Origin of the sequence: Granulicella sp. S156 (assembly GCF_009766105.1) — a bacterium.
Lineage (GTDB): Bacteria > Acidobacteriota > Terriglobia > Terriglobales > Acidobacteriaceae > Granulicella.
In genome coordinates this window covers 76,358-191,700 of sequence record NZ_LMUH01000025.1, presented here as the reverse complement: position 1 = coordinate 191,700, position 115,343 = coordinate 76,358, and the positions used below count along the sequence as shown (strand labels likewise).

Annotated in this window: 86 protein-coding genes, 3 tRNA genes and 1 pseudogene (1 of these 90 cut by a window edge); 34 read left to right on the top strand and 56 right to left on the bottom strand. The window is 57.2% G+C overall.

Annotation, left to right across the window (positions count from 1 at the left end):
- From dnaK to GSQ91_RS19570, 9 genes are all read left to right on the top strand, one after another.
- Window positions 1-1,155: the 3' portion of a molecular chaperone DnaK gene (dnaK, locus tag GSQ91_RS19610; protein WP_158823449.1), read on the top strand. The gene continues 762 nt to the left of window position 1, outside the view; 1,155 of the gene's 1,917 nt are visible here — the last part of the coding sequence; the start codon falls outside the window, past its left edge; it ends in the stop codon at window positions 1,153-1,155.
- 212 nt (window positions 1,156-1,367) lie between these two features.
- Complete coding sequence (locus tag GSQ91_RS19605; RefSeq protein ID WP_254064733.1) at window positions 1,368-1,625, top strand: hypothetical protein; 258 nt, start codon at window positions 1,368-1,370, stop codon at window positions 1,623-1,625.
- Between the two features lie 91 nt (window positions 1,626-1,716).
- Window positions 1,717-2,616, top strand: coding sequence for an Fpg/Nei family DNA glycosylase (locus tag GSQ91_RS19600; protein ID WP_158823448.1), 900 nt, complete (start codon window positions 1,717-1,719; stop codon window positions 2,614-2,616).
- A 24-nt stretch (window positions 2,617-2,640) separates the two neighbouring features.
- Window positions 2,641-2,919 (top strand): type II toxin-antitoxin system RelE/ParE family toxin, encoded by a 279-nt coding sequence (locus GSQ91_RS19595; RefSeq protein WP_158823447.1) that lies wholly within the window; start codon window positions 2,641-2,643, stop codon window positions 2,917-2,919.
- Window positions 2,920-2,950: 31 nt separating this feature from the next.
- Complete coding sequence (locus GSQ91_RS19590; protein ID WP_254064731.1) at window positions 2,951-3,268, top strand: HigA family addiction module antitoxin; 318 nt, start codon at window positions 2,951-2,953, stop codon at window positions 3,266-3,268.
- Window positions 3,269-3,280: 12 nt separating this feature from the next.
- Window positions 3,281-4,492 (top strand): DnaJ C-terminal domain-containing protein, encoded by a 1,212-nt coding sequence (locus GSQ91_RS19585; RefSeq protein WP_158823446.1) that lies wholly within the window; start codon window positions 3,281-3,283, stop codon window positions 4,490-4,492.
- A 673-nt stretch (window positions 4,493-5,165) separates the two neighbouring features.
- Window positions 5,166-5,681: a DUF4188 domain-containing protein gene (locus tag GSQ91_RS19580; protein ID WP_158823445.1), complete on the top strand. Its 516-nt coding sequence runs from the start codon at window positions 5,166-5,168 to the stop codon at window positions 5,679-5,681.
- 68 nt (window positions 5,682-5,749) lie between these two features.
- Window positions 5,750-6,130: a helix-turn-helix transcriptional regulator gene (locus tag GSQ91_RS19575; RefSeq protein ID WP_158823444.1), complete on the top strand. Its 381-nt coding sequence runs from the start codon at window positions 5,750-5,752 to the stop codon at window positions 6,128-6,130.
- A gap of 186 nt (window positions 6,131-6,316) precedes the next feature.
- Window positions 6,317-7,498, top strand: coding sequence for a glycosyltransferase (locus tag GSQ91_RS19570; protein WP_158823443.1), 1,182 nt, complete (start codon window positions 6,317-6,319; stop codon window positions 7,496-7,498).
- Window positions 7,499-7,585: 87 nt separating this feature from the next.
- Here GSQ91_RS19570 and GSQ91_RS19565 read toward each other — a convergent pair whose 3' ends face one another.
- Both GSQ91_RS19565 and GSQ91_RS19560 read right to left on the bottom strand, forming a co-directional pair.
- Complete coding sequence (locus GSQ91_RS19565) at window positions 7,586-9,589, bottom strand: glycosyltransferase family 39 protein (RefSeq protein ID WP_254064729.1); 2,004 nt, start codon at window positions 9,587-9,589, stop codon at window positions 7,586-7,588.
- A 49-nt stretch (window positions 9,590-9,638) separates the two neighbouring features.
- The gene (locus GSQ91_RS19560; protein ID WP_158823442.1) at window positions 9,639-11,591 is read right to left on the bottom strand and encodes a glycosyltransferase family 39 protein; all 1,953 of its coding nucleotides are present in this window, start codon (window positions 11,589-11,591) and stop codon (window positions 9,639-9,641) included.
- Between the two features lie 213 nt (window positions 11,592-11,804).
- Here GSQ91_RS19560 and GSQ91_RS19555 point away from each other — a divergent pair, with 213 nt between their 5' ends.
- On the top strand, window positions 11,805-13,385 hold the full coding sequence (locus GSQ91_RS19555; RefSeq protein WP_158823441.1) for a Ppx/GppA phosphatase family protein: 1,581 nt from the start codon (window positions 11,805-11,807) through the stop codon (window positions 13,383-13,385).
- Here GSQ91_RS19555 and GSQ91_RS19550 read toward each other — a convergent pair.
- The 5 genes from GSQ91_RS19550 to GSQ91_RS19530 form a co-directional block, all read right to left on the bottom strand.
- Window positions 13,337-13,897, bottom strand: coding sequence for a histidine phosphatase family protein (locus tag GSQ91_RS19550; protein WP_158823440.1), 561 nt, complete (start codon window positions 13,895-13,897; stop codon window positions 13,337-13,339). The genes GSQ91_RS19555 and GSQ91_RS19550 overlap by 49 nt on opposite strands.
- Before the next feature lie 264 nt (window positions 13,898-14,161).
- On the bottom strand, window positions 14,162-14,872 hold the full coding sequence (locus GSQ91_RS19545) for a class I SAM-dependent methyltransferase (protein ID WP_158823439.1): 711 nt from the start codon (window positions 14,870-14,872) through the stop codon (window positions 14,162-14,164).
- Window positions 14,869-15,792 carry a hypothetical protein gene (locus GSQ91_RS19540; protein WP_254064728.1) on the bottom strand — a complete coding sequence of 308 codons (924 nt, stop codon included), beginning with the start codon at window positions 15,790-15,792 and terminating at the stop codon, window positions 14,869-14,871. Before GSQ91_RS19540 ends, GSQ91_RS19545 begins: the two co-directional genes overlap by 4 nt.
- 53 nt (window positions 15,793-15,845) lie before the next feature.
- Window positions 15,846-17,735: a 1,4-alpha-glucan branching protein domain-containing protein gene (locus GSQ91_RS19535; RefSeq protein ID WP_158823438.1), complete on the bottom strand. Its 1,890-nt coding sequence runs from the start codon at window positions 17,733-17,735 to the stop codon at window positions 15,846-15,848.
- A gap of 212 nt (window positions 17,736-17,947) precedes the next feature.
- A complete protein-coding gene (locus GSQ91_RS19530; RefSeq protein ID WP_158823437.1) occupies window positions 17,948-18,967 on the bottom strand; it encodes a BON domain-containing protein in 1,020 nt (339 codons plus the stop codon).
- Window positions 18,968-19,215: 248 nt separating this feature from the next.
- Here GSQ91_RS19530 and GSQ91_RS19525 point away from each other — a divergent pair, with 248 nt between their 5' ends.
- The gene (locus GSQ91_RS19525) at window positions 19,216-19,617 is read left to right on the top strand and encodes a YtxH domain-containing protein (protein WP_158823436.1); all 402 of its coding nucleotides are present in this window, start codon (window positions 19,216-19,218) and stop codon (window positions 19,615-19,617) included.
- A 191-nt stretch (window positions 19,618-19,808) separates the two neighbouring features.
- Entirely contained in the window at window positions 19,809-20,372 is a 564-nt protein-coding gene (locus GSQ91_RS19520) for a hypothetical protein (RefSeq protein ID WP_158823435.1), read from the top strand.
- 109 nt (window positions 20,373-20,481) lie between these two features.
- On the opposite strand, the gene mnmA is transcribed toward GSQ91_RS19520, so the two are convergent.
- Complete coding sequence (gene mnmA / locus GSQ91_RS19515; RefSeq protein WP_158823434.1) at window positions 20,482-21,594, bottom strand: tRNA 2-thiouridine(34) synthase MnmA; 1,113 nt, start codon at window positions 21,592-21,594, stop codon at window positions 20,482-20,484.
- Window positions 21,595-21,805: 211 nt separating this feature from the next.
- On the opposite strand from mnmA, the gene GSQ91_RS19510 reads away from it, so the two are divergent.
- On the top strand, window positions 21,806-23,065 hold the full coding sequence (locus GSQ91_RS19510) for an MFS transporter (protein ID WP_254064726.1): 1,260 nt from the start codon (window positions 21,806-21,808) through the stop codon (window positions 23,063-23,065).
- Here the strand turns inward: GSQ91_RS19510 and GSQ91_RS19505 are convergent.
- The 7 genes from GSQ91_RS19505 to GSQ91_RS19475 form a co-directional block, all read right to left on the bottom strand.
- Window positions 23,031-23,324 (bottom strand): hypothetical protein, encoded by a 294-nt coding sequence (locus tag GSQ91_RS19505; RefSeq protein ID WP_158823433.1) that lies wholly within the window; start codon window positions 23,322-23,324, stop codon window positions 23,031-23,033. The two genes, GSQ91_RS19510 and GSQ91_RS19505, sit on opposite strands and share 35 nt — an antisense overlap.
- 114 nt (window positions 23,325-23,438) lie before the next feature.
- Complete coding sequence (locus GSQ91_RS19500; protein ID WP_158823432.1) at window positions 23,439-23,798, bottom strand: hypothetical protein; 360 nt, start codon at window positions 23,796-23,798, stop codon at window positions 23,439-23,441.
- A 30-nt stretch (window positions 23,799-23,828) separates the two neighbouring features.
- On the bottom strand, window positions 23,829-24,338 hold the full coding sequence (locus GSQ91_RS19495) for a hypothetical protein (RefSeq protein ID WP_158823431.1): 510 nt from the start codon (window positions 24,336-24,338) through the stop codon (window positions 23,829-23,831).
- Complete coding sequence (locus tag GSQ91_RS19490) at window positions 24,335-25,006, bottom strand: hypothetical protein (RefSeq protein ID WP_158823430.1); 672 nt, start codon at window positions 25,004-25,006, stop codon at window positions 24,335-24,337. The genes GSQ91_RS19495 and GSQ91_RS19490 overlap by 4 nt, the downstream gene beginning before the upstream one ends.
- Window positions 25,007-25,135: 129 nt before the next feature.
- Window positions 25,136-25,285 (bottom strand): hypothetical protein, encoded by a 150-nt coding sequence (locus tag GSQ91_RS19485; protein WP_158823429.1) that lies wholly within the window; start codon window positions 25,283-25,285, stop codon window positions 25,136-25,138.
- A gap of 163 nt (window positions 25,286-25,448) precedes the next feature.
- A tRNA-Arg gene (locus GSQ91_RS19480) sits at window positions 25,449-25,525 on the bottom strand.
- Between the two features lie 7 nt (window positions 25,526-25,532).
- Window positions 25,533-26,195: a hypothetical protein gene (locus tag GSQ91_RS19475; RefSeq protein WP_158823428.1), complete on the bottom strand. Its 663-nt coding sequence runs from the start codon at window positions 26,193-26,195 to the stop codon at window positions 25,533-25,535.
- A 67-nt stretch (window positions 26,196-26,262) separates the two neighbouring features.
- Between GSQ91_RS19475 and GSQ91_RS19470 the strand changes: the two genes are divergently transcribed.
- Window positions 26,263-27,000: a hypothetical protein gene (locus GSQ91_RS19470; RefSeq protein WP_158823427.1), complete on the top strand. Its 738-nt coding sequence runs from the start codon at window positions 26,263-26,265 to the stop codon at window positions 26,998-27,000.
- An 87-nt stretch (window positions 27,001-27,087) separates the two neighbouring features.
- Here GSQ91_RS19470 and GSQ91_RS19465 read toward each other — a convergent pair whose 3' ends face one another.
- The 3 genes from GSQ91_RS19465 to GSQ91_RS19455 all read right to left on the bottom strand — a co-directional run bounded on the left by GSQ91_RS19465 (window position 27,088) and on the right by GSQ91_RS19455 (window position 29,070).
- Window positions 27,088-28,128: a YheT family hydrolase gene (locus GSQ91_RS19465; RefSeq protein WP_158823426.1), complete on the bottom strand. Its 1,041-nt coding sequence runs from the start codon at window positions 28,126-28,128 to the stop codon at window positions 27,088-27,090.
- Window positions 28,128-28,922 (bottom strand): DUF72 domain-containing protein, encoded by a 795-nt coding sequence (locus tag GSQ91_RS19460; RefSeq protein ID WP_158823425.1) that lies wholly within the window; start codon window positions 28,920-28,922, stop codon window positions 28,128-28,130. The genes GSQ91_RS19465 and GSQ91_RS19460 overlap by 1 nt, the downstream gene beginning before the upstream one ends.
- 73 nt (window positions 28,923-28,995) lie before the next feature.
- Window positions 28,996-29,070: transfer RNA gene (locus tag GSQ91_RS19455), tRNA-His, on the bottom strand.
- 125 nt (window positions 29,071-29,195) lie between these two features.
- Here GSQ91_RS19455 and GSQ91_RS19450 point away from each other — a divergent pair.
- From GSQ91_RS19450 to GSQ91_RS19435, 4 genes are all read left to right on the top strand, one after another.
- Entirely contained in the window at window positions 29,196-29,750 is a 555-nt protein-coding gene (locus GSQ91_RS19450) for a DUF4112 domain-containing protein (RefSeq protein ID WP_254064724.1), read from the top strand.
- 176 nt (window positions 29,751-29,926) lie between these two features.
- Window positions 29,927-30,003: transfer RNA gene (locus GSQ91_RS19445), tRNA-Pro, on the top strand.
- Between the two features lie 415 nt (window positions 30,004-30,418).
- A complete protein-coding gene (locus GSQ91_RS19440; protein WP_158823423.1) occupies window positions 30,419-31,438 on the top strand; it encodes a P63C domain-containing protein in 1,020 nt (339 codons plus the stop codon).
- Window positions 31,439-31,525: 87 nt separating this feature from the next.
- Window positions 31,526-32,083 carry a hypothetical protein gene (locus tag GSQ91_RS19435; RefSeq protein WP_216845338.1) on the top strand — a complete coding sequence of 186 codons (558 nt, stop codon included), beginning with the start codon at window positions 31,526-31,528 and terminating at the stop codon, window positions 32,081-32,083.
- 36 nt (window positions 32,084-32,119) lie between these two features.
- On the opposite strand, the gene GSQ91_RS19430 is transcribed toward GSQ91_RS19435, so the two are convergent.
- Window positions 32,120-32,956: a DUF4238 domain-containing protein gene (locus GSQ91_RS19430; protein WP_158823421.1), complete on the bottom strand. Its 837-nt coding sequence runs from the start codon at window positions 32,954-32,956 to the stop codon at window positions 32,120-32,122.
- A gap of 711 nt (window positions 32,957-33,667) precedes the next feature.
- Between GSQ91_RS19430 and GSQ91_RS19425 the strand changes: the two genes are divergently transcribed.
- Window positions 33,668-33,928 carry a hypothetical protein gene (locus GSQ91_RS19425; RefSeq protein ID WP_158823420.1) on the top strand — a complete coding sequence of 87 codons (261 nt, stop codon included), beginning with the start codon at window positions 33,668-33,670 and terminating at the stop codon, window positions 33,926-33,928.
- A gap of 839 nt (window positions 33,929-34,767) precedes the next feature.
- On the top strand, window positions 34,768-35,256 hold the full coding sequence (locus GSQ91_RS19420) for a transposase (RefSeq protein ID WP_254064722.1): 489 nt from the start codon (window positions 34,768-34,770) through the stop codon (window positions 35,254-35,256).
- A gap of 376 nt (window positions 35,257-35,632) precedes the next feature.
- Here the strand turns inward: GSQ91_RS19420 and GSQ91_RS19415 are convergent, their stop codons facing one another.
- The 9 genes from GSQ91_RS19415 to GSQ91_RS19375 form a co-directional block, all read right to left on the bottom strand.
- The gene (locus GSQ91_RS19415) at window positions 35,633-36,625 is read right to left on the bottom strand and encodes a phytanoyl-CoA dioxygenase family protein (protein ID WP_158823419.1); all 993 of its coding nucleotides are present in this window, start codon (window positions 36,623-36,625) and stop codon (window positions 35,633-35,635) included.
- A 77-nt stretch (window positions 36,626-36,702) separates the two neighbouring features.
- A complete protein-coding gene (locus tag GSQ91_RS19410) occupies window positions 36,703-37,173 on the bottom strand; it encodes a hypothetical protein (RefSeq protein WP_216845336.1) in 471 nt (156 codons plus the stop codon).
- Between the two features lie 69 nt (window positions 37,174-37,242).
- A complete protein-coding gene (locus tag GSQ91_RS19405; protein ID WP_158823418.1) occupies window positions 37,243-37,512 on the bottom strand; it encodes a hypothetical protein in 270 nt (89 codons plus the stop codon).
- A 324-nt stretch (window positions 37,513-37,836) separates the two neighbouring features.
- On the bottom strand, window positions 37,837-39,768 hold the full coding sequence (locus tag GSQ91_RS19400; protein WP_158823417.1) for an RICIN domain-containing protein: 1,932 nt from the start codon (window positions 39,766-39,768) through the stop codon (window positions 37,837-37,839).
- Between the two features lie 521 nt (window positions 39,769-40,289).
- Window positions 40,290-42,920: an ABC transporter permease gene (locus GSQ91_RS19395; RefSeq protein WP_158823416.1), complete on the bottom strand. Its 2,631-nt coding sequence runs from the start codon at window positions 42,918-42,920 to the stop codon at window positions 40,290-40,292.
- A gap of 10 nt (window positions 42,921-42,930) precedes the next feature.
- Complete coding sequence (locus tag GSQ91_RS19390) at window positions 42,931-43,275, bottom strand: PadR family transcriptional regulator (protein WP_158823415.1); 345 nt, start codon at window positions 43,273-43,275, stop codon at window positions 42,931-42,933.
- Between the two features lie 83 nt (window positions 43,276-43,358).
- Window positions 43,359-44,543, bottom strand: coding sequence for an AAA family ATPase (locus GSQ91_RS19385; protein ID WP_254064721.1), 1,185 nt, complete (start codon window positions 44,541-44,543; stop codon window positions 43,359-43,361).
- Between the two features lie 93 nt (window positions 44,544-44,636).
- Entirely contained in the window at window positions 44,637-47,051 is a 2,415-nt protein-coding gene (locus GSQ91_RS19380; protein WP_158823414.1) for a GH92 family glycosyl hydrolase, read from the bottom strand.
- A 132-nt stretch (window positions 47,052-47,183) separates the two neighbouring features.
- Entirely contained in the window at window positions 47,184-49,058 is a 1,875-nt protein-coding gene (locus GSQ91_RS19375; RefSeq protein ID WP_158823413.1) for an arylsulfatase, read from the bottom strand.
- A 302-nt stretch (window positions 49,059-49,360) separates the two neighbouring features.
- Here GSQ91_RS19375 and GSQ91_RS26095 point away from each other — a divergent pair, with 302 nt between their 5' ends.
- Window positions 49,361-49,495, top strand: coding sequence for a hypothetical protein (locus tag GSQ91_RS26095; RefSeq protein ID WP_256370394.1), 135 nt, complete (start codon window positions 49,361-49,363; stop codon window positions 49,493-49,495).
- On the opposite strand, the gene GSQ91_RS19370 is transcribed toward GSQ91_RS26095, so the two are convergent.
- On the bottom strand, window positions 49,486-49,725 hold the full coding sequence (locus GSQ91_RS19370) for a hypothetical protein (protein ID WP_158823412.1): 240 nt from the start codon (window positions 49,723-49,725) through the stop codon (window positions 49,486-49,488). The two genes, GSQ91_RS26095 and GSQ91_RS19370, sit on opposite strands and share 10 nt — an antisense overlap.
- A 339-nt stretch (window positions 49,726-50,064) precedes the next feature.
- On the opposite strand from GSQ91_RS19370, the gene GSQ91_RS19365 reads away from it, so the two are divergent.
- Together GSQ91_RS19365 and GSQ91_RS19360 are read left to right on the top strand one after the other, a co-directional pair.
- On the top strand, window positions 50,065-51,864 hold the full coding sequence (locus tag GSQ91_RS19365) for a DUF885 family protein (protein ID WP_158823411.1): 1,800 nt from the start codon (window positions 50,065-50,067) through the stop codon (window positions 51,862-51,864).
- Window positions 51,865-51,920: 56 nt separating this feature from the next.
- Window positions 51,921-52,556 carry a DinB family protein gene (locus GSQ91_RS19360; protein WP_158823410.1) on the top strand — a complete coding sequence of 212 codons (636 nt, stop codon included), beginning with the start codon at window positions 51,921-51,923 and terminating at the stop codon, window positions 52,554-52,556.
- Between the two features lie 12 nt (window positions 52,557-52,568).
- Here GSQ91_RS19360 and GSQ91_RS19355 read toward each other — a convergent pair whose 3' ends face one another.
- From GSQ91_RS19355 to GSQ91_RS19345, 3 genes are all read right to left on the bottom strand, one after another.
- A complete protein-coding gene (locus GSQ91_RS19355; protein ID WP_158823409.1) occupies window positions 52,569-53,495 on the bottom strand; it encodes a LysR substrate-binding domain-containing protein in 927 nt (308 codons plus the stop codon).
- A gap of 161 nt (window positions 53,496-53,656) precedes the next feature.
- The gene (locus GSQ91_RS19350; protein ID WP_158823408.1) at window positions 53,657-55,978 is read right to left on the bottom strand and encodes a winged helix-turn-helix domain-containing protein; all 2,322 of its coding nucleotides are present in this window, start codon (window positions 55,976-55,978) and stop codon (window positions 53,657-53,659) included.
- Window positions 55,979-56,128: 150 nt separating this feature from the next.
- Window positions 56,129-57,274, bottom strand: coding sequence for a hypothetical protein (locus tag GSQ91_RS19345; RefSeq protein ID WP_254064720.1), 1,146 nt, complete (start codon window positions 57,272-57,274; stop codon window positions 56,129-56,131).
- Window positions 57,275-57,840: 566 nt separating this feature from the next.
- Between GSQ91_RS19345 and GSQ91_RS19340 the strand changes: the two genes are divergently transcribed.
- The 3 genes from GSQ91_RS19340 to GSQ91_RS19330 all read left to right on the top strand — a co-directional run bounded on the left by GSQ91_RS19340 (window position 57,841) and on the right by GSQ91_RS19330 (window position 63,730).
- Window positions 57,841-61,275: a TonB-dependent receptor gene (locus GSQ91_RS19340; protein ID WP_254064719.1), complete on the top strand. Its 3,435-nt coding sequence runs from the start codon at window positions 57,841-57,843 to the stop codon at window positions 61,273-61,275.
- A gap of 124 nt (window positions 61,276-61,399) precedes the next feature.
- The gene (locus tag GSQ91_RS19335) at window positions 61,400-62,230 is read left to right on the top strand and encodes a DUF1868 domain-containing protein (protein ID WP_158823405.1); all 831 of its coding nucleotides are present in this window, start codon (window positions 61,400-61,402) and stop codon (window positions 62,228-62,230) included.
- 141 nt (window positions 62,231-62,371) lie between these two features.
- Window positions 62,372-63,730, top strand: a complete 1,359-nt coding sequence (locus GSQ91_RS19330; protein ID WP_158823404.1) for an alpha-L-fucosidase — start codon at window positions 62,372-62,374, stop codon at window positions 63,728-63,730.
- Window positions 63,731-63,808: 78 nt separating this feature from the next.
- On the opposite strand, the gene GSQ91_RS19325 is transcribed toward GSQ91_RS19330, so the two are convergent.
- The 4 genes and pseudogenes from GSQ91_RS19325 to GSQ91_RS19310 all read right to left on the bottom strand — a co-directional run bounded on the left by GSQ91_RS19325 (window position 63,809) and on the right by GSQ91_RS19310 (window position 70,892).
- Complete coding sequence (locus GSQ91_RS19325) at window positions 63,809-65,257, bottom strand: RICIN domain-containing protein (protein WP_158823403.1); 1,449 nt, start codon at window positions 65,255-65,257, stop codon at window positions 63,809-63,811.
- A gap of 136 nt (window positions 65,258-65,393) precedes the next feature.
- A pseudogene (locus GSQ91_RS19320) lies at window positions 65,394-65,492 on the bottom strand (hypothetical protein); the annotation flags it as partial.
- A 106-nt stretch (window positions 65,493-65,598) separates the two neighbouring features.
- The gene (locus GSQ91_RS19315) at window positions 65,599-67,098 is read right to left on the bottom strand and encodes an RICIN domain-containing protein (protein ID WP_158823402.1); all 1,500 of its coding nucleotides are present in this window, start codon (window positions 67,096-67,098) and stop codon (window positions 65,599-65,601) included.
- Between the two features lie 440 nt (window positions 67,099-67,538).
- The gene (locus GSQ91_RS19310) at window positions 67,539-70,892 is read right to left on the bottom strand and encodes a TonB-dependent receptor (protein ID WP_158823401.1); all 3,354 of its coding nucleotides are present in this window, start codon (window positions 70,890-70,892) and stop codon (window positions 67,539-67,541) included.
- Between the two features lie 924 nt (window positions 70,893-71,816).
- Between GSQ91_RS19310 and GSQ91_RS19305 the strand changes: the two genes are divergently transcribed.
- The 3 genes from GSQ91_RS19305 to GSQ91_RS19295 all read left to right on the top strand — a co-directional run bounded on the left by GSQ91_RS19305 (window position 71,817) and on the right by GSQ91_RS19295 (window position 78,541).
- Entirely contained in the window at window positions 71,817-75,335 is a 3,519-nt protein-coding gene (locus tag GSQ91_RS19305) for a TonB-dependent receptor (RefSeq protein ID WP_158823400.1), read from the top strand.
- A 213-nt stretch (window positions 75,336-75,548) separates the two neighbouring features.
- Window positions 75,549-75,899: a PadR family transcriptional regulator gene (locus tag GSQ91_RS19300; RefSeq protein ID WP_158823399.1), complete on the top strand. Its 351-nt coding sequence runs from the start codon at window positions 75,549-75,551 to the stop codon at window positions 75,897-75,899.
- On the top strand, window positions 75,899-78,541 hold the full coding sequence (locus tag GSQ91_RS19295) for an ABC transporter permease (RefSeq protein WP_158823398.1): 2,643 nt from the start codon (window positions 75,899-75,901) through the stop codon (window positions 78,539-78,541). The genes GSQ91_RS19300 and GSQ91_RS19295 overlap by 1 nt, the downstream gene beginning before the upstream one ends.
- A gap of 66 nt (window positions 78,542-78,607) precedes the next feature.
- Here GSQ91_RS19295 and GSQ91_RS19290 read toward each other — a convergent pair whose 3' ends face one another.
- Complete coding sequence (locus GSQ91_RS19290; RefSeq protein ID WP_254064717.1) at window positions 78,608-80,920, bottom strand: GH92 family glycosyl hydrolase; 2,313 nt, start codon at window positions 80,918-80,920, stop codon at window positions 78,608-78,610.
- A 336-nt stretch (window positions 80,921-81,256) separates the two neighbouring features.
- Entirely contained in the window at window positions 81,257-84,616 is a 3,360-nt protein-coding gene (locus GSQ91_RS19285) for a TonB-dependent receptor (protein WP_254064716.1), read from the bottom strand.
- Between the two features lie 478 nt (window positions 84,617-85,094).
- Here GSQ91_RS19285 and GSQ91_RS19280 point away from each other — a divergent pair, with 478 nt between their 5' ends.
- Together GSQ91_RS19280 and GSQ91_RS19275 are read left to right on the top strand one after the other, a co-directional pair.
- Window positions 85,095-86,318, top strand: a complete 1,224-nt coding sequence (locus GSQ91_RS19280; RefSeq protein WP_158823395.1) for a hypothetical protein — start codon at window positions 85,095-85,097, stop codon at window positions 86,316-86,318.
- 226 nt (window positions 86,319-86,544) lie between these two features.
- Window positions 86,545-87,873, top strand: a complete 1,329-nt coding sequence (locus GSQ91_RS19275; protein WP_158823394.1) for a condensation domain-containing protein — start codon at window positions 86,545-86,547, stop codon at window positions 87,871-87,873.
- Here the strand turns inward: GSQ91_RS19275 and GSQ91_RS19270 are convergent.
- Genes GSQ91_RS19270 through GSQ91_RS19255 form a run of 4 tightly spaced genes read right to left on the bottom strand, consistent with a single transcriptional unit; the run spans window position 87,812 to window position 92,322 of the window.
- The gene (locus GSQ91_RS19270) at window positions 87,812-89,065 is read right to left on the bottom strand and encodes an MFS transporter (RefSeq protein WP_158823393.1); all 1,254 of its coding nucleotides are present in this window, start codon (window positions 89,063-89,065) and stop codon (window positions 87,812-87,814) included. The genes GSQ91_RS19275 and GSQ91_RS19270 overlap by 62 nt on opposite strands.
- Window positions 89,066-89,104: 39 nt before the next feature.
- Window positions 89,105-90,058, bottom strand: coding sequence for a glycosyltransferase family 2 protein (locus GSQ91_RS19265; RefSeq protein WP_158823392.1), 954 nt, complete (start codon window positions 90,056-90,058; stop codon window positions 89,105-89,107).
- Between the two features lie 57 nt (window positions 90,059-90,115).
- On the bottom strand, window positions 90,116-91,402 hold the full coding sequence (locus GSQ91_RS19260; protein WP_254064797.1) for a glycosyltransferase: 1,287 nt from the start codon (window positions 91,400-91,402) through the stop codon (window positions 90,116-90,118).
- A gap of 11 nt (window positions 91,403-91,413) precedes the next feature.
- A complete protein-coding gene (locus GSQ91_RS19255) occupies window positions 91,414-92,322 on the bottom strand; it encodes an alpha/beta fold hydrolase (RefSeq protein ID WP_158823390.1) in 909 nt (302 codons plus the stop codon).
- Between the two features lie 557 nt (window positions 92,323-92,879).
- Between GSQ91_RS19255 and GSQ91_RS19250 the strand changes: the two genes are divergently transcribed.
- Entirely contained in the window at window positions 92,880-94,001 is a 1,122-nt protein-coding gene (locus GSQ91_RS19250) for an acyltransferase (protein ID WP_158823389.1), read from the top strand.
- A 284-nt stretch (window positions 94,002-94,285) separates the two neighbouring features.
- On the opposite strand, the gene GSQ91_RS19245 is transcribed toward GSQ91_RS19250, so the two are convergent.
- The 10 genes from GSQ91_RS19245 to GSQ91_RS19200 form a co-directional block, all read right to left on the bottom strand.
- Window positions 94,286-95,662: an FAD-containing oxidoreductase gene (locus GSQ91_RS19245; protein WP_158823388.1), complete on the bottom strand. Its 1,377-nt coding sequence runs from the start codon at window positions 95,660-95,662 to the stop codon at window positions 94,286-94,288.
- A gap of 38 nt (window positions 95,663-95,700) precedes the next feature.
- The gene (locus GSQ91_RS19240) at window positions 95,701-96,162 is read right to left on the bottom strand and encodes a DUF4126 family protein (RefSeq protein ID WP_158823387.1); all 462 of its coding nucleotides are present in this window, start codon (window positions 96,160-96,162) and stop codon (window positions 95,701-95,703) included.
- A gap of 210 nt (window positions 96,163-96,372) precedes the next feature.
- On the bottom strand, window positions 96,373-100,734 hold the full coding sequence (locus tag GSQ91_RS19235) for a sodium/solute symporter (RefSeq protein WP_158823386.1): 4,362 nt from the start codon (window positions 100,732-100,734) through the stop codon (window positions 96,373-96,375).
- 33 nt (window positions 100,735-100,767) lie between these two features.
- Window positions 100,768-101,934, bottom strand: coding sequence for an N-acetylglucosamine-6-phosphate deacetylase (gene nagA / locus GSQ91_RS19230; protein WP_158823385.1), 1,167 nt, complete (start codon window positions 101,932-101,934; stop codon window positions 100,768-100,770).
- Between the two features lies 1 nt (window position 101,935).
- The gene (locus GSQ91_RS19225) at window positions 101,936-104,071 is read right to left on the bottom strand and encodes a beta-N-acetylhexosaminidase (RefSeq protein WP_158823384.1); all 2,136 of its coding nucleotides are present in this window, start codon (window positions 104,069-104,071) and stop codon (window positions 101,936-101,938) included.
- A gap of 263 nt (window positions 104,072-104,334) precedes the next feature.
- Window positions 104,335-105,006, bottom strand: coding sequence for an outer membrane lipoprotein carrier protein LolA (locus GSQ91_RS19220; RefSeq protein ID WP_254064715.1), 672 nt, complete (start codon window positions 105,004-105,006; stop codon window positions 104,335-104,337).
- 252 nt (window positions 105,007-105,258) lie between these two features.
- A complete protein-coding gene (locus tag GSQ91_RS19215; RefSeq protein ID WP_158823382.1) occupies window positions 105,259-105,759 on the bottom strand; it encodes a type II secretion system protein in 501 nt (166 codons plus the stop codon).
- Window positions 105,760-105,874: 115 nt separating this feature from the next.
- Entirely contained in the window at window positions 105,875-106,396 is a 522-nt protein-coding gene (locus GSQ91_RS19210) for a type IV pilin protein (protein ID WP_158823381.1), read from the bottom strand.
- 275 nt (window positions 106,397-106,671) lie between these two features.
- Window positions 106,672-108,000 (bottom strand): pitrilysin family protein, encoded by a 1,329-nt coding sequence (locus GSQ91_RS19205; protein ID WP_158823380.1) that lies wholly within the window; start codon window positions 107,998-108,000, stop codon window positions 106,672-106,674.
- A gap of 160 nt (window positions 108,001-108,160) precedes the next feature.
- Complete coding sequence (locus GSQ91_RS19200) at window positions 108,161-109,441, bottom strand: amidohydrolase family protein (protein WP_158823379.1); 1,281 nt, start codon at window positions 109,439-109,441, stop codon at window positions 108,161-108,163.
- Window positions 109,442-109,690: 249 nt separating this feature from the next.
- Here GSQ91_RS19200 and rlmN point away from each other — a divergent pair, with 249 nt between their 5' ends.
- Window positions 109,691-110,911, top strand: a complete 1,221-nt coding sequence (gene rlmN / locus GSQ91_RS19195) for a 23S rRNA (adenine(2503)-C(2))-methyltransferase RlmN (protein WP_158823378.1) — start codon at window positions 109,691-109,693, stop codon at window positions 110,909-110,911.
- Between the two features lie 30 nt (window positions 110,912-110,941).
- Here the strand turns inward: rlmN and GSQ91_RS19190 are convergent, their stop codons facing one another.
- The 4 genes from GSQ91_RS19190 to GSQ91_RS19175 all read right to left on the bottom strand — a co-directional run bounded on the left by GSQ91_RS19190 (window position 110,942) and on the right by GSQ91_RS19175 (window position 114,333).
- Entirely contained in the window at window positions 110,942-111,538 is a 597-nt protein-coding gene (locus tag GSQ91_RS19190; RefSeq protein WP_158823377.1) for a GNAT family N-acetyltransferase, read from the bottom strand.
- 287 nt (window positions 111,539-111,825) lie between these two features.
- Window positions 111,826-112,848 carry a gluconeogenesis factor YvcK family protein gene (gene yvcK / locus GSQ91_RS19185; RefSeq protein ID WP_158823376.1) on the bottom strand — a complete coding sequence of 341 codons (1,023 nt, stop codon included), beginning with the start codon at window positions 112,846-112,848 and terminating at the stop codon, window positions 111,826-111,828.
- 135 nt (window positions 112,849-112,983) lie between these two features.
- A complete protein-coding gene (locus GSQ91_RS19180; RefSeq protein WP_254064714.1) occupies window positions 112,984-113,589 on the bottom strand; it encodes a lipopolysaccharide assembly protein LapB in 606 nt (201 codons plus the stop codon).
- A 126-nt stretch (window positions 113,590-113,715) separates the two neighbouring features.
- On the bottom strand, window positions 113,716-114,333 hold the full coding sequence (locus GSQ91_RS19175) for a DUF4254 domain-containing protein (RefSeq protein ID WP_254064712.1): 618 nt from the start codon (window positions 114,331-114,333) through the stop codon (window positions 113,716-113,718).
- 168 nt (window positions 114,334-114,501) lie between these two features.
- Here GSQ91_RS19175 and GSQ91_RS19170 point away from each other — a divergent pair.
- Window positions 114,502-115,343 (top strand): glycosyltransferase family 9 protein (locus GSQ91_RS19170; protein WP_158823374.1); only part of this gene is annotated, 842 nt, incomplete at its 3' end.

Sequence of the window (115,343 nt, the reverse complement as noted above, 5' to 3'; positions counted from 1 at the left end):
CGCTTGAAGGATGCTGCTGAACGCGCCAAGATCGAGCTCTCGACGGCACAGGAGACCGAGATCAACCTGCCGTTCATTACGGCCGATGCGAGCGGACCGAAGCATCTGGTTCGTACGCTGAGCCGTGCGAAGCTCGAGAGCCTGGTCGACGATCTGTTGCAGAAGTCGATTGGACCTTGCAAGCAGGCGTTGAAGGATGCGGGCATTGACGCTTCCAAGATCGACGAGGTGGTTCTCGTCGGTGGCCAGACGCGCATGCCGAAGATTCAGCAGTTGGTCAAAGAGCTGTTCGGCAAAGAGCCGCACAAGGGCGTCAATCCTGATGAAGTCGTGGCCATTGGCGCGGCGGTGCAGGCGGGCGTGCTGGCGGGCGATGTGAAGGACCTGCTGCTGCTCGATGTGACTCCGCTGACTCTCAGCATCGAGACGATGGGCGGTGTGGCGACGGGAATGATTCCGCGCAACACGACCATCCCGACCAAGAAGACGGAGACCTTCTCGACGGCTGCGGATTCGCAGACCGAGGTTGAGGTTCACGTGCTGCAGGGCGAGCGTCCGATGGCGAACCAGAACCGTACGCTGGGCAAGTTCAAGCTGAGCGGAATTCCTCCGGCTCCGCGTGGCGTGCCGCAGATCGAGGTCACCTTCGACATCGATGCGAACGGCATCCTGAATGTGACGGCCAAGGACAATGCGACCGGCAAGGACCAGAAGATCACGATCACCAGCTCTTCGGGTCTGAGCAAGGAAGAGGTCGAGCGCATGGCTAAGGAAGCCGAGGCACATGCTGCCGAGGACAAGGAAGCCAAGGAGAAGATCGAGGCTCGCAATCAGCTCGACTCGATGGTCTACAACGTCGAGAAGATGCTGAAGGATGGTGGCGAGAAGGTTGACGCCTCCGACAAGGGTGAAGTGGAATCTGCCCTGGCCGACGCCAAGACGACCCTCACGGGCGATCCTGGTGCGACCGAGCTGAACGCTGCTCGCGAGCGCCTGACCACGGCAAGCCACAAGCTGGCCGAGGCGCTCTACAAGGCGAATGCGGCGGCGGGTGCACCTCCTGCTGAAGGTGAAGCTGGCGCAGCTGCGGCAGAAGAGCCGAAAAAGGACGAAGGTGTGATCGACGCGGAGTATGTGGACACAGATCGCAAATAACGCATCGAACTAATTGTGGGTGTTACGCGTAATAAGAGGAGGAGCTTCGAAGCTGGAGTCTCCTCCTCGCTGTTTTTTGCTTTTTTTATTTTCGAGGGCCGGGTGGGAGGAATCTGCTTCTGCACACTTTTGGAATAGACGAATCAAAATTGCAGATTTGGTGTCTTATAAGGTAGGCCTGAACGTATCACGACGTAGAAAGGGGTGCTGCGATGACAAATCAGGGAGCGAACGACAACAGACGCGATGAAGTATGGCCGGGGATGGTGAACTGGGATCTCGGTCTGGGTGGGAATCACGTGAGCCCTATCCTGTGGCGCTGCGATGCGCTGCGTGCGGGCAAGCTCTATAACCGCAGCATGTTCGGCACACGGGAAGAGGCGGAGCACTTCGCGTCTCATATGCGCGAAGTCGAGCCGGACCAGGTGTTCAACGTGGAGTCGATCAGGGCCAACCAGGTGTGGAACTAAGTTAGAAGTTGCAGCACTGTGGGCCGCGGCTCTGCGGGTTTCTGACGCGAGACGCGGCCCTTGCTGCTCCTAGTGGATTCAAGGAGAGTCGATGCCTGAAGGCAATGAGATTCATCGCTGGGCTGAGCGGCATACTACCGCATTTGTTGGGAAGAAGATGCATGTGGAGGCTCCGAATGGACGCTTTCGTGATGCCGACGCGCTCGATGGCCGCAAGCTGGAGCGGGTGATGGCGAAGGGCAAGCATCTTGGCTATGTCTTCGGCAAGGACCGTATTCTGCATGTGCATCTGGGGCGTTACGGCGACTGGACCGAGGGGCAGATGCCGCTGCCGGAGGAGCGCGGAGCGCTACGGGTGCGTATGTGGCCTGTGGGGGCGAAGGCTCGCAAGGAGGCAGCGGAGTCGAGCAAGCGGCATGGGTGGTACTCCAGTGATGATGGGTCGAACCCGACCCCTCCGGAGGAGATTGACTGGCTGGAGTTGCGTGGGGCTTCGGACTGCAGCTTATGGACCGATGCCCAGTGGGAAGCGTTGCTCGCGAGGCTTGGGCCAGACCCGCTCGATGGCGACGATCCTAAGCCGGCATTCGAGCACATCGCAAAGGCGAAGACGCCGATCGGGGTGCTGCTGATGCAGCAGGATGTGATCTCGGGCATTGGGAACATCTATCGCGCAGAGTTGTTGTTTCGGGCGCGGTTGAGTCCGTTTGTCGAGGGCCGAACGGTGGCGCTGAAGAGTCTGCAGGCGATATGGAAAGATTCGATTCCGTTGCTACGTGCAGGCATGGTCGATCGCCGGATTGTGACGACGAAGCCGAAGGATCGCCCACACAAGACGGGGAAGCCGCTGAAGGAAGAGGCACATTATGTCTACCGGCGGCATGGCAAGCCGTGCTTTGTGTGTGGGACGAAGATTCTGCGCAAGGATGTGGCGGGGCGGACGTTGTATTGGTGCCCGGTGTGCCAGGCTGATGCAACGGTCAGCGTATAACGCATAACGTGATATGCTGACCGTGTGATCGGCAGCTTCAAGGACGACGAGACAAGACGCATCTTTGAACGCGAACCGAGCCGACGCTTCGGCCCGCTTGCACGGATCATTCTTCGGAAGCTTCTGGAAATCGATGCGGCGATTTCCGTCGACAAGCTGCGGTCCCCACCGGGGAATCGGCTGGAATTATTGCGTGGGGATCGTGCAGGACAGCACGGCATTCGCGTGAACGATCAGTTTCGAATCTGTTTCACATGGAAAGAGGGGCGTCCCTATGATGTCGAAGTCACGGATTATCACTAAGAGTTCTCCTTCAAAGAAAGCGTCGAAGCGAATGCCTCCTGTCCATCCGGGGGAGATGTTGCGCGAGGAATTTCTCGTCCCTCTGGGGTTAAGCGCGAACGCACTCGCGCTTGCGCTGGGCGTTCCGGCAACGCGCATCGGCGAGATTGTGAACGAGCGACGGGGAATCTCGGGGGATACGGCAATCAGGCTCGGAGAGTATTTTCGAACCGGTCCTGAGTTCTGGATCAACCTGCAGGGGCGATTTGAATTGGAACTTGCGCGGGATGCACGCGACGCTGCAGGGATGATGAAAATTGAGCCGGCCCCCGTAGATGCTCAGGGCGTTTTGCTTGCACGGACGGCTTAAAGAGGTTTGCAGATGGCGACACAGACAAAAGACTATTACGGCACGCTAGGCGTGAAGAAGACAGCAACCTCGGATGATATCCGCAAGGCGTTTCGCAAACTCGCGCGCAAGTATCATCCGGACGTAAATCCCGGTGACAAGAAGGCTGAGGAGAAGTTCAAAGAGATCTCCGAAGCTAACGATGTATTGAGCGAGGACAAGAAGCGCAAGATCTATGACCAGGTCGGCTTCTATTCGGACAACATCGACCCGGCGACGGCTGAGGCTTATGCGCGGGGTGGAGGCGGTGGTAGAGCACAGGCTGGCGGAGGGCAGGATGTTCCGATTGATTTCGGCGGCTTCGACTTTTCCGGCTTTCAGGGCGGCAGTCGCGCGTCGCGTGCGGAGAGTGAGGGCTTCGGCGGGAGCTTTCGGGATGTGTTCAGCGGCATGTTCAACGGAGGCCGCCAGCCACGGGGACCGCAGCCGGGGACCGACCTCGAATACCAGGTGGAGATCGACTTTTGGACGGCGATTCGCGGCGGTGTGACCCGGCTGGAGATTCAGCGCCAGGAGCAGTGCCCGACGTGTAAGGGACGGGCCGTCGTAGGCGGGAGCATGGAGTGCCCCGAGTGCCACGGTTCAGGCCAGGTAACGCAGATGGGCGGGCGGATGAAGTTCAACATCCAGTGCCCACGCTGCGGAGGCTCGGGCAAGGTGCAGAACGCTTGCCGTACTTGCGATGGGGCTGGGGTTGTCACGAAGCGTGAGCCGCTGGAGTTTCGTATCAAGCCGGGTACGCGCGATGGCCAGCGGATTCGGCTGGCGGGCAAGGGCAATGCGGGGACGGAGGGTGCGGCTGCAGGGGATCTCTACCTCATCATCAAGGTGGGTGGACATAAGCTGTTTCATCGCTCGGGGGATGACATTCACGTCAGCGTACCGGTGACGGTGATGGAGGCTGCGCTGGGCGCGAAGATCGATGTTCCGACGATCGATGGCGTGGGTACCCAGGCGGGGCGTGCGCAGTTGAAGATTCCGCCGGGAACGCAGACCGGGCAGAAGCTGCGGATGCGTGAGAAGGGTGTTGCCAGTGCGACACGTGAAGGCCAGCGTGGCGATCAGATCGTCGAGGTGAAGATCGTTGTGCCGAAGGTGCAGGATGAGCGCTCGAAGGAGATTTTGAGGGAGTTGCAGAAGTTGAACCCGGAGGATCCGCGGGAAGCGATGCTGGCGGAGGTGTGATCACACGCAGCATTGGCCTGCTGTAGCTGTAGCATCGTTCCCTCCGCGGCTGAAGCCGCTTTTATGGCGATACCCTGACGGCGGGGCTGAAGAGGTTGCTGAAAAAGTCGATGACTTCACTGAAGACGATTTTTGCTGTGTACTTTGCGTATGTAAAACCCTCAAAGATTTCGCAAACGTCGTTTGTAGGGCCTTCTGGAGAGTCGTTATTTCGAAGCAATTTCTAACTGCTCACAAAGCTAGACTTTTTCAGCACCCTCTGAAGCCCCTCCCCTTCAAGGCAAGGACCTGTCTAGTGCCTGGAACCGGATCTTTCTCTTAAGCCTGTGATGCAAATATTTGTGGGGCGCAAGGTAATACAGCGTCCCCTTTTAGCTTCTCCAGTAGTACAAGCATCCAGAAAATACAGGGGTTTCTAGACGCAAAGCGCGCCACAAACATTTGCATCACGCTCTGCATCAAGGGGTTTCTCCGCATGACAGATATTGGGGGCAGCTTTGTAAGTGCAACTGTAGTGATAGAGCGATTCCGCTCCATTTCGTTCGTGCCACCACAAATTCGGGGGTCCTTCAGCTACGCTTCAGGATGACGGCGAAAAACAAGCAACGGCACCTGCAAAGGCAATGACCTTTGCAGGTGCGGTGATTGCTAGCCGGGTTTAAGGGGTGGCGTTATGGTTTCAGTTCATAAGGGTCGATACGCGGCGCAGATAGAAGGCGACTTCGTCGTCTTTATGATTGGGATGCGTTTCAATCGAATTTTTCTGATTCACAAATGGCTTCCGGTTGTGCTGGCCATGCCGCGGATGTTGAAGGAGCTATTTCAGCATCCTGAGTTGGGCATGCTGGACGCTCGAACCTTTGTGAGCGGACGGACTCTGATGGTCGTGCAGTATTGGCGCTCGTTCGAACATCTTCATGCGTACGCGCACGCTCGGGACAAGGAACATCTACCCGCGTGGGCTGAGTTCAATCGGAGGATCGGCGGGAATGGAGCTCTGGGCATCTTCCATGAGAGCTATCTGGTCCCGGCTGGGGGATACGAGTGCGTTTATGCCAATATGCCTCGTTTTGGACTCGCCAAGGCCGGCGAGATGGTTCCAGCCGTAGGCCGGTTGGAGACTGCGAAGTCGAGACTCGGCGAGAGGCCGGTAAAGGCAACCTCCGACGATTCAAAGGAACATCCGTAGGTACTGCCGAACAGGGGGATGCGGCGGAAACATGCAATACGGTATTCCGAGGCGGTATGCTGAGGACGATGGCAACCAAGCGCAAATCGAAAGGGGCATACATGATCTCGGCTGTGGCCGAGATGTATGCGATTCATCCGCAGACACTCCGCTTATATGAGCGTGAAGGGCTGTTGCGGCCGTCGCGCTCGGACGGCAATACCCGGCTCTATACCGACGAGGACCTCGAACGGCTGGAGTTCATTCTGAACCTGGCGCGCGACCTGGGGGTCAATATTGCGGGAATCGCCATCGTTTTGCAGATGCGCGAGCGCATGGAGGAGATGAACCGGCAGATGCAGGGGTTTGTCGACTTCGTCCGCACGGAGATGCTGACGCGCGTGCAGCAACAGCAGGCGCCGCAGGCCGGGCTGGTTCCTCTGCGCAGGAAGATCGTCACGAAGGAGTAGGCGGGCCAGGGTCGCGTAGACTTAGAGGGATAGGGCTACTCTAGGGCTGCACCCGGATGATTCGGTGGAATGAGTTGTCAGGTCTCAGATTTCAATTGAAACACTGAGAACTGGCAACCGAAAGTTCCGTCTATACCTTTGTCCGGTCGGGATCTTAGTCCCGAAATATTCTTCTGGCTTGGTGCGATGAAGGTTTTGCTTCACATTCTGTTCTGGCTGGCCGCTGTGGGTTCGGTCACCTCGTCGATCTACTGTGCCATGGTGCTGGTGGCGGCTGTGCGCTTTGGGCTGAGACGCCGCCGTGAGCAGAGCGCACCGGCGGACTTTCTGCCTCCCCTGAGCGTCCTGAAGCCGCTGCATGGGACCGAGCCGGGGATGGAGCGTAATCTTGAGACGTTCTTTGAGCAGGATTACCCGGACTTTGAACTGTTATTTTGTGCTCGCCAGGAGAGCGATGCCGGGCTGCAGCTGGCGCGTGAGGTTGGAAAGCGTTATCCCCATGTGGACGCAAAGTATGTAACCTGCGGCGAGCCTATGCCGAAGTTTCATAATGCCAAGGTCTTCTCGCTGGCCAAGCTGGACTCTGTGGCCCGGAACGACAACTACATCACGAGCGATGCGGATGTGCGTGTGGTGCCGAATTATCTTCAGCGCATGGTGCAGACGCTGAAAGACCCGCATGTAGGGTTGGCTTCGTGCGTGTATCTCGGAACGGCCCATGAGCATGCAGGCTTTGCGTCGCGACTGGACGCTGTCGGCAAGAGTGTAGAGATGACCTCCGGGGTGCTTGTTGCCGACATGATTGAGGGCACGAAGTTCGCGCTGGGCGCGACGATGGCGGTGCGGCGCAAGAGCTTTCAGGATGTCGGGGGATTCGATGAGCTCGGGCAGTTTTATGCCGATGACTTTGTGCTGGGCAATCGCCTGGCGGCACAAGGTGCAGGCGTTCTGCTGGCAACGCATGTGATCCGGCTGATGGTACAGGATTCTCCGTTCTGGCTCAGCTTTCGCAATCAGCTCCGATGGATGCAGAGCACGCGGCGCTCGCGCCCGTGGGGACATCTGGGGAGTGGACTGACCTTTGCGATGCCGTTCGGTCTGGTGGGCCTGCTGTGGGGCGTTGCTAGTGGGCATGTCGTGGTGGGTTTGCTCTGGCTGGTTACAGCGGTGGTCAATCGCTGGCTGCAGGCAGGCGCGATCCTTCGCGTGATGGGCGACCCGGAGTGGATGCGTGGGGCTGCGATCTATCCGCTGCGTGATTTTTTGGGATGGATGTTGTGGATGGGCAGCTATGGCGGCGATAACTTCTATTATCGCGGCAAGATTTATAAGCTGAAAGACGGTGGACGGGTGGAGTCGCCGGACTAGGTAAGAGTAAAGAGAGATCAGAGAAGAGAGATCAGTGACAAGCTTTTACTCATCTCTGATCTCTCTTTTTACTCGTCTCTCTGCTTTTCAGCGGTTGGTGAGGATGGTTTTGCCGCCGGAGTCGGCGAAGTCGATGACGTTGCCGTAGGTGCTGAGGTCGTGTTGGCGCTGCCTGCGGTTGTAGGTCAATAGGAAGACGCGTTGGGGGCCGCTCCAGAGGTGGTGCAGGCCGGCTTCGTCTTCGAAGATGTGGGGTGCGTCCGGCCAGAAGCCGCCGAACCATGGACCGTTGATGCGGCCGTTGACCAGCAGTGTTGGCTGGCCTGTGTAGAACAGCAGCGTGGAGCCGGAGGTAAGTTCGCCGTCGATGACGACGATGTCGCCGGGGCGGCGGGCAGTATCGATCGCCTGCGCGAGGCCCTTGGATCCGAGGATGGGGTAGAAGCGTACGAGACCTTCGTGTGCGGCGAGGAGAACTCCGGCCATGCTCGCGGCTATGACCAGATTGGCTGCGAGGGTGCGTCCTCTGCGTCGCAACAGATGCGAGCCTGGGCCAAGCGCGAGCATGCAGAGCGCGACGGTCCAGAGTGGCCCCCGGAAGAAGCCCATGGCGTTGCCGGTGAGATCGAAGACGTGTCCCAGTGAGAGGTTGTAGAGCGCTGGGTTAGAGCTCAGCAGCGCGTTCAGGTCGACTCCTGTGGGAGGCGTATGTGCGGTGATCGCGAGATAGCTGCAGACGAGGAAGAGGAGCGAACCGAGCGGGACGAGGAAGTACAGCGATGCATTAAGGGCCTGGATTTGGGGCTGGCTCTTTGTGCCAAAGGCCGCGGCGGCATGGATGCTGGTATGGCGGCGGGCTTTGGGGTCGGCGGCGGCGAGCATGCCTCCGACCAGCAGCGCGAGGGCCGGCAGCGCGGGCAGGTGGTAGTACTCCTGGCGTGAGGAGAGGGTGAAGAAGCCAAGAATGATGCCTGCCCACAGCAGAAGCGAAAGCGCGGCCTCATGGCTCTGAGCCGATGCCTGGAGCGCGGTTGCGGTGTCATAGCCGGCGGCAATATCGGAGTCGAAGCGCAGGGGGGCTTCGCTGCGCTGCCTCAGATCGCGAAGGGCATCCACGAGTGCAGCCGGCAGAAAGGCCGACCAGGGGACGAGCCACAGCACGAGCAGCAGCCAGAAGAGGGGAATGGGCACCTGGCCGTAGTCGTGGGGGATGCGGCGGCCAAGAAAGCGGGCGATGTGTTCGTTGTAGAGATAGAACCAGGCCCATCCAGCGCGGGCAGGGAGGCCAAGGCCGGCAGGCATGGAGATGGCTGGATTGCGCAGCGCAGCGAGGATATGCCAAGGCGCGGCGAGCAACAGAAATAGGCCAGTGGCTGCTGGAATTTGCAGCTTCAGCAGGAGCTTCAGGCGTCTTGTGAAGAGGAGATACAGCAAGACGAAGCCGAGGGGGAAGACGATGCCGATGAGGCCTTTGGTCAGGACGTCGAGCGCCATGACCACGGCGAAGCCGAGACTGGGAAGGAGTGGAGAGCGGCCTTCGCGCAGGCGGTCGAGCGCCACAAGAAATAGATGAACCGACAGTGTCATCCAGAGGGCGATCAGGATGTCGGGAATGTAGAAGCGTGTGTACAGGTAAGGGCCGATGGAGGTAGCCATCGCCAGCGCAGCGTAGAGGCCGCCACGGTCGGGGTTGTCGAGCGGGGAGACGGTGTTGAAGAGGCGAATGCCCAGTGCGTAGACCGCAAGCAGCAGGGCAAGCACACCGAGCGCCAGCGGCAATCGCGCGGCCCAGTCGTGGATGCCGAATAGGCGCATGGAGCCAGCAGCCATCCAATACATGAGTGGAGGCTTGTCGAAGAAGCGAATGCCGTCGATGGTTGGCGTGATGAAGTCGTGACGCTGCAACATCTCGCGGGCGATCTGGATGTAGACGGAGTCGACATCATCGAGCAGGCCTGGGGTGAAGAGGCCGCCGATCTGTAGAGCAGACCATGCAAGAAGCAGCAGCAGGATCGAGCGCAGGCTCCAGCGTTTGCGTGGGGCGGGCGCTAGCGTGCTGGACGGTGCGTATTTAGCTACAAGTGTGTTCACAATCTGATGGAGGTTGCGGCTTTCAGGGTCGTATCTTTTACGTACGACATCAATGTAAGTCTATAGCTCGCGAATCCACAGCCTGCGGGTGATCGAGTGGCCGGTCGGTCACGAGTGCCTTGCCGGAGGTCTCGTCCAGCACAATCTGCCGTTTGCCGAGGAGATGGTCGACTTCATCGCGTCTTTCCGCCGGAACGAAGAGAAGTTTGCGCGGGCCGCTGCCCCATTGCGCGAGGAGCTGCTCGTGCGTGACGAAGATGGATGGCGCGTCGGCAAAGGTGCTGCCGAAGAGCATGGAGGTGCTGCGACCGTCGACGAGAGAGACTTGGCGGCCGAGATAGAAGGGGATCGACGAGCCATAGGCCTGATCGCCATAAAGGAGGACCTGGTTGGACGGCGAGATGTTGCCATCGTGCTCCAGGTCCTGGATGCGTTCAGCGAAGTCATGCGAGGAGAGCATGGGGGAGAACCGAACCAGCGCGATGTGGGCGGCGACCAGGAAGGTGGCAGCCGTGAGCGCGACGGTGAGTGTGGATGCAAGGTGTTTGCGGCGAATCCGCAGGAGCCATGCACTTACCGGGCCTACGGCAAAGGCGATGGCCGCCAGCGAAGCAGGAAGGCGCAGGGCGGCGAACGAGGGTCCGGTGAGGTCGAAGAAGTGCGACATCGAGAGGGTGTAGTCTCCGACGCCGCGATGCGCGAGCAGATCGCCGATGTCGGGAACGAAGGCCAGATGGCGTGACGTCCAGAGGCCGAAGCCAAGTGCGATGGCGATGGCGAGACCGATCACGGCAAATGCAGCGTGCGCCGAGGTAACGGCGCGTGTCAGAGCGCGGTCGGATTTCTTTTCGGCCTGGACGAGTGCTGCGGCCAGCAGCATCAGCAGCGGCAGATAGACGGGGAAGGTGTAGTACTCCTGATTGGTGGAGAGTGAGAAGAAGAGAAGGATGAGTCCTGAATAGAGGGTGAGCAGCAGGACCGTGCGCTGGGTTTCGCTGGTGGCTGCAAAGAGGCTTCGTCTGCGCCTCCAGGCCTCGATCAAGGCTACGGGGGCGAAGAGACTCCAGGGGAACAGCCAGACGATATGCAGCGACCAGTAGAGGTAGCCGGGGAGCTTGTTGTAGTCGCGCGGAATGCGGCGGCCTAGAAAGCGCAGGAAGTGTTCGTTGATGAAATAGAACCAGAAGAAGCCGTGACCGTCGGCTCCGCCTGTGTTGCGCAGGCCCGCGAGGATGTGCCAGGGGGCGGCGATCAGGAGAAACAACAGCAGGCCGCTGAAGGGACAGAGACGCTTCCACATCTTCCACTGGCCGGTGAGTGTGAGATAGAGTGCCGCAACACCGCTGAGGAAGACGATGGCGATGAGGCCTTTGGTGAGCACGGCGAGCGCAAGAGCGATCCAAAGCGTATATGCATGCCTGCGTGAGCCTGTATCGAGCGCGCGCAGCAGTGAGAACAGCCCGAGGCAGAGGAAAAGCGATAGAAGGACTTCCGGAATAAAGACGCGGGTGAAGAGGAAGACTCCTGCTGACGTGAGGGTGAAGATTCCTGTGTACAGCGCCGTCTGGTCGTCGAAGATGCGCCGTGACCAGCCATAGCCCAGCAGAGCGAGTCCCAGTACTGCCAGAGCAATGGGCAGATGAATAGCGAAGGTTCCGGGGCCGAACAGTTTGAGGCTTATGGCTGCGAGCCAGTAGGGCAAGGGGGGCTTTTCAAGATAACGTATACCGTCGACGTGCAGTGTGACCCAGTCGCCGGTGCGGGCCATGGCCTGCGCGGCCTGGGCGTGGGTAGCGTCGGCATCGTCGAGGAGGGGAGGCGTCCAGAGCGATGCGGCAAAGATGGCGAGCCAGAGGCCGAGCAGCAGACAGATGTGTGAGAGTGGCGAGCGGCGAGGCGCGGCTTGTGGGATTACCACAAACGTGCGGTCAGTTTGGGGGGCGCTCACCAGTAGTGTTGCTTCGGGTATCTGTTGCGGTTCTTCGAGCGTGTCTGTGAGCATCTCACACTCCTGATAAAGAGTCAGTAAAGTATGCTGTCCCACGGGGTCGTCGCATGAAGGCTGCATCTTTGGTGCTAAACCCGGACAGCAGATTTTGTTGTGCTTTCGTCAATTCATCTTGTGTGAGATGCGTGTCCAGCCCACATGATTGCCAAGGCATGTAATCTTCCATAGTGTCGGACGATTTATTAGCGTGAAAGGATTCAACAACTTATGCCCACGTTTGCGGCCATCGACATAGGATCGAACTCGTGCAGGCTCGCGATTGCGTCTGTGCAGCAGCACCGCCTGAAGACGCTGCATGAAGATCGTGAGGTCACGCGGCTGGGCGAGAGCGTCTTCGAGACCGGGGTGATCTCGCCGGAGGCGATGGCCAGCACGATCAAGGCGCTCAAACGCTTCCACAAGGCTGTGCAGAGTCATGTCGTGGACAAGGTGCGGGTGGTGGCGACCAGCGCGATGCGCGATGCGCGCAATTCGGAGGCTTTTCGCGCCTGGGTGAAGTCGACTACGGGGTGGAGCGTCGAGGTTATCTCGGGGCTTGAAGAGGGCCGGCTGATCCATTTCGGCGCGGTTACGCTCGAGCCCGGTGCGCGCGGCAGATGTATGCTGATCGACCTGGGTGGAGGAAGCTGCGAGGTTACGCTGTCGGAGGGTGGGCGCATCAAGGAGATGGTCAGCCTGCCGCTGGGCGCGGTCAGGCTGCAGCAGGAGTTTCTGCGCAACGATCCGCCAACGAAGGAAGATGTCGCGAGGCTGCGGCAGTTTATCGACCGTGAACTCCGCAAAGCGGACCGCAAGTTTGGCTTGCCGAAGGTGGCGCTGGTGATTGCGACCTCCGGCACGGCGGCGGCGTTGGCCGAGGCCAGCAACTCGCTGGCTCTGGGGCTGGAGAAGAAGAAGGCTGCGAAACCTTCGCGCAGCAAAAAGCCTGGTGCGGTGCAGCGCGTGAAGATGCTGGAGACCGATACGAAGTCGGTACGCAAGATGGCGGATCGCCTGCTGAAGATGGACAATGCGCAACGCGCGGCGGTGGCGGGTATCGGCCCACGGCGCTCGGAGATTATTAACGGCGGCGCGCAGGTCTATGCGTCGCTGCTGGAGCGGCTGGGGCTAAAGGGCTTCCGCTACTCGCCGCTGGGGCTGCGCGACGGTATGCTGGCGCAGATGCTGGGCGATACAGATTCGCATGCCAGCGCGCATCGCACGATGGAGGCCGAGCGCTGGGAGGGCGTGATCGAGGTATGCCGCCGCTACGGAATCGACCCCCGCAAGGCCGAGCCGGAGCGTTTGCACTCCGCACAGCTCTTTGACCAGTTACAACACGTGCATGAACTGCCGTCGGAGTACAGGCTCTGGCTGGAGGCCGCCGCGATGATGCAGGAGGTGGGCAAGTTTATGAACCACCAGGGACATCACAGGCACTCGCAGTACATCATTGCGAACTCGGAGATCTTTGGGTTTTCGCCGCAACAGCGGGCGATTGTGGCGGCGATTGCACGCTATCTCGGAAAGACACGGCCGGAGCCGATGGACCGCACGATGCGTCAGGTTCCGGTAGAGGAGCATGCGCATGTGGCGCGGGCCGTGGTGTTGCTGCGGCTGGCGCAGGCGCTCAACCAGGACCGCGCTACGGCGGCGGTGCGTCTGCGGACCCATGTTTATCCGAAGCGTGTGGTACTGGACCTGGTGCCTGCGCGGGGCGGAGCGGAGCTCGAAGTGTGGGCGCTGAAGAAGGAAGCGGCTTACTTCCGCGAGGTCTTCCGGCGCGAGCTCTTCGTCGAAGTGGCATAGAGCGAGCGGACGAGGCGGGGGTCGAGCAGCCACTGCAGCGTGGCGGGGCCGCGCATCATGCTCAGGCGGGCCAGTGAGCCCTTGCGGAGCCGCACGCGCGGGGACGTGCGGTCGGCTGTGCGGTCTTCCAGGGACGAGATCGAAGGGTCGATGATCTGGCTAAGGAACGCCGTGATGTTGGGGTTGTGGCCGACGACGAGGAGGTTCTCGTGGGCCGCGCACTCGCGCAGCAGGCGCTGAAACTGCTCGAAGGTAGCGGTTGGTGCGAGGGCGTTGGATATCAGGATGCGCGACTCGTAGCCGGTCTCCGTGCCGACCAGCTGCGCGGTCTGCAGGCTGCGCTTCAGCGGGCTGGAAACGATGAGGTCGAAGTTGATCTTCATTGCCACGAGTACGTGAGCGAGCTGCAGGCAATGGCTCTTGCCGTCCTTGTCGAGGGGACGCTTGAGGTCGAGTAATGGATTGATGCGTCGCGTTCCGGCGCTGGCGTGGCGAAGAATATATAAGTTCATGCGGTCTTACGTTTCTCTGATGTGTGCTGGTTTGTCGTTGCCACACCTATATAAATGGATGATCGGCGGCGCGAACAGGTTGCGTCGTTTGTTGTTCTCTATTGTAGAGAATCGGAACTGGGGAGTAGTGGCAATCCGGGTGCACAGCTCCGCGTAAGTCTTAGGTGAGGCTGACATGGGCAGGGGCGGTCGCGCTGGCGCGCGATGCCCATGACGCAAAGCGAGCCACAAACATTTGAATCGGGCTCTGCGTCAATGCCCACCTTAGCGACGATAAAGCTGTCGCGAAGATGGGGCGCCCGGATTATCGCTGGTCTTTGCCCTTTGCCATAGCTCTGTGTAGATCACTCCGAAGAGCTGTTCATGATGGGCGATGCGTTTGAAACCTGCGTGAGCCAGTGCTGCCTGTGGATTAGGTAGACTCTGCACGCGCAGGCCGGTAAGAAGGCGAAAGGCAAAGTAGAGGGCGCGAATATAGAGCCGCGCCAGAGGGCGAGCGGCTCCTGATGGTGGAACCTGAAAGTCGGAGAGCAGCCAGAGGGTCTCGGGCTGTGACTGCGTGGCGATACGCTTGGCCAGTTCATCGACCTCGATTTGCGTGAGGCAGTCGAGGAAGAAATGGGTGACGATGAGGTCGACATCGTCAGGAGGGGCTGCTGTAAGGGCTGACGTCTGTTGCAGGCGCAGGCGGCTGCTGGCAGGGGCACAGCGTTTCTGGAGGAGCTCCAGCATCGTCGCGCTGGTGTCTATGGCGAGAGCGTGCAGTGAGGGATTCTGTGCCAGCAGGCGCGCGAGGAAGCGGCCGTCGCCGTCGCCGAGCACGAAGGCGCTGCGGCATGCTGAGAGTTGCGGCAGAAAGTGGACGCGAGTGTGTTGGAGCAGCGGTCCCAGGGAAAGATACTCAGCCCAGCGGTAGAGGTGCGCAACAGAATCGAAGTTTGGCTCGCTTCGGTTGAGAGGGAGCTGCGGCTTCATCGTGCAAAGACTCGCGCCAATGGGACGAGGAGTGCGGGCGTCAGCAAGGCAAGATCGGCGGCGGCGCGCAGATGGATCGCGGCCAGATGCCGTCGCTGCGTGTGAAGCAGTAGAAGCAGGGACGCACTGCAACCGCAGGCGAGAGCCAGCAGCCAGGTTGGCGCAGACGAATGACGGTGTTCGAGAAGAGCCAACGTAAAGCTCAGGATCGCTGTGATACAGCTCAGGCTGGCGAGATGGCGTGTGGCGAAGCGCGTCGTCCAATGGGCAGAGGAGCGCTCGCCGGGATGCTCCCAGGCGTAGAGGAAGAGGCAGTTCAGCGTGCAGACCGCGGCGAAGAGCAGAGCGTCCGGAGCGAGAAGGGCGCGCAGATGTGGCTGGCGCGCCACCGTAGGGACGAAGACGGCTGCGGGAAAGAAGATGCCGACGGCCAGCTCTTTAGGCAGGCGATGCGCTCCTGTTTCGGCTGCAAGAGGCGTCGCTGGGAAGATGTGGATGAGGAAAAAATAGGCGAAGAGCAGGGAAGCCAGCAAGGCCTGGAGGTGCAGCGCGGCGCCGTCCAGGCGATGCAGCAACGCGGCGAGAACGATCGAGGCGATGACGATGCCGGAGAGGAAGGCCCGTTTGTGCCGGTGATGGAAGCGATGCCGCTCTTCGAGTTCGGCAGCGGAGGCTTCCGCTCTGGCGTCGAGCAGGCGGTCGGCGGCATAGAGCATCCATACCGCGACGAACATCGCGGCAACGGGTGTCCAGGGCAGATGCAGGCCGCTGCAGCGGGCAATAAACCAGGTCCATAGCGCGGCTACTGTTGGCGCGTCGAGCGACAGCAGGTGCCATAGGGCGAGTGGTGTGCGCCGGGGTGTCTGGTGAGGTTGTGGAGCAAGCAGGGTGAGCCCGTGTGCGGGCGCAGAAAAGGGCATCGCGCGGTGCGATGCCCTTTCGTGGTTGTTTCTACGTGTTGGAGACGACGTACTCAAGCGTTGGCGCGGAATTTAAGGGTCTTAGTCGCGGAGACATCATGCACTGGCGGATGTTTCCCTAGATCGCTTTTTACGACCCCATTGGTCTCTCCGGATGCTGCGACAATTTGGGGAACGTCGTCCTCGGGGTTGCGGCCACCTTCGCGTACCTGTCGAGCGCCAGCGATCCAGAAGCTCGGATCGATGTCCACGAAGATGCTGTCGCGCAGCTCAATGGCCGCGAGCCGCTCTTCCTGTTCGGGGGTGATCGAACCGTTAGACTCGAAGTGCTGCCAGATGGCCTTCACCTCGTTGAACTGGTTGTTGTGGGTTTCAAAGCGAAGCTCGGCATAGTCGCGTGCCGCTCCGGTGGTGATGAGGAACTGCCAGTCGGAGGACTCCAACAGCAACAATTCACGGCAGAGCTGCTTCACAATCCGCTCACCGAGACCGCCGTCTTTCCACTTGCCGCTGGTGCAGACATCGCGAGTGTAGATCTCGGCGGGGTAGATGTGGGTGTAGGTCCATGAGGTGTCCGGGTTCATCCAGACGTGATTGGTGCCTTCGGCACCCCAGGAGCCTTCGTGCATGGCGATAAAGCCGGCTCGCGGATACTGCTCGAGATATTGTGTGCAGGAGGCGAGTGCGAGACCCATCTCATGCTCGTGCAGCACACGTGCGACGGCTTCAAGCCACAACGGCCCCTCGAACCACCAGTGACCGAAGAGCTCGGCGTCAAACGGAGAGCAGAGCACCGGTGGAATGGAGTCGTTGAAGCCGCCCTGCAGCGCCTGCCACACCAGATGCACAAAGTGCGAGGCGTGGCCCTTGACCTGTTCGGCTGCTCGCTGCGGGTAATAAGGCTCCTTATCACCCATGTCCACACGAGGTCCGGTCACGCGCCAGTAGCGATGCCCTCCGGGCCAGCGCTTCTTGTGGAAGTCGAGATAGTTGCCATCGCCCGGATAGCCCGAGTCGCCCGACCAGACCTGAACGCCGGTGCGCGGGTCGCGCGGGAAGATGGTCGTGGCATAGCGCTTGTCGTAAGGGCCGTCGACGAAATACGGCTGGTAGAGCCGCCGGTTATCGTTGAACGTCATCGGCTCTTCGGCACGGGTGGCTACAGTGCCGCGAAGAAGCTCGTAGGGCGAAGGAATGCGTGCCGACTCCTCGACCAGGTGGGTATCGACGAAGAAGAACTCGATGTCGCTTTCCGAGAGAGCCTGCTCTACGCCGATGCGATCGAAACCAGGCTGCGTGGGGGAGCCATCGGCGTTTCCGACGGGATAGTTCCAGAAGCCAGCGGGACGGTAACCGCATTCCGGCGCCCAAATGCCCTTGGGATGCTTGCCGATGTGGCGGATGTGCGCGTTGACCGCCGTGCGGATCTGCGCACGAACGCTTTCGTCGGTACCCAGCAGCGGCATGTAGCCATGCGTTGCGCCGCAGGTGATGATCTCGATCAGGCCCTTGTCGTTGAAGTAACGGAAGCCCTTGATGATGTCCCCGTCGAGAGCGTTGAAGTCGTCCAGCGCGTCGGTGAAGAACTTGTGCCAGAAGCGTGCTGTTTCGGCGTAGTGATGCTCGCCGGAGGTCGTGAAGAAGGCCTCATCTTCGCGCGCGGCAATGATCTTGCGTTCCACATACTTGGGGAACTCGGCTTTGAATACCGGGTGTGCCAGCTGTTCGAGCAAAATGGGCGAGAGATTCAGATTGCAGTTCAGCGCAATCCCATCACGCTCGAGGTTGCCGAGAACACGAAGCAGTGGAAGGTAGGTTTCTGCAGCAGCTTCATGCAGCCACTCCATGCCGTGCGGCCAAGTCCCATGATTTACGACATAGGGAAGATGGGCGTGCAGCGTGAAGGTTAAAAAGCCCGATGGTCTGGTTTCTGAGACGCTCAAAGGTATACCCCTTCCGGGTGGTCTTAGGCGGAACACTCCGCACTGCTACGGTGGGGAGACTTGCAGAACTCCATTGTCGCCAGTTTACATGAGGGCTGGAGTGCTGCTTTTAAGATGCGAAGAACGAACTCGGTGATGAGGTAGTAGGCCGGAAGGGCGTGGGTTGCATCCACGCCCTTCCGGGTAAGGCTGTCTTAACGCTATGAGATGATCTAACGGCTCTGAAGCGTTGGATCGGTGGTCGGCTCATAGTTGGAGGGAGCCTCCGAGGTATGCACGGTGAATGAGTTCTCCAGACGGAAGCGAATGACGCTTTCGGATGGAATCTGTACCTGCTGGCCCTTCGTGGCGCCCTGGACGATTGCGCCCCCGCCTCCGCCGGCCGCAGCACCGATGGCAGCGCCCTTTCCGCCGCCGAAGATACCGCCGAGTACGGCGCCGATCGCTGCGCCGCCGCCGATTTTGGCAGCGGTGTTGCCACCGCGGCCCTTGCCAGCGACGGTGTACGCGTCTGTCGAAATAGGAATCAGGTTGCCGTGGCGCCGTAGTGCGGTGAGCTGGATGGAGAGCAGAGAGCTGCCCTTGAAGTGAGTGGCGTCCTTGGCCTCTACGACGCTTCCGCTGACGGCAGAGCCTGCGGGAATGACGACGAAGCCATCGACGACGACCTCACGTGTTACAACGCCATTGAAGGGCGTTCCAGTCTGCGTGGTCGCGCTGTCCAGGGTCTGAGTGATGCGGATAGGAATGGCCGTTCCAGCAGGCACCGAGACATCGTGGTAGGTCGGAGCCGGCGGGGGAGGGGTATTGGGGACCGGAGGAGGCAGCGGCTGTTTCGTCGCGATTGCCTGGCGTTCCGCGGGTGTGGTCTGGCGTGGCGTTGTCGGCGCGGCGGGAGTCACGACGGTGGGAGCTACCTGAACGCCGGCGACTTCGAGGTTGTTCGCAACTTCCTTGACGCCCTCTACTTTGGCGGCATCCTGGGCGGCGACGGAGCTTGCGGTATCGTCGCTGACGTTGCCGGAGAGTGTGACGATGCCGTTCTGCACGGCTACCTGGACGGGTTGCTGCTTGATCGCTGCGTCTGCCGCCAGAGCGGCTTGGACGTTTGTGGTCAGAGTGGCGTCATCGATCGGTTTTTTGCAACCGCTTAGCGGAAGCAGAACAAAGGCGCAAAAAAGAGTGGCTGAAGCGGCGGCGTTTTGAAGGATGCCGGTTGTGCGGGTCGTCATTGTGCGGTCTCCGTGGATGGTGCTGAATCCCTTTTGTTGATTACATTACCCTCATATAGATGCACCCGGAAGCAGTTGTGAACAAAACAGTTGTGAAAATTCTGTTCCATACACCGGATGAGTCGTCCTGCTTGGACGCAACCCGCCATCTTTGGTAGGCATCCACCTTGAATAGGTGCGACACTTTCCATACGATCGGTCGTGCAGCCGTTCAGCATCGCAGCAAGTTTTAGACGAAGGAGATCGCAATGGCGGACAACGAAAGCAGTATTGGTGGGTTTGGATGGTTCCTCGCGGGGCTTGGACTCGGTGCGCTGGTAGGCGTACTCTACGCCCCGAAGGCAGGCAAGGAGACGCGTGAGGAGCTGGTTGCCCGTTCTCTCGAGGCGCGTGACCGCGCCAATGAGCTCTATAACCAAGGCCTGGAACAGGCCGGGGAGTACGTGCGGCAGGGTAAGCAGGTTGCCGGCCAGTACGTCGATAAAAGCAAGGATTACTACGACAAGGGCCGCACACAGTGGAGCCAGTACGTAGATAAGGGCAAGGATCTGGTGCAAACCCATGTCGATGCGGCTTCCGCGGCTGTCGAGGCGGGCAAAGACGCGTACATCAAGACCGCGACTTCCAGCGATCCGGTGGAAAACTCTTAGTTCGAGGTTTTCTGCTGCAAGCGGGGCCGGCAGTGCCGGCCCCCTTTGCTTTGCAGTTTTGGTTTCCTTTGCAGGGCTTGCGGCCTTAGGCTGGGAGACAATACAGTGGGCCATGCGTAATGGGGACGATCCCGGCTATGTGCCGGACGATATGTGCCGGGCAATATGCGCCGGACAAGAGGAGATGCTTTATGCCAGCTACTCGCGGCTTGATGATGTTTTTATGGCAATCGACCAATGGATTGAGCGGTCGTGACTTACGTTGGTTGATGATCTTTGCTGGAATCATCGCGGGGGCTCTGGTTGCGCAGGCTCTGTTTTTTGCGATGGCGGCAACTTTTGCGTCGAAATTATTGTTGAAGCTTGAAGGCATCGCGGAACGCACTGAAGAGCGGACTGGCCCGTTCCTGACAAAGACTACCGAGCTTTTGGAAGATATTTCTCCGAAGCTCCGCAGTATCAGCAACAACGTCGAGCAGATGTCCTATACCGTGCGCGCCAAGTGCGATGAGGTCGGCGAGACGCTCACCCAGCTCAATCGCACGGTGGTGGACGCCAACAATAGGACGCGCACCCAGGTGGCTCGCGTGGATGGCATCGTATCGGATGCGCTGCATACGACCGAACAGGTCTCGCATGTTGTGCAGGAGGGAATCCGCGTTCCCGTGAAACAGATTGCAGGGATTATTGCCGGGCTCAAGGTGGGATTGGAGACGTTTGTGAAGCGTTCTCCGTTTGGGAGAAGCAGTAAGTAAAGGATATGCATGTGAAGCAAAAAGCCTCTGCTCCGCAGAGGCTTTTTGCTTTTATTTTCTAAGCCTTTTTACGATTAGTGAAAAGGCTCGAAGGAGACCGTACGGCAGGTCACATAATCCAGCCGCCGCCCGCTACTTCATCGCCCTGATAGAACACTGCCGACTGTCCTGGAGTGATGGCGCGCTGGGGCTCGTCGAAGGTCGCCTCAATGCGATCAGGGGCCGTAACACGCAGGGTTGCCGGGGCGGGCTCGTGGCGATGGCGAATCTTGATCGTGACGCGAATCTCTTCGTTCGGCTCGGGGATCGAAACCCAGTTCAGGCGGTCAGCGACGAGCGTTTGCGAGAGCAACTGGTCATCCGGGCCGACCTGTACCGCATGGGAGTCGGGATGAATGCTCAGTACGTAAAGCGGCTGCGGTGAACTTATCCCCAGGCCCTTGCGCTGTCCGACGGTGAAGCCGTGGATACCCTCGTGGTGTCCCAGAATCTCGCCGCTGGCGGAGACCAACTCGCCAGAGCTGTCCGGAAGTTCGCGGCCCTGCTCGTCGAGATAGGCCTTCAGAAACTGGGAGTAGCTGCCGCCGGGGATGAAACAGATCTCCTGGGAGTCGGGCTTCTGGGCCAGCTCCAGGCCATGATCGGCAGCCATCGAACGCACGGCCGGCTTCTGCATCTCGCCGAGCGGAAAGAGTGTGCGCGAGAGCTGTTCCTGGGTCAGCCCAAACAGGAAGTAGGTCTGGTCTTTGGATTTGTCGGCGGGCCGGGAGAGAACCCAGCGTCCGCGAGCCTCGTCGTAGTGGTTGCGTGCGTAGTGGCCGGTGGCGATGCGGTCGGCACCGATCTGGCGTGCGGTCAGCAACAGTTGATCGAACTTCAAGTGATTGTTGCAGAGTGTGCAGGGGATGGGCGTGCGGCCGGCCAGGTACTCGTCAACGAAGGGGCGGACCACCTCGTTCTCAAAGCGCTCCTGCGCGTTGACGAGATAGTAGGGAATACCGATCTGCTCGGCGACACGCCGGGCGTCGTAGACGTCGTCAATGGAGCAACAGCGGCCCTGCACGGTTTCGGGCATGCCCTCGCGTCCGGCTAGACGCCGCTGGTTCCAAAGCTGCAGCGTAAGCCCGATGAGGTTTCGTCCTTCGGCATGCAGCAGCGCCGCGACCGCCGAGGAGTCGACGCCGCCGGACATAGCTACGGCAATGGTGTTGTTGTGTGACATACTTCGTTCCTCTTCCATGATAGAGCGATTTGAACTTTGCTGTAGCCTTGGAAGGAGCTTGCGGCTTGGCTTTCCCTCGGACGAAAGACGCGTAGAACTTTTTAAGGGATCATTAGCGGCTGTGTGACCGCTTTCGTCTCCTGTCAGCGTTAAGATGGAAGTACGACGAGCAGAATAATGTTTTTTTGAACGATTGGACCAGGTAGACACGATGTCGGGTCATTCCATGGAGACGCAGAATCAATCCGAGATGAAGGGGCGCTGGGCGCTGCCGTTTCTAGGCATTGCCTGCGCCGTTGGTGTGGGCTCCATCTACTATGCGCAGCCTCTGCTGCTGGTGATGGGGAAGAGTCTGGGGCAGGGCGCGCGGGCGATGAGCCTGGTCGCGGTCGCGACGCAGGTCGGCTATGCCTGCGGCATCCTCTGTTTTGTGCCGCTTGGCGATGTGTTGGAACGCCGGAAGCTGATGATGCGGATGTATGCGGGCGTCTCGCTGGCGCTGTTGTTGGCGGCGTTTGCGCAGGGGCTGACGGGCATGATCGTCGCCAGCATTCTCATCGGGTTGCTGGCTTCGGTAACCCATGTGGCGCTCCCGATCGCTCCCGACCTGGTGCCGGAGGAGCGGCGAGGGCACGCTATCGGAACGGTCATGACGGGGCTGCTGTTAGGGATTCTGCTCGCCCGGAGTTTTGCCGGATGGGTGGCGAAGCTGAATGGCTGGCGGACGGTATACGTCCTGGCAGCGGTGATGAACCTGGCGTTCGTTCCCATCATCTTTCGGGTGATGCCGCGGCTGGAGCCGCGCCAGTCCTTGAGTTACAAGGCCACGATGCGGTCGTTGTGGACACTCTTCCGCAAAGAGCCGTTGCTGCGGGAGGCAGGCGTGCTGGGGGCTTTGGCCTTCGGATCGTTTAGCTGCTTCTGGACGACGCTGGCGTTTTTGTTGCACGCCCACTACGGGATGGGGCCTGGCGTAGCGGGAACGTTCGGCGTGGTTGGCGCAGCCGGTGCTCTTATTGCTCCCGTTGCGGGCAAGCTATCCGACAAGCACGGGCCGCGTTTTGTCGTGGGGGTTGCGGGCGCTGTCCTGACCTTCTCCTATATTTGGCTCTGGTGGACTGAGCGCTGGCATATTTCGACGGCGCTGCATATGGTGACGCTGGTGGTCGGCGTGATTGCGCTCGACCTGGGGGCGCAGATGATGCAGGTAGCCAACCAGACGCGGATCTTCGGCTTGGGTTCAGAGGCTCGGAGCCGGCTGAACACGATCTACATGACGATGTACTTTACCGGTGGCGCGGCGGGGTCAGCGCTGGCGGGGCTGGCGTGGTCGCGTTGGAGCTGGGACGGCGTCTGCCTGCTGGCGGTTGGAATGGTTGCAGCCGCGGGGCTGCGGCATGCGACGGGGTATAGCCGAACTCATGCCGAGGTGATCGTCAAGATACCGAACGAGGAGCGCGAGTTGGTGTAGATGTTACGCGAGGAATATCCAACTCTCCATCTGGGTCGTAGGCTGCGCGACAGAAGCTAGCTTCATAATGTGCCGTGCGCTGGCTCAATTTGTTTTGAGTAGCAAGATTCCAAGCCTTCAGGCTCGCAAGCACGTCCTCTTCCGGCAAAGAGTTTCCCCAGGATCCAACAACGCCGAGTACATCCGATTCCGCACCTAGAAGAATCAGTGTGCGATATAGCTCCTGAACGATCTCTTGATTTGGCTGATAGTTCTGCATCGTGTCTCTCCCCTGCAATTGCATTGGAGTGCCGAACCTGCCGATGGGGATGCCCTCAACCTGCGGCACTCCGCCCTTTTGGGACGCTGCTGGATGTGGGGATGTTGGGCGATATTATGGATTAAGTTTTACCGGTAATAGAACGATCCCGTCTCTCTCGATAAATCGCTTTTGTTTGATGTGGTAATTAAGCGAATTCTGGATGAGATACGGTCGCATTTGTTTGGCGTTATAGAAGCCGCCAGCCAAGAGTTTGGTAGCAATTTCGTTCTTGCTGAGTCCATGAGGATATTCCCACAGTAGAATTTCCGTTGCCTCACGAACCTCTCGAATAGCAGAGAATCGGCCGACTGTAGTCGTTGTGCTATCGAGTTGTGCGCGGATCAGATCAAGCTCCGCCATCCGTACCGGCTCGGCGGCGCGCAATTCCGCATCGATAGCGGCTTGGCGGCGGCGTAGCTGTTCGGTCGACATGCTTATGACAGTTGGCATTTGTGGATAAGTTTACAATGCCGAAAGCCTATCGAGGCAACGCGGAGCACCGTTAACCGAAAGCAATGTATGAGCAGTAGCGAGCATCGATATGAGGTATTCACCGCTCAACCGGGCGAATATGTGCGGCACGCCGAATATTTTGGACCAGACGACCTCGGGAAATGCTAGCGTGACGATGAGTGACTGCATTGCAGCGTCTCTCATGACCATCACGAAATCTGCCGGTTCTATTCGCTGGTGCGTGACTGCGGCCTGGCAAAGCTGTACAAGAACAAAGGTTGCCTTCCATCGATCGATTACACCCTGAAGGCGGCTGGAATCGCGCCAGTAATCGCTGTCGCCGTCGACCCAATTGGACGTCGCAATATCGCCGCGTAGATTCGCGAGGATGTCTTCGGGAAGCTTCGCGAGGAGATCCTCGCAGGTGTGTATGTAGTCTCTTCGTGCACGATGGAACGCGAACCACGCTAAAGCAAAAATGGTCAGGGAGGGGAGAATCAGATATCCAATATGCGTCATAGCCAATTTCTCGCCAGTGGTTCGCGTTTGCCGGTGGTGAGAAGCCGCGAGAGATTCGCAACGATCTCAGTATGCCGGGGATTTAGAGTTATTTGCAGCTCTGTATGCGAGACGGCTAGCACCCAGATAGCAACACAGACGATTTCTGCCAGGTTGATCAGGATGGTACCAGCCTCCTGTAGGGAATGTTGGGGACGGGAAAGTAACAAGGAAGACAGGTAGGTGAAGATTACGCTCTGCGCTAATCCGCATGCGATTAAATGCGGGCGACGAAGCCATCCGAGACCCATTACGAATACCCACAGGAAGAGCAGCAGCATGAGTGTCACGCTTGCGAAGTTGACCGCCGTCGAACTCATAAGCATCCATTGTTGGATCTCTATATAAAGCCTCGGATCGTGTTTCACTGCAATCCATCCGGAACCTGCAGAAATAGCGATAATTAGCCCAAAGATCATGGAGCGGATAGATACCGAAAGATGATTGAATCCTGGAATCGCAGCGAGCACGTCCGCCATGATCCATAGCCGGAAGAGGCAAAGAATGCCGTTACCTAACCAATAAATCCAAAAGAAAATTGTGTAATGAGGGCGCTCGATGATGAGGGCTGCCTGGGCTGCGAGCGTGAGGATACAAGTCGCGAAGAGGGAAGGGTATTGCCCGATCAAACGTCTCTTCGCGAGCGTATACCCGAGCAGAATGTAAAGCGCGTAAATCGCGTACATCATTAGATCGATCCACCAGTTAGAGTGCACGGCACACCTCGCGCGAGGGTGCCGTGCGGTGCATCATTCCATTTACTGGCAGCTTGTCGCCTTCGGATTGCACGTTGGAACGGGACCAGAGAGCACGTTGCTGGAGGCGATGCCGAGGTCCGTGAGGGTGGATCCAACAGCGAGGGAAGCAGCGCTCAAAAGGAGCCCGGCGACGATTAAGAGTGTCTTCATTTTTGTTCTCCGTGCGCAGTGGCGCATTGAGAACATTATTTCGGACTTTGGCTAATGTTGTGCGCATATTTCCTTGGGGAAACTAAGAAACACTAAAGCCTTGCAATCGCAGCAGGAGCATCGTGCAATTTGTGGCCCCCCCTGGACGTTGCTGGAGGGGGGATGGTGGGCGAGGCAGGTCTCGAACCTGCAACCCCCGACTTAGAAGGTCGGTGCTCTATCCAGTTGAGCTACTCGCCCGGCTGGTTTAGCCGAGATGCCGGACGCGCAAGGGGAACGCATCCGCTGAATCGATTGTAGCCGAGCCGCGCGTTGCTTCAAGTTCTTTGCCACGCAGAAGTGCCACGACGTCTTCCAGGGCGGCAGCCCAGCGCTGCGTCGCTTCGTCGGCGTTCTCCCCCAGGGCGGTGACGTACAGGGTTACGGCGAAGCCTTCGACTGGGCCGTTGAGGTCAAGAAGCGCGGGACGCAGAACGCATTCCAGTGCGGCGGCGTTGTGCGGAAGCTTCTGTGCGCGGCGTACGATGCGGTCGAGCCTGTCCTGCTGTTGGTGCGCTGAGGCAAAGACGGGCCGCTCGCGCCACAGCAGATCGATGTAGCTTGCAAAGCCGAAGTGGGTAGCCTCGGGGTCGAGGTCGAGTTCCAGGCGCAGGGCTTCGAGGTCTTCTGCGTGGTCCTTTGCAGACATGCGCCAGGTGTCGCACTTGGCGGTGAGAAACGGAGAGCGGGTCGCATTCAGGGCGCGCAGGGCTCGGCCCAACGGAGGGAAGCGCTCGGCCTCGGGGATCTCGGCGATGTCGTAGGGTTCGGCGCGCAGGTCGACGAAGTGCGCGTCGCTGTCAGGGTCGGACCACGGAACAACAAGTGTGGGAGCGTCGGCAGCGCATTCGGCGGTCCAGTCAGCAAGCATCTTTTTAGAATACGGCAGATGGGACACTGGAGGGATAGAGTAGGTTTTCTCTATGGATCGGCCACCTATGAAGCTTCCAGTATTGTCACCTCGGTATGACATAGCACTTCGTGCTGCCATGGATTACATCTTCAGCAACTTTGAGCCCTTCGCTGTGATTGTGTCGGGCTCGATCGTCCGAGGCAATCCCGATGCCTCGAGCGACTTCGACATCCTTGTGCTCCACGAGCATGCATGGCGCAGGCGTGTGCAGAAGTGGTTTGAGGGTGTCCCCGCGGAGATATTCATCAACTCGACGGCATGGGTGGAAGGCTATCTAACGCAGGAAGCTGCGGAAGGGCGTCCAATCTTCGCCCATATGCTGGCTACTGGCGTTGTCGTCTTCTCGTCTTCGCCAAAGACGGAACAGATCATCGGGATGGCGCGCGCGACCCTGGAGACGGGAGCGAGTTTTTCAGAAGCTGCGCTGGAACAACAGCGGTATGCCGTTGCATGTCTCTTTGAGGATGCGGTGGATGTGGCCGGTCGGGATGATGTGACGGCGGCCCTCATCCTGGGGCGTGCTGTTGACGCTACCGTCAAATATTGGTTTGCCACACGGCAGAGATTTTCTGTTCGTTCCAAGGAGCAGCTTCTTGCGATTTGCGCAGAGGATCCTGAGGCAGGAAGGTTGATTGAGCAAACGCTGCTGGCGCCGAGTATGGAACTTCGAGTGAGCGCTGCACAGGAGCTCGCTCAGTCTGTTCTTGGACACACCGGCTTCTTTGAATGGGACAGTGGACCGAGTGACGCCGATGCTCGATGAGGTTCCGGGGTAGTCAGGAGAAAATCTTTAACGCAGAGGGCGCAAAGGTTTCGCGGAGGTCGCCACGGCACCCTTGGGTTTATGCGATCAGGCGTGCGCTAGAAGAAATTGTTTTGCTGTGTGTTCCGCCCAGTAACCATCGTTTTCGTTGGTGGCGTCTGGTGGAGCGAGAAAGGCGCAGTGGCCGCCCTGTTGCGTTTCGAGCAGCGTGATGTGGGGATTGGCGTCGATGATGGTGCGGGTCTCGGGGGAGAAGCGGATGAAGGGATCGTCGCAGGCGTGCAGCAGGAGCGCTGGAATGGCGATGCGGTCGAGCACGCGGGCGGCGGCTGCGCGGTAGTAGTAGTCGTCTGCAGACTGAAAGCCCGAGTAGAGGGCGGTGATGCGGTCGTCGAACTGCCGCACCGAGGTGATATTCCAAGCGCGTTGGGGATCGAAGGCGCGGGGGAAGAGCATGGCTTTGCGGCGGAAGCGCTTCAACAGAGCTCGCAGGAAACGGCGTTCGTAGAGACGGTTTTGGATCAGGTGGAGAGCGTCGGCTGAGGCGTCGAGATCGACGGCTGGCGAGACGCCGATCACGCTGCGCAGCTCTGGAGGGGCGTCGGTGCCGAGTTCGCCGGCCAGTTTCAGTACGAGGTTACCGCCCATCGAGTAGCCGATGAGGGAGATCGAGCGCAGGCCCTGGGTTTCGATGAAGAAACGCATCACGCGGCCTACGTCGCCGGACAGGCCGGAGTGGTAGAGGGTCGGCGTGAGGCGCTCCGTTCCGCCGCAGTTGCGCATGTTCATGCGGATAATATTGCAGCCCGCCTTCCACAGCTTGTTCGCGTTGCCGATCACGTACTGCGAGCGCGACGAGCCCTCCAGTCCATGCACGATGATCGCTGTCGGCCGCAGAGGACGTTCCGGCAGAGGCTGCCAGTGGCACTCGCAGAGTACCTGGCTGGAGATCTGCGTGCCGTGTGCGGGGGAGACCTCGACCAGCTGCGCTACCGAGGTGGGCAGGTGGTTGGGACGGGGCAGGAAGTTGCCGAAGATGGTCTGCAGATGGCCGTTGGAGAGCCAGGGGCGAGGAGTGAACCTGACATAGCCCTCGGGCCAGGGATCGGTCTGGCAGCTTGCGGCCATTAGCGGGCCTCCGATTTGCTTAGCTCGGCGGCGCGGTGGAGCATAGCCAAGGCGTTCAGGGCGCCGGTGGGTTCGTCTTCGTGTTTGAAGTAGACGTAGACCTCGCCCTCTTTGGAAAGCTTGGTAAAGCGGGCGGCGAAGGTGTTGAGTTTTGACGGAGAATAGCCCCCGTCGCGGCGCAGGCGGTAGCAGCGGTAGCTGGCGGTCTGGATGTCGGGGGTGGCTAGGTCGTCGCTTTCGGCCACGCAAAGTGTGGCGTTTTGCTGCTTAAGCAGTGCGTAGGTAGCTTCCGTGAACCAGCTGGGGTGGCGGAATTCGAAGGCTATCTGCAGGCCTCTGGTGATTTCTAGAGAAGTGAGGAAGTCTTTTAGACGCTGTAGATCTGCGGAAAAGTTCGGGGGTAGCTGGAAGAGTAGGGGGCCGAGTTTCCCGGCCTCGCGGGCGGGTTCCAGGGCGGCGATGAACTCGGCGACGGCCTCCTGGCTTCCGCGGAGGCGCTGGAAGTGGGTGATCCGCTGGGGGGCTTTGAAGCTGAAGCGAAAGCCTGGGGGAGTTGCGTCCAGCCAGCCTTGTAGCTGGGTGCGGGTGGGGAGTGTGCGGAAGGTGTAGTTCACCTCAACGGAGGTGAGTTTTGAGGCGTAGACCGGAAGGAAGGCGCGCGAGGGGACATCTGCCGGGTAGAATCCTGGCTTCCAGGTGGGGTAGGCCCAGCCGGAGGTTCCCACAAAGAGGTTGGCGGGCGAGGGCGCGAGCGAGGCGGCGGGAGTGGCGTTGAATTTCGGGGCTCGCGGCAAGAACGTGTCTCTCGGGCGCCTAGCGGGAATACCGACCTGGGCGTCGATCGCAGGTGAACTAGAAGAGGGTGATTGGGGCGGCTAGTGGGTTTCGAACCCACGACATCCGCTGCCACAGAGCGGCGTTCTGCCACTGAACTATAGCCGCCGTATCGAGATTGATTGTAGCATCCAACAGGTGTGGAATGGTAGAGGCAGGAAACAGCGAACAGGAAACAGAGAACAGAGATCAGAGAACAGAGATCAGCAACGGCAGAAGCGGAACAGAAACGAATGGCCACGGTGAACCCCATGAGCGCGAAGACGACACAACCTGAGATTTTGCTGGCGGGAGAGCCGGTGCACAAGCGCTTCGGGGGGGCGGGGGGAGCGTTCCGCGATGAGAACCTCGACCTGCTCTCGCGGGTGCTCGACACCTGGTTCCGCATTCCCGGCACGAGTATTCGGTTCGGGCTCGACGGCATCATCGGGTTCATCCCAGGGGTGGGGGATTTTCTGGCGGGGGCGGCGAGCTGCATCATTGTGCTGGCGGCGTTCTTCCGCGGTGTGCCGCTGGTCACGATCGCGCGCATGGTGACGAATCTCGTGATCGAGGTGGGCGTGGGCATGGTGCCGGTGCTGGGCAACCTGTTCGATATCGGCTGGCGCGCTAACCGGCGCAACTATCATCTGCTGGAGAGCAGCCTGTATGGGCCTGCCAGGGATACGTGGCGCGACTGGATGTTCATGGGGCTTCTCGCGCTGGGGCTGATCGCGCTGGCGATGCTGCCGTTCCTGCTGCTTTTGTGGATAAGTCGTGTGATGGTCCACGATGTGCGGACCTGGTAAAGAAAGACCAAGGGTATGGCTGTGGTCAAAGCTGTCGAGGGATAGTGTTGGATGTTCTTGCTTTTCTGGTTGTCATTCCCCCTGAGCGCAGTCGAATGGGAGGGAATCTGCTTCTTTCGCGGTCACTGAACTAGGGTGTGGTCAAGCCTGTTTTCAAATGCGATAATGGAGGAAGTCGGGGCGTAGCGCAGCCTGGTAGCGCATCTGCTTTGGGAGCAGAGGGTCGGGAGTTCGAATCTCTCCGCCCCGACCATCTAGATTCCCTTCAAATCCTCATAAAACCCAATAGAGATGCGGTCTTGGCGTGTTTTGCTCGTTACCGAGCGTTACCCGCCGTTATCCCCCGTTGTACGCCGGAATGCCGATTTCGGGTAGCCCGCTAGGAACCTTGATAGGGTCCGCAACCGGGAAGGGGCTGTGACGGCCTTGCATCACGTTGCACCTGGGGCATACAGGCTTGTCGTCAGCCCAGCGGAGCGCTGCCGCCGCGTCAATGCAGGTCTAGACATCGGAGTTGTAGCGGATGGCTTCGGTAAGAGTCTTCGGTGTTGTATCTATGTCGTACGTGCATGCTTGCATTGCAAGCATGCACGTTTATAGATTATGCTTGCAAGATTGTTTCGCCTGGAGTAACGTTTTAGTTGTTGATAGCAAGCATGGAGGCAGCGATGGAAGAGAAGAAGGACAGCGTACAGACGAAGGGCGGCAAGGCAAGGGCTGATAAGCTCTCTCCCGAAGAGCGCAGTGCAATAGCGCGGGATGCAGCAGAGGCAAGATGGGCTAGGGACGGCGAGGTGGAGCGTTCCCCGAAGCTCCGCGCGGATTTCGGCTCTCCTGATCGTCCACTCAAGATCGGCGACCTTGAAATTCCTTGCTACGTCCTGAATGACGGTCGCAGCGTGATCACTCAGAACGGGATGCTCACCGCGCTGACCATGAGCCAAGGAACTGCTACTAAGGGTGGCCCTGATCGTTTGGCAAATTTCGCGGGTACAAAGTCGATTAGCCCTTTTGTCTCCACTGCGTTGCGAGAGATGATCACCAGCCCAATTCGCTTCCGTTCTGGAGGTCAGTTGGCTTATGGATATGAGGCAACAATCCTCCCTGAATTGTGCGACGCGGTACTCTCTGCGCGTCAGGCCGGGGCACTCAATTACCAGCAAGATCACATCGCCAAGCAATGCGAAATCTTAGTGCGGGCCTTCGCCCGCGTCGGCATTGTTGCCCTTGTCCATGAAGCTACGGGCTATCAGGAGATTCGTGACCGCGATGCACTGAATCAAATCTTGCAGCTTTACATTTCGGAAGAGTTGATGAAATGGGCACAGACATTCCCGCTTGAACTTTACAAGGAAATTTTCCGCCTCAAGGGTTGGCCTTGGAATAATGGAAGAATGCCGCAAGTGGTTGGCAAATATACCAACGACCTTGTCTATTCGCGCCTTGCTCCGGGAATCCTCGAAGAACTTCAGCGCAAAAACCCTGTAACTGAGAAGGGCTATCGCAAGCATAAGCACTTTCAGTATTTGACGAGGGAGATCGGCCATCCCGCGCTGACACGGCACATCTACGAATTGCTTGGCATCGCGCGCGCATCGGATTCTTGGGAGAAGTTCTATCGCACAGCAGATCGTGTTTTCCCGCGCGTCAATACGACACTCGCCCTGCCATTTGGGGACGAAAACTAAAAGGCCGGACAGACGAACGCCCAGAGGCTACAAGCGCTGGGCGTTTTCTCTTGCCCTCCTGCCCAAACACCTGAAAGCATGGCTGGCATGAAAACACTCTTCAGGATTGCTGTCATTGCCTCCTGTGTCACGTTTGCTAGTGCTCTATGCGCTCAAACCCCTTCCGCATCTGAGCCTAACCCGATGGCGAACATGCCCTCTGAGGCTGAGGTCGGGGAACTTGTAGCCAAAGCCGCCGAAAAGGTTGAGGCATTCCAAAAGACTCTTGATTCGGTGAAGCCGATTCTCGATAAGGCCGACTCCTCCGCATATGCCAAGGATGAGAATGCAATAGCGGGCGCTCGCTCCATTCTTGCTGCGCTGAAAAAGAACGGGCGGTCTGCATATGCTCTGGTTGGCCTCCTCTCGACATTGGATGACCTCGACCTAGATGCAACGCAAGATTCCAGGGCAATCATATTTCTTGGCTTCCAGACAATGGCGAACAACAACAAGCTGCCAGAAGGAATGACAGCGGCGGTAATAATGTTGGACTCATCCGCCACAAGTCTCTATGACATATCCGAACTCGTCATGCACGCAACGCTTCGGTTTGTCGGTGGAGAAGAGGCTGTACTGGCTCAAATTTTTGCTGAAAAGAAGTAGCGTTTCCCTACAGTCCCTATGCGGCAACCGACGAACTCAAAAGTTATCCAATTTTTGGGGAGAGACTAAGAATTTGCGCTCATTTTCACGGTAGGCTCGCCGTACTTGTTGCAGTGTTTCGGGATGAAATCGTTCTGTTTCCACATCGAATCGTTGAATGCTGCCGAATAGAAAGGCTTGCCAGCAAATCGGAAAATAGATGAGCGTTTCTGGATCAGTAAGCGCCGTTCCTTCGTCAGCGCTTCTACCGATGCTAACGAATGGACTGTCAGCAGTAATCACTGGGTCGTTGGGAGAATCTGTGTATCTAAGCGCCCAATGAAAGTTTGAAAGCCAATCCGCCCCCTTCTTAATCTCCACACGCATCTGCCCTATTATCCAGTCTTGTATTTCAGCTTTTGTCATAGCTCTGAACCCGTCATGCTGGACGCCGGTACCCTTAACGGGATCGTGAAGAACCTTCCTGACTCTGGTGACTTTCATGGTTTGAGCATGTGCGTTCCATTGTTCAAAAAACAGCGGCGATCGTGCCCGAAGCATCTGCATATAAGCGAGAAGGAATTCTTTGTGTTGAACCCAGGAAGCAAAACCGTCTTGAATAATTTGTGCGCGAATGCGGGGAAAATTATTCTCCAGATGTTTGAATGTCAAATCGGGATCCTCTGCGGTTGTACTCTCTGTCGCAAAGTCATAGAACCCATCTATGTATCCAATCTCTTTAGGAGAGCGTTCCCGCCAACGGTTCGTTTGTAAATCTAAGCACCAAAGAGGCTTGGGCTGCTTTTTTCGAGCAGGATCAATGAAGCCACGCAAGTACCCCTGCGGCAAGTAATGATCTCGGCGATTCGTCGTTTTCGCTGTGTGGCTTCCCATACGCTCTATTTACGCGCTCTATAGCTCGGAATTGACGCAGGCCCCGTGACTCGCCCGAGATCGGATTATACGGCGCAAATGCCTCACGTATTACCTGCTCATGGATCAAGCCGAAATGCCTGTTCAGCGCTCATTGCGGAAGTGTGCACCTCCGCGGCGCGTGATCCGTTGGATCCCATGCCGCTCCACCTCCGGGCCTAAAGGCCGATTTTTTGCTTGGGCCTTATTCCGTAGCCTAAAGGCTACGGCTCCCTCCGGCACTCTGACGCTAAAGCGTCAGAGATGACGCTTCGCGCTGTGTTCGAAGGCGCGTGGCCCAAATCTCAATTTGCGCCGAAGAGCCTGAATATATCTAAAGGGCACAATAATAGAGAGTGGAATCTTTGGAGGAATCGCAAGGATGAATTTCTCGACGACGGACGCGAGCACTGCAAATCTATGGACACAAACTCGGCGTGTTCTTTTCAGGCTGTCGATAGTTTCCATCACTACGTCGCTTGCTGTACTCGTAGGTAGTTATCTTCGCCATCCACGATCAACGGATTATTTCGAGCAGGCGAATGAAGCGACGCCTTGGATACTTTGGGGTTTGGGTGCGGGGCTGATTGGATTCATCCTCTCGTTGTTCGGACGGCGATATGCGAGACTCGTTGCGGCGACCTTCGCGCTGGGACTCTTCATGTTTTGGGTGCTGATTGGAGAATCCGTCAGATGAGGAATCGTGCCTTTCGATGCGGATGTGGACTGCTGGGTCTCAGCGTAGGTCTCTATCTGATCGCTCTGGTGTATGTCCCCCACGTAGCGCCGTTGCAAGATGAATTACGCGCTGGAGCTCGGTTTTTCGTCGTCGGCGGTCTGATCAATCTCCTCGCGAGCGTCCTATTGATGTTCGGAAAAGGGTGGAAGCGCGTACCACTCATGATCGCCTCCATTCTTGGCATATTCTTTTGGTACGGGTTCACGCTGTATTGATTCGTAACGCGTTTTGATCATGCATCGTGCGGTGCTCGTTGGAGCGTCGAGTTCGTGCCTGTCCCCCTCCGGGCCTGAAGGCCGATTTTTGCTTGGGCCTTATTCCGTAGCCTAAAGGCTACGGCTCCCTCCGGCTCTCTGACGCTAAAGCGTCAGAGATGGCGCTTTGCGCTGTGTTTGTACGCGGAAGGATACGGGGATGGGAAAGCTATAGCTTTTGTCGAAATCCGTAATGGTTTTTGACTAGGCGTTGTATGACGCTCGCTGGAGCGTTGAGTTGTGCGGCTTCACCTCCGGGCCTGAAGGCCGATTTTTGTTTGGGCTTAATTCCGTAGCCTAAAGGCTACGGCTTCCTCCGGCTCTCTGACGCTAAAGCGTCAGAGATGGCGCTTTGCGCTGTGTTTGTACGCGGAGGGATACGGGGATGGGAAAGCTATGGCTTCTGTCGAAATCCATAATGGTTTTTGACTAGGCGTTGTATAACGCTCGCTGGAACGTAGAGTTGTGCGGCTTCACCTCCGGGCCTGAAGGCCGATTTTTGTTTGGGCCTTATTCCGTAGCCTAAAGGCGATTGCCTCCCTTACCCTCCGTCTCCCTGACGCTGAAGCGTCAGGGAGGGCGCTTTGCGCGGTGGCTGTGGTCGGAGGGATGTGGGGATGGGTAAGGTATGGGGGCGGTGTTCAACGGAGTTTGGTTGGTGGCGGTTGGCTTTTCTATCCAGGGACAGAGCGCTTCGGGGTGAACTCGAACGCGGCGCGTAGCGCCAACCGTGACGCTTTAGCGTCGCGGGACGGAGGGAGCCGAGGCCTTTAGGCCTCGGAATAAAGTTGCAGCAAGAAATGGCCTTCAGGCCCGGGCCTTTCGGTTATGCTGCCGAGATGGACCGTGCTCCCCAAGAAACCAGGACCTACCACGTCACCGCCGTAACGGCGCAACGTTTTCCTCTCTTTCAGGTCACTGCCAAGGCTGAGTTGTTGCAGCAGACGATCTTTGACTATCGTCGACAAGGAAAGTTTCTTCTGCATGCGTTCGTGATTATGCCGGATCATCTTCATGCGCTCATCACGCCTGCTCCCGATGTGTCGCTTGAGAAAGCCGTACAGTTCATCAAAGGAGGATTTTCTTTTCGGTTGAAGAGCAAGTTCGATGTTTGGATCCCGAGTTTCAACGAAAGCCAGATCATGACGGAAGAGAAGTTTGTGAATTGTGTGCGGTATATCGAAGACAATCCCGTCCGCAAAGGACTTGTGCTGAGGGCGGAGGATTATCCTTATACCTCCGCGGGGCGGGGCCCGTTGGATCCTATGCCGCTCCACCTCCGGGCCTAAAGGCCGATTCTTGCGTGGTCCTTAATTCCGTAGCCTAAAGACGATTGCCTCCCTTACCCTCCGTTTCCCTGACGCTGAAGCGTCAGAGATGGCGCTTTGCGCGGTGTTTGTGGCGCGCTTGGCGTCATTGCCTCGGCGGAATTCAGGCTTGGCAAAATATGGCCTTTAGGCCCGGGCCTTTTGTCCGCAGCCGAAAGAAGGCCCGGGGCTGAAGCCCGATTCTTGCCTGACCTTAATTCCGTGGCCTAAAGGCCACGGCTCCCTCCGTCCCGCGACGCTGAAGCGTCACGGTTTGCGCTTCGCGCTATTTTGAACATCCTCATACTGCAACGAATTAACGACTCACCACACTAGGCAGTTTTGTTCGATTACGAAGCTAGATCCACTCAGGGTTGTACAGCCAGCGGGTTGGACGCATTGAGAGGTACTGCACCACGCGCGGTCGTGTTGCCCGGTTGGGGCTGCTGCTATGCGGCAACGATTGGTGCCATAACACCAGATCGCCACGCCCCGCAGCTATGGGTTTGGCTGTTAAAGTCCGAAGCGCTTCGATTCGCGGATCAACTCCGGGCGGGAGCGCGTCGAGCCACTCCCCGAACCGATTGTGAAACCCAGGCACACAGCAGAATGCGCCTTGCTCTGCCTCGGTCTCCGCTAGATACAAGATGCCCTGAATTCCAAGATGGTGGGGCCGTGCCAGGGTGCAGTCCCAGTGCAGGCTCGGCCCCGGAAACATCCATCCCGGCCGCTCCGGCGGATTCAGTCCTGCCTGATCCACCGTCGCCCACATATCCTCGCGTCCCCACAACTGCGCAAACGCCTTCACCACGCGCGGGGCAAACCGGGTGGCAATGAGCGCCGGATGCCGCAGCAGTGGTACCCATATGCTGTGTCCCAGGGTTGCCGAGTACCAGCTTTCCGTATCATCGCGATCCATCCCTAGATGCTCGTAGATCGCCAGCTCTGCAGCCTGCGCACTCTCCGCGCTCACCGCCTGTCGCACAATGACGTATCCCTGCTCCTCCCACTGAGTCAGCTCCGTCTCGCTCAAACCCTCGACATCCTCGAGATCGCCAATTGGCGAGCCAACTATCTCACCCGAGAGCGCACGCCGCAACCGCTCGCGTTCGCGCTCTGCAAATCCGTCCCCCGTCAACGCAACGATCCACGCCTCGAACGCCTGAAACGAAGGTCGCTGTGTATGCAGATAGCGCAGCACCTCCAACTTGTTCAACCCCAGACCCGCCATCAACGTGCATTGCAGATCCCAGGGCATCGATCCACCTGGTGAGGCCCCATGGACAGTCTGTTGCCAAAAGATGTGTAACGCTTCGAGGCCCAGCTCCGACGTAGTCTGTGGCGTGGTCATTCTTGACACCTCGTGGCCTTGCTATTTTTGAACACCGCATAAATATAGAAGACTGAAGCATGCCATAGACATTTGCATCACGCTTTGCTTTCACACTGGGTCGGGCAGGAGAGGTGCTGCGTTAGCATCACCGGCTCCTCGTCGCGTGTGGTTGCGAGCCAGGCGAAGTTGTTTCTGCGTTCGACGAGGGCAGACGCCTTCCGGTAGACCGGGCCGTGCCAGATGCACTCGCGTTTTACATGGGGGTGGAGCTCGAACAGCGTAGCTGGTGGGGGCGGCGGAGGGTAGCCGAGATCGATGCTGTAGCCATAGGTGTCGCCGCCAAAACCGAGCTTGAGGCTTGCGACGTTCCGTTTGGCGAGGGGCTCGACGGCGTCGGTTCCCTGGCGGACTCCGTGGGCGATGGTCTCCGGGCCTGCCCAGAAGGTGGAAGGCAAGCCGCCTTCACGGGCAAGGGAAGCTACGACGGAGTTCAGCGCGACGTCGGCGAGCAGGCGGAGGGATCGATAACCCTGGACGGAGACGGTGCGGATCATGAGAAACAGCATATCGCGGTTGTTGCCCGGCTCTATGCCACTTCTCCTCCTTGCTGTTGTGGCTACTGTGCAGCTAGCGGATCAATCAGGCTCTGGTGTCACATGCCATAGGTAATCATCCTGGGGCAAAGGCCCATTCAGCACCTTTCGGGCCGAGAGCTCATGTACTTCGATAGCTTTGCTCATTCCTGCCTCTTCGGAAGGTTCAACACCTTCAGCAATCACGCTGGGTTCAAGAAGATCTTCCACTTTCCAGTGCCATGTTGGGTTCTGCTCGTCGTCATAGGTCTGCGACACCACCATGCTGTGGAAGAACCCCTTCGAAACCTGACGATTGCAAAATAGAGCCATGTACCGAGACTAAATCATGCCAGGACGAATGCCGAAAGTTCTAGCCTCCGTTTCTTTGAGGCAGAAGCGTCAGGGATGACAGTGTGTCCCCTTGGCTTATTCGGTAGCATTGGCATCCGCCAAATGCAGGGGTTTCTAGACGCAAAGCGCGCCACAAACATTTGCATCACGCTCTGCATCAAGGGGGTTCTCCACTCCCGTTGGTCGGTCGAAATGACAGGCATTTTTTTTGGGGGGGGAGGGGCAACTGCTCTAGTCGCCCTGATGCCGAGCTGCGGCACCAGGGCGCGGTTGATGAATCGCTGGATAGATCCAGCTTGCCTGTTAGTTCACGATGATCGCGTCGATGTTCGGCGCCCACCCGGAAGTGTTGCTGAACTCGACCGTGTTGTTTCCGGCGTTAAGATTTACCGGCACAATGGTCTTCTGCGGCGTCGTCCAGTTGCTATTGTTGAGGCCCGTGAAGTTCAGCGTTCTCGGCGAGCCATTGACAGTAAGCATCGCGGACCTTCCGGAGTCGCCGTCTTCATACGAGATCGTCAGGAAATAAGTACCAGACGTGCTCACCGAGACATTGGAGAAGGTTAACGTGCCGCCCTCGCCGAGATAGCCGACGTCCTGCCCGCTGGAGCAGCCGGAGCAACTCTGGGCCTGGGCGCCGCCGGCGATGGTTGCTGACGAATTCGCCTGATACGTTGTGCTGGGTGCAGCTACTGGCTGGAAGAACCAGTGTTGATTGGTGCCGCCATCATTGCCGTATTGAATGATCTCTGCTCCGTTAGCGGTTGAACCATCTGACACATCCATCACCAGATTGCCAGCCTCGTTGACCAACATGTAGCTGCCATCGCCTACCGCAGCGATCGTCCAGTTTTGATTCGTCCCACCGTTGGCCTGCCATTGGTCGAGTTGCGTGCTGCCCGCGGTGCTGCTCCCAGGATCTTCCAACAGTTTTCCGCTGGCGACGTTGGTAAAGGTCCAAAAGTTACCATTTGCAGCTGCGACCCACTGCTGATTGGTTCCACCGTTGCTCTGCCATTGATCCAGATCGGTTCCATTCGATGTGGAAGCATTCGGGTCATCGAGAACAGAGCCGCTATTTGCGTTCACGAGGACATAGGTCTGCCCAGAGGTGACAGGAATGTTGATTGCAGATGGCAGTTCGTTCGAGACGTTCCAGCTTTGCGCTTCGGGGCCAAGCGGTCCGCTCGAAGTCTGATAGTTGCTGAGCAGGCCGAGCGTGCTCCCCGCAGTGGCCAGGGTATAGAGTTCTGTGGGAGCGTCGCTGGGCAGTCCCGACGGTGGATCGTCGATCACATTTTTCACCGTTGGCCCCCAATAGCCCAAAAAGCTCAGCCACTGTGCGGCGTTTGCGTTGTTGTCCAGCAGAACCAGCTGGCTGGTGTTCTGCCAGGGCAGCCATTGAACGCCGTTGGAGTAAAACGGACTGGGCTGGTGATAATACTCGAAGGTCCCGTTGTTCGTGGTGACATCGGTGACCTTCAACCAGCTCACAGGAATGACGCCGGGCGAGTTCAGAATGGTGGTATTGATGTTGTTGCCCGAGGTGGGATAGTTGGCGTGGCTGTTCCAGCCTGAATAGACGATGGGGTGAGTGCCATCGAGCGCGGGATTGGCCACAAAGGCCGCATCTCCGTGTTCACTATAAAAGACGCCGAGCAGGGTGGTGGTGTCTTCGCTGATGCGCACCGTGACGTGTTCCCAGTCGCCATAGTGCAGAGCGAAGCTGGCCCAGTTGAAGTAGTACGGCTGTGTTTCCAAGTCAGTAATCACACCGACCTGAAAGCCCTGAAATCCATTCCAGATGTAGAACAGGTAGTACTTGATATCGATCGAATTACCGTTGTCGATCGTCTTGACGTAGACGGGCGCGGACGACAGGCCGGTGTTGTTGCCTATCGATGTAATCGGACTGCCGGTCTCAAAGTCGTTCGAGGAGGACGGAAAGACGCCGTTCGCCGGAGTCATATAGTTGCCGAACGGGGTGTTGGCGGCAAGAGTGGCTGGCGTGACCGTGGAGGCGATGGTGTTTCCGCTGGGACCGAGCAGGATGGACTGCGCAAAGAAGCTGTCTACAGATGCCGGGTGGTTGTTGTCGTAGGCATTCTGATAGATGCTGGGAGCATATTGCTGGATGACGGAAAGACTGACGGCCTGGGACCTGGCCTGCAAACCGGACGCAATGAATCCCGCGGCGGTTAGTGCAAGCGTGAGCAAGCGTGATGAAATTCGCATCGGAGGATCTCCTTGATGCTGCAAGGTTCGAGTGTTCCGGCAGGACGCGCCGGTGTGCACCGGGTTCGGAATGGATCAACTGTGAATTGTGATGGAGGGTTAACAGTTTGCGTGCTGGTCATCAAGGCCGCCAGAGGCGCTGCTGCTGTCGAACTTTGAAGCATCAACAGGTGCGCGAACTGAACATGATGCATTCCCCTGACGACAGGCACGAAAGCTGTCCGAATGCATTTTGCAAGTTCAGCGGTATCTGCACAAGGTGTTTCCCGGTGTAGGGAATCGGGTGTAACACTGTGCCCGAGTGACACGCCTTTTTTATCTAGCGCTTAAGAGATAACTCATCCGGATATTGAATAGTCCGTCATCAAATATTTATCTTGCGGTACGCTTTCTACCCCTCGGCTTTACACCGTGTAGTCGCGCGTTACCTCATAGCACGCGCGATGTTCGTGCTCGCATGCAGGAATAGCATTACTTTCGTTTTCGTCAGAATTCAGAAAGTAACGGAAACTATGTTCCGTCTACTCCTCTCTGAGGAGGTACGCGGGATTAATTTTGAAGGCACGTCTGGCGGGCATTCCTATGGCTACTACGCCGAGGAGGGCCATGGTCACAAACACACCGCCGAGTACCAGCGGGTCTTGCGGAGTCGCCTGATAAACAATCTGAGCAAGAAGATGACTGGCAAGCACTCCAAGCAATAGACCGGCGATCGATCCTGAAAGAAGATGCAGGAGAGGACGACCGAGAGCTGCTCCTATCAGTTCCAAATGATTCGCACCGAGAGCGACTCGGATCCCGAGTTCCTTCATCCGCCGGGAGACGCTGTAGGAAGCCATACCGAAGATGCCGGTGATCGCGAGCATGGCAGCCAGCAGACCCATGATCCCCAGGGCGCCTGTTGCTGCCTTTGCCGGAAATAAGACGAGGTCGAGCGCATCTGGCCAGCTATGCAATGTGAGTGGCAGGTTCGGATCGATGCCGTTGAGCGCATGTGCCACAGATGAGGCGATTTGGTCGGAGGGAAGTGGCGAACGGACGACGAGCACGGTCGCGGTGTCGACGTCCTGAGCGAATGGGAAGAACATCGCCGGTTGCGGATCTTCGGTCAGCGATTGATATTTGCCGTCTTCCACTACGCCGACAACTTCTCTGGGAGTTGTTTCCGTGTAGAGGAGAAAGTGCTGTCCTACTGCGGGTGTGTTTCCAAACAGCATGTGAGCAAAGGTTGCGTTGATCACTGCGACCTGAGGGGAGTTCGCGTCGTCGTGCGAGGTTATGTTTCGACCGGCGAGCAACCGCGTTCCCGCAGCCTCCAGATATCCCGGTGAAATCTTGAAGTTGTGAGCCTCGAAGATCGCCTTGCGAAAATCAGTAGTACCCTCCCGATAGACCGCCTCGCCTCCGCAGCAATTCTTTCCCAATATCGTGCGATCGATCATGCCCACCGCGGACACACCCGGGATTTGAGCTACCTCCTCCAACATGCGCTTTTGCAGGGTTAGAGACTGATCTTCTGAATACCCAGCCATGGTCAGGTCCGTTTCCGCCAGCATGACTCCTTGTGGCTGAAAGCCGAGCGGCGCATGGAGAGATCGCGACATGCCGCGTAGCGCTACGAAGGATGCAGTCACAAGCAGAGTACAGAGGGCGATCTGAACGCAGAGCAAAAGATCGCGCAGAGTAAAGCGCCGGAAGATTGGAGCTGCGGTAACGCCGCTTTTCATGGCTTGAGCAGCATCGGTTCTCCAGATCAGTCGCGCCGGCAACAACCCAAAGAGAATGCCGCTGACGAGAGACAGGAGAAGGGCGCCCCCATAGACTTTTCCATCGGGACGAACCAGCACATGGAACGGCATATCCTGGAAGGGCTGCCATCGGCTCAGTCCACGCAGCAGTTCCATCGCAAAGAATGTTCCGGACACGCCCCCCAGCAGTGAGATCAGTACGGACTCCACCAGCAGGCCCCGCAGGATGCTCCAATGGCTGGATCCGATGGCCAATCGGATGGCCAGCTCCCGTCCTCGATCGGTTGCGCGCGCAGCGAAGACGCTTCCCAGATTGGCGCAAGCGGCCAATAACACCAGGCCAGCCAGAGCCATGATCGCAGTGAGAAAACGGCGGATAGGATCTCCCCAGGAGTCGCCCTTCAAGCCAGGCTTCGTGAGTCTGGCGGTCAATCCGTAGTCTGCAGTTGGGTATTGTTCGGACAAGCGACGCGAAACGATAGTCAAATCGTCGGTTGCCTGTTGAGGCGTGACTCCTGGTTTCAGCCGCCCGATGATCAAGAGATTGTGGTCGTCTCGGTGGGTAAGGTAATCGATGTAAAGGCCGAGCTCCGGTGCGCTAGTGATCGGAATCCAAAAGTCAGGCCAGTAGAGAAGTTCCGTGCCGTGGAAGTTCCGCGCAGCAACACCAATCACAGTGAACGGATGCTTGTTGACATCGATGGTCTTACCGACGATACCGGGATCGCCGTCAAAGCGTGTCCGCCAAAATTCATGGCTCAGGACAATATAAGGAGCAGAGTTTATCCCGTGCTCATCGTTTGCATGGAGAAATCGCCCGAGTGCCGGATGGACGCCAAGCATATCGAAATAATTGCCCGAAACGAAATAGCCGAAATTTCTTGTTGTCGTATTTCCTGTGATAATCGCAGCACTGGTTGTGTCATATGCCGCCATGCCGCTGAATGTTGTGTTGCGGTCTCGATAGTCCAGATAGTCAGGATAGGACTGGTATTGATGGCCGTGCCCCTGGTGCACTACGTTGAAGAGACTTTGCGGGTCCGAGACATTCAGGGGGCTGAGGATCAGCGCATTCAGGACACCGAAGACGACAACATTCGCACCAATTCCAAGGGCTAAGGTGACGACGGCTGTCGCTGCGAATCCGCGATGTTTGACCAGTTGCCGCATCGCGTATCTCAGATCGCCCCATAGTGCTTGCACCGTCGTCCACTGCCAGACCTCGCGGCCTCGTTGCTCCATCAGGGCCACGTTGCCGAACTCTCGGCGCGCGACTCGCTCCGCCTGTTGTCGAGTCAGGCCACGGTCCATGAGGTCGTCGATCTTCTCGTCGAGATGCTCGCGGATCGATTCGGAGAGCTCGTCATAGCGACGACGGGTAAACAGTTGTTTGAGCCAGCGCATGGGATTACTCCTAAGATTGGGCAACTGTGAGAACACGGGTGATTCCCGCAAACATCTTCTCGAAGCTCGATCGTTCTTCTTCCAGGTGCTTTCGGCCTGCCACGGTGACCTTGAAGATGCGCACCGGACGATTCCTGGGGGAGAGTCCCGTCTCAGATTCCAGCCAGCCAGTCTTCAACATGCGCTGCAGAGCTGGATATAACGAACCTTCTTCAATCTGGAGAAGATCGTCTGAGATGTCTTTGATGTGCTGTGCGAGCGCGTAGCCGTGCATCGGCTTTCGATTCAGGGTTTGCAGAATCATCAGCTCCAGAGCGCCAGGAAAGAGGTCGCGGTATTCGGATTTCTTGACCATGCGGTTATCGTATTCCCGAGATACTATTTTGTAAATAGTATCTCGGGAATATGATGTGCGCGATTGGGTGACAGGTTTCAGGCTTATCGGGTGGGCCAGTTCCATTTCGGAGTGTTGAACAGCGTTGAGCCGTCCAGCTTCGTTTCTCCAAAGTCTTTTAGTAGATGGAGGCGGCTGCAGAGAGGGGAGGCTGTCAGTTCTTCGATGAGCAGCGGCGCGTGTGAGACCACAATCATCTGCGTGTTTTTCGCTGCGGCGAGGATCAGCCTGGCGAGGGCGGGTAGCAGGTCCGGGTGCAGGCTGGTCTCCGGTTCGTTCAACACCATCAGTTCTGGTGGGCGTGGTGTAAGCAGGGCAGCAGCCCATAAAAGGTAGCGCAGTGTTCCATCCGACAACTCGGCTGCGGAGAGTGGCCGAAGCAATCCGTGCTGCTGCAACTGGAGTTCGAAGCGTCCATTCTGCACCTCGACGAAGAGTTGGCTGCCGGGGAAGGCGTCTTCAAGAGTGGTAGAGAGTGCTTCGTCGGAACGAATCTCTAGAATCGTCTGAAGGGCGGCGGCGAGATTGCTGCCGTCGTGGTGAAGTACAGGCGTGTAGGTGCCGATCTGCGCGGTCCGTGCGGGTGAGTCGGAGTCGGTGCGGAAGTGATCGTAGAACCGCCAGCCGCGAATGGCTTCGCGGACGGCCAGCATCTCCGGCGCTCGCTGTGGATCGGCGACGCTGGCAAGCATGCTGTCTGTGTCGGAGAGGTGCTGCGTTAGCATCACCGGCTCTTCATCGCGTATGGTTGCGAGCCAGGCGAAGTTATTTCTGCGTTCGACGAGGGCAGACGCTTTTCGGTAGACCGGCCCATGCCAGATGCACTCGCGCTTTACCTGGGGATCGAGTTCGAACATCGTCGCTGGTGGCGGAGGTTGAGGGTAGCCCAGATCGATGCTGTAGCCATAGGTGTCGCCGCCAAAGCCGAGCTTGAGACTTGCTACCTTTCGTTTGGCAAGGGGTTCGACGGCGTAGGCTCCCTGGCGAACGCCGCGCGCGATAGTCTCCGGACCTGCCCAGAAAGTCGATGGCAAGCCGCCTTCACGGGCGAGGGAAGCCACGACAGAGTTTAGCGCGACGTCGGCGAGCAGGCGGAGTGAGCGATAGAGGCTGGATTTACCACTTCCATTCGCGCCGGTGATCACGCTCAGTTGCCCGAGGGGCAACGATAGATCTCGTAGGGATCGATAACCCTGGACGGCGACGGTGCGGATCATGAGAAACAGCATACCGTGGCTGCTCCTGATCTCCGTGCTGTTTCTCCTCCGGGCCATGCGTCGGGCGACGCATGGCCGAGAGTTCGTGGTGATCCTATTCGCTTTTTACTTCACATCAAAAGAAGGTGGCGCCTCGGAGAGTGCAGCGCCACGGTGCTCGTTGGCTGTGGTGGAAAGAGTGAAGTCCAGGGAGCCGCCTCGCAGGGCAAAGGACTCCGGAAGCCAGGTGAGCGAAGTCTCTTTCCCGTTGAGTTTGAGCGCTGTGACATACGGTGCATCGGCTGCGGCCTCGGGGGCGTGAATCACGATGTCTCCCGCATTACGATGCACGACGATGCTGCGAAACATCGGACTCCCTAGAACGAACTCTGCCCGGCCGGGGATAGCAGGGTAGAGGCCGAGCGAGGCGAAGACTGCCCAGGAGGACATCTCTCCGAGGTCGTCGTTGCCGGGAAGGCCGTTCGGCGCGTTCCGCCAGATCGTGTTGAGAACCTGGCGTACCAGTTGCTGAGTCTTCCAGGGTTGGCCCGCGAAGTCATAGAGCCAGGGTGCTCCGATGGAAGGCTCGTTGTTCAGCTCCGCATGAAGTGGACCGGCGTTTGTAACTGCGGGGTTGCCCTTTTCGTCGTAGAAGAACTTGTCGAGGCGCTTGGCGGCGTGATCCGTTCCGCCCATGGCATCGAAGAGGCCTTTGACGTTGAAGGGCACCATCCAGACATACTGGGCAGCCGTGCCTTCCACAAAGCCGTCGCCAGTAGATGGGGTGAAGGCGTGCGGAGCCTTTTCTCCGTCATCCTGCACTAACGCCCAGCTTCCGTCCGCGTTGCGATTCTGGATGTAGCCGCCGTCCGGCGCTGCGTTTGGATTCCAGAGGTTCCGCCAGTATTGAGCGCGCTCGAGAAAGCGCTGGTGGAGCTGCTTGTCGCCAAGCCGCTCCGCGAGTGAGGCGATACCGAACTCAGCGGTGACATCTTCGAGAGTGTCTGCGGCTGGACCCCAGGCGGGCGCTCCCACCGGGATGTAGTGCAACTTGAGCCATTGATCGAGACCTGGGCGCTGTCCGGCGCACTCGACTTCGCAGCCATCTTTGCTGAGGTCCGCAGGAGTGGGAACGTCAGCAGCGTGCACCAGCGACTGCAGGGCGTGATGGACGTCAAAGCTTCTGCCGCCGAAGGCATAGATGTCGGCGACTGCCGGCGCTGCTGGATCACCATTCATGACGTGTGTCGCTCCGCTGTTGTGTGTCCAGCGATCCCATGTGCCGCCGTTCTGATCGGCCTGGTTCAACAAGCTCTGCGCGATATCGCTGCCGGCCTGGGGATCAAGCCAGGTGACGAGCTGCAACTGCGAACGATAGACATCCCAGCCGGAGAAGTTGGCGTACTGCGCCTTCTGCCCTGGAGCAAGATGATGGATCTTCTGATCCATGCCACGGTACTCTCCGTTCACGTCGCTGTAGATATTGGGAGTCTGCAGCGAGTGATACAGGGCAGTGGTGAAGACAGTGCGCTGATCGGGAGTGCCACCTTCTATCTCAATCTGGCTGAGGCGGTGGTTCCAGGCGGCTTCGGCACGCGACTGGATGGTGGCGAAGCTGGTGCCTGCGGGGCTTTCGGCTGCGAGGTTCGCACGAGCGTTGGCTTCGCTCACGTAGGAGATGCCGACACGGGCGTGAATCTCCTGGCTCTGCTTCACATCGAAGCCCAGCCATACACCGGAGCCGTGCCCTTTGTCGGGGAATCCGTTCGTGCCGTAGCCACTGCCTCCGGCGGACTCCACGCCGCCTTCCTTGACCTGCAGATCCTGCCACGATCCTGTGCTGGCGATCGGCTCATCGAACTGCACGACGAAGTACAGAGTGTAGTAGCTGCGACGGTCAACTTTGTTGATGTAACCGCAGAAGTTTCCGCTGGTGACAGAACCAGAGACCGTGCGATTTTGTGCATCGATGATGGTATGCGCTTCGGTTGATCCGATCTCGGAGTCGGAGCTGCGGATGAGGATCTTCGCGGCGGAGTCCTTGGGGAATCGAAAGATCGCGGCTCCGGTGTGGAGTGAGGCGGTCAGGTCCACGGCGACGCCGTTGGCAAGCGCCACATGGTAATGGCCTGCCCGTGCCTGCTCGTCGGCGTGCGAAAACTCCGAGGCGTAGGCTGTTCGAAAGTCAGCCGATGGCGACTGGGTAATGGCATCTGTCGTCGGCATGATCGGGATATCGCCAGAGCCTCCAGCGCAGCCCCAGCCTTCCACGTTCGTGAGGCTGAATCCGCGGATGTTCTTGCCTCGAAACTCGTATCCTCCAGCGGAAGCGATGTTGCTTTTGGGACGGATAGGACTCATCTCGGGGCTGAACTGCACCATCCCGAAGGGGACGACGGCACCTGGAAAGACATCGCCACCATTGGTGGTTCCGATCAGGGGATTGACCCAGGTGATAGGCGCTACGGGAGCCTGTTGGGTGGCCGCGTATCCGGTTATTGCAATCAGGCAAGCACTGGTAAAGAGTGTGAATCGCTTCATCGTGCTCTTATGGTATTTCAAAAAGGCCCAGACTATGGGAACGATTCCATTTCTCGAAAAAAGCCATGACGCAACGGAGAACGTTGCGTCATGGCCTTTGTAAGGCTTCGTAGTTGAACGGCGACAGACCAGCTATTGGTTATCACTGCCCTTGGTTATATCTTTCACACTATCTAAGAACGACTTGGAGTCTTTCGTGCGGTGAATTCGCCCCTTCAGTACATCGTCCCATGTGATGTAGGGATAGAGATTGTGGGCTTTGGCCTGTTCTTCGAACAAAGCTTTTAATTCAGCCAGTTTCTCTGGGTACTTTTTGGCTAAGTCAATTCGCTCGGTATAGTCCTCATTCAGGTTGTAGAGTTCCCAGGCGTTTTCATCAAAAGGCTGTCTGCTCTGGGCATTTCCAGTGATAAAGCTGCTTGGGTAGGCCAATTCGGCTTTCCATCCATCTTTGTAAATCGATCTCGAACCGAAGATGTAGTAGTACTGCACGGTGTGACGGGTAGGCGCCTTGGCATCGTCGATCGAGTAGGCGAGGGAAGTTCCTTCGATAGGAATCTGGTTGATTCCCCTGATCTGCTCGGGAGCCTTGATGCCTACGAGATCGAGTGTGGTCGGAAGGAGGTCAATGACGTGACTGTATTGGGTACGAATTCCTCCTTTGTCTTTGATCCCTTTCGGGTAGAAGACGATGAGAGGATTGTGGGTGCCGCCTTCGCTGTTGGCATCCTGCTTCCAGTATTTGAATGGCGTGTTGGCGGCTTGTGCCCAACCGAGCGGATAGTTCCCCTGGGTAGCAGCGGGAGTACCGATCTCTCCAATTTTGCTCAGGTTGTAATCGATATTCTCTTGCTCTGTTAAAGGCTTGCCAAACAAAGAACGATCGATGTCGCCGTTCAGCGTGCCTTCCTTGCTTGCGCCATTGTCGCCAATCGAAATGAAGACGAGCGTGTTATCCAGTTGGCCTATCTCCTTCAAGTGATTGATCAGACGACCGACTTGATAATCCGTGTAGGTCAAATAGCCTGCATACACTTCCATGAAGCGTGCATACAGCTTTTTCTCCTCCGGTGATAGTTGATCCCAGGCCTTAATATCCGGATTGCGCTCGGGAAGTTTCGCGCCGGCAGGGATAAGGCCGAGCTTCTTCTGACGTTCAAAGACCTCTTCACGATAGACATCCCAGCCCTTGTCGAATTGGCCCTTGTATTGGTCGCTCCAGTACCTGTCTACCTGGTGCGGAGCATGAGTGGCGCCCGGCGCGTAGTAGAGGAAGAAGGGTTTGTTCGGAGCCACCTTCTCCTGGCGATCGATATAGCTGATGGCTTTATCGGTGATCTGCTCGTTCAGGTGTCGGCCATCGGGACGGACGTGAGCCTGATCTTCGACCAGGTCCGGCTTGTATTGGTCGGTTTGTGAACCAAGGAATCCGAAGAAGTGGTCAAAGCCTTTTCCGGTTGGCCAGCGATCAAATGGTCCCGCATCGGTCGCATCTTCATCGGGGGTTAGACCATATTTGCCAACCGCGAATGTGTTGTAGCCATTGCCACGCAGAATCTCAGCGATGGTTCCGGCAGAGGAGGGAATCCTGCCGTCCCAACCGGGGAATCCGGCGGACATGACCGTATGTGAGAACCCAGATTCGTGGACGGTTGCGCTGTTGCGGCCAGTCAGCAACGCGGCGCGGGTTGGGGCGCAGATCGCGGTCGTATGGAAGTTTGTATAGCGCAGTCCGTTGTTGGCCAGGCTGTCGAAGGTAGGCGTCTGGATGAGTCCGCCGAAGGTGTTGGCAGCGCCAAAGCCTACATCATCCAACAGGATCCACACTACGTTTGGGGCGCCAGCAGGTGCTTTCACGGGCTCCGGCCACCATTCTTTTGACTCAGCGAGGGTTCTGCCAACGACTCCTTGATAGGGCTGAGCCTCTTGAGCATGCAGTAAGAGCCTTGCGCTTGTCGCGAGCATCAACGTCGATGTCAATGCTTTCAGTATGCTTTTCTGTTTCATGGAACTCCTGTTGGTTTAGGTCATTCGGAGATGACTGGGGTAAGGGCTTGTTCGTCGGGTTGGCGATCGTCGATTACCATGTCCCGCAATCTGGGTGTACGGTTGTCACGGCAAACTGCTTCGGAGCACGGAGCAACGAATGCGGTTCGGGGAGCAAGAACACACCGAGGCCTAAGTATTTTTTCTTGAATGATGAGGGGGATAGCTTCAATCAACTGAAGCTGTGAATTGTCTATTTACAGCAGCGACAACAACAGCGGGAGGCCGGAGAAATGTAATGGGGGAAGGTTGTTGCAGACGATTTGAGCGACGCTGAAATCCTCATTAAACCGTATCCCTTTGCAGAAGAGCTGCCGGAGGACGGTCAGCCCGAGTGTGACACCCAAAATTACATTCTTGATGTGTATCTTACAACGCTCGAGAAGTTCTACAAATAGATTTTGGCATTGGCAACAGGGCAGCACGATGGCAGATGGTCGCCGACAATCACGAGCCGGCCAGGTTCCGGAAAGGGAAGCGGGCGTAATAGCACACCCTTGACGATAGAAAAGATCACGGTGGTCGAGCCTATGCCGAAGGCCAGCATAAGCACTGTCGTTGCCGTAAACCCTGGCATATTACGCAACCGGCGCAGAGCTAACTTGAGATTTAGGAGAACATTCTGCATGAGCTCTTCTCTGAAACTGTTCGGATAGAAATGGGGCTTGCTCGTGGGCGCGAGCAAGCGTGAATTGAAGCTATAAAGGAAGAGTGATGAGTACAAGTTCATAATTCTCACTCGATGCGTGAGAAAACTGAAGACCCGCCAGTTCAAAGATTGCTTCAGCAAAGGTGCAAGTGCAGTGTGAACTTCGATACGAGGATAGCCTTGGAGTATCCAATAAACGAGCGACTGATCTTCATTGTTGAGTGGGATTCATGGGTGGGTTGAGAATTATGAACTTGTATTTCTATCTCTGGGCGATAGCCTACATCAGTGATAATTGCTCATTTGATACGAGGCGGGTTGGGGGCGCACTTCGCGAGGCCACACTCGATAAAGAGGGCGACTGCCGGTGGATTTGGCGGGCTGGTCCTGGCTGTACTTTTTGGCACGGCTATAGCTAGTGCGCAGAGTGTTCAGGCTCGATCGCAGGCGCTCAACGCTGTGTTCACCGACTATTGGCAAGATCATCTGCGCCATACTCCCGAAGATGCGACGGTGCTAGGCGACAAGCGCTACAACGATCGCTGGAGCGACCTTTCTGCGGAAGAGGTCCAGCGTTCTGTGCAACGCAGCCGCGAATACATCCAACGCCTTCGAGCCATCGATACCACGGGCCTATCGAAACAGGACAAGCTGTCGGCTGAGTTGCTCCTGCGTAACCTGCTCGAAGATCAGGAGAGCGTTCAGTTCAAGGAATGGGAGATGCCGGTCAACCAGATCCATGGCATCCACTTTGAACTTCCACAGCTGGTCGCTGTCATTCCCTTTGATGATGTAAAGGACTACGACAATTACATTGCTCGTTTGAAAAGGGTGCCACTGCTCTTCGATCAACTCACAGCGGACATGAAACTCGGCATCGACGATGGGCATGTGCAACCGAAGCTTGTGTCAGAGAAGGTTCTTGCGCAGATCAATTCGATTGTTGCCATCAAGCTAGAAGACAGTCCCTTCTATGCGCCGACAAAGAAGTTTCCTGCCGGTATAAGCGTCGATGAGCAGAGACGAATTACTGGCGAGATTAGCGATGTTATTGCTCATGATGTGATTCCTGCCTATCAGCGCTTTGCCAGGTTTCTTGAGACGCAATACATTCCGCATGGGCGGACGGAGCCCGGCATCTGGGCTATTCCGAATGGAGATGCCTATTATGCCTTTTGTATCCGCAGCAATACCACGCTCCATATGACAGCCGACCAGATTCACCAGATCGGTCTGGACGAGGTAAAGCGGGATGAAGCTGCGATGCTTGTGATTGCAAACAAGCTGGGCTACAAGGACCTCAAAAGCTTCAATGCAGCGATTAAGGCCAATCGGAAACTCCATGCCGCGTCGAAGGAGCAACTGCTGGATACCTATCGTGCAGACCTTGACCAGATGAAGACAAAGCTGCCTGAGCTCTTCGGAACGCTGCCTAAAGCTGACCTGGTTGTCGAGGCCACGCCAGCGTATACGGAGAAGCAAAGACCCGCCGCGACATACGAGCCTGGTTCCCCTGATGGCAAACGCCCTGGACGTGTTGTGGTTAACACCTACAACTTCTCTGAAATTTACCTGGGAGGGGCAGAGTCGATTGCCTATCACGAGGGAATTCCCGGCCATCATCTGCAGTTTTCCATCGCACTGGAACTTAGTGGCATTCCAGAGTTCCGCAAGAAGAAAGAGTACACGGCCTACACCGAAGGCTGGGGCCTCTATGCTGAACAGCTTGGCAAGGATGTGGGCTTTTACCAGGATCCCTATAGTGACTATGGCCGCCTGCAGGGAGACATCTGGCGAGCGATTCGCCTGGTTGTCGATACGGGACTTCACTCCAAACATTGGACGCGGCAACAGGTTGTGGACTACTTCCATGAGCACTCCTCTATCGATGAGACGAACGTCCAGAGGGAGACCGACCGATACATCGCCTGGCCTGGTCAGGCTCTGGGATATAAGGTTGGGCAACTCAAACTACTGGAGTTTCGACAGCGAGCGCAGACTCAGCTCGGAGCGAAGTTCGACATCAGGAAGTTTCATGACCTGATCCTCGATTCCGGCGCGTTGCCGCTGGATGTTCTCGATATCTCTGTCAATGACTGGATCGCCTCGCAGAAGTAAATTGTGGGACATGCAACTATCATCGTTTTCATTTTTGTGTCTTTACAAGGAGAATCATGCGCTTCAAGCGAATTGTTACAGCAGTTGCTCTAGTTGCTTGTTCCAGCAGCGTCACGGCTATATTGCATGCGCAAACACCTACACCTACCGCTATAGCCAAAGTCGATCCTGCAAAGAGCCTTGACGCCGCGGTTACGGGTCTCGAAAAGCAACTCGTTCCGCTCGCCGAAGCTATGCCGGCAGAGAAGTACGGCTTTGCTCCGAGTAGCGACCTCTTCAAGCCTGGGGTAACCGTCGACTATAAAGGTGTTCGCACTTTCGGGCAGCAGTTAGCGCACATCATACAAGCCAATGACTTCTTTTTTCTTGGAGTGCAGGGAATCGCAAAACCTGATGCAGCGACAACGGCAAAGTTGGCCGCTATCGGTAAGCTCACTGAAAAAGACGATCTGATCAAGGCGCTCAAGGAATCTTTCGCAAGTGCCCATGAGGCAGTTGCTACCTTGACGCCGGAAAATGCGTGGGAGCATGCAGGCCGCGGTGCTACCGACACTCGTGCGGAGGAAGTCACTCATGCTCTTGGGCATTCCTACGACATCTATGGTCAGCTCGTCGAGTATCTCCGCATGAATGGCATCGTTCCCCCTGCAAGTGAGGGAAGGCCGTTAGCGAACCCAGGTAAAGCTAACTAATTAGGTGTGGTGTTAAGCCGCTGTAGGAAACTTTGCAGGGGCCAGCCGCCCTCGCTGGCCCTTCTTTTTCTTTGCGCGCAAGGTATCTGCAACAGCATGGCGGATAATAGCGCGCAACCTTTCTACGCCTTCGCTCATGGTGTTGGATTGTGCATGCAAGGTGACCGGAAACGCTGGCAACTCTGGAAGATCAAACATCTCCTTGTCCCATACCAGTTTTGCCGGAAGTCCCAGAGAACTCCTCGCCGTGATGCCAAGCCCTCCGATGGCAGAGGCCCACAGCCCCGCCAAACTGGGACTTACTGCTGCAATACGCCACGGCATTTTCGCCTGATCGAGCTTTTGAATTGCTTCCTTACGGAAAGCACATTGTGGTCCCAGAAGGACCAGAGGAAGCGGTTGGCCGGAACGTGTCAGGAACTCCTGGCCTGCTATCCAAACCAGGTCCAGCTCTCCGAGAACCTCTGCGGTAGGGCGGTCTGCCTGTCCTACCGCGAGGGCGAGATCCAGTTGACCCTTTTCAATTGCCTCCACGAGTGCGGCATTGCCTTCGATGCGCACTTCCATCTGTACAAGGGGATAGAGCTTCGTGAATTGCGATAGCACATCCGGCAGGACGGTCTCTGCGAAGTCCTGAGAGCACCCCAGTCTCACGCTTCCTGCAAGGGAGGCTCCGCGGATGGTATCCAGCAATTCATCATTGATAGCGAGCATGCGGCGTCCAAAGCGAAGCACAATCTCTCCTGCCTCCGTGAGTACAACGCCTCTGCCGTCTTTGCGAAAGAGATTCGCTCCTACATCTTCCTGAAGCCGCTTCATCTGCAGGCTGATGGCCGAGGGGGTGCGTCCGAGACGTGCTGCAGCTTGCCCGTAGCCGCCCAGATCATTCGCCGTAATAAGCGTTCGTAAGGTGTCGAGGTCTAAAGTCGTCACATTCATTGTTTGTAAAATATCATCTTTTTTTTGCCTGTAGCTATCAAAGGTGCAGTATTGCTCAATTATTTGTTTGGACACATTGGGCGATTCGTTTTGCAGCGTGAAGGTCATGGACTTCACGCTGCCGTAGCGAGGTTAACGAGCGTTTCTGATGTGTATTCCGGCTAATTCACATGCCGAAGCAGCTGGGCCGCTTCTTGTTTTGCCTGCACGAGAACGGGCAGAGTGGGGTCGGCGTTCTTCCAGAGATCGAAAAGTCCTTGATATTGCGTCTGGGCCTCTGTGTTTTTTCCTTCCTTCGCATACGCGCGTGCAAGCCCCAGATAGGCCAGCGGATACTGGCTCGAGAAGGTTTGGAGGTAGCGCTTAGAGGTGACTTTATTGAACTCCGTCTCGGCCATCGCCGGTTGTCCGGCATCCAGATAGGCCTGCCCGCGGAAGTAGGGGGCGTCGGTGCTAATCTCTTCCAACTGCTTTGCAGCGCGCAACGCTTCGATGGCGTCCTGCGGTTTCTGTTGCGAGAGGAAGATGGCTGCCCGGGCGATGGGTGTGTAGTATTCCGACCACAGAACTGACGTTGGGTTGTCAGCGATCTCCTGGTTTAGCAGCGTTTCGGCCTGATCTGTCTCCCCGATCTCTGCCAGGGTAACTATAGGCTCGATCTCTCCCTTGATGTGCGACGCCGCGGCAAGCATCTTGCGGGCCTCTGCTGTCATGCCATATTCGGCAAACGGTTGTGTCATCTCCTGAGTAAAGTATGTGCCTAGTGAATCCAGACCCTGATGCTGGTAGGTACCGGTGACCTCCGTCATCTGTTCCTGTGCCTCGCGCATGCGTCCCTCAGAGATTGCCATCATCGCTACGACGGAAGGCAGGCGGGTACTGCTGTGCGCCTTTCCCCAGGCAATCTGCGCAGCCACGCTTGTGGCATCCTTTTGGAGATAGGCAGTCTCCATCAAAGCAATTCGCAGAGGCTCACTATCCATATCTCTTTGGATAGCAAGTTCGCAGGTAGCGCGTGCGTCTGCAAGATGACCCGCTCCAAGCTGATTGGCCGCAAGAGCGGAGTAGATCAGCGGCATCGCCGGGTTTAGCGCAAGAGCTTTTCTTGCCGGTTCGATCCCAAGCTCATACTGGCCGATATCTTTATAGGCATTGGAAAGATCGATGAGTGGAATGGTGTGATTGGGATAGATGTCAATCCATGCCTGATAGCTGCGAATACTTTCATAGATGTTACCCGTGACGTAGGCGTTATATTGCGCGACGATATTGAAGCGCAAGGTATCCGGGATGTTGGGTGCATCGCGCAGGTCATAGACTTTTTGGTAGAGCTTACGCGCCTGCACCCGATCTCCGAGGCTCATGTATTGAGCGGCGAGATTGAAGTAGGCAGCTATGAAGCCTGGATCCAGTTCAATGGACCGTTGTAGCAGGGAAGTTCCTTCAGCATATTTCCCTTGAAAGCCGAGGTGCACACCTTCGCTGTAAGCCTGGAGCGCCTCCATGGAACCGGTGTTTTCCTGGAAGAGCGGCTTGTCGAAGTGCTTGATGGAATGGCGTGATTCGCCGAGTTTCCGGCGGATATCTGCCGCAACGATGTCGAGCCTGTGGAGGATGTCGTCTTTTGAGTTAGCTTCCTCCTTCGCCTCGGCGAGTTGGTCGCCACTGACGCAACTGACGGCCACGAGAGTCAACAGGTACTTCTGCTCCAACTGGGAGACTTTGCCCTGCAGCACGACCTGCGAGTTGGTGCGTTCGCAGACCTCATGCGCGATAGAGGAAGTCAACGCCGCATCCTTCCGCTGCATCTGAGCGAGTGTGGCCTGGACTCTGGTTGGCGAGAGCAGATTCAAAAAAGGTGATTGATCAAGATCAATGCGGAGTGCTTCGTTGAGTGTGTGGTCGAGGATGGGTTCGCCGGTCGCATTTTCAAAATCAGCAAGAACAAGGTCAACATGAGTTCCGCTCTGTTGATACTCCCACTGCCGCCAGCCAAGCCATCCAGCAATTCCTATAGCTGCGAATGCCGCAACAGCAACTGCAATCCAAAGCTTGCGTTGTTTTGGTCTTGCCTCCGGCGCGGCGAAATGTTCTTCAATGACGATCTTCGAGCTTGATCGAACCGAATGCAGCGTAATCTCTTGAGCAGGCGCAGGGGCAGCAATAACGGTTCTCGTAAACTGATAGCCTCGACCCGGCAGTGTGGCGATTGGGTTCGCCTCGTTGCTCTTCTCCAGACTAAGCGCCTTGCGCAAGACGCTGACACTCTGGGTAAGGTTCGATTCTTCAACAAAAGATCCAGTCCAAACGGCGTCCATCAATTCCTTTTTGGAAAGCGGGCGGCCTGGATTTTCGACCATATAGACGAGCAGGTCAAAGACTTTCGACGATAGCGCAACAGTCTGATTGGCGCACCGCAGCTGCCGCTGCGTGCGGTCCAATTCAAATTCTCCGAATTGCAAGATACTCAATTCATTTGGCATCTGCTTCATCCAGCAAAAAACTCTTGATTGTGGTCGAGGTTCTTTGAGGACATTGAATCACACAACGTGCCGTTGGAGAATACTGCGACAGGATCGTTGTAGCGCTAACTAGAGGTTCTAGACTCTGTGCCGCTTCAAGATTGTCTAAGTTCAATCTGTAACGCGCCATGCAAGAATGCTGCTTTTGCCAGAGCTGCCATTCATATTGTTGCTGCCCAGGACTAGTTGGAAATGTGGAATGCTGCCGTCAGCCCGCTTGATACGGCGCAGAAAGGGGAGCAGGGAGGAGTCGTCAGCCACGAAATCCCAGGCACATTCGGTGCCGGCCATCGAGGTTCCTTCCAGAATGAGAGCGTTCCCCTTTCCACCCAGGTTAGGGAGAAAGGCCACCACACCATAGACGCGGTGTTGAACGTCGTCATAGTTCGAATCCCATTCCGCCGGCTCGCTTCCAACTGGCTGCCGGTTTACTACGGTATATCTGCGAATGAGTGGGGTTGAGAATACAAAGTTCATGTTGGGTTCAAACAATTCAACCCATGGATTGGCCACTGGTGCGCCAATGAGCACGACGTTCCCAGCTTTCATGTCGTTCGGACGCACGTCACGCGCGTATCTCAGCTCAAAGGTGCTCCTCCTGGCTTCTGCGATATGAGAGAAGGCTGTGACAATGTCCAGGTCTACGATCGAGGTGTACCGCCGGTTTGCCAGATCGATAACGCTCTTTTGTGCCGGTGTCTGTTTGTCCGGAGTTTCAACGCGGTAATTTCCGCTGAGATAGTCGGCTACGCTTAAGTTCTGAGTCTTATTTGTGAGCCCCTGCCACATTACGAGTCCGCTATCTCCGGGTACGATCATGGTTCGTTGATCGGGCCGGAAGAGGATGTTCCAGAGTGGATGTTCAGGTACCGGCAGCGAGGCCTCCCGGCTCAATGGCGATCGAAGCCTGAATATCAGGGCAAGAACAACGATAGAGAGAAGCGCCACTAGTGCCCATGCCAGTCTCGTGCTGGATTTTGTTTGAACGCTGCGAGGACTCTCCGAGGACGACAGGGACGGGTTTGCTACCGGTATCCGTGCAGGATCAGGAGCTGTCAAAGGATCGAAGGCGGCCTGTGCTGGTGACTGCGGCTCAAACAAAGGCACATAAGTGCCCCGGGGAAGGATGATGCGGATCGGCTCATTCGCACCTTCTCCACTGAAGTAGAGATCCAGCCGTTGCCGCAGGCGGCTGGCTTGAGTCCGCACTATCCCGTCGATCGACGAATCATAATCCGACGAGCGGCCGAAGAGCATGGTTCCGATCTTCTGCTCGTTAATCTCATTGGCTCTGCCGCTGAGGGTGAGCTCGCAGACCAAGGACAGAAACGTTGAGAGCCGTTCGCTTTTGGCAAATACAGAAGACCCGATAACCCGACTTACCAAGGCTCGTCGGCTATCGGTTATCGCGTTAACAGGTAGAGCAATCTCCTCAGTCCTGGTGGAGACCATGTTGTGCCTCAGTCATCGTGAGATACCAGTACATCAGACGCTTATGAACATGGCGTAAACCTGGTTGAAACACTGTGTTCACTGTAACGGTTACGTTGAATGTCCGGTAAGCTACTGCTTTTTCGAATGTTACGCGTGTAACAGTGGCAGATGCCGTGAATTGTGTTGGAGGGGCCCTGGAAGAGTGTTAGTTCTGCCAGCAGAAACAAACCAATCTGCGTGCTGGAACTTATCTGCCGTACTTACAGGAGCTTAAAGCCATGACTCGACGGTCCGTATCTTGCAAGGAGACTTATGAAGAAATCCCTCTTCGTTCGCTACCTTGTTCCAAAAACTACCCTCTCAGGGGCCTGCTGAGCATTCTTATCCTGTTGATCTTATCCAGCCCTGTTGCCTGGGGACAGTTCGATTCGGCGACCGTGCTTGGGACCATCAAGGATCCCAGCGGAGCTTCCGTACCCTCAGCCTCTGTGGTGCTGATTAATCCGGGAAAGGGAATTGCCATCTCGCGGCAGGCGGACAGCAATGGGGACTACGAGTTCACGAATGTCCGGCCTGGCGAATATAGCCTGACGGTGACGGCTCCTGGATTTACGAAATCCGTTACCGATCCGTTCACGGTAGATGTGGGTGCAAGGCAGAGAGTGAGCGTGACGCTCAAACTCGGAGCGGACTCCCAGACCGTGACGGTCTCTGGGGCAGCCAGCCAACTCGAGACCGACAGCAGCGACCGTGGCGAGACTGTCCAGGGAGCCGAGGCAGTCTCGCTGCCGTTGAATGGACGCGCATACGCCGATCTCTCCATCCTGGTTCCGGGTGTCAGTAAATCGCTGGACGGCACCGTTGTCGCAAATCCACCGCGCGATGCCTCCTACAACGTCAATGGCTTGACCTCGCAGTCCAACAACTTCGAGCTGGACGGAATCGATAACAACGCCTACCAGGAGGCAAATCAGGGCTTCTCCAATCAGGCCATGATCCCATCTCCCGATGCGATTCAAGAGTTCAAAGTACAGACCGACAATTACTCCGCTGAGTATGGCCGTGCCGGCGGTGCCATCATCAACGCGACAACGCGCAGTGGCACGAATAGTTTTCACGGCGGAGCCTACGACTATCTGCGTAATACCGTGCTCAACGCCTTCGGTCCCTTCTATGGCACGGGCGTGAAACCCACGCTGGTCCAGAACCAGTTCGGCGGAACGCTCGGCGGTCCTGTTTTCAAAGAGAAGCTATTCTTCTTTGTCGACTACGAGGGACTGCGCTCTGTGGCTCACCAGTTGACCACGGCCATCCTGCCAACTCAGACGGAACTCGGAGGTCTGTTTACCGCCGATGGCACACCTACGGGAACGCCAATCCCAATCAAGAATCCATACACCAATGTCGTCTATACAAACGGGCAGGTTCCACTCTCCGATCCCAATATCGATCCGGTTGCATTGACCGTCTTCAAGCTCCTGCCGACGCCCAACATCCCCGGTGTTGCGTTGACCGCAAATAATTTCCAGTATCTGCCCGCCACAACGACCACCGATAACAAAGGTGACGGGCGTGTCGACTTCATTCTGACTCCAAATCAAAATGGATTCTTCCGGTATAGCCAACGTTCTGATGTGACCTTCCAACCCCCGCCGTTTCCTGGCCTCGCCGGGGGCAATGGCAGTGGAACGCTGTTCGCCTACACCCGTCAGTTGGCGGCTGGATATAACTGGACTGTTTCTGCCAACTCCATCCTTGAGCTGCGCTTTGGTGAGACCTGGACGAAGAGCGGTAAGAATCCGGTCTTCCTCGGACAACAGAATCTTCTCGCAGGTATTCCGAACGTTCCTCAGGATCCGGCGTACACCGGAGGTCTCAACACACAGACGGTCACCGGCTACACGCAGTTCGGTGAGCAGGCGACGAGCCCCCAGTTTACAAATCCGACCCAGGCTAATCCCAAGGTGAACTACACCTGGATCAAGGGAAAACACAGTCTCAAAGTCGGTTATGAGTATGGCTGGTTGTCGCAGGCCATCTCAGACTTTCATCCGAAGTTTGGCTCGGACACTTACTCTGGCCAGTTCAGTTCTGCGGGCTCTGCGACGACGGTGCAGGCGGCGAACCTGAGTGACTTTCTCTTTGGCGCACGGAATAACTATTCGCTGAACGCGGTCAATGAGGTGAATTATCTTCGCTTCTGGCACATGGGCTACATCCAGGATGACTGGAAGTTTTTGCCTAACCTCACCATTAATGCTGGCCTGCGTTATGAGTTCATGTCGCCGAACTACGAACAGAACAACAACATCCTTAACTTCGACCCGGTCAATCAACAGCTCCTACATGCCGGTACCGGTACCGATGTCAATAGCACAGCGCCGGGCCATGTTTACAAACTCCATTATGTCGGCGGCTCTTCTCTGGCCGACCGTGCACTGGTCAATCCCGACTACAAAGACTTCGGTCCGCGTCTTGGCTTCGCCTATCAGGCATTGCCTGGAACTGTAATTCGAGGCGGTTACGGCATCGGCTATGCCTATCTGTTTCGGTTCGGTGGTGAAGGTCTACTTGCCTATAACGGTCCCAACAACTACTCCGCGACGCTTCCCGTGAACCAAACGCCGGGCCAGGGGATCTGCACCTCTCTCACGGAAGATCCCACGAAGTGCTTCCGCCGTACCCAGGACGGATATCAGACCGACTTTGCAGGACCTTCCAACTTCACGACGACCAGGGCCCAGACACGCTATCAGCCAAAGGACTTCAAGAATGGCTACGTGCAGGCCTTCCATCTCTCTGTTCAACAGCAGTTGCCGCTCAAGACGACTCTTGAAGTTGCCTATGTTGGCAATCATGCCGTGCACATTGCGGCGCTCGAAGACACCAACCAGGCGCGGCTCTGCACGGCTGCCGAGATCGCGGCGGGCAGTTGCACCTCAACCGGGAGCGCTTCGTTGCTCAACCGCAGACCAATCCAGAACTTTACCGACATCCTGACCGAGAGCAATGCCGGCTTCCTCAGCTATAACTCGCTGCAGACCAAGCTGGAGCACCGCTTTAGCGATGGACTGTTCCTCATCAACTCCTTCACCTGGTCGAGAGGCATCAATAACTCCTCCGCCGATCTTGAAGCGAACAATGGGGACAGTGCCGTCGTCAACATCGCCAATGTAGGCAGTGATCGTGGCCCCTCAGGCTATAACCAGCCGTTGAACGATACGACGTCGATCATCGCCGATCTGCCCTTCGGGCGTGGGCAGCATTGGGGCAGCGGCGCGCCAGCCTGGGAACAACAGCTGCTTGGGGGCTGGCAGTTGACGGGCATCAACGTCGTCACGAGCGGCGTGCCCATCAACTTGTCCTACACTGCCAACACAAATCAGGTTGTTTCTACTACTAGTTCCGTGTACGCGCTTCGTCCGAATCTCACCAGCGACGTCAACGCCGTTTACGGTAAAGCACGCACCAAGTCTGCCAGTGCCTTTGGAGGTTTTTTCAATCCTGCGGCGGTGTCGGCTCCTTCGGGTGCGCAGCTCTTCGGTGACGCAGGGCGCAATGCCTGGCGTGGACCCGCATTCGGCCAGCTCGACCTTGCGGCACACAAGAAGTTCGCGCTACTTACCGAGCGTCAGACGCTGGAGTTCCGTATCGAGGCCTTCAATGTCCTGAACGCTACCAATTACATCAGCCCCACCACCAATATCGGAACCGTAGGAGCCACTGGTGTCCTGAGTCCCAATGCCAGCTTCGGGACCTTCAGCGGCAGCAGCAGTGTCTTTCCTTCGCGTCAGGTGCAGTTAGCTCTACGCCTGGCGTTCTGAACGCTATTCCTTATCAGGACCAGTGCGCCTCGACCTCCGCGCTGGTCCTATGAGGCTACGGTGCTCTGCTTCGGTGCAGTGCTCACAAGCCGCCACCCTCATCTCAGAAAAAAGGATCACTATCTTGACTCACTCTGACTCTATCCATAGCCGGCGAAAGTTTCTTCTGAACTCCTCGGCCGTCTCGCTTGCCGCATTTCTTCCAAAGGAGCTCGACGCCCAATCTGCAGCGCCGCAGAGATCGGATAACGGAAGCCCCATCTTCGCCACAACGCCGAAGGATACCTCTCTGAAGTTCACGCCTGAAGGCGTTCGGAGGCCGTTTGCGGGCAACACACTCATCTGTCATCTGCCCCAGCAGAGCAAGGTTCGTGACAAGATCGCAGCTCTTGGAGACGCGCTACACTCAAGTTCGTTTGCGCACAAACTCGGCCTTCTTCCTAGCGACAGCTATCACATGACGGTCTTTCCAGGTGCCAACGATCAGGATCGCGCGAGCTATGGTTGGCCAGCGGATATCTCGATCGATGCCCCAATGAGCGGGTGCAATCGCATCGTCGGCGAACGCATCGCTAACTTCCGGATGAGCGAGAAGTTGCCAATACGCGTCAAGGTTGACCTGGAAAAGACACTCGGCCCTCAGCGTGTCAGCAGCCTGCGCATCTCTCCCGCCGATGATCGCGAAAATGCCAAACTCCGTAACTTACGTGATCGGATGGCGAAGGAAGTCTTTCGATTCCGCACATCAGATCACGCGACCTACGGTTTCCATGTGAGCCTTGCCTATCAGATGAAGCCGCTTAGCCGTGAAGAGGCAAGGGAACACCAAGCCATATTGAATCATCATGTCCCTGGGATTATTGCGGTAGCCCCTGTGATCGAACTTGGAATTCCGGAGTTCTGCACGTTTGACGATATGTTTCGATTCGAGATATGTGCGCTCTTGCAGACTTAGGCCTTCACGTCGTGTCAGCTGTTTGAGCGCTCATTGCAATGCTTCTGGTCTTGAGCGCTTTCTGCCTAATTCCGGGGGATAGCTTGATTGTCGAGTGTATGTTTGACGTTCGCCGTTTTGAAAAGATATGGTCGATGGCGTATGAGCGCTTATATTGCAAGTCGTCGCCAATTTCTTTGCCGCTCCCTCGCTACAGCTACCCTGCCGTTACTCCCCCAGTTGGCCTTCGGAGAAGGGTCGGAGGACACGCGCACTGCCTGGTATCGCACGGCGAAGTTCGGGATGTTTGTCCATTGGGGGCCTTACTCGCTCGCCAGTGTCGAGGCCTCCTGGCCGATCATGACCCCAAAACCGGGTGAGATCAGTGAAGCGGAGTATGTCTCCCTCCACAAGCGATTCAACCCGGTTCACTATGATCCCGACAGCTTCATCGATCTCGCGCGTGCGGCCGGGCAGCAGTACATGGTCTTTACAACCAAACACCATGACGGCTTCTGCATGTTCGATTCAGCCTATACCGATTACAAGATCACCAACACGCCGTACGGGAAAGACATCGTCAAGCAACTTGCGGACGCCTGTGCACGGCGATCCATGCCTCTTGGTTTGTACTACTCACCTCCAGACCTGCATCATCCTGGGTTCCGCGATACCTCCAGGCCGGCCAGTGAGACCTGGCACGGTCAGCCGGAGCGTCCGGAGTGGCCTACGTATCTGCAGTACATGCAGCTGCAACTGACCGAACTGCTCACACGGTATGGCGATGTGAAGGTGATATGGTTCGACGGTCTCGATCACCAGGAAAAGTATGACGGTCGACGTGTCCTCGACATGATTCACGGGTTGCAGCCTGCGACGCTCGTCAACGATCGCATCGGCGTACCTGGTGATTTTGTTACCCCTGAGCAGTTCATCCCGAAGGTGATCCCCACCAGGGGAACACGTGCACATGGTCCTGATGCCAACATCGAAAAGGGATCTCCGCAAAGTGTGCCCAGCCAGGCCGATTTTCAGCTTTGGGAGACCTGCATGACGATCAACGACACATGGGCCTATAACGCGCACGATCATCACTACAAATCGGCGCAGGATCTCATTCGTGCTCTTGTCGAAGTCGTCAGCCGGGGAGGTAACTTCCTTCTCAACGTGGGGCCACAGCCCGATGGGGCTATTCAGCCAGAGTTCCAGGAGCGCTTGCGCAGTGTGGGTGATTGGCTGACCGTGAATGGTGAGTCCATCTACGGAACTACTTTTGGACCGATTCAGGGCAATGCGGGCTTTCGTACTACGCAGAAGGACAATGTTCTATTCCTCCACGTCTTCGACTGGCCCTCGGCACCGCTCACGATCACTGGTGTAAAACCAAAGGTTCTTTCAGCGCGGCTGCTGAGCAACAATCAGAAGCTCGCCTTTCAGCAGTCGGACAGCGGTTTGCAGATCACACTCCCGCCGCAGGCGCCTGACAAAGATGTCAGCGTTATTGCACTGAGGACGCTTTAGAGTCTGACTGCGCCCTGCAAGCAACGGGGCGGAGTTGATACCACTCCGCCCCGACTGCTGTGACGAGGGTCCTGCAGGTTATAGGTTGTTCTGAACTACAGTCAGAAGCGAATGTGGGGCAGGAGCATCACCTGTGAGTTCCCAGATCATGATGCCGCCGTACTGTGCTCCAAGCTGTGTCTCTTGCGCCATCGTTGCCTCGCCGACGTAATAAAGGGCTATGCCACCGTCGAGAGAACCACCGCTGACCTCATCCGATTGCCAGGCGTCAGGATAAGCCGCGAGGATCGTGTTGTATTCCTCTTCCGTATTGCCATCAGAGCTTTGTCCGAAGAAAGGCACTCCGAGGACAATCTGATTATTCGGCACTGATTTCGTTGCCGAATAGTATTGCAACGCGGTCTGGCAGTCGGAGAGGTTGGAATAGACCATCACGTTGACGAAATCAAATTGGTGAAGAGCTGAATCCGGCATCGCACTCTGGAGATATTCGGCTACCGCAGCGGTAATCGCTTTGCCTTGTGGGCGGAATTGAGCGACGAGGGCACTTGTGAAGGTGGCATACGGAGTCCCCATGTTGTTGGGGTCTTCGATATCCAAATCCACCCCATCGAGGTTATGGGCCGAAATATAATTCGCGAGCGAGGCCACTAATTGGGTAGAAAGACCCGCATTGTAAAACTGGATGATTTGCTGGTCGCCCCCGCCTCCACCGATGGAGAGCAGAACCTTTACGCCGGCAGCGTGTGCAGCATTGACGAGCGTCGCAATGTCCGCGTCAGTCTGATTGAGCGAAAACGTCATATCGCTGCTCGCAGTGCACGTGCCATTGCATGTCGGCGGAACAGCAAACGCCAAGTTCAGGTGTGTCATCTTGGAGAAGTTGATGCTCGTTGCGTAACCGGCAAAGCTTCCGTTGTAGTCAGGTATGTAACCGACCAGCAAGGGGGAACCGGTTGTTGTGCCGCCACCACTTGACGTAGGCGTGACGAGTTTGAACGCCTGGGCTGCTGTTCCATTGCAGGTGTAGATATCCAGTTGCACACCGTTTGCGGTCGAGGCACTCGGTGTATCGAGGCAAAGACCGCTGCCTTGGCCTACAAATTTATAGTAGCCATTACCTAGCGACACGGCCTCCCATTCCTCATTGGAATTTCCAGAATAGGTCCACGTCTGGATGAGGCTGCCATTGGTGGTTCCGTTGCCGGTTACATTCCAGGTTTCCGTCGGAGCGTTGACGTTGGCGACGTAATAGTAGCCACTGGCGGTTCCGTTCTCGAACTCCCACTGCTGATTGGGTTGGGTGCTGGAAGTACCTTGGCCGCAAGCCCACTGCTGCACGGAGGTCCCATTCGCCGTACCCGAAGCGGTGTCGTCAACGCAGGAGCCGCTGTTCTCATTGACGATGTTGTATGGGGTGCCGGTGACCAAGGTGTTTTGTGCATGCAGTAACGTGAGCGGCGTCAGCAATACAAATAGACAGAAGACGAAACTCACGATCGCAGCGTGCAGAAATCTGTTCTTCATTTTGTTCTCCTTGTTCCTTTTGCTGAAAACTGCTTATAGCGTTCCGTCATTTGAGTGCAGTTTCCTGAGTGTCCAAAGTAAAATTCGCGATTTGGGTGCAGCATGACAGTGGCGCTGGCATCTGCAGCGCCGTCACTCATGCACCCATCGCGATGCGATCTCGCTTCGACCGCAATACCACTGCGCGAGCGCCTTGGATCAGGATCTCGCGCAGATACCGGTTGCCGTGCTTACTGTGTCGCTTTGAGCGCTATGTGGGTTCATCCGCATAGCGCTCAAAGCAACACCCATGTACCAGCCGACTCGTCTCAGGAAAGTTGCGTAGCGTGCAGTCGCGTGCTCTAGAACGGCTCAAAGATCGAGGAGAATTCGTAGTTGGATTGGCTGACGCCGCTGCACGTGTCCTCGTCTACCGTCGAGCCGGGGCAACCGCCGTTGTCGCGATTGAGCTCCCAGAAGGACAGTAGCGTGACGTATTTGTTCGCTTCTGCCCAGTCCAACATCGTGGTGGCATTGGCGAGGGTGAAATAGTTCGGGGGGGTATCGTCACTTGTTCCGGGCAAAAATGTGAGTCCAACCGTCGAGGTTAATCCCGCGGATTGAATCTGTGACTCCAACGCGGCAGCACCTTCTTCGGATAGTTCCGGCTGATTCTCGTTTGTTCCGCCGAAATCCATGGCCATACCATTGACAATAGTGAGATTAAGGCCAGCTGCTTTGGCATCGGTGATGTCCGTGTAGCCGCCGCCAGTGCCACTGTCAAGTCCGCCTGGACCGAGCGGAAGAGTGTAGGAGACGATCAGCCCCGGATTAGCCGCCTGCAAGGCCGCCAACGCTTGAGCACGTCTGGGCGACTGACCGGAAGTTTCGGAGTATTCGACGTCAAAGTCGAGCCAATTGACATGGTACTTGGTGATTAGCGTCTGATAGACAGCCTGAGTCTCCGCAGCTGTGCTGCAATATGCGGCAGCCTCTTGGCCGCCTGCGCCGCCTTGTGAAAGGGCGACGGTTACACCAGCAGCCTGCAAATCCGCAATCGCAGTGCCCATACTGGTGCTGCCTACCGTGTCATCGGGCAACGGCCCGTTCGCGCCAGGCCAGATCAAGTTGCAGCCATTGTTGTCTGGATCCAGGAAAGCCAGTATCACCGCCTTCGCTCCAGAAGCCGATACGATGCCCGGAATTTGATTGGCATCGCCCAAGTCGCCCACATATTCGAATGGCGCGAAGATGTTCGTGGCAGTACCGGTGCCCGTGCCTGTGCCAGACGAAGGTGTGACGAGTTTGAACGCCTGCGCTGCCGTTCCATTGCAGGTGTAGATCTGCAGTTGCACACCGTTTGCGGTTGAGGCACTAGGGGTGTCGAGGCAGAGACCGCTACCTTGGCCTACAAATTTATAGTAGCCATTACCTAGCGACACGGCCTCCCATTCCTCATTGGAATTTCCAGCGTAGGTCCACGTCTGGATGAGGCTGCCATTGGTGGTGCCGTTGCCGGTTACATTCCAGGTTTCGGCCGGAGCGTTGACGTTGGCGACGTAATAGTAGCCACTGGCGGTTCCGTTCTCGAACTCCCACTGTTGGTTGGGTTGGGTGCTGTAAGTGCCTTCACCGCAAGCCCACTGCTGCACGGCGGTTCCATTCGCCGTGCCCGAAGCCGTGTCGTCCACGCAGGAACCGCTGTTCTCATTGACGATGTTGTACGGGGTGCCGGTGGTCAAGGTGCTTTGTGCGTGCAGTAATGTGAGCGGCATTAGGAAAGCGATTGTGAGGAAGAGAGAACACCGAAGGATGGAGCGCTTTTGACCGACCAGCTTAGCGAAGTTGCGGGTGCGTGACATGTTGCCTCCTTTTTTGCTGTAGGTGGATGTGCGTTGGGGTGGACAGGGAAGAGAGGAGTCTTCGGGCACACGACTCCCTTTACCGGAATCGAGAAGAACTCGGGGCCTGTTTTTTGTTCGGGCTTAAACGGAGATCATCCCCCCGATTGTGCGGGAGTGAGCCTCAACTGACGGTACTTCGGTTGAAGCCTGGAGGGACGAGTGAGGCATGCATCTTTGCTGCTCCTTCGAGTGTGGAGTCAAGATTGCTAAACGTACACAACAGACATTCAGCGCGCAGGTATCTCGTAGGTCAGGCTAGTTTTCAGGTCTTTTCGCTACAAGATCCCGCGCACCATGTCTGGTAAGCCGGAACACTAACAGGTGAAGAATCCCTATGTCAATACACTTTTCTTCAAGTAAATCGATTGTCTAAATATTACTTATGTTTAATATGTAAGTTAGAACGTTAATCTTGCGTTCAGCTGCATGGTGCGGCCGCCGACGGTCACTTGAGATATGCTCGTTCCTGTTCCAGCAAAGGTAGTGATGCCGGAGGGGCCGGGCGTACTTTCGGGAGTCAAGGTCTGGTTGGGGGGGCCGAAGCTCGGATGGTTGAAGGCATTTGTGGCGTCGGCACGGACCTGAAGCTGGACCAGCTTATATAGAGTGAAGGTCTTTCCTGCAGACAGATTCACAACATTCATCCCCGGGCCTACTAAGCTGTTTCTCCTCATATCACCGAAGGTGCCGTTGGCCGGCAACGCAAAGGCAGAGGGGTCGTACCAATTGTTGATGGAACGATGCGCTGGCTTCGGATTGCCAATCAGATTGGGATACCAACTGCCTGCCTGCGAGTAGGAGTTATTGTTGCCGCCAATGTATGGAGTAAATGGCTGGCCGGAGGAAAGGACTAGGGTAGATGAGACCTGCCATCCACCAATGACTCCATCCAGCCAACGGCTTTTATTGAGGAACATCTTGTTCTCGCCGAAAGGCAGCTCGTACACGATATTTCCTTTCAGCGCATTGCGGACGTCGAAGTTAGAAGATCCATAGTTCGCGGAAGGTTTATAGGAGTTCTGGAAGATCTGCGTTCCCGCGATTCCACCTTCAGCTGAGGAGTCCTGATCGTCAAGGAAGTGGGACCAGACGTAGTTGAAGCTGAAGCTGAAGCCCGAGGTCAGGCGCCTGGTAATCGATACCTGCAGCGAGTTGTAGTTGGAGATTGCATTATTGGTGCTGCCGGAGATGCTCTGATAAATCGGATACGGGCGTGAATTCGGGCTGTCATTGGGGCCCAACTGGCTCTCCGGGACCTGGTTGATGTCTACCGGGAAGTTGAGATTGAATCCGTGGCTGGCAACATACGCCATCTCCGCCACCATATTCGTGCCCAGTGTGTGCTGGAGCGCGACGTTCCACTGATAGATCTTGGGAACCGGCGTGTGGTACTGGTTGTAGGTCACGCCTTGCCCGTTCAGCGCTGTGGGATCTGTTGTGGGGCCGATGTAGGGAAGGTTTGAACCGTTGGAAGAAAGAATGACGACGGGCGTAATGCCATTCGTCTGGTCGGTTGCATTGCCCTGGGTGATGAAAGAATTTCCGAGGCCGGCACCGTAGGTATTCGTGCTCCAGTTATAAGCGAAGATACCGAATCCGCCGCGAATGGTTGTGGTTGGATCTGGTGCCCAGTTGAAGCCGACGCGGGGCAGTACCGTGTCGACGGCATTTGCCTCAAGGGATTTGCGTCCGTTCGCGGCGGTGGAAGCGTACCAGATGGCGCCGTTCGTTTGTGAGCCCGCATTGAAGACTGTGGGATCGAAGACGGCGATATTGTTCTTGACCTCATTCCAGCCATGCTGAATCTGATAGCGAACGCCGAGATTCAAGGTGAGGTTTGGCCGCAGCTTGATGTCGTCTTGGACGAAGAACTGCGGTGTTTTCAATCGCGCTCCATATTCAGGCTGCACGCTTGCGTTCCAGGAGTTCGTTTGACCCAGTAAAAAGTCCGCATAGGCCAAGCCATCGGTGCCGCCTACAGTGGACTGTGTATATGCCCCGTTGAAACTAAAACTTCCAGCGTTGAACTCGCTTCCGTTCGCCTGGTTGGCCTGGTATACCAGCAACTCTCCGCCAAAGTGCAGGATATGTTTGCCACGGATCATGGTGACTACGTCCGATGGATCGTAGACGAACTCTTTCTGGAGGAGCATAAATCCAGGGCCCGGACCATAGCAGCAAGCGCCGTTGAAGTTGATGGAAGGGAAGACATCGGCTTTAGCGAACTGCAGGCCTAGCTTCTGGGGATATCCCTTGTTCAGAGAGGCAGGGTCATAGAAATTCAACTCAGAAGTAAAGCCCATGCGAGCTTCGTTGATGGTATTGGCGCTGATGTTCCACACATCGGAGATCTGAGCAGCGTTGCTGTCGACGTCGCCATAAACGCAATCCATGGGACATGTTGCTGTGCCGATCCCCGCGTTAAAGGTGGGGTTATCCCGTTGCGTGTCTGTAACTGTCAAACGATTATTACGTGTGATGTCGTAGTCGAGACGTCCAAAGTATTTCGTGTAGGGAAGATTAACTGGAGCGTTGTAGTAGTAGTTGGAGTTAGGCACTCCCTGGGAGTAACTCGAGGGTGTGGCGTTCGGCAATGGTAAGTATCCCTGGAGCGCCTTTGCCACGGGATCCAGCAGGTTGGCGGGGATCTTATTGCCGTAGCCCTCTTGCGCAAAGGATTGGCGGGTAACCACACCGCCAGAGACTACCTGCGTGGTGGGATCATAGATGGTCGGCATGCCTGTGAAATCGCCATTCCGCATAGCCTGAGTAGGCACTGTAATAAATCCTGTGCCTGCTGTGTTGTTGATGGTCTTGTCAAAGTTGAAGTAGAAGAACATCTTCTTCTTGAGGATCGGGCCGCCGATCGAGCCGCCAAAGTTGTTATAGCGGATGAAGGTAGCGGCGGCTGGAAAGCCAAAGCCGTAGTTAGCGGCATTCAGGGCATCGTTCTGGAAATACTCGTAGGCCGCACCGTGGAACTGGTTGGTGCCGCCTTTGCTGATCTGGTTGAAGATGATGCCGCCGATTCCGTACTGAGCGGAGAAGCCAGAGGTGATCACCTGAAGCTCGGAGACGGTCTCAAAGATAGAGACGTCGGCATTGCCGCTCGAGGGCAGTGTTGTCATGGCACCATCAGCGAGGATCGCGCTGTAGGGGAGGTTTCCATTGGCGGAAACATACTGCTGAGGATCGTTGCTGCCCTGGAAGCCATTCGCAAGAGAGGTGCCTTGAGTATTGCCGGATGTCCCGGGAAGCAGAATCGAAAACGTCTCCCAGTCTGTTCCAACGTTGGGGAGTTGCGACATCTCCTTGGAATCCAGCGTTGTAGACTGCTCGCTCGTCTCCGTGTTCAGCAGGGGAATATCATTTGTATTCACGACTACCTGCTGTGTTGTGGAACCGATAGTCAACTGCGTGTTGACCGTAGTGGTACCCACCTGCAGCGTAATCGGGCCTCGTATGGTCTGACCAAAGCCCTCTTTAGCGAAGGTAATTTTGTAGTTGCCGGTCACGATCGATGACGTGTCGTACAGGCCGGCCTGATCCGTGGCGTAATCTCTGGAAACTCCAGTGTCCACATTCAGGACTGTCACTTTTACGCCTGGGATCAAGGCGCCGGAGGTATCTGTAACCGAGCCGCGGATATCACCTGAGTTGGTGCTTTGCGCACGGCTGCTACAAATAGCGCCTATTGCAAAACAAAAGAATGCGAGAGATCTTACCTTCGCGAGCAAAGTCGTTTGCCCCATAAACAATCACCTCATAATTCATAGCTTCACTACAGATGGTTTTCCCCGAATACACTGCTACGAGCCCTGATTTAACAAGTGGTGAAAAGAAATGTGGTTCAGAGTTTCCAGGCGTCAATGATTGTTGCTATGTACCGATTCCAGAGAGCGCAACTCTCCTGAGGACCGATGACTTGGCCCTGAAGATGAAGCGTGGCTGTGAGAAGAGCAGGAGCAGATATCAGCCTGACACGTGTGTGAGTCGAGTCAATAGCTTGCTTGCCCGAGTTCGCATTGGGGGAATTAAACACGCGTACCTGGGACTTTGTCAACTTCAATTAGAAAGCAGAGATGGCCTCTACTCTGAATCATTTTTGACGCAGCGCATGCGTCCTGAGGTGTGCGCTCTTTGCCTTCATGCGAAGCAGCGATTCTTCTATCGTAGCGAGTGCTCGGTGTTCACCGGTTAGTTGGCGATGCCGGTTCGACTTCAACACTGGCATCGGACTGAATGACAGAGGCTCGTGTGGATCTCGGCGTGAGAGCGCATCCTCGCGGGTTGGCGACCATGAACAACTCGCACAGCACGAACTCCCGACTTTTGGTCAGAACTGCCAGGCCGGCGATCACAGCTTGTCCCGTCGTGTGAGGCCGTGGCTGCGAGATTGCCTCACCCTGGCTATAACCGTGCAGTAGTGAAACGCCACAGGCTCAGCCAACATCCTGATGTAAGCCATCGGTTCTGTGTCGCGTCTCATACGCTTGCGAGCAGCTCACCCCGAATGTCGAGCCTTGTTTTCCACAGCTTTGCGGGCCAGCCGGGGCCAAATAAGGAATTTTGTCGCAGAGGAAAAGCAAGGCTATGCAAACACGAGCAGACTCGAGTACTATTTCGCTGCAACTCAAGAGCTGAAATCTTTGTCACCCGCTTTTCTGGAGGCTTCAATGCGTCTGCGTCTACGCAACCTATCGATCGCAATGCTCTTGTCCCTCGGGCTCTCCGGCACCCTGTATGCCCAGGCCGTCAATGGCACGATTGTGGGCACTGTCACTGATACAACGGGAGCGGACGTTGGCAATGCGCAGGTCACGATCACGCTCACTGGTCAGAGCACGTCTTACTCGACCGTCAGCAACGAGAGCGGCAATTTTACAGAGCCCAATCTTCCTCCGGGCACGTATAACGTCACCGTCGCCGCGCAAGGGTTCAAGAAAGAGACGCGAGAGAACATCGTTCTGCTTACGAACACCACATCGCGCGTCGATATCAGCCTGTCCACGGGCAGCGTGACTGATACGATCACTGTCACCACGGCTCCTCCTCAGCTACAAACGGACCGCGCCGATATCTCGACCAATCTTGAGCAGCGCCAGATCGCCAGTCTTCCTCTTAGTAGCGGCAACAGTTTTCAGTCCCTGCTCAGCACAGTCCCCGGCAGCGCTCCGGTGGTCTTCAACAACTCGCAGTTCTACAACGCCAACAACGACCTCTCGGTGAACTCAAATGGCGGTTCGTCCTACGTGAACCTCTATCAAATTGAGGGTATTGACGATGACCAGCGCACCGGCATCCACATTATCCTCGTTCCACCAGCCGCAGCTATCCAGAGCGTCGACATCACCACCAACAACTTTGAGGCAGAGTTCGGCCGTGCGGTTGGTGCTGTCGTCAACCTTACCCTCAAGTCCGGTACTAACCAGTTCCACGGCTCCGTCTTCCAAAACATGGAAAACAATGGAGTCAACGCCCGCAACTACTTTGCCGCCGGTCCCAATGGTCGTCTTGTCTACAACTACACAGGCGGCTCGATCGGCGGTCCGATCCTCAAAAACAAACTGTTTGCCTTCGGTGACTTCCTTCGTGTCTCCGACCACGAATCGTCTACGTTCAACGCAAACATCCCCTACTATGACGTGACGGGAGGCAACCTGAGTCTTGCCGGTTATTCTGGCCAGGTCTACGACCCCACAACTGGCGACACCACAGATTGCAGCGGCGCAGCGGGCACCACGCCAGCCAACTGCGGGAAGAATCGTCAAGCATTCTCGGGCAATATCATTCCGCTCTCCACGCTCACCCAGGAGGGGGTCAGCCCGATCGGCCTCACCGTTTTGAAGGATTTGGATGCACTGGCCCGTAACCCGGCCACGAATCTGGCCTCAGCGGCGTACATCGCAGGCACGACCACCAACAACTTCTCTGCGAACCTGCCTTTCAGCAAAGACGCTATCAGCTATGACATCAAGGTCGATTACTCTATCAGCCCGAAGGACCATTTGAGTGGCCGATTCAGCCACCAGACGACCAATACCTTTCAGGCCCCAGTCTTCGGATCGTTCCTCGGCGGTCCTGCGGGTAGCGGCGGCTTTGAGGCCTCCGGTACAGCCGCGGCCTACAGCACAGGCTTCAATTACGACCACGTATTCTCACCTACCCTGTTTACCGAAGCCCGCGTTGGCGTCGCCCATCTGCGCAACTCAGCTACCCAGACTGACTACGGCAGCAACGACGCTCGCACCCTGGGCATCCCCGGCAACGGGCCCAATGGGACAGACAACACACCCACCAGCAGCGGCCAGGTAGCCTTCCAGGTGAGTAACTTCGCCAACAATGGTGAAAATGGAACCTCTAACCCATTGATCGGCTACTCGCAGTCGCTGCCGTGGCTGCGTGCGGAGTCCAATATTGATTTTGCCAATAACTGGACAAAGATCCTCGGAAACCACGCCATCAAGGCAGGCCTCGATATCCGCCGTGTCCGTGACGATCTTCTTCAGGGCAACATCAACGCCGCTGCTGGCAGCTTCTACTTCAGCGAGAACCAGACCTCCACTCCGGGTGCGGCCAAATACGGGCCGCCGGGTACAACCCCAGCAGCAACCGGTCAGGCTAACGATGTCGCCAGCGTTATTTACGATGTTCCCTACAACGTCGGTCAGGACACCAACAGTACTTTCCCCTGCTATCGCCAGAACTGGCTCTTCTTCTTCGTCTCTGACAAATGGCAGGCCACACCCAAACTTACTGTCGATATCGGTTTGCGCTATGAACTCTACCCCCCGGCAACCCCACGCAGGCCCGGCGGTTTCGTCAACTACGACCCCACCAACAATAACCTCGTCGTCGCCGGTCTTGACGGGAACGCCTCCAATCTCGGCATGAAGGCGGACTACACGAACTTTGCTCCACGTCTTGGTGCCTCCTATCGCGCCTCGGAGACAACCGTCATCCGCGCCGGTTTTGGTGTCAGCTACGTCCCCTTCATCGACAACTCCTACGCCTATAACTACCCCATCAAGACCAGCACGGCCTACAACACACCAACCACCTATGGTGCATCGCTTAACCCGGCCGGCGGGTATGTGAACTTTGTTACAGGTGTTCCTACTACCCCGACCGTCGCCTTCGGATCAAACGGTACCCTCACCGAGAGCGCCGCCAACGGCACTATCGGTCTGGCCAACCTCTACATCCCACTCAACTTTAAGAATGCCTACGTCTCCTCCTGGAACGCTACCGTGCAACAGGCCCTGCCATTCGATAGCTCCCTGCAGATCGCCTATGTCGCCAATCACGGCACCCGCATCGATGTAGCTGAGAACATCAATCAGCCCAATGTCTACGGTCAAAGCGGATCCTACGATCCTCTCTATGTCGCCTTCGGCAAGAGCGCTGCGGTCACGCAGTACTTCCAGGGTTACTCCAGCAACTATCAGTCGTTGCAGGTGCAGTTCACCCGCCGCTTCAGCAAGGGACTGTCCTTCACATCGGGCCTCACCTGGGGTAAGGCAGAGGGCTACGTAACCGGCGGACAGGACGGCGCTCTATTGTTCTACAGCGGCAACCTGCGCCGTAACTACTCCGTGCTGGACTTCGACCGTAAACTCAACTACGAGCAGTCGTTGACCTATGAGCTGCCCGCAGGCCGCGGTCACCAGTACTTCAACCACGGTGTCAGCATGTATGCGTTGGGTGGATGGAAGGCCTCAGTGATCGTCTCCGCCGTCTCTGGACTGCCCTTCACCATCACCACCAGCAGTCCGACGCCCGGCACTACCCAGACGGTTAACCAAATCGCCCCCTACCAGGTGACTCACAGTGTTAGCGGGGCGGCCAATACGGCATGGTTCAATCCTGCTTCGTTCAGTGCAGCCGCAACCTGCACCTACACCGTCGGCAATCCTTGCACGGTTGGCAACACCCAACGCAACCAGTTCCGAGGACCAGCTGACTTTTCGGACAACCTTTCACTCTTCAAAAGTTTCCCCATCTTCAAGGCGGCGGCTCTTGAAGCCCGAGTGGATGCGTTCAACCTAACCAATACCCCTCAATTTGCAAACCCATCAACAGGCCTTGGATCAACCCTGGGACGCGTCACATCTACCCTCGGGAGTGGCGTTGGCAATGTCAACGGCGTCGGCGGTCCTCGTGTTCTTCAGGCGGCTGTCAAGATCACCTTCTAGTCTCTGGAGCTTTTTCGTACGGCTGTGAAGCCGACGAGTTCTGCGAGTGCCGTTTTATTAGAAAACGGCACTCGCACTTTCGTTTTAACCTACACTGTCTTTCAATGAAGAAGAACTGTCGGCAAGCGGCTAAAATCCGAAGGTTCACTATCTCCTGTGGCACAGCCACATAAGCTGTGCAATACTGATGTGGCATTAACACAGGAGATGGGAATGGCATCCTCAAAGCTCGATCTGCTACAGGGCACCCTGGACGTAATGGTCCTGCAAACATTGGCTACGATGGGGGACCTGCATGGATATGGCATTGCCCGCCGCATCGAACAGGCGAGCGGCGGCGAGGTCTTGTTGAACCAGGGCACGATTTATGCGGCTCTCGTACGGCTGCAGCAACGCGGTTGGATATCGGCTGCCTGGGGCACCTCCGACAACAACCGCAAGGCGAAGTATTACTCCATCACCAAAGACGGGCGAAAACAGCTAACGAAGGATGCTGCTTATTGGCAGCGGCTCTCCAGCGTGATGGGCCGAGTGCTGTCCATGCCGGCGGAAGGGAAGCTCTGATGGGCACGATACGGGAGGCACTCAACCGGGTACGGTCCTTCTTCCAGAAGCAGGAACAAGACTTCGAGCTGGATGCGGAGATGAAGAGCCACCTGGAACTGGCCGTGGAGGAAAACATGAGCCAGGGCATGCCATGGCAGGAGGCTCGACGAAGAGCACTGATTCGCTTTGGTGGTGTGCAGCAGGCCAGGGAACAGCAACGCAGGACACGCGGGTTGCCGTGGCTCGACATCCTGCTGCAGGATCTGCGGTACACGCTGCGTACGCTGCGGCGGGACCGCGTCTTCACCGTGATCGCGGTGCTGATCCTCGGGCTGGGCATCGGGGCGAATATCGCGGTCTTCAGCGTGGTTAACACGGTCCTGCTCAGGCCGTTGCCCTTTCATGAGCCGCAACAGTTGGTTCGTATTCTGAGCAAAGATCCCAAAGGCGGCGAATCGAGCATGACCTATTCGTCCGACGCCACGCAGGAGTTTCAGCAGCGCAATCAGTCGTTTCAAGAGGTGACGGGGTACTACGCCTTCTCTTCGAGCGATAACTTCAAGCTGATGGGACACGGCCAGCCGTTGCCGGTAACGGGGCTGGGAGTGATGGGAAACTTCTTTAAGACTTTGGCTGTCGAACCATCGCTCGGACGGTTGTTCACTCCTGAGGAGTGTGTGCGAAACGGCCGTCCGGTGGCATTACTGAGCCATGCGTTCTGGAAGCGGCAATTCGGCGCCAACGCAGGGATCGTGGGACAGGTAATCGATCTGAACGACACGCCGGTGACGGTGGTGGGCGTACTGCCTGATAGTTTCGACTTTGGCTCGGTCTTTTCCCCGGGCGCGAAGGTCGATCTCTATACGCCGGTGATCATGGAAGACATTCGCGACGAGGGGAATACGCTGGCGTTGGTAGGCCGTCTGAAACCGGGAGTCAGTTTGCCCCGGGCGCAGGCCGAGGCCGATCTGCTCTTTCCGAAGCTGGATTTCAACGTGAAGCATCCGGAGTGGACCTCTGATTACACGGGCAAGTTGTATGGGTTGAAGGAGTATGTGAGTGGCAAGCTGCGGCAGTCGCTGATTGTGCTGTGGTGCGCGGTCAGAATGATTATGCTGATCGTTTGCGTGAACCTGTCGAACCTGTTGCTGGCACGAGCAGCAGCGCGCAGCAAAGAGTTTGCGCTGCGCGGCGCGCTGGGAGCGGGCCGAGGCCGATTGATTCGTCAACTACTTACCGAAAGCCTGGTGTTGTCGAGCGCTGGAGCCGTGCTTGGGCTTGGCATCGCGTTTGCCGTGACCCTCTATCTCTCGCACCAGGCTTCGATAGCACTTCCGCTGCTGAGCAGCGTACGAGTGGATGGGATCGCGCTCGTCTGGACGTTGTTGATCGCTGTGGCGGCTGCCGTTCTCTTCGGGCTTGCACCGGGGCTGAAGATGTCCGATGTCAACCTGCAGAGTGCGCTGAAGGATAGTGGACACGGAACGAGCGAAGGCCGGAAGCATGAGCGGCTGCGCTCGGTGCTAGTGATCTCCGAGGTCGCATTGGCTTGTGTATTGCTGGTGGGCGCAGGACTGTTGTTACGCAGCTTTCTGCGGGTACTCGATGTCGACCTGGGCTTTCAACCGAGCCGGGCCGCTGCTATTAGCGTGGACTATAACGATGGCAACAGTGCCGAGAAACGCAGCGCGATCTGGCAGGAGATGCTGCATCGGGTAGAGCAGATTCCGGGCATCGAGACGGCGGGCATCTCGGACAATCTTCCCATGAGCAGAAACCGTAGCTGGGGCATCTCGGCTAAGGGCAAGCAGTATCGCAAAGGAGAGTTGCAGGATACCTTCGTGTACGTCATCTCGCCGGGCTATCTGAATGCTATTGGAATGCATCTGGTGGAAGGACGCGACATCACGTGGGACGACGGCCCTAAGACTCAAAAGGTCGTCATCATCAACGAGACAGTGGCACGAAAGCTCTGGCCAGGCGAAGACGCTGTCGGGCGCATCGCAAGTGTAAGTGGGGACGACGCGCTCGTGATCGGTGTGATCGCCGATGTCCATGAGAGCAGTGCAGAGGACGGCGCAGGATGGCAGATGTACCTGCCCGCAACGCAGTCTGGCCCGGAAGGCGCGCAGTTGGTGGTGCGCACCAAGCTGCGGCCAGACACTCTCGCTTCAAGCGTGATGGGCACTCTGCGGCAGATGAATCCCGCGCAGCCTGCGACGGAGTTCCGGCCGATACAACAGTTGGTGGATCATGCAGTCTCGCCGCGGCGGTTCTTCGTGATGCTTGTATCTCTGTTCGCAATCCTTGGCCTCACGCTGGCCGCGCTGGGAATCTATGGCGTGATCTCGTACTCGGTGACACAGCGCACACAGGAGATCGGGATACGCATGGCGCTCGGCGCAACCACTGCTAGAGTGCAGCGCGATGTGATCGCGAAGACGCTGCGGCTGACGGTGATTGGCATTGCCCTGGGGACGGCCATTTCGTTTGTTGTGTCACGTCTGATCGCATCGTTGCTCTTTGGGACCCAGCCAAACGACCCTCCTACTTTCCTCAGCATGATTCTTTCACTGGGGGTGGTAGCCCTCGTGGCCGGGTATGTACCAGCGCGAAGAGCCTCCAGGATCGATCCCATGGTCGCTCTTCGCACCAATTAAACTTATCTATAGCAACGCAAATGGGCCCGGAAGATGTCTTCCGAGCCCATCCGCATCTGACGACTGTTATGCTGTGAGCGAAGGCGGTGCTACTTTCTCTCCGGTGCCAAGCTGCTTGTTGGGCTCGGTGCCAAGCTCAAAGATGATATGGCCGCCGTGAGCGATCTCCGCGTGAGAGACCCACAACTTCTCCGAACGCTTGCCGTTGATAGTGACCGAATGGATGTAGATCGCATCCGGTGACGGACGCTTCGCTTCAATGACCAACTTGTTGCCGTTGCTAACTGTCAGCGTCGCCTTGTCGAAGAGGGGAGACGTAAGCACATAGTTGCCGCTTACGGGATCAACGGCATAGAGCCCGAGGGCGCTCATCACGTACCACGCAGACATCTGGCCACAATCTTCATTGCCGGCGAGCCCATCTGGATCGTTGTGGTACATCGTCAACAGCAGCGAGTGCACGCGCGACTGCGTCTTCCAAGGCTGTCCGGCGTAGGTGTATAGATAGGCGATGTGATGGCTGGGCTCATTGCCGTGAGCATACTGCCCAACCAGTCCGGCGATATCTGGTGGTGCATTCTTCGGCAGGGTCGAGGGAATCGTGAACAGGTCATCAAGCTTTTTGACGAAGGGTTCACGGCCACCCCAAAGTGACATGTAGCCCTTCACGTCATGCTGAATGCCGAAGGTTGTCTGCCATGCGTTGGACTCGGTGTAGTCCCGGTACTTATCGGTATGGCCCATGTCAATGGGATCGAAAGGCTCGGCCCACTTGCCGTCGCTCATCTTGGCGCGGATGAACTGCGTCTTGGGATCGAAGAGGTTGCGGTAATTTTTCGAACGTTTGCGCTGGATGGCAGCATCATCGTGGGCGCCGATCTTTGAGGCTACGTGCGAGCAAGCCCAGTCGCCATAGTCATACTCGAGTGTCTTGCTGGCGGACTCATCTTCTTTGTCCGCCGGAATGTAACCCATCTCACGATAGAGGTTGAGGCCACGATAGTTGTCGTCCATGTTCCGTTTGCGCATGACCTTGTAGGCCCGGTTCCAGTCGATGTTCGGAACATTCTTCACGCAGGCTTCCGCCATCACGCTTGCCGAGTGATAGCCGGTCATGGTGCCGGTCTCTTTGCCCTGTAGCGGCCACACGGGCATGCCTTCGGGGCTCTCCTCCGCCATGCGGACCAGGCAGTTAACGAGTCCTGGAACACGTTCCGGCTGAAAGAGGGTGAAGGAAGGATGGAGCGCGCGGAAGGTATCCCAGAGGGAATAGCTGCTGTAGTTGTGCTGCCCCTCTACAAGCAGATGAGTCTGTCCATCCATGCCGCAGTACTCACCGTTGACGTCGTCAAACAGCGTGGGGGCAACCATCATGTGATACAGCGAGCTGTAGAAGATCGTCTTCTGCGTTGTATCGTGCGTTTCAATACGGATGCGGCTCAACTCGCGCTGCCACGCACTCTTCGCCTTGGCACGCGTTGCATCGAAGTCCCAACCCGGCATCTCGGCTTGCAGGTTTTTGAGCGCATTGGCGACACTGACTCCTGAGATGCCGACGCGTACCCGAATCTGTTCGCCTTCAGTCGTGCCGTAGTGGAGCGCTGCCTTCAGGCTCTTGCCCGCGGCTTTTTTAGAACTATCGCTCAGCAAGGCCCCGTCCTGCTGCAGCTGCGTCTTCGCAAAGGGCTTCGAGAACTGGGCAGCAAAGTAGATGCGCCGGCCACCGGCCCAGGAATGTACCGTGCGACCGCCGGTGATCGTGTCCTCGCCAACGATTTCGAGCGTGGCATCACTCACCGGGCTTGCGGGATCGTCATAGGCATGGGCGAAGTCCAGGATGAAGTGGCTCGTATCGTTTGCGGAAAAGGTATAGCGGTGCAATCCAGTGCGCTCGGTCGCGGTCAGCTCTGCATGGACTTTGCGGTCCTTGAGCGTTACGGCATAGTATCCCGGCTCCATCTGTTCGTCAGCGTGAGAGAACACGGAGCGGTAGCCTTCGCTGGGGTTCTCGCGTGTGCCTGGTTCCCACTTCACCTCGCCCACGTTCGGCATAAGCAGGACATCGAGCATGTCGCCACATCCCGTGCCACTCAGATGCGTGTGGCTGAAGCCCATGATGGAGGTGTCCGCGGCGTAGTAGCCCGAGCACCAGTCCCAATCCTTGGTGTAGGTATCCGGGCTCAACTGCACCGCGCCAAAGGGCACCGTTGCACCAGGATAGGTATGCCCATGCCCGCCCGTGCCAACGCGGATATTCACGTATTGAGTCAGATCATCATCGTCATGAGGCGCATTTCCAGCAGGGAGCATCGCTGCAAGTGCCGGTTTGGCTTGGCTGTCGATCAAGCCGTAACAACCGGCCGCAGAGAGGGCTTGCATAAACCTACGTCTTGAGAACATTAAAAAGTGCCTTTCAAATACAACTAGTATGACATTGAGACGTTTCAAAGACGAAAATAGCCCGTTTGGTATCGATACCGACCTTTACGCAGTTCGACAGGGATCAACATACTTTGGCCGGCCGAACGCACTTGTCGTTTGGTTGCTGCTAGTGGATTGGACGGCAGGAATGACGCCGATTGAATCCGGAAATCTAATAGTAGAGGAGAGAACAACGGCTCTCACATGTGAGAGCCGAAATAGTGAGGAGAAGTCGTCGTAAGGTAGACGGAGATGGAGGCATCTATTGATGCAGCCTCCATCCCCGGACAGAGCTTAGAAACGGTAATTTAGTGCGAGTTGCAGCGTGCGTGGGTTATTGCGGGTTGAGGTAATTTGTCCGAAGTTCGAATCGTTGACCCCAGTATCGGGATTGCTATAGCTGGCAAAGTTGAAAGCGTTGAAGGCATCTGCCCGGAACTCCAGATTCTGGCTATCTGTGATGTGGAATGCCTTGAAGCCGGAGAGGTCTATGTTTTCAAAACCAGGGCCTCGTTCAGAGCCGGGGCTTGCCGTTCCGAACGCGATGTTGGATTCCTCCGAATAAGCGCATGAACCATTGTCATTGACGCTGCCATTGATGTTGAGAGTCGTACAGGGTATCGCAGATAGGTCCGTTCCGAACCAGTCTTTGGTCGAGCGGTTGACGACATGAAGCGGCCTCAGGTGGTTGGCCCTGGCATCGGCGCTTTTGACCAAGTTGCTGTAATTGCTGTTCGAGGTGAGGGTTAGCGGATTTCCACTGAAGGCAGTAGCCAGGCCACTGATCTTCCAGCCACCCAGCGCAAGATCGGTAATACGGTTCCAATCTGTACCAAAGTGACGTCCGCGCCCGAAGGGAAGCTCGTAAACCAGCGATCCGGATACGTTGTGAGTGGAATCCAGCGGGGAAGGGCCGTACTCTGGTCCCAAGTTATAGGCATTTTGCTGATAGTACTGACCGTTGGTGCCATAGAGACCGTTGTAGCCCTGTCCGGCATTGGTCATGGCTTTGCTGTAGGTGTAGTTTGCTGTGAAGTCGAGGCCATTGCTGACCCGTTTGCGGAATACGGCCTGGAAGGCGTTGTAGTTCATCATCCCTTCCGTATCGGTCAGCTTGACGACCACGTTTTGTCCGAGGGAGTTGGCAAACGGAGCGTTATCGCAAGGTGTAGTTGTGCAGGGAGAAGGCAATTGGTTTGCCATTCTAGGAATAGCGAGATGCTGCCCAGTCTCTCCCACATAGCCGATCTGGATCGATGAATTATTGCTGATCTGATACTCCGTGGTCAGACTGAACTCCTGTGTCCAGGACGGCCGGATGTCCGGGCTCCAGGCGTTATAGGTACCTGTGGAGGCAAGGTTAGTAGAGACGCCTTGCCCGACATTGAGAGGAGCTCCAGCAGTGTTCTGAGTGGTTGGGATCACGGCTAGAGATTGATACTCTTCCTGATAGGGAGGGTTCTGCGTGAGGCGCAGATTGACACCCATTCCTTCAAAGTAAGAAGAGATACCATAACCGCCACGAATTACCGTTTTTGGAGTTGGCGAATAGGCGAAGCCAAGACGAGGCAATACCTGATCATAGGTCGGGTTGTAGAGTGCACGGCTATTTCCATTCTGACCAGCCGCCTCAAGTGCACCGGTAGCCAGATTGATATTCGTCATCTGGTTATGCACTTCAAAGATAGGCTGCGAGTAGTCATAACGAACGCCCAGGTTGAGCGTTAAGTTAGGCAAGACCTTCCAGTCATCCTGAAAGAAGAATCCATCGCGCCATTGACGTTGACCGAAATGGCCCATCTGGCTTTCAGTCGTCTGCTGGTAGACACGGTTTAGAAGGAAATCAGCAAACCCGTCGCCGCCAGTGGTTACATTATTCGGGTTAGGATTTGGCACTGGACCAGCCGTGAAAGCACCGTCATAGCTTATTTGCCCCAGCAAGCCAGCATTGCCGGAGTAACTGTAGTTCTGTTGATAGCGGAGCAACTGGACGCCCATCTTCATCAGATGATGGCCGTGCTGCAACGTAAAGTTATCGCCGTAGAAATAGGTATTCTCCGTGAAAAACTCAGGGGTGTCGTAGGAGCCAATGTTGCTGATGACGTTATTGTCACTGAATACCTGGTCGGTAAAGCCGTTATAGCCATTTTGAGGCAGATTGATGCCGACCTTTGCGTTTCCCGATGTGCCAAATAATCCGCTGGGATCTGTGGGCAACCCAGAGGCTTGTACATTGCGGCCAAACCCAGCACGCAGTTCGTTGATGGCATTCGTCGAGAAGACGTGGACCTCGCTCACGACGAACGAAGTATAGTTGTCGCTGCCTGCTCCGTTGGGAAATGTAGCTGGTACTGGGTTCCCAATGGTTCCACTGTTATCGCGAGACATTGTAAAACGGCCGCTTACGCTATCGCGAGCAGAGGCCTTCCAGTCAATTTTGACATCGCCCTGATTGCTGCGATTGAAACTATCATTCAGGCCCAAATAATTATTCTGGGCGATACCATCCGCAGGCGCTGCATTCGGCAAAGGATAAGCTGCGGGATTCGCGAAGAGAAACTGTGCGACTGGATTCAGGACTGGGACCTGATTGTTTGCATAGGGCGCGTTGTTGTTTTGAGTGTCAAGCAGTTGCAGCGGCGTATGTGCTTTCCCGTTGATGGTGTTCGCTAGTAATAGCGACAGATCCCCGGAACGAAAAGCTGCTGGAGCCACACTTGTCAGCTGTGTTCCGCTCTGGTGATAGCGGAAGCCTTGATAGTCAACAAAGAAAAATAGCTTATCTCTCTTGATCGGCCCACCGAACGTACCGCCAAAAAAGGTCTGAGTATAAGGAGTCAGTGCTGTGGCCGTACCAGGCGTAAATTTATTGGCAAAGGTGTTGGCGTTCATCTCGTAGTTCTCGAGCTGAAAGAACGCATTGCCATGGAACTGATTGGTTCCGCTTTTGGTAACGGCGACGATCGTTCCGCCATTTACATTGCCGAATTCAGCCGATGCATTTGAGGTGATGACATGAATTTCCTGCAGGGCATCCGAATTTGGGATATATAAAGCGCCTTGCGGCTGCGAGCCGGAGGTTGGGGCTTGAACGCCACTGTTGTTGATGTTGTCGTAGATGTCCATACCATCGAGCAACATGCTGTTTCCTTGCTGACGATTTCCATTGACCCCGGGCTGCTCGTCGGTTGTGCCTCCGGTGTGAATGGAACCTGGGACTGCGACCGTGGTTGCCAGAAAACTCCGGCCATTCAGAGGCATGTTGGCGATGGCATTCTGGTCGATTGTGACGCCAAGGCTTGGGTTTTCCTCATTCAAGATGGGGGCAGAACTGAAGTTGACCGATACCTGTGTGCTGGAACCTTCCAGATGCATGGGGACATTGACAGTGGCTTCCTGGTCGATCTCAAGCTGGAAGGGGGAGGAATGCTCTTCCGCAAACCCTTTCGCGGCGACCCGGATCGTGTAGCTGCCAATCTGTAGAAACCGAACGGAGTAGAGACCGGCGCCGTTCGTCTGTGTCGTGGAAGAGACGCCGGTTGCTGTATTCGTGGCCGTCACGGTCGCATTGGGAATGACGGCTCCTGTTGGATCAGTGATCGTGCCGCGGACGGATCCGGTAATCGTCTGCGCATGGCCGAGCATTGTGATCATGCTCAGCAATACAAGAAATAGTAGACTCTGTAATTTTCGGACAGCTGTCTTTGAGGGGGATGCCATTAATGTTGCCTCCAAATGGTGTGACGAGCGATTGTTTAGATCGAATGTAGGAAGTGTTTCCTTAATACATAGCCACTCTCTGCGACTTTGGCAGACCAGTTGGCAACCATACTTGCTTCGCGAATTAGGCGAGATTCATCATCCTCACCTGTATCAAGATGCGGAAGTACGATACGGTGTAGGACGGTCGCATCATGTTGTCCTAAACGTCAGTTTGCCTTTATGTTTGTTCAAGATAGATGGATGGTCCCGATCGCCGTTCCAGGCCGCTTAACCCACTTTCAACCCGCACTAAACCGAGAGAGGCGAACCTGTACATGTCCGAGATAAATCCCGTATCATGCCGATGGAGGGACTTTTAGGTTTGGTTAGGACATCAGTCCTCGATGACCACTCTTCTCGGGCTCCGTTTTTGGAAGAAGAGTGTGAACTGGTACGTGCGGAGCTTCGGGCGATCGTCTCCAGTCCCTATTTCCGAAATAGCAAGCGCTATCCAGCTTTTCTCTCCTATATCGTTGAAAAAACGCTCCAAGGGCAAGGTTCCGAGATCAAGGAACGCACCATTGGAATTGAGGTCTTCGGCCGTCCGGTCGATTACGACACGAATTCAGACCCTGCGGTAAGAAATACAGCCAGCGAAGTCCGTAAAAGACTGTCGCTGTATCACGCTGAGTCCGTTAACAACACTCAGGTTCGAATCTATCTGCCTTTGGGGTCGTATCACCCTGAGTTGCGTTTTGAATCTGAGGCTTCTTTCAGCGCAAAACCCTCCTTCCCAGAACACCCTGGCATTCCAGGCACAACGGCAGAGACCGCAACCGTTCCCAAGCTAGCGAAAAAGTATCGTTTCAGGTGGGTTCTGTGGGTGGTACCCCTTCTGGGGCTATTGGCGGGGGGTGGCCTCTGGGGCCTGATCGTTCATCTCCAAAAGAGCCCTCTCGAGAAACTCTGGGGTGGCTTCTTTACCCCTTCTCAGGCCGTTCTCATTGGGATCCCACAGGCCCCGGCTCCGGCTATGTCGGACGGCCCTTTTATGAAGGGACCTCTTAGGAAAGAGGATCTGCCGAATTGGATTAAGGATAATCCCGATATTGCAGCAGAAGACGTCTCCGCGATCATGCACGCCTCCAAGCCCCTGATGGAGCACAATGTGGCCTATCGCATTCAGATAGATTCGAGTATCACGCTGACAGATCTGAGAGATCGCCCCGTTGTTCTGATCGGCGGTCCGTCCAATCTGTGGAGTACGAAGCTCCTGGCGCCGCTTCGCTATCACTTCAATTCCGAGGGGAGTCTGCATGTTGAAGATTCCCAGAATCCTCAATCTCAGCAGTGGTCTTATACCCTCAGCAACGTCGCCGGTCCCGGCTCTCATCTCACTGTGATTGAAGACTGCGCCATCGTCGCTCGTTTTTATGATCCAACGACGGGTGGCGTTGTCATGGTGATAGCGGGAGCTGGACGAAACGGTACTGAAGCAGCAGGTGAGTTCGTCGCGTCCAACGAGCTTCTCAAAGAACTCGACAAACGCCTGCCTTCTGATTGGAAGAACAAGAATCTAGAGGTCGTCCTCCAAACAAAAGTAATCGACGGCAGGACAGGCTCCCCGTCTATTGAAGCTACCTATCTCTGGTAGATGTTGTGCCCCCACCCACGTAGTGCTCACTCGCTGTCACAGACGCGGTATGTGTTCAGCCTCAGTTGCTTCGACGGGTGCGCCTCTTTGTCGCGATGTGCGGTGACGAGATAGGGTTTTCTTCGGCCGATCAAGCCTGTCTGTTTGCGAACTGCTGATGCGCATGGAATACTTGCTGCATCCCCGGCCCCGGTTTAAGCTTCCTTTTGCCTCTGAGAATCGTGCGATGAAGAGAAAAATGCTGTTCTTTGAGCGCTTTATGTACGTTGATGGCGTCACGCCGATCAACTGTTCCCTGACAGCGAAAGTGCGAGGCGTCATCCTTGCGGACAACTTGCGAAACGCTCTCAACAAGGTGCAGGCGAAGCATCCGCTGTTACGCGCGCGTGTTGTCGAAGAAGCAGGAGAACCCTACTTCGTTCTGGATGAAGGCGCTCCGGAGATCCCGGTCCAGGTCATCGAACGCAAGAGCGACGAGGACTGGAGAGCCATCATGGTCGCACAGTGGAATGTGCCGTTCGAGACCCAGACCGGCCCTCTGTTGCGCTTGCTCTGGATCAGGTCTGACGAGGTCTCCGAACTGATGCTCGTGGGCCACCATTGCGTCTGCGATGGTGGATCGATCATCACACTCCTCCGCGAGATTCTGTTGGTCCTTGACCAGCCCGACACAGAGCTGGTTCCGTACACGAGCTACTCCTCCCTGGCGGATCTTGTTCCTCAAGACGTCCTTTCCGATGCAAAGACGATTCGGCGGGCCAAACGGAAAGCAATGATATACAAGCTGTTCCTGACTTTATGGCCAGCCATAAAACCTGTATATGGTGCGGGAGATCCCTATGTACTCTACTGGAAGTCTGGAGTGGAGCTGCTCGACAAGATGAACACTCGCTGCACGGCGGAAGGATCCAGCCTGTTTGCCGCGCTCAGCGTGGCTTTTCTGCTGGCCTTCCGCGAGGTGAAGGGCAAAGCTTTCCGAAACAAGATGATGTGTCCTGTGAACATTCGCCGGTCTATCCGTGCCGTGAAGAGCGACATGATGTTCGCCTTTGCCCCGACGATCCAACTCTCTTTGGGGAGGGAGCCAGAGGCTGATTTCTGGACGCGCGCCCGGGCCATGAAACAGAGCATCGCCGATGGAATAGAGGGGATGCAGGTCTATGAAGACATGATGTTGGGCGACCTGATGCGGGATTCCGTACCTGGGATCGTCAAGTTTCTGCGCTCCAGCAGGGGCGGGCATGATATTGCCTTCTCGAACGTTGGCCGTATCAAGATTGAGAGCAGGTATCAGACGTTTGCTCTCGAGGCCCTCATTGGCGGAACGGTCGCGGTGCCGTGGAAGAATGCCAATACACTGATGGCCACTCAGTTTCTCCAGGAGATAGAGTTGGGATTCATTTCGAATGAGCGGTTTCTGCCGCAGCGTGAAGCGCTTGCCATTCGAGATCGCGCTCTTCAGTTGCTGATGGATGCCATCGAGGAGCCTGTCGCTACGGCTGCTGAGCGGCTTTCCCACGAAGCAGAAGACGCCCCACGAGCACTAACCCAATAAGGAACAATGCTGCCAGGCTAAACATCCTCTGCACGCTCATCAGCTTTGATAGAAATCCGGAGAGCAGTAATCCAAGCACCTGCGCTCCAAAGACAATGGACATGCCGGTGCTGCTGACTCGGCCCATCAAATCCTCTGGAGTCTCCTGCAGCAGCAGCGCCTGAGCCGGAAGCAGAATGGCCGCTACGGCAAAGCCTATCGTGAAGGTGACCACGAGGGTCACGGCAACCTGCGTGATCACGCTGAGGATCAGCAGTCCGAGTGCTATGCCGCCGAGCCCGCTGAAGACCAGTGTCTTGTTGGAGTGGGTCTTCGCCAGTTGCTGGACCGCAAAAAAGCCGCCAAGGATGCCGACTCCAATCATGGAACTGGTGATGCCAAAGAGGCGCACGCTGCCGTGGAGGCTCTCTCGGACATAGATCGCTATCAGCGGCGCGAAGCACCCGAGCGTGAAGATCGCCGCCGCCAACGCAAGGACGACAAAGAAGATGGCGCGGTGGTGAAGGATAAAGTTGAAGCCGACACGCATATCGAACCACACCTTACGAATACCGCCCGGTGTGTCTTCCTCGGTCTTCTGGGGAGTAGCGGCCTTGCTCCCGATAACGACGGAGGCGATCAGTATTGCCGAACCGAGGAAGCTGGCTCCATCGATCAGATAGCACGAGACTGCTCCGAAGGAAGCAACCAGCAAACCCGCAATGGCAGGAGAGATGACGCGCACCACGAAGATGGCCTGCTGCATGACCGCACCCGTGGCCATGATGCCCTCCGATGGAACTGAAGTGCGAAGGGCACACTGCTGCGCGGGCCCAAAGAAGCTGGAGACGATGCTGATCACTGCAAGGATGAGGTAGAAGTGCCATAGCTGCGTCGCCAGCAGCAGGAGCAGCGTAAGGCCGGCGCGGATCACGTCACTGGATACGAGGGTGGGCTTAAGCGGCCAGCGATCGACAAAGACTCCGGCTAAAGGACCGATCAGCACGATGGGAATCAGAGATGCAATCTGGACCCAGGTGACCTGTTCGGCTGCCGCATGCATCTTGAACGAGACGACACTGAGCACAGCGAAGAGCACCAGGAAGTCACCAAAGGTGCTGATGATCAGCGCAAACCACAGACGCCGAACGACGCCTATGCCGAGGACCTCGCGCGTCGTGAGCTGAACGGTTGCAACTGCCGAAGTCCCCATGCTGATTTCCTTGTCCATCTTGTAGGCCAAACAGTGTCTCTAGGCTTGCGTATAGCGCCGCGGCTGTGTCCAGAAGTGAGTGAGGCGCGGGTGGCGTGCTTCGATGGGGCCGTATCTCCCAAGCAGTCCGTCGATGACGCCAGCGGTCATGGCGCCTAGTTTGCGGAGCTTGTTCGTCTCATACAGAATCACGGAGATCAACTGCCCGAGCGTGATGAGGTTGATGAGGACAGCGGAGGGCAGACCGCCTGCATAGAGACGCGAGATATGAATGCAGTTGCGTGCCGAGTAGTACTGGCGCAGAGGAATGTAGTTCCACTGGATGAACTTGAAGAAACCTATCTTGCGGTCGATCCGCTTGCCGATCTCATGCTTCATGGTGATCGCAGTGTTAATGTAAAGTGGCACTCCCTTGCGATGAGCCCGAAAGCAATATTCCGTGTCGACCTGGTCGATGAAGTAATCTTCGCGGAAGGAGCCCACCAGCCGGTAGGTCTCGGCCGACATGACGGAACCCGAGGAGATCATGGAAGAGCAGGGAAGCAACCCCTGGTCCTCCGCCGTCACCTGCGTCAGGGTTACGCCAAAACGGTTCATAATGAGCAGCGGAATATAGCGGTCGACGTTAATGTCGAAGATCTTCGGACCCATCAGGAAGTGCGGGCTGTTGAGGTTGCTGCAAGCCTCGATCATCTTGCTGAAGAAGTCCTCAGACACCTTGGAGTCCTGGTCGAAGGTGAAGAGCAGGTCGCACTGTTTTTCCAGAAGCCTCTCGATGCCTTTATTGAAGGCGCCGGCAATGCCTCCCTGATTAGAGTTGATGACGACATCGATATCCAGGCTCTGCATACGCTCGTGTAATTGAGGATCGACCTTTGGCGAGTTATCGACGGCGACGATGGTCTCGCACAATCGTTTCAAGTTCAGCAGGTTTTGGACGTGCTCTTCCGTTGGGTTGAAGAGTACCGCTAATGTGCCAGGGGTCAAGCTCATCCTTCTCTTACACTCCGTTGCTGTGCCTCATTGCGATCGAGGTCCGTTCGAGTCCGCTTAAGCACGAACCAACTGCGGTCCTGTCTTTGACGACAAAGTAGCGAGATTGCGAGACGCGATGCCTACGGCCTCAACCATCGCGAGAGCTCTCAGGCAGGAAGTCTCGCCCGGTTCAACGCGCAGACGGTACGAGGCGCAATTCCGCTGAAAGCTTTCTTCCTCCAGCAGGCGTTTAAGAGAGGTCAACAGCGTTGGCGCGCTGATCGGTGAGTCCAGCCGCAGGCCGCAGCCGAGGCGTTCGACCCGGGCGGCGTTATCAAATTGATCGTGCGCAAAGGGCACCGCGAGCTGCGGTATTCCCGCCGCCAGCGCCTGCGAGACCGTGCCGATGCCGCCATGGTGCACCAGCACCTTGGCCTGCGGCAGCAACTTGCTGAGCGGAACGTACGAGCGGAGCAGAATACTGGAGCCAAGTGGAGGCATCGGAGATCCCTCTTTCGCCAGAAAGATGCCTCGTTGTCCGAGCGTCCCCAGAACCTCAGCAGCAGCGCTGAAGAAAGACAGGCTATCCACCATGGTGGAACCTGGCGTAAAGGCAATCGGTGCAGGTCCAGTCGCAAGAAACGTCTTCAGTTCGTCGTCGATTTCTCGAAACTCAGACTCATCGAAGAGCGGAAAGCCTGTCAGCGCGACGTTCGGCGGCCAGTCGATCTGAGGCGGTGCAAACCAGTCAGGGAAGAGACCCAGTACTCGCTGTGGAGAGTGCAGCCACCGGCCAAGGATGTGCTTCGACGGTGGAAGCCCGAGTTTGGTACGGATCTTGTTCAGTGCGGGCCCCATAACGCGGTCTGTCACTCCACGCTCGATCAACCACAGCAGGCTTGCTCGCAAGGAGATGGGCCAGGAAGATGGAATCGTGAAGCGTTTGTGGACCGGTGGAAGGTGTGCTGAAAGAAAGGTCGAAGGCGAGACCTGAACGGAGACATAGGGCACGCCGTACTTTTCCTGCAGCAGCCGAGCTCCGAAAGCCCACAGCGAACCTACGAGAACCGTTTCGTCATCGATCTCAGGCTGCAGCAAATCATAGAGCGGCTGAATGAATCCGGCCATCACCTTCCACAACACCTTGAAGGAGGTGCGTGGATCCCACAGTGCCGGGTTGCTCATTGCCGTCTTGTACTCTTCTGCGGTTCCGAGGGGTAGAAATCGCAGGTTCGAACGCTCAACCAGATCGGCAAACGCCGGGTTTGTGCAGAAAGATACGCGATGACCGCTTTTTGCAAAGGTTCGGCCTAATCCCAGGAACGGGTGTACATCTCCGGCTGAACCGATCGCAATAATCACGATATGCAACGCTAATCCCCTGCCTCCGCGAATTCCAGGCCGAGAGGCATGGCAAAGCTGGGAGGGACAACGATATGGGGCTCGGGCTGGGGTTCATCGCCGAACATCCAGTTTCTGACGATGCCGCTTACCGTGCGCCAGAGTTGACGGCTCTCCAGATCGAGAAAATGACCTGCATCTTCCACGACAGCAAATTCGCTCAGTGGAATGTGCTGCGCCAGGCTCCGCGCATCCTGGGGAGTCGTGTACTCATCCAGCTGTCCATTGAGAAACAGGACAGGAACATCGATGGACGAGAACTGATTCATGTACTGCTTCTTATCCAGATCGAAGATCTGATCGATATGGAAGATGATCTGTTCTTCGTTTCCGCCGACACTGCTGAGGAGGTATTGCAGGTTGTGCGCTTTTACCAGGCCGGAGAGATAGCGGCCTACGGTGTTATTGAGCAACTGGGAAGCGCTTGTCAGATCTCCCGTCATAAGAAAATGGCGGGCTCCGGACATGTAGTCATGCATCGCACGATTGATAACCGGGGAAAACGAGGCGATGATCGCTTTTTCGATGCTGGGCGGGCGCCTTGCCAGAGATAGCAGAGACGACACTCCACCCCAGGAGACTGACATCAGGTAATTCACCTGAAATCGGTCGATGAGAGCGAGGAGAATCTCTACTTCATCCTCTTTGCTCAGAACCGCGCCACCTGAATTATGTTCCTTGGACCGTCCGGCATAAGGCAGATCAAATAAAACTACATTGACCTTATCTCGGAGGTACCGGACTGTTTGACTAAAAGAACTGGTTGTTGCAAAAGCACCGTTTACAAGAATAACTGTTTTGGCTGCTTCATCTTTTTTGTAATGCTCGACGTAGATGTTGTGTTTTCCAAAGACATTGAGTACAGACGCTTCTGGCTTCATGAGGTTAACTCCTTTATCCAGTAACTAAAGCAGTCAGGGTTATTCTCTTTTCCTGGGTGGCAATTTACGGTCGTCTTTCTGGAGGACGGTGTGGATCTTCAGAAGACCTTACATGACCGCTATAGATGTTTCGAGTAACTTCGGGGCCCGCGGCTTACTTTGGCGTATTGCCGCCTGCTTCTAGGGGAGATGGCTATTATTTGCCAATTCCGATAATGAAGGCGACCCTAAACCGCGCGTTAGATTTCACGCAAAGTTTCGGCCACAAATTAGACGCATGTAAACAATATGTACTAAAGTACCCTCGAACAAGTCAAGCTCCTGGAGCACATATCTAGAACTATAGTGCAGATTTTCGAATTTTCGTTTCTTTGTTGTGAATTCTAAAGGGGAACTTCTTCTCATTTAGTGACCCGTTTGTGTCGATTTTCCACGGTTTTACAAAAACGCACTGAGCATTCTCAGTCACCCCTTTAGTATCAAAAGAACAAAGAAACATCGCTTGAGCGCTGCGCCTGATTGTTAGGGTTTCAGGCCACATGCGCTAGGAGAGCCCCATGCCCAAACTTCGTGCGTTGCAGTCTCTCCGGGCGATCGCTGCGCTGCTCGTCGTCCTTGATCACGCTGCTGGACTTACCGCAGGGCATGGATTCTCGCGCGAGCCGATCAACTCATGGGCTACGTTTCTCGGCGCACAAGGCGTTTCTATTTTCTTTATCATTAGCGGCTTCATCATGACCTATACCGCTGATTCGGCGGAGGACCCGACCGCACCTCGCCTGCGAGCCACTCGCTTCGCTGCGCGCCGGATCATCCGTGTCGTTCCGCTCTACTGGCTACTGACAGCTGTCGTTGCAGTGCCGATGTTCCTTCTTGGCCTGCATCGTCCCGTTGGGATTACAGTCGCCAGATTGGCGAAGTCGCTCTTCTTTATCCCCTACGCGGACGCGGGTGGAAACATGACTCCGGTCCTGCCCATCGGCTGGACTCTGAACTACGAGATGGTGTTCTATGCTCTATTCGCTGTGATCCTGTTGTTGCCGCACCGTGTCAGGACCGCCGTCCTACTGGGAGCCCTGGTATCTATAGTGATCGCCGGATCGTTTTTCTATCCCATCGCTTCCGGCGTCAATCCGCGTTCACCCCTCGAGTTCCTCACGAATCCGGTCATCCTGCTCTTCGGTCTTGGCGCAGCCCTCGGATGGTTGAAACTCAAGTTCCCGCAGTGGCTCCTGGCAGTGCAGGACGTGCCTCTGGTCGCTCCGCTGCTGGCCATCAATCTTTGTGTCTTTGCCCTCGCCGTGCATCATCCCCCGGTTGAGCTGCGATGGTCGGTTTTGTTCTGGTTCGTGGACTTCATCGTCGTGGCGCTTTGTGCTTTCGGGAGACCGGGCACATGGCCACGCCTCGAATCACTGGGCGACGCCTCCTACAGCCTCTACCTCATCCACCTCTTGCCGGTGTTTTTGGTTTATTTTCTCTGGCAGGGCCTGCACTTTCTCTATCCGGTACCTTTCATCATCACTGCTGTCGGCCTTTCGATCGCAGCCGGCTTGATGACCTACCGCTGGATCGAGCGCCCCCTGACGCGAAGCCTCTCCAGGCTTGCGTTTCCATTACCGGCGACTAAGGAAGTGGAGGGAGAACTAGTGGAAGTCATATTGAGTAGTCACCCCTAGCCCACTTGCAACCCTCCTCCCATATCTGTCATTTCGACCGACCAACGGGAGCGGAGAAACCCCTGTATTTCGCGGGTGTTTTTGCTGCCGAAGAAGCCAAAGGGATGGGCTGTACTCCCTTGCCAGAGATGCCTATCGTCAACCGCAAAGTGTGCTCTTGCTGCAGATAAACATGTCCGTGGAGGCATGGCAAAATACAGGGGTTTCTCCACTCCCGTTGGTCGGTCGAAATGACAGACTTTGAGCGGGCTCATAAAGATACGTATCTACGCGGACTGCACCCTTCAAACAAGCGGCTTCAAATCTCCCAGCAACGTTGGAATCAACTCCGACACCGTGGGATGGATATGCACCGCGCGCTGCACCGTCGTGTAAGGAGCCTTGGCATACATAGTGTCGAGCAGGCAGTGAATCGCCTCATCGCAGCCTACACCCAGTAGCGACGCGCCGAGGATCTTCTTGCTCTCCGCATCGACCAGCACCTTCATAAAGCCGAGGCTCTCGCCTTTTTCGACGGCACGGTTCACGCGTGTCATCGGCCGTGTGCCGATAAGGGCAGGCTTGCCGCTTTTGCGCACCTCGGCTTCGGTCATACCGATGCGCGCCAGGGGTGGGTCCATGTACATCGCGTAACAAAGGATGCGATCGCTGACACGTCTCGGATCGTTGTCGAGCAGGTTCGCGGCGACGATCTCATAGTCGTTATAGGCTGTATGCGTGAAAGCTCCCTTGCCATTGCAGTCGCCCATCGCATAGATGCCTTCGACGTTGGTGCGAAGCTGATCGTCGACGACGATGTAGCCACGTTCGTCAGTTTTGACGCCTGCGCGTTCGAGTCCGAGATCCTGGGTGTTTGGAGTACGCCCCACCGCGAGCAGCACGTGCGACCCGATCGTGGCAGGATCGTCGCTGTCGCACTGGACTCCCACGCTGACACCCTCGGCATGCGGTGCCAGGCTGATGCACTCGGCGTTCAGCCGGATCTGAATGCCTTCGCCTTTAAGTATGTCGAGAACGGCCGCGGAGACATCCTCATCTTCGTGCTGTAAGAGGCGCGAGCCCTTCTCTATGATCGTGACTTCGCTGCCGAAGCGCCGATACATCTGGCCGAACTCGATGCCGATATAACTGCCGCCGACGATGACGAGATGCTTCGGCAATATCTCCAGAGCAAGCAGGCTGGTGTTGGTGAGGAAGGGAACATCGTGAACGCCGGGAAACTCGGGCACCGAGGCACGCCCCCCAACATTAAGGAAGATCTGCTTCGCTTCGAGAAGATCTTTGCCGACCCGCACGGTATACGGCGATTCGAAGCTCGCTGTGCCGGTGAAGACTGTGCACTGCGAGTTGTTGCGCAGCCAGCCCTCGACCCCATTGCGCGACTTCGCGACGATGGCCTCGCGCCGCGCGATGACGGCCTTCATGTCGATCGCGATAGGTCCGCTGAGGGTTACGCCATACTCGGCGGCGCGACGGGCAATGTGGGCTGCGTACGCGCTGGCAACCATCGCCTTTGTCGGCGTGCAGCCTGTGTTGACGCAGGTCCCGCCAAAGAGCTTGCGCTCGACATAAGCTACGGTCATTCCCGCCTGTGTGAGCCGGTTGGCAAGCGAGGGACCGGCTTGACCGGCTCCGATGATGATGGCGTCGAACGTTGGCATCGTATTCTACTTCCTGCGGTTTCTAGTCTAGCTTCCAGTTAGATGTGCGTCACGATCAGATAGCTGCCAACGATAGCGACGATGTCCTCCAGCAATGCCGCCGGGAGGTCTTTGCCAAAGGCAGATCCCAGTGCGCCACGAACGGCCGAACCACCCAGCGTTCCGATGACCGCGCCAACAGCACCGCAGACCAGGCCAACCCAGACCGAGCCGATACCCAGACCGATGGCCGCTCCGGCAAAGGCGCCGAAGAGAACGCGGGGGATGAACTGCGCTGGAATTTTGCGGCTGGGAGTCTTGGGCAGCTTGTCGTTCACCAATTCAAACAAGGCAAGGGCGGTAAGTATCCCGACCGTGACGATATTGCCGAGAAAGGCCAAATGCGTTCCCACGAGTGGAAGGAGGCCTAGCCGTGCAGCCCAGCTTACGGCGGTAGGCGCGGTAAAGGCGCGGAGTCCAGCGATGACACCGATCAGGAGTGCAAGAACGATAACGTGCATGAATGTCTCCTTCGATTTCGAGTGCATACTCTCATTCGGCCCGACTCAAATATCTGTAGAGCGTGTATTCGCGGACATAAGGGACTGCCAGCATCCTATCTGATTTCCCAGCAGCCAAGCGCTTTCTTTGTGCTTCCTAAAGGCAAAATCCGCCGCGCATCGTTGCGAACCGCTGCGCCCGTCGCGTCAAAGCTTTTGCCGTTGCTTGTTCTACGGATAGAGCAGGTAAGCCGCCCGCCGCGCCACGAAGGCATCCAGCGAATGCTTCCAGTCTCCGGCGATAGCACGCGGATCTTCTCCGCGCTCCAGCGCATCCATGGTGGCGCGATTGACCACAAGACGCATGGCCTTCTCGACCTGAAACTGCTCTGGATACAGACGATGCAGGACGCTTAGAATCTCAACACCCATCTCCGGTGCATCGAGCGCTTTGCGATCCGTAAGAGTAATACGCACAACTTCGATGGTCTGGCCGTGGAAGGGGTAGTGGTTGGAGTCCTCAGCAACATTGGCTGTGGTCGCCGCAAACGTGGCGCCGACGATATGTCGCGCGTTGAGAGCCGCGGCAACATCAGCGGCATTGAACCAGACGGGCTTCTGTACACCGGTCTTAGTATCCTTCGCAGGCACGCCCGCACCGAAGAGTTCAAAGGGCGTCGCAGTCCCACGTCCCACAGAGACGTTTGTCGTCTCCAGCAGCCCGATTCCAGGGTAGAAGGTCGCGGCGGTCAGGCTGCGCAGGTTGGGGCTGGGATTAACCCACGCAAGGCCTGTGTTGCCGAAGTACTCGGCGCGCGACCAGTGCTGTATCGGGATCACGGTAAGATGCGCGCCGAGTCCTTTGCTGAATGGCCTCGACGGCGTGTGTGTAGCGCGCGGGCCATTCGGGGGCTCAGTGCTGGCGAAGAGCGCATCGCTATGAGCGAGTGTGGAGGTGGCTTCGCCGTTGATGTACTGTGCGAGTTCACCCAGCGTCAGCCCGTGGCGCACAGGCAGCGGCATGTAATCCGTGTAGCTCTCAAGCCCTGCATCCGAGACTGGCCCCTGCACCTGCTCACCGCCGATGAGGCTGGGGCGATCGAGCACGATGATCTCCAGATCGTGATGGAACTCGTTCTTCTCACGCGCCGCCGCTTCGAGGAAGTATCCCGTGACAGCCTCATAGGTATAGAAGCGAACTCCTGCATCCTGCAGATCGATGACGAGCGCATCGAGGTCCTTCAATTGCTCGTGCGAGGGCCGGCGGTCGGCATCCTTCGCACCGTAGAGGCTCGTAACGTGCAGTCCGGTTGTGGGATCGGTCTCTGCGGCGATGGCAGTCGTATCCTGCCTGCCGAAGATGCCATGCTCCGGCGAGAAGAGCGTGGTCAGCTTGGCCGATGAGACAGCTTTAGGAAGCTCGTTCGCGAGAATGTCGATGGTGCGGCGACCGTGTGCGTCCAGGCCCGTTTGATTGGTGAGCAGTCCGAGGTTGAGGCGATGGTTGTGGCGAGCAGCGGCTTCGGCGAGGGGTACGAAGTGCTGCTGTTCGAGGGAGTCGATTCCGGTAAGAGTATGAGCGTTATCACTCTCTGTACGAAGATCACCGGATGGGATGTCGCCGTAGAGATGGAGCGCGATTGCAGCGGCGCTCGCAACGTCGCCCCGCAGATTCGAGATCGGTGGATTCCCGCGCGGGTGAATCGCATTGGCCAGCAGGATCACATAAGTATCGGAGCCTGGGTCCATCCAGAGAGAAGTGCCGGTGAAGCCGGTGTGGCCAAAGCTGCCGATAGGGAACACGTCGCCGCGCGGTTTAGAGAACGCTGTATCGATGTCCCACCCAAAGCCGCGCAGACTTCGCGATGAAATCGCGGGATAGCTGGGTGCCAGAAGCGGGTCGTAGGAGCTGCCTGATCGCACTTCCTTAGCCTTCTCCTGCGCGGCGTTCGAATCGCTAAGGTCATTCGCCCTATGACCCGGTTGCTCGGGCGTGGTCATCAGTTCGAGCGTCGATTGCTTCAGCGGAAAGTTGCTGGGACGCCCGGCGAGGCGGTCCAGTAATGCCTGCGCGAAGAGCGAGACATCGTGTGCCGTCGAGAAGACACCGGCATGGCCCGCAACGCCACCCATACGGCGTGTGCTTGGGTCATGCACCGTGCCGCGCAGCAGACGATCGAAGTCGGGGTTGGTTGCAGGATCGGACTTGCCTTCATCGTCGTGCGCAGTGGGAGCGATGCGTGGCAGCAACGAGGTGCTCCATGTTCCTTGTGGACAGGCAAACAGCATATGTCCCACCGGTGGTCGTTGCCACACAATAGCCGAACCAGCCACCTGATGTGGGCCGCAAGCCTTCGCGAGCGGCAGATAACGCGTCTCCGTCATGCCCAGCGGTTTGTAGATGTGCTCCAACGCGTAGATGTCGAGCGATTCGCCGCTAAGCGTTTCTACCAGATCACCGAGCAGGATGAAGTTGATGTCCGAGTAGCGAAACACCGCACCCGGAGCGGATTGCAGCGTCGTCGTCAGCGCGCGATGGAAGCCCTCAGCCTTATCCGGCGCAGCGAGTCCCCAGACATCCTTCTGGTTCACGTCAGCAGCTTCCCCTGAAGTATGCGTGAGCAGCATGCGGATCGTCACCTGCGCGCGCTCTGCATCGTGAGTGGCATTGAAGTCGGGCAAGTACTTCTGAATAGGGTCATCGAACTGCAGCTTGCCTTGCTCGTAAAGCTGCATCACGGCTGTCGCCGTAGAGAGACACTTGCTGAGCGAGGCCATATCGAAGATCGTGTCCTCTGTCATCGGCTCGGCAGGCGCAGGTGTGCCATCGAGGCCGGGTTCTCCCGCGAGCTTGCGGGCCCCATAGGCTTGCTCGAAGGCGATATGACCGCCATGGCCGATGACCACTACCGCGCCGGGGAGCTTATGTGCGGCGATGGCACCGTTGATGAGTGTGGAGACGGGAGAGAAGTCTGGCGCAGGTATGACTTGCGTTTGTGCTGCTGCACCTCGGAAGGACAACAGGAAAGACAGGAGCAGGAGAAGGGCCACTGCAGGCCTTCGTGCAGATTGCTTCGCGAAGACCAGGCTCACGAGCGAGCCGATGGCGAACGTCGCTACTGCGCCGATCAACACGTACCAGGTCCACGCTACGTGTGGAACCGTAATGGGTCCGAGATGCACGGGGAACACTCCTTGCCACAGCCAAAGATTCAGCACGAAGCCGCAAACCATACCAATGGTCGCGCCAATCTCTGTCGCGAACTTCGTGAGCGTGCCCAGCAGAAATACACCCAGCAGGCATCCATAAGCAACCGACGCGATGGAGAGCCCAATCTCGACCACATGGCCTTTCCCGCCCACGCCCACGGAGTAGACCGCAATCGCAAAGAGCACAAGCGCCCACAAAAGCGTTGAAGACTTCGAGACGATCGTCCGTTCGCGGTCATCAGCCTGCGGTCGCAGGTGCATGTAGAAATCGACGACCGTTGTCGACGACAGGGAATTGAGCGCGGCTGAGAGGTTCGACATCGCCGCCGCAAGAATCGCCGCAACCAGCAGGCCTGCGATGCCAATCGGCATCTCGCGCACGATAAATGTTGGGAAGATGCGGTCGGCGCTGGCAAAGCTCGCAGGGTGCTGGCCATAGAACACATACAATCCCACGCCAATGAGCAGGAAGAAGGCGAACTGCACGAAGATCACAACGCCGGAGCTAAGGATCGCCAGCCGCGACTCGCGCAGATTACGCGCAGCCAGCATGCGCTGCACCATCAACTGGTCCGTCCCATGTGAGGCCATCGTGAGGAACGTTCCGCCCAGCACCCCGGCCCAGAAGGTATAGGTCTTCGTAAGGTTCATGCTGAAGTCGAGCATGTGGAACTTGCCAGCAGCGGCCGCCACTGTGTGAATCTGGCTCCAGCCTCCCGTTACATGCGAGCCCAGTGTGAGCAGCGCAACAAGCGTTCCGCCGACGTAGATTGCCATCTGCACAACATCGGTCCAGATAACTGCAGCCATGCCGCCTTCAAAGGTGTAGAGCAAAGTCAGCGCAGAGATAATCCCGATAGACAGCACATCGCGCGTCCCAATCGCGATGCCGACGACGATAGACACCGCGAAGACACGCACGCCCTCTGCGGCGGCACGCGTCAGCAAGAACAATCCGGCAGTCACCTTGTGCAGCACAGTGCCGAATCGCTGATCGATGAGCTGATAGGCAGTAAGCATCTCACCCGCGAAGTAGCGCGGCAGAAACAGCGCGGCCACCACAATGCGCCCGAGCATATAGCCGATCACAACCTGCAGAAAGCCGAAGTCCCCCGCGAAGGCAACGCCGGGAATGGAGATGATGGTCAGGGTTGAGGTCTCGGCCGACACAATGGACAGCGCGATGGCCCACCAGGGAATCGTATTGTTGGCGAGGAAGTAGCTCTTGAGCGAGCGGTCTGCTTTGGCGCCGCCGGATTTGCCGCGAAAGCGCAGGCCGAAGAGCGTAATGCCTACAAGATAGATCGCTACCAGCGTTAGATCGAAGGCCCTGAGTCGAGTCGGTATCTCGAGTAACGCAAGTGCGGCAATCTCGTTCGGCAACTGTTTTCTCCTGTGTGCTTGCGATGATCCAGACTAAATGGCCCGACCTCGAACATACGTAGCGACCAGGTTATTCTTCGCGTCAAAGCGATTGAGGTTGGCGAGCGATCCGGGAGCAAGCCGCGTCAGCTCCGGCCTGCCTAGCATCGCCGCAGGGTTGTGGGAGGCGAGCCTCGCAGCATCGCCCAGCGGGGCATTGGTGTACCGCTGCAGATTCGCGACAGCTCGATCCATCGTCAGCACCGAACCGGCCAGCGTCTCTTTGCCGGCGGCCAGATCTTCTGCCAGCAGGGCGCGGCCATGGGCAACCTTCACGGCAAAGTGGCCGAGCGTGTAGTCGCCATCGGGCATGCCTGCGGCAGACATCGCATCCGTCACCAGAATGGCGAGATCCAGCCCCTTTGCCTTGAGCCACAGCCGTACCAGCGGTGGCGCAACGTGAACGCCGTCGCAGATAAGTTCAGCGAAGAGCGGAGCATGATCGGGCCTGGGATCGAGCACCGTTCCAAGAATGCCGGGCTCGCGATGGTCGAGCGGCCGCATGGCATTGAAGGTATGCGTCGCACTGTTAGCCCCGGCTCCAATCCCCGCAATGGCATCGGCGGCGGTTGCATTGGTGTGGCCGAGCGAGAGCTTTACGCCCTGGCGATGCGCGTGAGCGATGAGGCCCACCGCGCCAGGAAGCTCCGGCGCAATCGTCATCAGCGCAATGTGTCCACGGGCCGCACTCTGGAAGCGGTCGAAGAGCGTTATGCTAGGCGGCTGCAGGTCGTTCGGAGGATGCACCCCACGCTTGGCGTGCGAAAGAAACGGTCCTTCGAGATGGATGCCAACCGGCTGCGCTTCACCGTCGCGCGGCTCAGCCTCGATAGCGTTGGCCAGCGCTTCCAGCGCACTGAGTGTGGCATCCACCGATGCTGTGACGGTCGTTGGCAGATAGTGCGCCACGCCACGCGTTGCAAGAAAGCGCTGCATCTCGCCGAGCTCTGCGGGCGAGGACTGCATCACGTCATGTCCCATGGCGCCATGCGTGTGGATGTCGAAGAACGCAGCAGTGAGCGTGTCCCGCTCGTTCGCCAGCGCACGAGGGTCGGAGCTGATGTCCGTGATCGTTCCATCGCTGGAAAGGGTGATGACAGGGAACTCGATGGAACCGATGTCGGTGATGAGGTAGCGAGCGGTAAGTGTCGTAGTGGCCATGTCAGTTTGTCGATCCCAGGGGCGGTTGTGGAATGCCCGCATCAGCTGCGCTGGGCAAGGTTCTTGTACTTTCCCACTGACGCTGCACGCTACGCATCTTATCCATGCGTGAGAGCCAGAGGGCAACGGTGTAATCGTAGTGCTCCAGCACAGGCCGCAGCGCGTAGGGCCGGTTCGTGCGCAGCCAGAGCTGTGCGTGGAGATCGCGTAGCAGTGAGTAGCCGTCCTTGATGTCCTGAATCCGCCCGTTGACGCTGTTGATCTCAGAGAGCAGCGCGCTGACCGAGGGATGAGGTTTCCGCTCGCTTGAAGCCGCTGTGGCCTGCGCCCGGGCATAGGCTACGGTGATCTCATCGGCGAGCTGAAACTTCAGTCCGATAAAGTCGAGGCGGCGAGCGCCGAGTTCCATTGCGTCGATCGCGTCAGTCTCGCGCAGGGTGGTGGGGTTGGACGGAAACTGATTCGTCGGACTATAGACCGTAGGCGTAGCGGGTGCAGGGGCTGCGGCGCGGGCCTGTGCAATCAGGTCGAGCGCTTTCTCCGCATGCAAACGAAGCTCGTGCAGGTAGGGTCGAAGCTTCGCCGCATTCTGCTGCTGATCTTTGGCCCAAGGATCGCTCCAGAAGAGCAGGTCCGAACCATCGCTGACCTTAAACTCTGTCTTCAGCAGTTCGTGCGCGGCCATGATTTCGAGCTGCGCCTGGTTGAGTTTGCCGGTGATATCGCCGTGGAAGACCTGCCCATAGTTCTCTTCGAACTGCGGAATCGAACTTTCACCCTGCTGCCACGCTGCTGCTGCGCCAAACAGAATGCCGTACCAGTTGTTCGAGGCCAGCGTTTCGCCATCGTCGTTCCAAAGCGTGTTGAGCTGGCCGGTAGAGCCGGCACGCTGGCCGTCGCGCGTGAACTGTTGAATGTTCTGCAGTCCGTAGTTGTAGTTGGGATACACGCGCGACCAGTTGTTGATGCCGGGTGCCACCCAGGTCTCAAAGCCAGCGTCCGCATAGGGCCTCAGATACTTTGAGAAGCCCGCCGGGTTGGGGTTGTACTGCCAGCCAATGGCAATCGTGTCGCGCTTGAACTGCGGGGACATCGCCTTGAGCAGGTCAGGCGAGTCCTGCGCAATGTCGCCCCAGAAGAGTAGGCGTCGATTCAACGGTCGCAGCGTCGTATCGATCTGCTGCATAAAGTCGAGGTACACCTTGCCCAGGCCCTGCGCATCGACGGCGGCCTTGGTCTGGCCAAGTCCGAGATCAACGGTCTCGTCCGCGCCGACGTGCAGAAAGGGTGCTGGATACATCTGTGCGAGCTCGCCGAACATCTGCGAGATCACCTTGAGCGAGCCGGGCTGGCCGGGTGCAAGGACTGCGCCATGAGGCGTCTCGGCAAGCTGCTGATACTCGTCGTAGAGAAGGTTGTGATGCAGATGCCCAAACGCCTCCTGCTCGGGCACAACCATCACGTGATACTGCCTCGCATAGGCCACCAGCTCGCGTGCGTCCTCGGCGCTGATGCTGCCTCCCGGCGGTGCGGGCAGGGGATTGGAAGCATATTGCTGCGTGTGCTCGAAGTATGGCGAGTAGAGGTTAGCCTTGTACGCCGCGAGCGTGCGGACGAGCTTCTTCTGGAACTCCAGCGTATCGACCGGGCCGCGCGAGAGATCGTCATGCAGGCCGCGATACCTCATCGCGGGGTAATCCCGAATATTGGCCGCGTGCAGGACGAACTGTCCTTCACCGGCAGGCTCGATCATCTGCTTTACCGTCTGCGCGGCATAGAAGACTCCCGATGCAGTAGCTCCGGTGAGCGTAATCGTCCCGGGCGTGGAGACGATGGTGTAGCCCTCCGGCTTCATCGCATCCGTAAAACTCGCATCCGGATGCTGCGCAAGGCGTTGCAGCACGATACGCAGCCCACTGCCACTGGGAACGCCACGTGCCGCAAGCGTCTGCTGCAGGTCATTAGCCGCAAAGCTGTCCTCCGCATCGCAGCTGGAGCAGTTGACCGTCACACCGCTAGTCAGTGCGTGATCAGGCTTGGGCACAACCTCGCGCGGCATCGGAACGAGGTGCAATGCGGACTGTGCGGCTGCAGGTAGAGCCAGAGCCAGGAGTGCGGCGAGAGAACGAAGCTGCATGAAAGTACGGTACACCGAGTGAAGGTGGATAGTTTAGAGCCGATCATATGTTCGTGTAACCACGAAAGGCTCAACGAGTACTGGTTTCTTTGGGAAAAGCCTGGTGCATCTGCATGAGAGCACCTTTACCGATAGTGTGAGGTGGTCTTTTTTTGACTATCCCCATACCTTGTCATCTCGACCGGAGGCGGCGTTTTTTGCCGCCGTAGTGGAGAGACCTGCATGTTGCAGATCTCCGCTGTGCATGATCCGTGAAACCGATACTAGATCGGTGCAGCCCCGTCGACGATCGCAACGCCCGGCGGCGGTGTGAAGATGAAGTCGCCGTCACGGGTCGGAATGTTCTCGTGCATGTCGGTGAAGTTGAAGGTCGTGACTGCACCGTCCGTCTCCTCGATACGCATCGCGCGGATCGCCCCGGCTGCATCCACTGTAAGGGCGAGGGAATGGACGCGCTGCTGCATGCCTTTAGGGGTGCCGGAGAGCGTATAGCCGCCGTTCACGACGGTCAGGCTCAACCCATCGAGTTCCTTTGCGAGCTCAGTGTGTCCGAGCAGAAAGCGCAGTGGCGACCGCAGATCGTCCAGCTTCTTCTCCGGGATGCGCTGTGCCTGCGCATCCCCAGGGGTGTAGGAGATCGCGTCCTTGCCATCGAGAATAAAGAGCTTGCCGGCGGGGGTGTCATAGGCCCAGCGCATGCGTCCGGGTTTACGAAGCGTCAGGCTTCCGGTCTCGGTACGATCCAGCCCCATGCCCTGATAGCGTTCGGTATAGCGTGCCTGCAGCGATTGCAACCGGTTGTAGTGCGCATCCACCTGCTTCGCGAGCGAGGCCGCCGTGGGCGCCTGCGCGAACACAGAGGCCCTGAATGCAAGCAAGGCGAGCGCAAACAAGAGGAGTTTGCCGCCGGTTTTGAGTTGAATTTTTCTTGCCAAAATATTCATTTTAGGTAGTTTACAGTCAAGACGCTGCTTCTGGAAACGCCGAGCAAGGGAACCCGCCACAACATCTGTCATTTCGACCGACCAGCGGAAGCGAAGAAACCCCTTGATGCAGAGCGTGATGCAAATGTTTGTGGCGCGCTTTGCGTCTAGAAACCCCTGTATTTTGCGGATGCTTGTATCGCTGCAAAGGCCAAAGGGACATGCTGTACTTCCTCAACCTATTGAAACGTCACATTCGGAGATCTATCGCAGCAACTCTGTGCAATTGCTCCCACCCTTGGGATCGAACCGGATATGCCCACCCTCGTCCGAGCAGAAGCCTCGATAACCAGCTTTGTCGGGCATCGCCGTGATCTGATAGCTGCTGTACTGGTCGCGATCGTTGATCGTCGTCTTCTTGCAGTCTGAGAAGGAGAAGGTGTAGCCGGATTTCTTCCCGGTAGACAAATCTTCGGGCATCAACTGCGCTGCCTCAACGGTTGGCGCTCCCACCCCTGGCGTGCCACCCAACGCTTTGAAAGAACAGGCAAAACCGTGCGTCGGATAGGCCGCGTTGTAAGCGGCTTCGTAATAGTTGAGATCGCGCAGCAACGATATGGCCGAGGTCTCGTTGGCGTGTTTGGTGTTCTGCTGCAAGGCCGGCAAGCCAATCGTCATGATGACCAGAATGACGGCTATGACGACCAACAGTTCGGTTAAATTGAAACCGGATTCCTTCTTGCGCTGACTCACAGCAATCTTCATGGGCATTCTTTGCGGATACGAGGGAGAAGCAGACTCCAGGACAACCCAGAATAACGAACTATAGTAAACAAAGGCCGCCCATTTGAGGCGGCCTTTGTAGCTGGAGAAGAGGAGCTTACTGCAGCAGGTCTGTGCAGTTCGTGCCGCCCTTGGGATCGAAGCGGATCTGGGCGTTCTCGTCGGCGCAGAAGCTGCGGTTTCCGGAGTGTCCCACGGAGTTGGGCACGGCATTGACCTGGTAGCCGTTGACCTGGTCGACATTGTTGATCGTCGTTTTAGCGCCGCAGGTGATGCTGAACGTGTAGCCGGACTTAGAGCCGCTGGCGAGGTCTTCGTTGATCAATTGAGCGGCTTCCGCGGTCGGCGGTCCGGAACCGGCCTTTCCGCCCAGGGATGCCAGCGAGCAGGCAAAGCCGTGCTGCGGGTAGGCGGAGTTGTACTCAGCCTCCATAGAGTTCAGCATGCGCACCGACTGGATGGCGGAGGACTCATTCGCCTTGATGATGGCCTTTTGCATGCCTGGAATAGCGAATGTCGCTAGAATGAGGATGATAGACATCACGATCAGCAGTTCGATAAGGGTGAAGCCGGATTCTCTGGAGGTACGGCGGGTCTTGCAGCAGGTCTGGGTATTCATCACTTCCTCGAAATGTCGCGGTAGATTCGCGTACAGTTTGTCCGTTTCAGAGTATAGACGTTTCAGGTGGTGGAAGGGTGTGGCCACACCCGGAGATCGCTTTTTTAGCGCAGAGGCCGCAGACGTTTTGCGGAGATCGGTACGAATAGCATTTATCACTGCGCCCTCCGCGAAACCTCTGCAGACGCAAAGCGCGCCATAAATGTTTGTGCTGCGCTTTGCGTCAAAACCTCTGCGACCTCTGCGTTAAAGATTTTCTTTTACCAGCCGGCAAATTAGCAGGCTAGATCGCTACGCTCGATCTTCAGGCCACCCAGATTGCCAAGCAGCGTGAGCGCCATGCCGTCCGACTGCAGAAGCTCTTGCGCCAGCCGCTGGATGTCTTCTCGCTTGACCTGGTCGATCTCGGTGGTAAGGTCATCGACTGAGAAAAATTGACCGAAGTACATCTGCTGCCGAGCCAGGTTCGACATGCGGCTTGATGAGCTTTCGAGTCCCAGCACCAGATTGCCTTTGGACTGATCTTTCACTCTCTTGAGCTCTTCCTCGCTAACCAGGTCAGTCTTCATGCGGGAGAACTCGGCGAGAGTAAGGTCGAGCACCTCGCGAGTCTTATCGACGGCACATCCGGCATAGACCGCCAGCGAGCCCGTATCGCGGAAGGGATTCGTCTCGGAGTAGATCGAATAGGCCAGTCCACGCTCTTCGCGGATGGACTGAAAGAGCCGGGAACTCATGCCTCCTCCGAGGATCGAGTTCAGCAGATGCACGGCGAAGCGATCGGGGTGCGCGACCTCCAGGGAGGGCACGGCGAGGCAGAACTGTACCTGTTCCAGGGACTTCTTGTTCTTCAGCGTGATGTGGGGGAAGGTCCGCGGGGCTGTCGAACGAGCGATCTTGGAGCTGGAGCTGGCCGAGAGCGAACTAAAGGCCTGCGCTACCTGGGCCACGAAATCATCATGGTCCAGATTGCCCGCTGCGGAAAACACCATGTTCGGCGGTGTGAACCGGCGAGCGTACTCGTTGAAGACGATCTGCTGGTCGAAGCTCGATACTGTCTTCGTCGTTCCCAGGATAGGACGGCCCAGCGCATCGCCCTTCCAGAAGTTCTGGGTGAAGAGCTCGTGGACGAGATAGTCGGGGTTGTCCTCGTCCATCTTGATCTCTTCGAGAATCACGCCCTGTTCGCGGGCCAGGTCGTCGGGCGCGAAGGTCGGATGGAGCACGAGGTCAGTAAGCAGGTCGAGCGCGGCGGGCACATTCTCGTCCAGGACCTTGATGTTGAAGCAGACAGTCTCTTTGCCGGTAAAGGCGTCGAGGTTGCCGCCGATGGAGTCGACCTCGCGGGCCAACTGCTGGGCAGAGCGCGTGGTCGTGCCCTTGAACACCATGTGCTCGATAAAGTGGGCGATGCCATTGACTTCGGGAGACTCGTCACGCGATCCGCTGTCGATCCAGACACCCATGGAGACGGAGCGGAAGTGCGGCATGCGCTCGGTCAGCACGAGCAGGCCGTTGGGAAGGGTCGTCTTGCGGATATCGCGGGTATACGTCGGGGCGGTGGTGAGGGTCGCATTCTCCGCGACCGGGATAGAAACTGGCATCAACCCTATTGTACTTACAAACCTACCCCCAAAGCCTGTCATTTCGACCGACCAGCGGGAGTGGAGAAACCTCTGTATTTTGCAGATGCTTGTCCAGTGAACCGGATGAAAAGGTGTTTTGCGCTCGTCTTTTGCCTTTGATTTTCATGTGGCCGTGCTACTACTGCGGTTGCTGGGAGGAATTTTGCGTTGCGGGCGATTGGCTATTGAAGATGATCTGTCCGTTGCGGATGGTGTAAGCGACGTGGGAGAGCGCGGTGACGTCGGTGGCGGGATCGGACTTGAGGATGACGAGATCAGCGTCGAATCCCGGGGTGATGCGGCCGCTGCGGGAGGCGTATCCGAAGCGTTGTGCGGGGTTGGTGGTGAGCGAGGCGAGGACCTGAGGGAAGGTCATGCCGGCGCGGGACATGAGTTGGAACTCTTCTGCGGTGTCGTAATGGTCGATGTAGCCGATGTCCGTGCCGAAGAGGATTTGGCCGCCGGCTGAGGCGTAGGCGTAAAGCTGGCTGACGGCGAGCGCGATGACCTGCTGGGTGACTTCAGGCGAGGCTTTGCCTTTTTGCAGTTCAACATCGAAGAGGGTGAGCGTCGGTACGAGGCTCATGTGGGCGGCTTTCATACGCGCGACGAGCTCAGGAGGCCAGGTGGTTCCGCTTTCGCCGGCTTCGTCGGTGGTGACGTGGGCGAGGATGTCGACCCCGGCGTCGAGGGAGAGCTCGACGCCCTTGATGGTGGAGGGGTGGGAGAAGACGAGCTTGTTGTGGCGATGGGCTTCGGCGACGATGGCGCGGGCGAGATCCAGGGGCATGAGCTCGACGTGGTCGGCCTCGATGGAGCCCGCGAAGATCTTGATGCCGTCGGCTCCATCTTGGATTTGACGGTCAACGCGGGCGACGGCTTCGGGGATGGAGTGGGCCTCTGGCATGGTGATGTTGTATTCGGCGAGATAACGCTGAACGTAGACGGGGGTCTTGACCCAGAAGGGATCTCCGACGGTCAGAACGTGCGGGCCGAGGAGTTTGCCAGCTTCGATTTGTGAGCGGATGTTGCTTGTATTGGAGAGCGGAGAAGCGACGTCGAAGACGGTGGTGAAGCCCCAGCGGGTGAACATGGTTTGGAGCTGGGCATTGAGAACGGCGGGCGGTTGGTGGTCGGCGTGGAGAAGTTGTGGGGGAAGGAAGTGGACGTGGCTATTCCAGAAGCCCGCCGTGATGGTGAGACCCGTGCAGTCGATGATCCTGGCAGTCGTGGGGAGTTTCGTGGATTTGGTGGGGCCGACTGCTACGATACGCGTGTCGTGGATGAGAATGGTGGCGTCGTGGAGCGGCGGGCGGTCAGGCTGCGTGTAGACCGTGGCGTTCGTGAGGGCGAGGTCGGTGGCTTGGGCGGTGCACGGAAGGAGGAGGAGAGTGAGAGCGGCCAAGGCGAATAAACGCATGGCAGAGTATATCTTGGTGGCGAGGTGGTAACCGTAGACAACAAAAGGACGTCACGGTAGATACCGCTGCTTTTCCTGCTGGACCTGATGGTTCTTGTCCGGATCTAGCACTACTACCGTCGCGTTCCATTGCGAACCGTGGCGTTCGTTGCGTCAAGGTTTTTCCTCCACTCACCCCAAAATCCGCACCGACGGGGCCGAATAGTCGCCAGTAGTAAAAACATTAGCCAGTAAACTAAAAACATGGACATGCACGCGCTTTTTGGAAGAACGCTGCCGGAGTTGACCGAGCTGATGGCTGGCCTCGGGCAGAAGCCGTATCGCGCGCGGCAGGTGTTTGAGGCGCTGTACAAGCAGCGGGTCGGTTCGGTGGAAGACATCACGACACTGCCTCATGAGTTCCGCGACCGGCTGATCGCCGAGGGCTGGCGCGTGGAGCTGCCGGAGATCGCGCAGACAGCCACCTCGGTCGACGGTACCGAGCGCTACCTGATGCGCATGGCCGACGGCGAGACGGTAGAGACGGTCTGGATGCCGGATGGCGATGGCGGCGAACGTGGAGACGGGAGCGAGGCCGCCGAAGAGGAATCCTCAGAGGTGGTGGGTGCCGAGGACGCTGTGAGCGGTGGTTACTGGTCGCGGCGGGGTAACGGGCGCGACCGGTCGAACTTTGGCACCCTCGCGGAGCAAGGCTTTCGCCGCGCGACAATCTGTATCTCGAGCCAGGTAGGTTGTGCCGTCAACTGCCAGTTCTGTCTGACGGCGAAGCTTGGCATTAAGCGCAACCTGACCGCAGGGGAGATCGCCGGGCAGGTCGCGGCGGTGCTCAATCGCCACAAGATTCAGATCGGCAAGGACCGTATCAACCTCGTGTTCATGGGGATGGGCGAGCCCTTCCTGAACTACGAGCAGTTCATGCAGTCGGTTCGTGTGCTGGCCGAAGGCATCGGGATTCCGGAGTCGCGGATGACGGTATCGACCTCGGGAATTCTGCCGGGGATCGAGGCCTTCGCCAAAGAAACTCTGCGGCCGAAACTGGCGCTTAGTCTGAACGCCAGCAACGACATAGTGCGCGAGCGCGTCATGCCGATCACGCGCAAGTGGAACATCGCCGCGCTCTTGGAAGCCGTGCAGAAGATTCCGCTACGCACGCGTGAGTGGGTCACATTCGAGTATGTACTGCTGGGCGGCGTAAACGACCAGCCCGAGCACGCCCGCGAGGTGCTGGCTCTACTCGACGGCATGCGCGCGAAGGTGAACCTGATTGTCTGGAATCCGGGACCGGGAATCGACTATCACCAGCCCAGCCCGGAGGATGTCGCGGTATTTCAGAAGATGCTGATCAACGGTGGTATCGCAACGTACATCCGCAGGCCACGCGGGCGCGACATCTACGCCGCGTGCGGGCAGTTGAAACGCACCGTGGCAGAAGAGAAGCCACAATTGGTGGCGATCGCTGCGGCGGTTTAGACGCGAAGCGCGCACATCGGAATTACGCGTTTAGATCGGAGCGTTGAGGCGGCGGGTCAGCGTGTCTTTTACCTCGGGCCACTCTTTGCCAATGATGCTGTACCACGCACTGTCACGACTGGAGCCGTCGGGCATGATGAGGTGGTTGCGAAAGAGACCCTCGTAGACGCCGCCAATCGCGCGGATGGCGGACTTGGAGCGCTGGTTGCAGTCATGGGTCTTGAAGCTGACGCGCTGCAGTTCGAGCGTCTCGAAGGCATAGCTGAGCTGAAGGAGCTTGGCTTCGGGGTTGACGCGGGTCCCGCGTACCCGATTCACAAGCCAGGTATTTCCAAGCTCAGTGGTTCGGTGCGTGAGATTGAGATCGAGGAAACGAGTGGCGCCGACAAGTCTGTCCGGCTCTCCATCACGACCCTTCTCCACCGTCACCCAGGGAAGAGCCGTCCCTTCAGACTGCTGGTCCAGCGCAGCGTCGACCCAGGCGCGGAGGTCCTCCGGAGTTTGGATGGAGTAAATCATGTACCGCCAGATGCTGGGATCGAACGCTATGGCCTCAAGACCCGGCAGATGGTCGAGCGTAAGGGGTTCGAGGCGGACGTTCCGGCCTTCGAGGGTGGGAGTCTCCATAAAGAAAGAGTAGCGCACACCCTTGGCAAGTGAAGAACCGCTTTAGGCGACACAACACAGCTTGGCGTGCAGGTAAGTCCTGAAGGAGCGCGGCTATACCAGCCCTGCGCAAGACCTGGGTTTCGGAGTAGAATGCTGAAGTTTAGATTTCTAAAATCGAAATAAGTTGATGAAAATAAATATCTTATACCTCAATGCGGCTCGCGTGAATGATAGAAAAGCTGACACAGCCGCTAACGGACTAGCGTAACTCTATGTCATTTGCACCCGATCCAGAATCGCCTTAGCTAGCGTTTGAGTGCCAGCTCAAGTACCGTCTCCGCCACATACTCGTAGCTATGCCGAAGCACCTCGCCTTCATGCGCGAAGTTGCCAGTGATGGGCTCGACGCCCAGTGATCGAATGCGATCCAGATCGGTCTCTATAGGGGTCTGGCCTTCGCGAGCATACTGGGCAATCGTCTCCGGGCGTAGCGGCGCTGTGTTCACGAGCGCGTAGTCGAAGATCTGCGCTCCGGCGTGGTCGAGGATTTTTTCGATGTGTTGCGAGGCGGTCAAGCCCAGCGATTCGTTGGCCTGTGTCATCAGGTTGCAGATGTAGACGCGTGTGGCTTTGCTGGCGGCGAGAGCCTCGGGGATTCCGCTCACCAGGAGATTGGTAATCAACGACGTATAGAGCGAACCTGGGCCGAGGGTGATGAGGTCGGCATTGGCGATGGCCTCGAGCGACTCCGGCAGGGGGCCGGCATCGGCGGGCTCGAGCATCAACTCCACGATGGAACGCTTGCTGGCGGTGATATTGGTTTCGCCGCGAACGATGGAGCCGTCGTCCATCTGCGCGCTGAGCGTGGCATTGGCGGTGGTCGAAGGATAGATCCGGCCACGTGTGGCGAGAATCTGCGAACTGGTCTGCACGGCCTGCGCGAAATCGCCAGTGATGCCTGTGAGCGCCGCGAGGAAGAGGTTGCCGAAGCTGTGGCCTTCCAGGTCGCCGCTGGCGAAGCGATGCTGGAAGAGCCGCGAGAGCAGATGTTCGTCCTCGGAGAGCGCGACCATGCAGTTTCGGACGTCGCCAGGCGGAAGCATGTTGAGGTCTTCACGCAGGCGGCCCGACGACCCGCCGTCATCGGTAACGGTGACGATGGCGGAGAGCTCGCGGATGAAGCAGGGAATGGTGGTAGGGGCTGTGTCAACCAGTGGTTGGGGGCCCGGCGCAGGGACGTAACGCTTCAATCCACGCAACAGGGTTGAAAGACCTGTGCCGCCACCGATGGCAACGACGCGGAGATGTTTGGGGTCAGTGGCCGGCATGCTTCACTTCACAGTCTAGTTGGCCGCGGCCTGTGCAGGGATGGGATCATCTTCCGGGCAGGATAGGCTCCTCTACCCAGGAAGAGGTTCTCTCGTAGAGGAGCCTATTCAGACGCGTCGTTCTGAACCCCTCTGCTAGGCTTCCGGATAAAGCAACTCGGTAAAGCGTGGGTCTTCGGCGACGCCGTCGAAGTCGGAGTCAGAGCGGGCCTGGAAGCGGTTTTGCGCGTTCAGGCGGATCGCTTCACTGAGGTGATCGATGCAGGTCTGCGTGTCGCCGGTGATGCTGGCTAGCAGGGCGAGACCATAGAAGGCGTAATCCGCGGCTTTTTCCTTGAGTAGAATCTGCTCGAAGTGCGCGCGTGCATCTTCGTAGTGGCCCTGGTTCAGCAGTGAGATCGCATAGTCATAGCGCTCTTCGTGGGTCTCGAAGCTGGTCGTGCCTTTGCTGACGTGGCTGAGGCAGGCCGCGATGTACATGCGGATGCGGTCGGCAAAGTCGTGTGGCGCGGTTTCGAGCATCTGCGTGAAGGCGGAGTGGGCCTTCTCGTACTTGCCAGCCTGCATGAGCTTCAGGGCTGTCTCGTACAGAGCGAGCGTCTGCTTGCGCGCCGCGGTGTCGTCAGCCTGGACGTGGCCGGCAAGGGTGCGTGGCGTCCGTTTGGCGCCGTGGATGGCGTCGGCCGTGGGGGCATTGTGATTCGCGGAGGTGGTGATGGTTTTTCCCGACTTCGTGGACATGGTGTTCTCTGCAATGAAACCTAAATTGTTATTGATGGCCCTATAAAGCGAGGGTTTCGTTGTTGAAGTCTTCTCGGTTTTATACGGGTGAAGGGTCCTGCTGGTCAAATGGGGCTATGTAAAGCCTCAACCGCTCTCCACGGTTGGCTTGCCGTAGAGCACCGGATTAAGCGCAGGATCGTTATACATCTTTAACTGGCGGTAGAGTTTGAAGCGGCGTTTGCCGGCCAGCACTTCGGTCCAAAGTTCGGCGAGACAGGCGGAGAGGTCGTTCCGCTGTTCGGTCAACAGAGTGAGCCGTTCCCGGTTCCTTTGGTGGTGTTCGACACTCGCATCTTCGCGGCGTGTCTCTTCCTCGGTGTGGAAGACCTTGAGCGCGAGAATGGAGAGGCGGTCGATCATCAGTCCTGGTGTTTCAGAGTGCAACGGGGCCTCGACGGGTTGCTGGGATGCCACTTCCAGCAGCGCCAGGTCGATGCGCTCTACCAGGTCGTTGCGCCGCTGGTTGAGTTTGTCGATCGCCCGCTTCACGGCAGCGATGGCCTGGTCGGCGGCCATGGGATCGCGGGCCGCGTCCTCCCGGTGCCAGAGGTCGAAGTTGGCGCGGTGCTGTTCGAGAATGAGCTTGTCAAAGGCGTCGCGGGGCGCCTGCAGTGCCGCAGAGGAATCATGCCAGTGGGCGGTGGCCTGGTCCTGGAGCAGTGCGATGTGGAAGGCATCAATCATGGTGGTTGCTTCTCGCATGGTACTCGGTGTGGGATGCAGGGCCAAACTCAGGGTTGCGTGAGGCATACAGGTGAAGAACAAAAGCTGACGCAAAAGGTTGCGAAGAATCCTGTGGACAACCCTGCCGGTCGTTATCCAGAAGTTCGAGCGCTTGCGCGAGGGCTAGCCGGAGGCGACACTGACAACATGTCCTCTGCGAAAGTGAAGCGCGTGCTGCTGTATCGTCTCGGCAGCCTGGGCGACCATCTGGTGGCGCTTCCTTGCTACCGGCTTGTCCAGCGAGCGTTTCCCGAGGCCGAACGCAAGCTGCTCACCAACATCCCCGTGATGAACAAAGCCGCTGCTGCGACGGCTGTACTGGAGAACAGCGGGCTGGTCGATGGTTATCTCACCTATGTCGTAGGCGAGCGCGGGCCATTGGCGCTACTGCGGCTGGCTTGGACGATCCGTCGCTGGAAGCCGGATGTTCTGGTGTATCTAGCCGGAGCACGAGGAGAAAAAGCAGCGCGGCGTGACCGGATATTCTTTCGGCTGTGCGGTATACGACGGCAGATCGGTCTGCCGTTGACCGAAGATCTGCAACGCAGCCGCAGCGAAGGAACACGCGACGGGGTTCCCTGGTTTGAGCAGGAAGGAAGACGGCTGGCGCGATGCGTTGCTGAACTCGGCGATGCAGGAGTGGACGACCCGGCGAACTGGGCTCCGGGACTGACAGAAGAAGAGCGGCAGGCTGGCAAGCAGCTCGTGGAACCGTTTGGCGGGGCGCCATTCTTCGCGTTCAGCCTGGGGACGAAGGCTCAGTCGAACCAGTGGGGCGGTGGAGCTGAGGGAACAGTCCGTTGGCAACAGTTGCTGTCAAAGCTGGCGGCGGAGTGGCCTGGTTACGGCCTTGCAGTGATTGGAGCGGGAGACGAACACGAGGCGAGCGAGGGCGTTGTCGACGCGTGGCGAGCTGTTCCTGGTGCCGGGCCGGTACTGAACCTCTGTGGGGCGGCAAAGCCGCGCGTCAGTGCGGCAGTGATCGAGCA

What these genes read in the sequence shown, in the direction of transcription:
- GSQ91_RS19605 (WP_254064733.1), top strand. Translation starts at nt 1,368, where the DNA reads ATGACAAATCAGGGAGCGAACGACAACAGACGCGATGAAGTATGGCCG.
- GSQ91_RS19600 (WP_158823448.1), top strand. Translation starts at nt 1,717, where the DNA reads ATGCCTGAAGGCAATGAGATTCATCGCTGGGCTGAGCGGCATACTACC.
- GSQ91_RS19590 (WP_254064731.1), top strand. Translation starts at nt 2,951, where the DNA reads ATGCCTCCTGTCCATCCGGGGGAGATGTTGCGCGAGGAATTTCTCGTC.
- GSQ91_RS19585 (WP_158823446.1), top strand. Translation starts at nt 3,281, where the DNA reads ATGGCGACACAGACAAAAGACTATTACGGCACGCTAGGCGTGAAGAAG.
- GSQ91_RS19580 (WP_158823445.1), top strand. Translation starts at nt 5,166, where the DNA reads ATGGTTTCAGTTCATAAGGGTCGATACGCGGCGCAGATAGAAGGCGAC.
- GSQ91_RS19575 (WP_158823444.1), top strand. Translation starts at nt 5,750, where the DNA reads ATGGCAACCAAGCGCAAATCGAAAGGGGCATACATGATCTCGGCTGTG.
- GSQ91_RS19570 (WP_158823443.1), top strand. Translation starts at nt 6,317, where the DNA reads ATGAAGGTTTTGCTTCACATTCTGTTCTGGCTGGCCGCTGTGGGTTCG.
- GSQ91_RS19560 (WP_158823442.1), bottom strand. Translation starts at nt 11,591, where the DNA reads ATGCTCACAGACACGCTCGAAGAACCGCAACAGATACCCGAAGCAACA.
- GSQ91_RS19555 (WP_158823441.1), top strand. Translation starts at nt 11,805, where the DNA reads ATGCCCACGTTTGCGGCCATCGACATAGGATCGAACTCGTGCAGGCTC.
- GSQ91_RS19550 (WP_158823440.1), bottom strand. Translation starts at nt 13,897, where the DNA reads ATGAACTTATATATTCTTCGCCACGCCAGCGCCGGAACGCGACGCATC.
- GSQ91_RS19545 (WP_158823439.1), bottom strand. Translation starts at nt 14,872, where the DNA reads ATGAAGCCGCAGCTCCCTCTCAACCGAAGCGAGCCAAACTTCGATTCT.
- GSQ91_RS19540 (WP_254064728.1), bottom strand. Translation starts at nt 15,792, where the DNA reads ATGCCCTTTTCTGCGCCCGCACACGGGCTCACCCTGCTTGCTCCACAA.
- GSQ91_RS19530 (WP_158823437.1), bottom strand. Translation starts at nt 18,967, where the DNA reads ATGACGACCCGCACAACCGGCATCCTTCAAAACGCCGCCGCTTCAGCC.
- GSQ91_RS19525 (WP_158823436.1), top strand. Translation starts at nt 19,216, where the DNA reads ATGGCGGACAACGAAAGCAGTATTGGTGGGTTTGGATGGTTCCTCGCG.
- GSQ91_RS19520 (WP_158823435.1), top strand. Translation starts at nt 19,809, where the DNA reads ATGCCAGCTACTCGCGGCTTGATGATGTTTTTATGGCAATCGACCAAT.
- mnmA (WP_158823434.1), bottom strand. Translation starts at nt 21,594, where the DNA reads ATGTCACACAACAACACCATTGCCGTAGCTATGTCCGGCGGCGTCGAC.
- GSQ91_RS19510 (WP_254064726.1), top strand. Translation starts at nt 21,806, where the DNA reads ATGTCGGGTCATTCCATGGAGACGCAGAATCAATCCGAGATGAAGGGG.
- GSQ91_RS19505 (WP_158823433.1), bottom strand. Translation starts at nt 23,324, where the DNA reads ATGCAGAACTATCAGCCAAATCAAGAGATCGTTCAGGAGCTATATCGC.
- GSQ91_RS19500 (WP_158823432.1), bottom strand. Translation starts at nt 23,798, where the DNA reads ATGTCGACCGAACAGCTACGCCGCCGCCAAGCCGCTATCGATGCGGAA.
- GSQ91_RS19495 (WP_158823431.1), bottom strand. Translation starts at nt 24,338, where the DNA reads ATGACGCATATTGGATATCTGATTCTCCCCTCCCTGACCATTTTTGCT.
- GSQ91_RS19485 (WP_158823429.1), bottom strand. Translation starts at nt 25,285, where the DNA reads ATGAAGACACTCTTAATCGTCGCCGGGCTCCTTTTGAGCGCTGCTTCC.
- GSQ91_RS19475 (WP_158823428.1), bottom strand. Translation starts at nt 26,195, where the DNA reads ATGCTTGCTGACTGGACCGCCGAATGCGCTGCCGACGCTCCCACACTT.
- GSQ91_RS19470 (WP_158823427.1), top strand. Translation starts at nt 26,263, where the DNA reads ATGAAGCTTCCAGTATTGTCACCTCGGTATGACATAGCACTTCGTGCT.
- GSQ91_RS19465 (WP_158823426.1), bottom strand. Translation starts at nt 28,128, where the DNA reads ATGGCCGCAAGCTGCCAGACCGATCCCTGGCCCGAGGGCTATGTCAGG.
- GSQ91_RS19450 (WP_254064724.1), top strand. Translation starts at nt 29,196, where the DNA reads ATGGCCACGGTGAACCCCATGAGCGCGAAGACGACACAACCTGAGATT.
- GSQ91_RS19440 (WP_158823423.1), top strand. Translation starts at nt 30,419, where the DNA reads ATGGAAGAGAAGAAGGACAGCGTACAGACGAAGGGCGGCAAGGCAAGG.
- GSQ91_RS19435 (WP_216845338.1), top strand. Translation starts at nt 31,526, where the DNA reads ATGAAAACACTCTTCAGGATTGCTGTCATTGCCTCCTGTGTCACGTTT.
- GSQ91_RS19430 (WP_158823421.1), bottom strand. Translation starts at nt 32,956, where the DNA reads ATGGGAAGCCACACAGCGAAAACGACGAATCGCCGAGATCATTACTTG.
- GSQ91_RS19425 (WP_158823420.1), top strand. Translation starts at nt 33,668, where the DNA reads ATGAGGAATCGTGCCTTTCGATGCGGATGTGGACTGCTGGGTCTCAGC.
- GSQ91_RS19420 (WP_254064722.1), top strand. Translation starts at nt 34,768, where the DNA reads ATGGCCTTCAGGCCCGGGCCTTTCGGTTATGCTGCCGAGATGGACCGT.
- GSQ91_RS19415 (WP_158823419.1), bottom strand. Translation starts at nt 36,625, where the DNA reads ATGACCACGCCACAGACTACGTCGGAGCTGGGCCTCGAAGCGTTACAC.
- GSQ91_RS19410 (WP_216845336.1), bottom strand. Translation starts at nt 37,173, where the DNA reads ATGCTGTTTCTCATGATCCGCACCGTCTCCGTCCAGGGTTATCGATCC.
- GSQ91_RS19405 (WP_158823418.1), bottom strand. Translation starts at nt 37,512, where the DNA reads ATGGCTCTATTTTGCAATCGTCAGGTTTCGAAGGGGTTCTTCCACAGC.
- GSQ91_RS19400 (WP_158823417.1), bottom strand. Translation starts at nt 39,768, where the DNA reads ATGCGAATTTCATCACGCTTGCTCACGCTTGCACTAACCGCCGCGGGA.
- GSQ91_RS19395 (WP_158823416.1), bottom strand. Translation starts at nt 42,920, where the DNA reads ATGCGCTGGCTCAAACAACTGTTTACCCGTCGTCGCTATGACGAGCTC.
- GSQ91_RS19390 (WP_158823415.1), bottom strand. Translation starts at nt 43,275, where the DNA reads ATGGTCAAGAAATCCGAATACCGCGACCTCTTTCCTGGCGCTCTGGAG.
- GSQ91_RS19385 (WP_254064721.1), bottom strand. Translation starts at nt 44,543, where the DNA reads ATGCTGTTTCTCATGATCCGCACCGTCGCCGTCCAGGGTTATCGATCC.
- GSQ91_RS19380 (WP_158823414.1), bottom strand. Translation starts at nt 47,051, where the DNA reads ATGAAGCGATTCACACTCTTTACCAGTGCTTGCCTGATTGCAATAACC.
- GSQ91_RS19375 (WP_158823413.1), bottom strand. Translation starts at nt 49,058, where the DNA reads ATGAAACAGAAAAGCATACTGAAAGCATTGACATCGACGTTGATGCTC.
- GSQ91_RS19370 (WP_158823412.1), bottom strand. Translation starts at nt 49,725, where the DNA reads ATGCAGAATGTTCTCCTAAATCTCAAGTTAGCTCTGCGCCGGTTGCGT.
- GSQ91_RS19360 (WP_158823410.1), top strand. Translation starts at nt 51,921, where the DNA reads ATGCGCTTCAAGCGAATTGTTACAGCAGTTGCTCTAGTTGCTTGTTCC.
- GSQ91_RS19355 (WP_158823409.1), bottom strand. Translation starts at nt 53,495, where the DNA reads ATGAATGTGACGACTTTAGACCTCGACACCTTACGAACGCTTATTACG.
- GSQ91_RS19350 (WP_158823408.1), bottom strand. Translation starts at nt 55,978, where the DNA reads ATGCCAAATGAATTGAGTATCTTGCAATTCGGAGAATTTGAATTGGAC.
- GSQ91_RS19345 (WP_254064720.1), bottom strand. Translation starts at nt 57,274, where the DNA reads ATGCTCTTCGGCCGCTCGTCGGATTATGATTCGTCGATCGACGGGATA.
- GSQ91_RS19330 (WP_158823404.1), top strand. Translation starts at nt 62,372, where the DNA reads ATGAGCGCTTATATTGCAAGTCGTCGCCAATTTCTTTGCCGCTCCCTC.
- GSQ91_RS19325 (WP_158823403.1), bottom strand. Translation starts at nt 65,257, where the DNA reads ATGAAGAACAGATTTCTGCACGCTGCGATCGTGAGTTTCGTCTTCTGT.
- GSQ91_RS19315 (WP_158823402.1), bottom strand. Translation starts at nt 67,098, where the DNA reads ATGTCACGCACCCGCAACTTCGCTAAGCTGGTCGGTCAAAAGCGCTCC.
- GSQ91_RS19310 (WP_158823401.1), bottom strand. Translation starts at nt 70,892, where the DNA reads ATGGGGCAAACGACTTTGCTCGCGAAGGTAAGATCTCTCGCATTCTTT.
- GSQ91_RS19305 (WP_158823400.1), top strand. Translation starts at nt 71,817, where the DNA reads ATGCGTCTGCGTCTACGCAACCTATCGATCGCAATGCTCTTGTCCCTC.
- GSQ91_RS19300 (WP_158823399.1), top strand. Translation starts at nt 75,549, where the DNA reads ATGGCATCCTCAAAGCTCGATCTGCTACAGGGCACCCTGGACGTAATG.
- GSQ91_RS19295 (WP_158823398.1), top strand. Translation starts at nt 75,899, where the DNA reads ATGGGCACGATACGGGAGGCACTCAACCGGGTACGGTCCTTCTTCCAG.
- GSQ91_RS19290 (WP_254064717.1), bottom strand. Translation starts at nt 80,920, where the DNA reads ATGCAAGCCCTCTCTGCGGCCGGTTGTTACGGCTTGATCGACAGCCAA.
- GSQ91_RS19285 (WP_254064716.1), bottom strand. Translation starts at nt 84,616, where the DNA reads ATGATCACAATGCTCGGCCATGCGCAGACGATTACCGGATCCGTCCGC.
- GSQ91_RS19275 (WP_158823394.1), top strand. Translation starts at nt 86,545, where the DNA reads ATGAAGAGAAAAATGCTGTTCTTTGAGCGCTTTATGTACGTTGATGGC.
- GSQ91_RS19270 (WP_158823393.1), bottom strand. Translation starts at nt 89,065, where the DNA reads ATGGGGACTTCGGCAGTTGCAACCGTTCAGCTCACGACGCGCGAGGTC.
- GSQ91_RS19265 (WP_158823392.1), bottom strand. Translation starts at nt 90,058, where the DNA reads ATGAGCTTGACCCCTGGCACATTAGCGGTACTCTTCAACCCAACGGAA.
- GSQ91_RS19255 (WP_158823390.1), bottom strand. Translation starts at nt 92,322, where the DNA reads ATGAAGCCAGAAGCGTCTGTACTCAATGTCTTTGGAAAACACAACATC.
- GSQ91_RS19250 (WP_158823389.1), top strand. Translation starts at nt 92,880, where the DNA reads ATGCCCAAACTTCGTGCGTTGCAGTCTCTCCGGGCGATCGCTGCGCTG.
- GSQ91_RS19245 (WP_158823388.1), bottom strand. Translation starts at nt 95,662, where the DNA reads ATGCCAACGTTCGACGCCATCATCATCGGAGCCGGTCAAGCCGGTCCC.
- GSQ91_RS19240 (WP_158823387.1), bottom strand. Translation starts at nt 96,162, where the DNA reads ATGCACGTTATCGTTCTTGCACTCCTGATCGGTGTCATCGCTGGACTC.
- nagA (WP_158823385.1), bottom strand. Translation starts at nt 101,934, where the DNA reads ATGGCCACTACGACACTTACCGCTCGCTACCTCATCACCGACATCGGT.
- GSQ91_RS19225 (WP_158823384.1), bottom strand. Translation starts at nt 104,071, where the DNA reads ATGCAGCTTCGTTCTCTCGCCGCACTCCTGGCTCTGGCTCTACCTGCA.
- GSQ91_RS19215 (WP_158823382.1), bottom strand. Translation starts at nt 105,759, where the DNA reads ATGAAGATTGCTGTGAGTCAGCGCAAGAAGGAATCCGGTTTCAATTTA.
- GSQ91_RS19210 (WP_158823381.1), bottom strand. Translation starts at nt 106,396, where the DNA reads ATGAATACCCAGACCTGCTGCAAGACCCGCCGTACCTCCAGAGAATCC.
- GSQ91_RS19205 (WP_158823380.1), bottom strand. Translation starts at nt 108,000, where the DNA reads ATGCCAGTTTCTATCCCGGTCGCGGAGAATGCGACCCTCACCACCGCC.
- GSQ91_RS19200 (WP_158823379.1), bottom strand. Translation starts at nt 109,441, where the DNA reads ATGCGTTTATTCGCCTTGGCCGCTCTCACTCTCCTCCTCCTTCCGTGC.
- rlmN (WP_158823378.1), top strand. Translation starts at nt 109,691, where the DNA reads ATGCACGCGCTTTTTGGAAGAACGCTGCCGGAGTTGACCGAGCTGATG.
- GSQ91_RS19190 (WP_158823377.1), bottom strand. Translation starts at nt 111,538, where the DNA reads ATGGAGACTCCCACCCTCGAAGGCCGGAACGTCCGCCTCGAACCCCTT.
- yvcK (WP_158823376.1), bottom strand. Translation starts at nt 112,848, where the DNA reads ATGCCGGCCACTGACCCCAAACATCTCCGCGTCGTTGCCATCGGTGGC.
- GSQ91_RS19180 (WP_254064714.1), bottom strand. Translation starts at nt 113,589, where the DNA reads ATGTCCACGAAGTCGGGAAAAACCATCACCACCTCCGCGAATCACAAT.
- GSQ91_RS19175 (WP_254064712.1), bottom strand. Translation starts at nt 114,333, where the DNA reads ATGCGAGAAGCAACCACCATGATTGATGCCTTCCACATCGCACTGCTC.